The 115,343-nt window shown below is 34.8% G+C and carries 110 protein-coding genes, 3 pseudogenes and 5 riboswitches (1 of these 118 cut by a window edge); of the genes and pseudogenes, 43 read left to right on the top strand and 70 right to left on the bottom strand.

What is annotated here, in order from left to right:
* From HUW50_RS18230 to HUW50_RS18215, 4 genes are all read right to left on the bottom strand, one after another.
* Window positions 1-115, bottom strand: partial view of a spore germination protein gene (locus HUW50_RS18230; RefSeq protein ID WP_396652546.1) — the start only. It extends 1,370 nt beyond the left edge of the window; only the first 115 of its 1,485 coding nucleotides appear in the window; the start codon lies at window positions 113-115; its stop codon lies beyond the left edge, outside the window.
* 220 nt (window positions 116-335) lie between these two features.
* A complete protein-coding gene (locus HUW50_RS18225) occupies window positions 336-878 on the bottom strand; it encodes a cell wall hydrolase (RefSeq protein WP_232329023.1) in 543 nt (180 codons plus the stop codon).
* A 354-nt stretch (window positions 879-1,232) separates the two neighbouring features.
* Complete coding sequence (locus HUW50_RS18220; protein ID WP_066330973.1) at window positions 1,233-1,427, bottom strand: hypothetical protein; 195 nt, start codon at window positions 1,425-1,427, stop codon at window positions 1,233-1,235.
* A 133-nt stretch (window positions 1,428-1,560) separates the two neighbouring features.
* On the bottom strand, window positions 1,561-2,415 hold the full coding sequence (locus tag HUW50_RS18215; protein ID WP_066330975.1) for a patatin-like phospholipase family protein: 855 nt from the start codon (window positions 2,413-2,415) through the stop codon (window positions 1,561-1,563).
* Between the two features lie 306 nt (window positions 2,416-2,721).
* On the opposite strand from HUW50_RS18215, the gene HUW50_RS18210 reads away from it, so the two are divergent.
* On the top strand, window positions 2,722-2,910 hold the full coding sequence (locus HUW50_RS18210) for a YkvS family protein (RefSeq protein ID WP_066330978.1): 189 nt from the start codon (window positions 2,722-2,724) through the stop codon (window positions 2,908-2,910).
* 60 nt (window positions 2,911-2,970) lie between these two features.
* Here HUW50_RS18210 and queF read toward each other — a convergent pair whose 3' ends face one another.
* The 4 genes from queF to queC are packed head-to-tail and all read right to left on the bottom strand — an operon-like array spanning window position 2,971 to window position 5,322.
* Window positions 2,971-3,468, bottom strand: a complete 498-nt coding sequence (gene queF / locus HUW50_RS18205; RefSeq protein ID WP_066330982.1) for a preQ(1) synthase — start codon at window positions 3,466-3,468, stop codon at window positions 2,971-2,973.
* 26 nt (window positions 3,469-3,494) lie between these two features.
* Window positions 3,495-4,223, bottom strand: a complete 729-nt coding sequence (gene queE / locus HUW50_RS18200; RefSeq protein WP_260445539.1) for a 7-carboxy-7-deazaguanine synthase QueE — start codon at window positions 4,221-4,223, stop codon at window positions 3,495-3,497.
* A complete protein-coding gene (gene queD, locus HUW50_RS18195) occupies window positions 4,220-4,663 on the bottom strand; it encodes a 6-carboxytetrahydropterin synthase QueD (RefSeq protein ID WP_066330984.1) in 444 nt (147 codons plus the stop codon). Before queD ends, queE begins: the two co-directional genes overlap by 4 nt.
* Window positions 4,660-5,322, bottom strand: a complete 663-nt coding sequence (gene queC / locus HUW50_RS18190; protein ID WP_185654076.1) for a 7-cyano-7-deazaguanine synthase QueC — start codon at window positions 5,320-5,322, stop codon at window positions 4,660-4,662. Before queC ends, queD begins: the two co-directional genes overlap by 4 nt.
* Window positions 5,323-5,611: 289 nt before the next feature.
* On the opposite strand from queC, the gene HUW50_RS18185 reads away from it, so the two are divergent.
* Window positions 5,612-6,943 carry a DUF2254 domain-containing protein gene (locus tag HUW50_RS18185; protein ID WP_260445538.1) on the top strand — a complete coding sequence of 444 codons (1,332 nt, stop codon included), beginning with the start codon at window positions 5,612-5,614 and terminating at the stop codon, window positions 6,941-6,943.
* Between the two features lie 75 nt (window positions 6,944-7,018).
* Here the strand turns inward: HUW50_RS18185 and HUW50_RS26855 are convergent, their stop codons facing one another.
* The 6 genes from HUW50_RS26855 to HUW50_RS18165 form a co-directional block, all read right to left on the bottom strand.
* Entirely contained in the window at window positions 7,019-7,144 is a 126-nt protein-coding gene (locus HUW50_RS26855) for a DUF6254 family protein (protein ID WP_221629139.1), read from the bottom strand.
* 100 nt (window positions 7,145-7,244) lie between these two features.
* A complete protein-coding gene (locus HUW50_RS27600) occupies window positions 7,245-7,373 on the bottom strand; it encodes a hypothetical protein (RefSeq protein ID WP_396652647.1) in 129 nt (42 codons plus the stop codon).
* A gap of 342 nt (window positions 7,374-7,715) precedes the next feature.
* Window positions 7,716-9,062, bottom strand: a complete 1,347-nt coding sequence (locus HUW50_RS18180) for a hemolysin family protein (RefSeq protein ID WP_066330994.1) — start codon at window positions 9,060-9,062, stop codon at window positions 7,716-7,718.
* A 490-nt stretch (window positions 9,063-9,552) separates the two neighbouring features.
* Window positions 9,553-10,116 (bottom strand): HAD-IA family hydrolase, encoded by a 564-nt coding sequence (locus HUW50_RS18175; RefSeq protein WP_185654075.1) that lies wholly within the window; start codon window positions 10,114-10,116, stop codon window positions 9,553-9,555.
* A 27-nt stretch (window positions 10,117-10,143) separates the two neighbouring features.
* Window positions 10,144-10,881, bottom strand: a complete 738-nt coding sequence (locus tag HUW50_RS18170) for a metallophosphoesterase family protein (RefSeq protein ID WP_066331000.1) — start codon at window positions 10,879-10,881, stop codon at window positions 10,144-10,146.
* A gap of 59 nt (window positions 10,882-10,940) precedes the next feature.
* Entirely contained in the window at window positions 10,941-11,972 is a 1,032-nt protein-coding gene (locus tag HUW50_RS18165; RefSeq protein WP_066331003.1) for a YkvI family membrane protein, read from the bottom strand.
* Window positions 11,973-12,239: 267 nt separating this feature from the next.
* Here HUW50_RS18165 and HUW50_RS18160 point away from each other — a divergent pair, with 267 nt between their 5' ends.
* The 5 genes from HUW50_RS18160 (at window position 12,240) to motB (ending at window position 17,727) form a co-directional block, all read left to right on the top strand.
* On the top strand, window positions 12,240-14,363 hold the full coding sequence (locus tag HUW50_RS18160) for an ATP-dependent Clp protease ATP-binding subunit (RefSeq protein WP_066331012.1): 2,124 nt from the start codon (window positions 12,240-12,242) through the stop codon (window positions 14,361-14,363).
* A gap of 174 nt (window positions 14,364-14,537) precedes the next feature.
* Window positions 14,538-15,560, top strand: a complete 1,023-nt coding sequence (locus HUW50_RS18155; RefSeq protein WP_066331018.1) for a potassium channel family protein — start codon at window positions 14,538-14,540, stop codon at window positions 15,558-15,560.
* Between the two features lie 99 nt (window positions 15,561-15,659).
* Window positions 15,660-15,938, top strand: coding sequence for a hypothetical protein (locus HUW50_RS18150; RefSeq protein WP_066331021.1), 279 nt, complete (start codon window positions 15,660-15,662; stop codon window positions 15,936-15,938).
* A gap of 237 nt (window positions 15,939-16,175) precedes the next feature.
* Window positions 16,176-16,976 (top strand): flagellar motor stator protein MotA, encoded by an 801-nt coding sequence (gene motA / locus HUW50_RS18145; protein WP_185653093.1) that lies wholly within the window; start codon window positions 16,176-16,178, stop codon window positions 16,974-16,976.
* A complete protein-coding gene (gene motB, locus HUW50_RS18140) occupies window positions 16,969-17,727 on the top strand; it encodes a flagellar motor protein MotB (RefSeq protein ID WP_066331030.1) in 759 nt (252 codons plus the stop codon). Before motA ends, motB begins: the two co-directional genes overlap by 8 nt.
* Before the next feature lie 125 nt (window positions 17,728-17,852).
* On the opposite strand, the gene HUW50_RS18135 is transcribed toward motB, so the two are convergent.
* Together HUW50_RS18135 and HUW50_RS18130 are read right to left on the bottom strand one after the other, a co-directional pair.
* Window positions 17,853-18,308, bottom strand: coding sequence for a MarR family winged helix-turn-helix transcriptional regulator (locus tag HUW50_RS18135; protein WP_066331032.1), 456 nt, complete (start codon window positions 18,306-18,308; stop codon window positions 17,853-17,855).
* Window positions 18,309-18,407: 99 nt separating this feature from the next.
* A complete protein-coding gene (locus HUW50_RS18130) occupies window positions 18,408-19,973 on the bottom strand; it encodes a bifunctional metallophosphatase/5'-nucleotidase (protein ID WP_185653092.1) in 1,566 nt (521 codons plus the stop codon).
* A 337-nt stretch (window positions 19,974-20,310) separates the two neighbouring features.
* On the opposite strand from HUW50_RS18130, the gene HUW50_RS18125 reads away from it, so the two are divergent.
* Window positions 20,311-21,042 carry a ZIP family metal transporter gene (locus HUW50_RS18125; RefSeq protein WP_185653091.1) on the top strand — a complete coding sequence of 244 codons (732 nt, stop codon included), beginning with the start codon at window positions 20,311-20,313 and terminating at the stop codon, window positions 21,040-21,042.
* Window positions 21,043-21,211: 169 nt separating this feature from the next.
* On the opposite strand, the gene HUW50_RS18120 is transcribed toward HUW50_RS18125, so the two are convergent.
* A complete protein-coding gene (locus HUW50_RS18120) occupies window positions 21,212-21,475 on the bottom strand; it encodes an aspartyl-phosphate phosphatase Spo0E family protein (RefSeq protein WP_066331038.1) in 264 nt (87 codons plus the stop codon).
* Window positions 21,476-21,793: 318 nt separating this feature from the next.
* On the opposite strand from HUW50_RS18120, the gene HUW50_RS18115 reads away from it, so the two are divergent.
* Window positions 21,794-22,579 (top strand): divergent polysaccharide deacetylase family protein, encoded by a 786-nt coding sequence (locus HUW50_RS18115; protein ID WP_066331040.1) that lies wholly within the window; start codon window positions 21,794-21,796, stop codon window positions 22,577-22,579.
* A 33-nt stretch (window positions 22,580-22,612) separates the two neighbouring features.
* Here the strand turns inward: HUW50_RS18115 and cbpA are convergent, their stop codons facing one another.
* Window positions 22,613-23,251, bottom strand: a complete 639-nt coding sequence (gene cbpA / locus HUW50_RS18110) for a cyclic di-AMP binding protein CbpA (RefSeq protein ID WP_066331052.1) — start codon at window positions 23,249-23,251, stop codon at window positions 22,613-22,615.
* Window positions 23,252-23,686: 435 nt separating this feature from the next.
* Between cbpA and abc-f the strand changes: the two genes are divergently transcribed.
* Window positions 23,687-25,387: a ribosomal protection-like ABC-F family protein gene (gene abc-f, locus HUW50_RS18105; RefSeq protein ID WP_185653090.1), complete on the top strand. Its 1,701-nt coding sequence runs from the start codon at window positions 23,687-23,689 to the stop codon at window positions 25,385-25,387.
* 113 nt (window positions 25,388-25,500) lie between these two features.
* Here the strand turns inward: abc-f and HUW50_RS18100 are convergent, their stop codons facing one another.
* The 5 genes from HUW50_RS18100 to HUW50_RS18080 form a co-directional block, all read right to left on the bottom strand.
* Entirely contained in the window at window positions 25,501-26,043 is a 543-nt protein-coding gene (locus HUW50_RS18100) for a 1,2-dihydroxy-3-keto-5-methylthiopentene dioxygenase (RefSeq protein WP_066331060.1), read from the bottom strand.
* Window positions 26,044-26,091: 48 nt separating this feature from the next.
* Entirely contained in the window at window positions 26,092-26,715 is a 624-nt protein-coding gene (locus tag HUW50_RS18095) for a methylthioribulose 1-phosphate dehydratase (protein WP_185654074.1), read from the bottom strand.
* Between the two features lie 8 nt (window positions 26,716-26,723).
* Entirely contained in the window at window positions 26,724-27,377 is a 654-nt protein-coding gene (gene mtnX / locus HUW50_RS18090) for a 2-hydroxy-3-keto-5-methylthiopentenyl-1-phosphate phosphatase (protein ID WP_185653089.1), read from the bottom strand.
* Window positions 27,374-28,615, bottom strand: coding sequence for a 2,3-diketo-5-methylthiopentyl-1-phosphate enolase (mtnW, locus tag HUW50_RS18085; protein ID WP_185653088.1), 1,242 nt, complete (start codon window positions 28,613-28,615; stop codon window positions 27,374-27,376). The genes mtnX and mtnW overlap by 4 nt, the downstream gene beginning before the upstream one ends.
* Before the next feature lie 611 nt (window positions 28,616-29,226).
* Window positions 29,227-29,335, bottom strand: a riboswitch (SAM riboswitch).
* 72 nt (window positions 29,336-29,407) lie between these two features.
* A complete protein-coding gene (locus HUW50_RS18080) occupies window positions 29,408-30,583 on the bottom strand; it encodes a pyridoxal phosphate-dependent aminotransferase (protein ID WP_066331077.1) in 1,176 nt (391 codons plus the stop codon).
* A 102-nt stretch (window positions 30,584-30,685) separates the two neighbouring features.
* On the opposite strand from HUW50_RS18080, the gene HUW50_RS18075 reads away from it, so the two are divergent.
* The 3 genes from HUW50_RS18075 to mtnA all read left to right on the top strand — a co-directional run bounded on the left by HUW50_RS18075 (window position 30,686) and on the right by mtnA (window position 34,286).
* Window positions 30,686-31,474: a carbon-nitrogen family hydrolase gene (locus tag HUW50_RS18075; RefSeq protein ID WP_066331081.1), complete on the top strand. Its 789-nt coding sequence runs from the start codon at window positions 30,686-30,688 to the stop codon at window positions 31,472-31,474.
* Between the two features lie 139 nt (window positions 31,475-31,613).
* Window positions 31,614-31,770, top strand: a riboswitch (SAM riboswitch).
* 105 nt (window positions 31,771-31,875) lie between these two features.
* Entirely contained in the window at window positions 31,876-33,069 is a 1,194-nt protein-coding gene (gene mtnK, locus HUW50_RS18070; RefSeq protein ID WP_066331084.1) for an S-methyl-5-thioribose kinase, read from the top strand.
* Between the two features lie 164 nt (window positions 33,070-33,233).
* Window positions 33,234-34,286 carry an S-methyl-5-thioribose-1-phosphate isomerase gene (mtnA, locus tag HUW50_RS18065; RefSeq protein ID WP_066331087.1) on the top strand — a complete coding sequence of 351 codons (1,053 nt, stop codon included), beginning with the start codon at window positions 33,234-33,236 and terminating at the stop codon, window positions 34,284-34,286.
* A 56-nt stretch (window positions 34,287-34,342) separates the two neighbouring features.
* Here mtnA and HUW50_RS18060 read toward each other — a convergent pair whose 3' ends face one another.
* A complete protein-coding gene (locus HUW50_RS18060; RefSeq protein ID WP_157094369.1) occupies window positions 34,343-34,495 on the bottom strand; it encodes a hypothetical protein in 153 nt (50 codons plus the stop codon).
* A gap of 168 nt (window positions 34,496-34,663) precedes the next feature.
* Window positions 34,664-36,859 carry a PAS domain-containing sensor histidine kinase gene (locus tag HUW50_RS18055; protein WP_066331090.1) on the bottom strand — a complete coding sequence of 732 codons (2,196 nt, stop codon included), beginning with the start codon at window positions 36,857-36,859 and terminating at the stop codon, window positions 34,664-34,666.
* Between the two features lie 427 nt (window positions 36,860-37,286).
* On the opposite strand from HUW50_RS18055, the gene HUW50_RS18050 reads away from it, so the two are divergent.
* Both HUW50_RS18050 and HUW50_RS18045 read left to right on the top strand, forming a co-directional pair.
* Window positions 37,287-38,309 carry an acyltransferase family protein gene (locus HUW50_RS18050; RefSeq protein ID WP_066331091.1) on the top strand — a complete coding sequence of 341 codons (1,023 nt, stop codon included), beginning with the start codon at window positions 37,287-37,289 and terminating at the stop codon, window positions 38,307-38,309.
* 182 nt (window positions 38,310-38,491) lie between these two features.
* Window positions 38,492-40,258 (top strand): B12-binding domain-containing radical SAM protein, encoded by a 1,767-nt coding sequence (locus HUW50_RS18045; protein ID WP_066331092.1) that lies wholly within the window; start codon window positions 38,492-38,494, stop codon window positions 40,256-40,258.
* 31 nt (window positions 40,259-40,289) lie between these two features.
* Here the strand turns inward: HUW50_RS18045 and HUW50_RS18040 are convergent, their stop codons facing one another.
* The 3 genes from HUW50_RS18040 to HUW50_RS18030 form a co-directional block, all read right to left on the bottom strand.
* Window positions 40,290-40,472 carry a hypothetical protein gene (locus HUW50_RS18040; protein ID WP_066331095.1) on the bottom strand — a complete coding sequence of 61 codons (183 nt, stop codon included), beginning with the start codon at window positions 40,470-40,472 and terminating at the stop codon, window positions 40,290-40,292.
* Window positions 40,473-40,479: 7 nt separating this feature from the next.
* Window positions 40,480-40,632 (bottom strand): hypothetical protein, encoded by a 153-nt coding sequence (locus HUW50_RS18035; RefSeq protein WP_185653087.1) that lies wholly within the window; start codon window positions 40,630-40,632, stop codon window positions 40,480-40,482.
* A 90-nt stretch (window positions 40,633-40,722) separates the two neighbouring features.
* Window positions 40,723-40,860 (bottom strand): hypothetical protein, encoded by a 138-nt coding sequence (locus HUW50_RS18030; protein WP_185653086.1) that lies wholly within the window; start codon window positions 40,858-40,860, stop codon window positions 40,723-40,725.
* An 85-nt stretch (window positions 40,861-40,945) separates the two neighbouring features.
* Here HUW50_RS18030 and HUW50_RS18025 point away from each other — a divergent pair, with 85 nt between their 5' ends.
* On the top strand, window positions 40,946-41,287 hold the full coding sequence (locus HUW50_RS18025; protein WP_232329014.1) for a DUF3905 domain-containing protein: 342 nt from the start codon (window positions 40,946-40,948) through the stop codon (window positions 41,285-41,287).
* Between the two features lie 128 nt (window positions 41,288-41,415).
* Here HUW50_RS18025 and HUW50_RS18020 read toward each other — a convergent pair whose 3' ends face one another.
* The 3 genes from HUW50_RS18020 to htpX form a co-directional block, all read right to left on the bottom strand.
* A complete protein-coding gene (locus tag HUW50_RS18020; RefSeq protein WP_260445535.1) occupies window positions 41,416-43,437 on the bottom strand; it encodes a penicillin-binding transpeptidase domain-containing protein in 2,022 nt (673 codons plus the stop codon).
* A gap of 121 nt (window positions 43,438-43,558) precedes the next feature.
* Window positions 43,559-44,911 carry a TrkH family potassium uptake protein gene (locus HUW50_RS18015; protein WP_066331103.1) on the bottom strand — a complete coding sequence of 451 codons (1,353 nt, stop codon included), beginning with the start codon at window positions 44,909-44,911 and terminating at the stop codon, window positions 43,559-43,561.
* A 253-nt stretch (window positions 44,912-45,164) separates the two neighbouring features.
* Window positions 45,165-46,043, bottom strand: coding sequence for a protease HtpX (gene htpX, locus HUW50_RS18010; RefSeq protein WP_066331106.1), 879 nt, complete (start codon window positions 46,041-46,043; stop codon window positions 45,165-45,167).
* Window positions 46,044-46,240: 197 nt separating this feature from the next.
* On the opposite strand from htpX, the gene HUW50_RS18005 reads away from it, so the two are divergent.
* Together HUW50_RS18005 and HUW50_RS18000 are read left to right on the top strand one after the other, a co-directional pair.
* The gene (locus HUW50_RS18005) at window positions 46,241-46,936 is read left to right on the top strand and encodes a DUF1836 domain-containing protein (protein WP_066331111.1); all 696 of its coding nucleotides are present in this window, start codon (window positions 46,241-46,243) and stop codon (window positions 46,934-46,936) included.
* Between the two features lie 149 nt (window positions 46,937-47,085).
* Window positions 47,086-47,286 carry an alpha/beta-type small acid-soluble spore protein gene (locus HUW50_RS18000; protein ID WP_066331113.1) on the top strand — a complete coding sequence of 67 codons (201 nt, stop codon included), beginning with the start codon at window positions 47,086-47,088 and terminating at the stop codon, window positions 47,284-47,286.
* Between the two features lie 80 nt (window positions 47,287-47,366).
* Here the strand turns inward: HUW50_RS18000 and HUW50_RS17995 are convergent, their stop codons facing one another.
* The 5 genes and pseudogenes from HUW50_RS17995 to HUW50_RS17980 form a co-directional block, all read right to left on the bottom strand.
* Window positions 47,367-48,488, bottom strand: a complete 1,122-nt coding sequence (locus tag HUW50_RS17995; RefSeq protein ID WP_232329015.1) for an anti-sigma-I factor RsgI family protein — start codon at window positions 48,486-48,488, stop codon at window positions 47,367-47,369.
* Between the two features lie 18 nt (window positions 48,489-48,506).
* Window positions 48,507-48,575 (bottom strand): annotated as a pseudogene (locus tag HUW50_RS27695) (anti-sigma factor domain-containing protein); the annotation flags it as partial.
* Complete coding sequence (sigI, locus tag HUW50_RS17990) at window positions 48,572-49,318, bottom strand: RNA polymerase sigma factor SigI (RefSeq protein WP_185653085.1); 747 nt, start codon at window positions 49,316-49,318, stop codon at window positions 48,572-48,574. The gene sigI and the pseudogene HUW50_RS27695, both read right to left, overlap by 4 nt.
* Window positions 49,319-49,914: 596 nt before the next feature.
* Window positions 49,915-50,709 (bottom strand): TerC family protein, encoded by a 795-nt coding sequence (locus HUW50_RS17985; protein ID WP_066331120.1) that lies wholly within the window; start codon window positions 50,707-50,709, stop codon window positions 49,915-49,917.
* Between the two features lie 98 nt (window positions 50,710-50,807).
* A riboswitch (yybP-ykoY riboswitch) is annotated at window positions 50,808-50,919 on the bottom strand.
* Between the two features lie 137 nt (window positions 50,920-51,056).
* Entirely contained in the window at window positions 51,057-51,668 is a 612-nt protein-coding gene (locus HUW50_RS17980) for a DedA family protein (protein WP_066331123.1), read from the bottom strand.
* Between the two features lie 182 nt (window positions 51,669-51,850).
* Here HUW50_RS17980 and HUW50_RS17975 point away from each other — a divergent pair, with 182 nt between their 5' ends.
* Both HUW50_RS17975 and ku read left to right on the top strand, forming a co-directional pair.
* Window positions 51,851-52,630, top strand: coding sequence for an undecaprenyl-diphosphate phosphatase (locus HUW50_RS17975; protein ID WP_185653084.1), 780 nt, complete (start codon window positions 51,851-51,853; stop codon window positions 52,628-52,630).
* A gap of 352 nt (window positions 52,631-52,982) precedes the next feature.
* A complete protein-coding gene (gene ku / locus HUW50_RS17970; protein ID WP_066331129.1) occupies window positions 52,983-53,897 on the top strand; it encodes a non-homologous end joining protein Ku in 915 nt (304 codons plus the stop codon).
* A gap of 239 nt (window positions 53,898-54,136) precedes the next feature.
* On the opposite strand, the gene pulA is transcribed toward ku, so the two are convergent.
* Window positions 54,137-59,761, bottom strand: coding sequence for a type I pullulanase (gene pulA / locus HUW50_RS17965; protein ID WP_066331133.1), 5,625 nt, complete (start codon window positions 59,759-59,761; stop codon window positions 54,137-54,139).
* Window positions 59,762-59,951: 190 nt separating this feature from the next.
* Window positions 59,952-60,473 carry a D-glycero-alpha-D-manno-heptose-1,7-bisphosphate 7-phosphatase gene (locus HUW50_RS17960; protein WP_066331136.1) on the bottom strand — a complete coding sequence of 174 codons (522 nt, stop codon included), beginning with the start codon at window positions 60,471-60,473 and terminating at the stop codon, window positions 59,952-59,954.
* Window positions 60,474-60,560: 87 nt separating this feature from the next.
* Between HUW50_RS17960 and HUW50_RS17955 the strand changes: the two genes are divergently transcribed.
* The gene (locus HUW50_RS17955) at window positions 60,561-62,384 is read left to right on the top strand and encodes a DNA ligase D (RefSeq protein ID WP_232329024.1); all 1,824 of its coding nucleotides are present in this window, start codon (window positions 60,561-60,563) and stop codon (window positions 62,382-62,384) included.
* 25 nt (window positions 62,385-62,409) lie between these two features.
* Here HUW50_RS17955 and HUW50_RS17950 read toward each other — a convergent pair whose 3' ends face one another.
* From HUW50_RS17950 to HUW50_RS17920, 7 genes are all read right to left on the bottom strand, one after another.
* Window positions 62,410-64,047 carry a glycoside hydrolase family 13 protein gene (locus HUW50_RS17950; protein WP_066331652.1) on the bottom strand — a complete coding sequence of 546 codons (1,638 nt, stop codon included), beginning with the start codon at window positions 64,045-64,047 and terminating at the stop codon, window positions 62,410-62,412.
* A 76-nt stretch (window positions 64,048-64,123) separates the two neighbouring features.
* Window positions 64,124-65,806 (bottom strand): glycoside hydrolase family 13 protein, encoded by a 1,683-nt coding sequence (locus HUW50_RS17945; protein WP_185653083.1) that lies wholly within the window; start codon window positions 65,804-65,806, stop codon window positions 64,124-64,126.
* Between the two features lie 165 nt (window positions 65,807-65,971).
* On the bottom strand, window positions 65,972-66,790 hold the full coding sequence (locus HUW50_RS17940) for a carbohydrate ABC transporter permease (protein WP_066331654.1): 819 nt from the start codon (window positions 66,788-66,790) through the stop codon (window positions 65,972-65,974).
* Window positions 66,791-66,792: 2 nt separating this feature from the next.
* On the bottom strand, window positions 66,793-67,656 hold the full coding sequence (locus HUW50_RS17935) for a carbohydrate ABC transporter permease (RefSeq protein WP_066331148.1): 864 nt from the start codon (window positions 67,654-67,656) through the stop codon (window positions 66,793-66,795).
* Between the two features lie 214 nt (window positions 67,657-67,870).
* Window positions 67,871-69,112 (bottom strand): ABC transporter substrate-binding protein, encoded by a 1,242-nt coding sequence (locus HUW50_RS17930; protein WP_066331157.1) that lies wholly within the window; start codon window positions 69,110-69,112, stop codon window positions 67,871-67,873.
* Window positions 69,113-69,308: 196 nt separating this feature from the next.
* Window positions 69,309-70,319, bottom strand: coding sequence for a LacI family DNA-binding transcriptional regulator (locus tag HUW50_RS17925; protein ID WP_066331160.1), 1,011 nt, complete (start codon window positions 70,317-70,319; stop codon window positions 69,309-69,311).
* Window positions 70,320-70,515: 196 nt separating this feature from the next.
* A complete protein-coding gene (locus HUW50_RS17920; protein WP_066331163.1) occupies window positions 70,516-70,974 on the bottom strand; it encodes a MarR family winged helix-turn-helix transcriptional regulator in 459 nt (152 codons plus the stop codon).
* Between the two features lie 183 nt (window positions 70,975-71,157).
* Between HUW50_RS17920 and HUW50_RS17915 the strand changes: the two genes are divergently transcribed.
* Window positions 71,158-71,919 (top strand): nucleotidyltransferase domain-containing protein, encoded by a 762-nt coding sequence (locus HUW50_RS17915; RefSeq protein ID WP_066331166.1) that lies wholly within the window; start codon window positions 71,158-71,160, stop codon window positions 71,917-71,919.
* 72 nt (window positions 71,920-71,991) lie between these two features.
* Here the strand turns inward: HUW50_RS17915 and fbpA are convergent, their stop codons facing one another.
* On the bottom strand, window positions 71,992-72,171 hold the full coding sequence (gene fbpA / locus HUW50_RS17910; RefSeq protein ID WP_066331169.1) for a Fur-regulated basic protein FbpA: 180 nt from the start codon (window positions 72,169-72,171) through the stop codon (window positions 71,992-71,994).
* Window positions 72,172-72,342: 171 nt separating this feature from the next.
* Between fbpA and HUW50_RS17905 the strand changes: the two genes are divergently transcribed.
* The 5 genes from HUW50_RS17905 to thiC all read left to right on the top strand — a co-directional run bounded on the left by HUW50_RS17905 (window position 72,343) and on the right by thiC (window position 77,004).
* Window positions 72,343-72,600, top strand: a complete 258-nt coding sequence (locus tag HUW50_RS17905; RefSeq protein ID WP_066331170.1) for a hypothetical protein — start codon at window positions 72,343-72,345, stop codon at window positions 72,598-72,600.
* A gap of 253 nt (window positions 72,601-72,853) precedes the next feature.
* Window positions 72,854-73,192, top strand: coding sequence for a MerR family transcriptional regulator (locus tag HUW50_RS17900; protein ID WP_066331172.1), 339 nt, complete (start codon window positions 72,854-72,856; stop codon window positions 73,190-73,192).
* Between the two features lie 599 nt (window positions 73,193-73,791).
* Entirely contained in the window at window positions 73,792-73,983 is a 192-nt protein-coding gene (locus tag HUW50_RS17895; protein WP_066331175.1) for an aspartyl-phosphate phosphatase Spo0E family protein, read from the top strand.
* A gap of 69 nt (window positions 73,984-74,052) precedes the next feature.
* Window positions 74,053-74,700, top strand: coding sequence for an MOSC domain-containing protein (locus HUW50_RS17890; RefSeq protein WP_066331178.1), 648 nt, complete (start codon window positions 74,053-74,055; stop codon window positions 74,698-74,700).
* A gap of 294 nt (window positions 74,701-74,994) precedes the next feature.
* Window positions 74,995-75,110, top strand: a riboswitch (TPP riboswitch).
* Window positions 75,111-75,246: 136 nt separating this feature from the next.
* Window positions 75,247-77,004, top strand: coding sequence for a phosphomethylpyrimidine synthase ThiC (gene thiC / locus HUW50_RS17885; protein ID WP_066331181.1), 1,758 nt, complete (start codon window positions 75,247-75,249; stop codon window positions 77,002-77,004).
* A 136-nt stretch (window positions 77,005-77,140) separates the two neighbouring features.
* Here thiC and HUW50_RS17880 read toward each other — a convergent pair whose 3' ends face one another.
* Window positions 77,141-77,530 carry a YmaF family protein gene (locus HUW50_RS17880; RefSeq protein ID WP_232329016.1) on the bottom strand — a complete coding sequence of 130 codons (390 nt, stop codon included), beginning with the start codon at window positions 77,528-77,530 and terminating at the stop codon, window positions 77,141-77,143.
* Between the two features lie 352 nt (window positions 77,531-77,882).
* Here HUW50_RS17880 and HUW50_RS17875 point away from each other — a divergent pair, with 352 nt between their 5' ends.
* Window positions 77,883-78,839, top strand: coding sequence for a processed acidic surface protein (locus HUW50_RS17875; protein ID WP_066331189.1), 957 nt, complete (start codon window positions 77,883-77,885; stop codon window positions 78,837-78,839).
* Window positions 78,840-79,454: a class D sortase gene (locus HUW50_RS17870; RefSeq protein ID WP_083964589.1), complete on the top strand. Its 615-nt coding sequence runs from the start codon at window positions 78,840-78,842 to the stop codon at window positions 79,452-79,454.
* A 203-nt stretch (window positions 79,455-79,657) separates the two neighbouring features.
* Here HUW50_RS17870 and HUW50_RS17865 read toward each other — a convergent pair whose 3' ends face one another.
* From HUW50_RS17865 to HUW50_RS17845, 5 genes are all read right to left on the bottom strand, one after another.
* Complete coding sequence (locus HUW50_RS17865) at window positions 79,658-81,298, bottom strand: thiamine pyrophosphate-binding protein (RefSeq protein WP_066331192.1); 1,641 nt, start codon at window positions 81,296-81,298, stop codon at window positions 79,658-79,660.
* Window positions 81,299-81,354: 56 nt separating this feature from the next.
* Window positions 81,355-84,132 (bottom strand): bifunctional diguanylate cyclase/phosphodiesterase, encoded by a 2,778-nt coding sequence (locus tag HUW50_RS17860; RefSeq protein ID WP_066331195.1) that lies wholly within the window; start codon window positions 84,130-84,132, stop codon window positions 81,355-81,357.
* Window positions 84,133-84,443: 311 nt separating this feature from the next.
* Window positions 84,444-85,877 carry a phospholipase D family protein gene (locus HUW50_RS17855; RefSeq protein ID WP_066331199.1) on the bottom strand — a complete coding sequence of 478 codons (1,434 nt, stop codon included), beginning with the start codon at window positions 85,875-85,877 and terminating at the stop codon, window positions 84,444-84,446.
* Between the two features lie 83 nt (window positions 85,878-85,960).
* The gene (locus tag HUW50_RS17850) at window positions 85,961-86,290 is read right to left on the bottom strand and encodes a DUF3243 domain-containing protein (protein ID WP_066331201.1); all 330 of its coding nucleotides are present in this window, start codon (window positions 86,288-86,290) and stop codon (window positions 85,961-85,963) included.
* A gap of 47 nt (window positions 86,291-86,337) precedes the next feature.
* Window positions 86,338-86,781, bottom strand: coding sequence for a hypothetical protein (locus tag HUW50_RS17845; RefSeq protein WP_185653081.1), 444 nt, complete (start codon window positions 86,779-86,781; stop codon window positions 86,338-86,340).
* 257 nt (window positions 86,782-87,038) lie between these two features.
* Between HUW50_RS17845 and HUW50_RS17840 the strand changes: the two genes are divergently transcribed.
* The 4 genes from HUW50_RS17840 to HUW50_RS17825 all read left to right on the top strand — a co-directional run bounded on the left by HUW50_RS17840 (window position 87,039) and on the right by HUW50_RS17825 (window position 88,727).
* A complete protein-coding gene (locus HUW50_RS17840) occupies window positions 87,039-87,560 on the top strand; it encodes a GNAT family N-acetyltransferase (protein WP_066331209.1) in 522 nt (173 codons plus the stop codon).
* A gap of 202 nt (window positions 87,561-87,762) precedes the next feature.
* Window positions 87,763-88,203, top strand: a complete 441-nt coding sequence (locus tag HUW50_RS17835) for a hypothetical protein (protein ID WP_066331212.1) — start codon at window positions 87,763-87,765, stop codon at window positions 88,201-88,203.
* Window positions 88,191-88,481, top strand: a complete 291-nt coding sequence (locus tag HUW50_RS17830; RefSeq protein WP_066331214.1) for a YxcD family protein — start codon at window positions 88,191-88,193, stop codon at window positions 88,479-88,481. The genes HUW50_RS17835 and HUW50_RS17830 overlap by 13 nt, the downstream gene beginning before the upstream one ends.
* A 78-nt stretch (window positions 88,482-88,559) precedes the next feature.
* A complete protein-coding gene (locus HUW50_RS17825) occupies window positions 88,560-88,727 on the top strand; it encodes a hypothetical protein (protein ID WP_157094371.1) in 168 nt (55 codons plus the stop codon).
* A 44-nt stretch (window positions 88,728-88,771) separates the two neighbouring features.
* On the opposite strand, the gene HUW50_RS17820 is transcribed toward HUW50_RS17825, so the two are convergent.
* On the bottom strand, window positions 88,772-89,815 hold the full coding sequence (locus tag HUW50_RS17820) for a M42 family metallopeptidase (RefSeq protein ID WP_066331215.1): 1,044 nt from the start codon (window positions 89,813-89,815) through the stop codon (window positions 88,772-88,774).
* Between the two features lie 88 nt (window positions 89,816-89,903).
* Window positions 89,904-90,692, bottom strand: coding sequence for a tyrosine-protein phosphatase (locus HUW50_RS17815; RefSeq protein ID WP_066331217.1), 789 nt, complete (start codon window positions 90,690-90,692; stop codon window positions 89,904-89,906).
* A gap of 377 nt (window positions 90,693-91,069) precedes the next feature.
* Here HUW50_RS17815 and HUW50_RS17810 point away from each other — a divergent pair, with 377 nt between their 5' ends.
* Window positions 91,070-91,291, top strand: coding sequence for a hypothetical protein (locus tag HUW50_RS17810; protein WP_066331219.1), 222 nt, complete (start codon window positions 91,070-91,072; stop codon window positions 91,289-91,291).
* A gap of 213 nt (window positions 91,292-91,504) precedes the next feature.
* Here HUW50_RS17810 and HUW50_RS17805 read toward each other — a convergent pair whose 3' ends face one another.
* Window positions 91,505-91,711, bottom strand: a complete 207-nt coding sequence (locus HUW50_RS17805) for a zinc ribbon domain-containing protein (RefSeq protein WP_066331228.1) — start codon at window positions 91,709-91,711, stop codon at window positions 91,505-91,507.
* Between the two features lie 154 nt (window positions 91,712-91,865).
* On the opposite strand from HUW50_RS17805, the gene HUW50_RS17800 reads away from it, so the two are divergent.
* From HUW50_RS17800 to HUW50_RS17790, 3 genes are read left to right on the top strand one after another with little or no spacing between them, the layout of a single operon-like run.
* Complete coding sequence (locus HUW50_RS17800; protein ID WP_066331231.1) at window positions 91,866-92,234, top strand: GntR family transcriptional regulator; 369 nt, start codon at window positions 91,866-91,868, stop codon at window positions 92,232-92,234.
* The gene (locus HUW50_RS17795) at window positions 92,231-93,106 is read left to right on the top strand and encodes an ATP-binding cassette domain-containing protein (RefSeq protein ID WP_066331234.1); all 876 of its coding nucleotides are present in this window, start codon (window positions 92,231-92,233) and stop codon (window positions 93,104-93,106) included. Before HUW50_RS17800 ends, HUW50_RS17795 begins: the two co-directional genes overlap by 4 nt.
* Window positions 93,103-93,804, top strand: coding sequence for a hypothetical protein (locus HUW50_RS17790; protein ID WP_066331236.1), 702 nt, complete (start codon window positions 93,103-93,105; stop codon window positions 93,802-93,804). The genes HUW50_RS17795 and HUW50_RS17790 overlap by 4 nt, the downstream gene beginning before the upstream one ends.
* 47 nt (window positions 93,805-93,851) lie before the next feature.
* On the opposite strand, the pseudogene HUW50_RS27150 reads toward HUW50_RS17790, so the two are convergent.
* Both HUW50_RS27150 and HUW50_RS17780 read right to left on the bottom strand, forming a co-directional pair.
* Window positions 93,852-93,926: pseudogene (locus tag HUW50_RS27150) on the bottom strand (YjcZ family sporulation protein); the annotation flags it as partial.
* A 123-nt stretch (window positions 93,927-94,049) separates the two neighbouring features.
* The gene (locus HUW50_RS17780) at window positions 94,050-94,154 is read right to left on the bottom strand and encodes a YjcZ family sporulation protein (RefSeq protein ID WP_083964590.1); all 105 of its coding nucleotides are present in this window, start codon (window positions 94,152-94,154) and stop codon (window positions 94,050-94,052) included.
* A gap of 289 nt (window positions 94,155-94,443) precedes the next feature.
* Here HUW50_RS17780 and HUW50_RS17775 point away from each other — a divergent pair, with 289 nt between their 5' ends.
* Window positions 94,444-95,010, top strand: a complete 567-nt coding sequence (locus tag HUW50_RS17775) for a copper resistance CopC family protein (protein WP_066331247.1) — start codon at window positions 94,444-94,446, stop codon at window positions 95,008-95,010.
* A gap of 3 nt (window positions 95,011-95,013) precedes the next feature.
* Window positions 95,014-96,096, top strand: coding sequence for a copper resistance D family protein (locus HUW50_RS17770; RefSeq protein WP_066331251.1), 1,083 nt, complete (start codon window positions 95,014-95,016; stop codon window positions 96,094-96,096).
* Window positions 96,097-96,280: 184 nt separating this feature from the next.
* Here the strand turns inward: HUW50_RS17770 and HUW50_RS17765 are convergent, their stop codons facing one another.
* The 5 genes from HUW50_RS17765 to proC form a co-directional block, all read right to left on the bottom strand.
* On the bottom strand, window positions 96,281-97,600 hold the full coding sequence (locus HUW50_RS17765; RefSeq protein ID WP_066331254.1) for an ammonium transporter: 1,320 nt from the start codon (window positions 97,598-97,600) through the stop codon (window positions 96,281-96,283).
* Window position 97,601: 1 nt separating this feature from the next.
* On the bottom strand, window positions 97,602-97,964 hold the full coding sequence (locus tag HUW50_RS17760; RefSeq protein ID WP_066331257.1) for a P-II family nitrogen regulator: 363 nt from the start codon (window positions 97,962-97,964) through the stop codon (window positions 97,602-97,604).
* A 337-nt stretch (window positions 97,965-98,301) separates the two neighbouring features.
* Window positions 98,302-99,564, bottom strand: a complete 1,263-nt coding sequence (locus tag HUW50_RS17755) for a glutamate-5-semialdehyde dehydrogenase (protein ID WP_066331260.1) — start codon at window positions 99,562-99,564, stop codon at window positions 98,302-98,304.
* Window positions 99,565-99,577: 13 nt separating this feature from the next.
* Complete coding sequence (gene proB / locus HUW50_RS17750) at window positions 99,578-100,708, bottom strand: glutamate 5-kinase (protein ID WP_066331263.1); 1,131 nt, start codon at window positions 100,706-100,708, stop codon at window positions 99,578-99,580.
* Between the two features lie 210 nt (window positions 100,709-100,918).
* A complete protein-coding gene (proC, locus tag HUW50_RS17745) occupies window positions 100,919-101,770 on the bottom strand; it encodes a pyrroline-5-carboxylate reductase (protein ID WP_066331266.1) in 852 nt (283 codons plus the stop codon).
* A 488-nt stretch (window positions 101,771-102,258) separates the two neighbouring features.
* On the opposite strand from proC, the gene HUW50_RS17740 reads away from it, so the two are divergent.
* Both HUW50_RS17740 and HUW50_RS17735 read left to right on the top strand, forming a co-directional pair.
* Window positions 102,259-103,026 (top strand): SurA N-terminal domain-containing protein, encoded by a 768-nt coding sequence (locus HUW50_RS17740; protein WP_232329017.1) that lies wholly within the window; start codon window positions 102,259-102,261, stop codon window positions 103,024-103,026.
* 114 nt (window positions 103,027-103,140) lie between these two features.
* Window positions 103,141-104,305, top strand: a pseudogene (locus HUW50_RS17735) (IS3 family transposase).
* 148 nt (window positions 104,306-104,453) lie between these two features.
* On the opposite strand, the gene HUW50_RS17730 reads toward HUW50_RS17735, so the two are convergent.
* From HUW50_RS17730 to HUW50_RS17700, 7 genes are all read right to left on the bottom strand, one after another.
* Window positions 104,454-105,155 carry a class I SAM-dependent methyltransferase gene (locus HUW50_RS17730; RefSeq protein ID WP_066331272.1) on the bottom strand — a complete coding sequence of 234 codons (702 nt, stop codon included), beginning with the start codon at window positions 105,153-105,155 and terminating at the stop codon, window positions 104,454-104,456.
* Between the two features lie 190 nt (window positions 105,156-105,345).
* Window positions 105,346-106,368 (bottom strand): ABC transporter substrate-binding protein, encoded by a 1,023-nt coding sequence (locus tag HUW50_RS17725; RefSeq protein WP_066331274.1) that lies wholly within the window; start codon window positions 106,366-106,368, stop codon window positions 105,346-105,348.
* On the bottom strand, window positions 106,365-107,117 hold the full coding sequence (locus tag HUW50_RS17720; protein ID WP_185653080.1) for an ABC transporter permease: 753 nt from the start codon (window positions 107,115-107,117) through the stop codon (window positions 106,365-106,367). Before HUW50_RS17720 ends, HUW50_RS17725 begins: the two co-directional genes overlap by 4 nt.
* Window positions 107,114-107,878: an ABC transporter ATP-binding protein gene (locus tag HUW50_RS17715; RefSeq protein ID WP_185653079.1), complete on the bottom strand. Its 765-nt coding sequence runs from the start codon at window positions 107,876-107,878 to the stop codon at window positions 107,114-107,116. Before HUW50_RS17715 ends, HUW50_RS17720 begins: the two co-directional genes overlap by 4 nt.
* Window positions 107,871-108,545 (bottom strand): thiaminase II, encoded by a 675-nt coding sequence (gene tenA, locus HUW50_RS17710; RefSeq protein WP_066331284.1) that lies wholly within the window; start codon window positions 108,543-108,545, stop codon window positions 107,871-107,873. The genes HUW50_RS17715 and tenA overlap by 8 nt, the downstream gene beginning before the upstream one ends.
* Before the next feature lie 112 nt (window positions 108,546-108,657).
* A complete protein-coding gene (locus HUW50_RS17705) occupies window positions 108,658-109,935 on the bottom strand; it encodes an acetylornithine deacetylase (protein WP_066331286.1) in 1,278 nt (425 codons plus the stop codon).
* A 164-nt stretch (window positions 109,936-110,099) separates the two neighbouring features.
* Window positions 110,100-110,202: riboswitch (TPP riboswitch) on the bottom strand.
* A 121-nt stretch (window positions 110,203-110,323) separates the two neighbouring features.
* A complete protein-coding gene (locus HUW50_RS17700) occupies window positions 110,324-111,304 on the bottom strand; it encodes a bile acid:sodium symporter family protein (protein ID WP_185653078.1) in 981 nt (326 codons plus the stop codon).
* A gap of 279 nt (window positions 111,305-111,583) precedes the next feature.
* Here HUW50_RS17700 and HUW50_RS17695 point away from each other — a divergent pair, with 279 nt between their 5' ends.
* Both HUW50_RS17695 and HUW50_RS17690 read left to right on the top strand, forming a co-directional pair.
* Window positions 111,584-112,435 (top strand): hypothetical protein, encoded by an 852-nt coding sequence (locus HUW50_RS17695; RefSeq protein ID WP_066331290.1) that lies wholly within the window; start codon window positions 111,584-111,586, stop codon window positions 112,433-112,435.
* Between the two features lie 34 nt (window positions 112,436-112,469).
* Complete coding sequence (locus HUW50_RS17690; RefSeq protein WP_066331292.1) at window positions 112,470-113,387, top strand: VanW family protein; 918 nt, start codon at window positions 112,470-112,472, stop codon at window positions 113,385-113,387.
* A 267-nt stretch (window positions 113,388-113,654) separates the two neighbouring features.
* Here HUW50_RS17690 and xylB read toward each other — a convergent pair whose 3' ends face one another.
* Window positions 113,655-115,154, bottom strand: coding sequence for a xylulokinase (xylB, locus tag HUW50_RS17685; protein ID WP_066331295.1), 1,500 nt, complete (start codon window positions 115,152-115,154; stop codon window positions 113,655-113,657).
* Between the last annotated feature and the right edge of the window lie 189 nt (window positions 115,155-115,343).

Raw genomic sequence — 115,343 nt, 5'->3', positions numbered from 1 at the left:
TCACATGATTTGTACCATCTTGATATTGAAGAAAATCAGATGACATTCTAAATCGTGCAAATACTGTTGCTAATGAAGGCTTATCTTTGCCACTTTCATATTTCATTTTATCCATTTGTCACACCACACGCTTCTTTATTCTTAACAAATTGCCCGTTTATTCAACATGTACGACCGATTATCTTTATTCTTAATAGCATGCCAACTATGTATGGAATTATGCACCAATAATAGAAAGCCTTGCTTAGCGATCTAGCATTATCCTTATAATTACAACAAAAAGAGGATGACCTTATAAGATCATCCTCTTTAGTAATAAGCTTTATTTTCAAAAATTACTTCGCAAATACATGGTTACCAATTCTAACTGTTACTTCACGTGATGTAATCCACGTACTTTTTGCTGTTTTAGGGTTATAGAAGTACAATGAATGGTTACCCATGCCACGGAATGCTAGTGCTTCCTGAACAGCTTCCTTTGATTTAGCATCTGCTGGTTCATTAATCGCACCATCTTGTACCGGTGAAAATGCATAATAACCTTGATCTTTTTGATGAATAACACTCTTAATATCATTTGGGAATAATTCACTATCAACACGATTCAATACAACAGATGCAACAGCGACCTTACCTGCATATGATTCTCCTTTAGCTTCTGCATGTACAAGTCTTGCTAATAAATCTTTTTCTGCTGCTGTAATTGTTTGAGGTATAACTAATTTTTCTCCTACCAATAGTAATGGTGTTGATTTTTTATTTGTCGACATTAACGATTTGACAGACACTCCATGCTTCTTACCAATTAACCAGAACGTATCACCTGATTGAACTTGGTGTGTTGTTGCAGCACTAGCTTTTGATTGTGGAGCTGACATCGCAATGAGCGATAAAGCTAATGTTGAAACAGCAACAAGTTTTAAGATTGTCTTTTTCATATTTTCGTAACCTCCTAAGGTACAAGTTTCTAATTTTATTAAGCTATCGTTCTCTTGGCTACATGAACAAGACTAACAGGTTTATCCTTACAGGACATCCCTCAATTTATGGTAGGTATTCCAAAACTTTATGATTTTGTCACGGACATAAAACATTAATCCCTTGCCCCTTCTAAATTCAGTCAATATATATCTTTTTTCTCAAATGATTCAATTTAAACAATCTTCTTCCTTTTTAAATTTTAATACTTAAAAAGAATGCTTAATACGGCAAAGAGCCAAGAAGTTAATTCCTTAACTTCTTGGCTCTTTTAAATATCGATAGATGATACTCCCACCTTGTTGTGCGATTCCGCGAAAATGCTTAAAATCTGTTCGATTAATTAATATATTTCGAAAACTTAGAAACAGATCCTTCCCAACATGGTATTCATGTAATTCACCACTTTTAAGCTTATCTAATATCTCATGAATCGTTCGTTCATCCATAGCCATACCCTCCTATAATCAATCGAAATTATCTTATATTTTATTTTACCATTCCTCAAGTAAACACTTGTACAACAATTCAATTAGCTGACTTCGTCTTAAATTGTGCCATTCAATTGGTATCACCGTATTATCAGTCTTGTAACCAGCTTTTTAATCGAGCAAATTCTCTTCTTGCATCCTGCATGCCTAGTGAATATAAATGTTCAAGCTTTTTGGGATTCCGTTCGATTCTACCTACTTTAAGATTATTACTAGGTCTAATCACAAAAGCAGATCCATTCTTCTCCTGCTTTTCAATATAAGCAACTGTTTCATTATACATCTCATACCTCGTTAAAACCGCTTCAATGAGCTTTGGATACTTGCGATAGGAACGATTAAGAAGCCATCGAATATTTGACTTTTTCTTTATGTAAGATCCCTCTTTCGTTAAAATTACCACATTCTTTTTGTTTCCATCACTTTCTGCTTTCTTTATAGGAATAGAATCTACTATGCCACCATCTAATAACGCTTTACCATTGTATTCAACAATTGGTGCTATAAAGGGTAATGAACTAGATGCTCGAATAATGGTTAATAGATCCTTTCCATAGTCCGCTCTGTTAAAATAATGCGGTAACCCTGTATGACAATCTGTTGTAGCTACTACAAACTCCTCAGATCCACGATAAAACATATCAAAGTCAAATGGAACGATTCTTTTTGGCATTTCGTCAAAAAGAAAATCCATTCCAAATAGTTGACGGTGCTTTAAAAAATTTTGAAATGATAGATAGTTAGGATGTGTAATATAATCAATATTCACTTTACGATTTCTACCTTTTTGTCTTGAAAGATATGATGCTCCAAAGCAAGCACCTGCTGATACCCCAATAACATAAGGAAAATATAGCTCTTGTTCCATAAAATACTCTAAGACACCAGCAGTATAAATTCCTCTCATCCCTCCACCTTCTAATACTAAACCTGCCCCTGTCATAATAAACGCTCCCTTGAATCAATATTATTTAAATATATCATACATAATCATTTCCCTCTTATAAAACGTGTTGATTATTGTCATTAATTGTTGGTTAATGATGAATATCCATCATCTGTAAAGTTTTTTTCACTAAATAGAATGAAAGGCTTTACTTACTAGAAAAAATAGTGTTAAATAATGCTAATAAAGTGTTTTACAGTTTATAAATTAGTGCCTAAGGCTCAAGGCGCCAGCAAATACTTAGATTGATTAGAGTAAGACAAATAGAGATCCTGATCGTCGAAGAATATGTAAAGGAGCGAGGCAATGAAAATCGCTAAAGTTGGAAGTATCATTGAATTTAGAGAAGGATTAACAGGTGTTGTTGAAAAGGTTAATGAAAATTCTGTAATTGTTGACTTAACCTATATGGAAAACTTCAGAGATTTAGATCTTGATAGACGTACAGTTGTAAATCACAAAAACTATAAAATTGTTAAAGACTCATTCTCATAATATAAAGCAAAACGCGAAGAATATTTCATTCTTCGCGTTTTGCTTTTGTAAAAACATCATTTATCTATTATCAACCGTTTCAGGATACAAGTCATGATTCATTAAGCGATAGCTCGCCATTTCTTCATATTTTGTTCCTGGCTTCCCATAGTTTGTATAAGGATCAATTGAAATCCCACCTCTTGGCGTGAATTTCCCCCATACCTCAATATAACGAGGATCCATTAACTCAATAAGGTCATTCATGATGATATTCATGCAGTCTTCATGGAAATCCCCGTGGTTTCTAAAGCTAAATAAATATAATTTTAATGATTTACTTTCAACCATTTTTTGATCTGGGATATAGCTAATGTAAATTGTTGCAAAATCTGGTTGATTTGTTATTGGACATAAAGATGTAAATTCAGGACAATTGAATTTTACAAAATAATCTCGATTAGGATGTTTATTATCAAATGATTCTAAAATTTGTGGTGAATACTCAAATAAGTAATTTACACCTTGATTACCAAGGAGTGTAACATCTTTCAATTCTTCATTTTTTCTACCAGCCAATTTCCCATTCCTCTTTTCTATATTTATTAAACTCCGCGCTTATTTCCCCAGACTAATGTATGAAGTTGAGGTAATACACGGACATTATTAAGTTGTGAATCTTCAATTACTTGATCAATTAACCATTTATATTTTTCTAATAAAGTTTGAACAAGACGATCCGTTTCTGCTGTGTGAACATTTTCATTACCTACTTGAAGATAAAATGGAATCTCAGGATAACGGAGATGAACACATTTTGCAAAACTCAAGTCTTCTGTATGAAATACAACAACCTTTAGGCTTAACGAATTATGCTTATTTGAATTAGTTAGTGTATTGATTATTTCATCAAGCTTCGTAAAATCAGTTTTCATTCCAGAACTAGGTGGTTTTGGAGAAATTGTTAGATCATCGATACTTTTCAGCCATTCTTGATATTTACTGCCCTGTGTTTCAATCGCGATTTTTTTCCCTTTCTCCTTCAGCAGATGAACAAAATCATCCAAATTTGCTAATAGAGCAGGATTCCCACCAGAGATCGTCACATGTGAAAAACGATTACCACCTAATTCAGTCAGCTCTGACCAAATTTCTTCAGCTGTCATCTGTCTAATATCATTCTTTGCTGAGCCATCCCATGTAAAAGCAGAATCACACCAGCTGCATGAATAATCACATCCGGCAGTTCGAACAAACATTGTCTTTTGTCCAATCACCATCCCTTCACCTTGGATGGTCGGACCGAATATTTCTAATACAGGAATCTTCTTCACTGCTGTTCCTCCTTTTGTTTCGGACGGAACACGACATAGCTTGTTGGTGTTTCCCTTACAAATACTTGGACACATTTCGGTTTATTTACTTTTGTATCAAGCTCCCTTTGAATCACTTCCCAAACCGCTCGCGCCATCCCTTCAGTTGTTGGAAAAAAATTCGGGTCCTTATCAGAAAATAACTCTGTATGATCATTTAAAATAGTGTGGTCAAAACGATCATGAATTAGTTTTTTGATACCTGAGAAATTCACTAAAAAGCCAGAATCATCAAGGTCATCACCTGCAATGGTTACATTCACAAAATACGTATGACCATGAACTTTTTGGCATTTTCCAGCATCTTCATGTGGGATATAATGTGCTGCTGCAATATGCATATCCTTATTTAGCTCAAATTGATAATTGTGTTGTACTTGAGGGTATATTTGTTGAATCATTTTTCAACCACACCTTTTTTAAGTAAAAATTCATCAAGACCATTTTTTCTTAATCTACATGCAGGGCATTCTCCACAGCCTTCAGCAATAATGCCGTTATAGCAGGTTAATGTCTTCTTACGGATAAAGTCAAGTACACCAAGATCATCTGCATGCTTCCATGTTTCTGCTTTATTAATCCACATTAATGGTGTATGAATGACAAATGGTTTATCTAAAGCTAAATTCAGCGTTACATTACAGGATTTAACAAATGCATCTCGACAGTCAGGATATCCACTAAAGTCAGTTTCACACACACCAGTAACGATGTGTTTGGCTCCAATTTGATTAGCTAAAATGGTAGCAAATGATAAAAATAGTAGATTTCTACCTGGAACAAAAGTTGACGGCAGCTCGCCATCCTTATGTTCGATTTCAATGTCTTCTCTTGTTAAAGCATTTGGTGCGAGTTGATTTAACAAAGACATATCTAAAATATGATGCTTTATTCCAAGTTCTTCTGTTATTGATTTCGCCACATCGATTTCTAAGCTATGGCGTTGATTATAATTGAATGTTACCGCGACAACTTCTTTAAATTGCTTTAATGCCCAAAATAGACATGTTGTACTATCTTGACCACCACTGAATACAACAACTGCCTTTTCATTTTTCATCAAAAACCGTTCCCTTCTTTTGATGTATAATCAATCGTTCATTACACATACTGTAAGAACCTATTATTTTTTCACAATAAAAAAAACACCTTCGAAGAAGTTTCGAGGTGTCTAGCGCATTGTTCATTCTATAATAAAACTATATCAAAGATATGGTAGTTTTTTATAGAGGGTTGGGCTAGAACCTCTCCCGATCTCTAAGAATCGGATTTGTTCTTAAATTTTCAACTTAGAAAATATATCACGAATGAATTTTTTTTGCAATGATATTGTTAGTGGGGTGTATAAGATGTCAATTAGACAACTCATCATTCGTGTTAGGACTAGCTTTTGGTATTTGCCAACTGTTTATGGGGTCTTAGCATTTATTATTGCTATCATAAGCATGCTATTCGATCGTTTTTTAGCACGTCAATCATTTTATTCAAGTATTCCAAACGTATTCTTATCAGATATGGATCTTGCTCAAACGATCTTAAGTTCATTATCTACTTCATTACTAACAATGACAACGATCACCTTCTCATCAATTCTTGTTGTTTTAACAACGTATTTATCCCAATTTTCTCCGAGAGCTCTTCAGAACTTTATAACCGATCATCATACACAGCGAGTATTAGGGATTTTCATTGGCGGGTTTATTTATACGATTATTTTATTGTTACTAGTAAGAGAAAATGATACAAGTACATTATTCATCGTACCTACTTTTGCGATTTTTGTGTCCATTATTTGTTTAGGTATGTTTGTATTCTTTATTCATCATGTTACTACCTGGATTAAGGTAAGTAATTTAATCTTTCATATTACAATGAAAACGATGAACTCTATACATAATCATTATGTAGGCGAAAATGAATTTCAAGCTGAATCACCATGGAAGAATTGGGAATATGAAGAATTAACAACTGTTAAACCTTATTTACTAATTAGTAAAAAGTCTGGCTATATTGAATACATTGAAATAGAGAAAATAATTTCTCAAGCCACACAAGATAATTGTATTCTTAAAATCGAACAGGACTTAGGAAATTACGTTGATCAAACTACTCCGCTTTTTTCGATTTGGAACCTTGATGATCTTAGTAAAAGTCATCGATATTTATCACTTATTACCATTTCTAATGACCAAGAGCCTGTACAGGACATTAAATTCGGTCTACAAAAATTGGTTGAAATTGCCCTCAGAGCAGTTTCACCAGCGATTAATGATCCTTATACTGCAATCAATAGTATGAACCATTTAACTAAAATTTTGTCATTATTAGGACAGAAACATTTAGAAATACCTTTCCATTATGATCAACACCAACAGCTACGTGTTATTTTTGAAAAACCTTCGTTCTCTGATTATTTATATGAGTGCTTTTATCAAATTCGTCATTATGCAAAAGAGGATGTTTCAGTAATGGCTGCGCTATTAAAGGGATTATCCTTTATCGCTCAAGGGAACTCACCATTCATTAAAGGTGTGATATGGGAGTTTTCTCTTTATATCGTCGAAGGTTTAAGAGAAGTTAACTGGTTGTCAAAAGATAGGGAATTTTTAAATATCCAATTAAAAATCCTTGCTAATGTGTGTGATAAACAAAAACGTGAGAAGGAGTTGATGTTAAGGTAATTAGCAAATCAATCATTTTGAATTTACATACAAAAAACAGGTGAAAAAGCATCACCCGTTTTTGTATTAGCGTCACTATTTATTTTCCTTTTTTCCCGCTTCACCAGCAAGTTCGTCAAACGATTTTACTTTACCATGAGGATTTTGAGATTGTTTACGGACAGCCCATTGACGTTCCTGTTGAGATTTTGATTGTGTCATTGTCACCAAACTCCTTTATATCGATTTTTCGAATAAATTGGCAGGAAGGCCTCGTAAAAGAAGCTTCTTTTTATATTCTCCTGTAGCTGTATTTTCATTCTTATAGATCTTTTGAGGAATCATTGCTTTTAGCGAAGATAAGGAAAAGACCTACGATAATTAATAAAACTGGCCAAAATGATAAAACATTAAATGGAAGTAAATTTTGTAGAATAAACACAGTCCCCAAACAAGATAATATGAAAATCGGGATTAAAAGACCAAAATTACGACCGCCAAACAACGATAGCTAATCCTAATGATTGCAAAGAAAATAAAACACCTAAAGCTACTAAACAAAATCCATAAATACCCTTACCATTTTTCAATATATAATCCCCTTTTAAAAATGTAGTATTAGCACCATAACTATATGAAAGCATAAGAACATAGTAGAACAACCTTATGTCATATTCTTATTTTCCCATACACATTTGGTACAAATATTATTCCGTTAATTAAGACGTTTAATGGGATCAATAGGTTTCAAAACTTCAGTTAAAAGAAAAAAGAACTTACAAATGTAAGTTCCTTATGAAGTGGCTATTTTTTTTTCAAGTAAAGCTGGATTTGATAGTACTTCTTGTTGTTTTTTAGTGATTTCGAGATATCGGATATGATGGTTTTCCATTTCAGTTACCTTAAAGGTATGTGAGCCAAATTCCACAAATCCACCCGTTTTAATATCATATTGTTCTGTTAAAACCCAACCACCAATTGTATCAACGTCAGAGTCATCAATCTCTATACCAAATAAGTCGTTTATTTCGCTAACAAGTACTTTACCGTCAATAATATATTTCGAATCGTTGACCTTTTGGATAAGCGGTACCTCATCCGCATCAAATTCATCACGAATTTCACCAACGATTTCTTCTAAAATATCTTCTACGGTAACAAGACCAGCGGTACCACCATATTCGTCAATTAAAATTGACATATGAATTCTCTCTTTTTGCATTTTCAATAATAATTCCTGAATCGGAATTGACTCAGGCACTTGAATAATCGGGCGAATATACGTATCAATGGAAAAAGAATGCTGTTCTTTTAGATGAATAAGATCTGTAAAAATTTCTTTAATATTTACAATTCCAATAATATGGTCTTTGTCGCCATCTACAATAGGATAACGAGTATATTTTTCATCTTTAATTATCTCTAACTGTTCCTTGATTGGTGCATCGATTGATAAGGAAATAATTTCTGTACGAGGCACCATAATTTCTTTTGCAATTCGATTATCAAATTCAAAGATTTTATTTACATACTTAAATTCAGACTGATTAATTTCTCCGCTTTTATAGCTTTCAGATAAAATGATCCTAAGCTCTTCCTCACTATGAGCAAGTTCGTGTTCTGAAACAGGCTTAAAACCAAATATTCCTGTAACAAATCGGGCAGATCCGTTTAAAGCCCAAATAAACGGGTACATTATACGATAGAAGGCCATTAATGGTCGAGCGAACCATATGCTAATTGCTTCAGCCTTTTGAATAGCAACCGTTTTTGGTGCTAACTCACCAACTACAACATGTAAAAAGGTAATGGTAGAAAACGCGATGACAAATGATAAAACAGTAGCCACAGAATCTGGCAGCTCAAAACGTTCAAATAATGGTGTTAACAAATGTTCAATCGTCGGTTCTCCAAGCCACCCTAATCCTAATGCTGTAATGGTTATTCCTAACTGACAAGCTGACAAATATTCATCAAGATTATCAATGACTTGTCTTGCCGCACTTGCCTGTTTGTTTCCTTCTGCAATTAATTGGTCAATACGAGAGCTCCTAATTTTAATTATCGCAAATTCAGAAGCAACGAAAAAACCCGTAAGAGCGATCAAAATTGCAACAAGCAACAAATTTACTATGTCCAAATAAGCTTCCTTACTCCGTCCTAAGAACGGAAAAGGAGTCACCTCCTGAGAGTTAAATCTTAATATTTATTCAATTACTATGAATCTTTTATATAGCGTCCGCTTGGAGTACAATAAGGGATGCTATTAGTCTATTTAATTTTAACTCTGCCCCATATTATCACCCCACAGTTTTTATTAGAATAATCATAATACGAAATAAAGTAAACAGTCAAACATAACACTTAGTCGATTTCTTAAATAAATATGTGATAAACCGTTTAAAAATACCTTTTCCAATGAAAAATCACGTATTATGACCTTAAATGAGTGATACAGCTAAAATTGTTAAACTTTTACTCTTTTCCAGTGAAATATTGCTGACTTTCCACTGGTAAACCAATACTTAATTATGGGTTCCTAAGTAAAAACAAAAATAGAGTAACCAATCAATTATTGATCACTCTATTTGAACAGGTTGGGATCTCAGTTTTTTTAAAAATTTAAAGTATTAAATTTTTATTGTTATATAAAAATCTTCATATGTATCTAAATAGAAGTCAGCCCCTTCTGCTTCATTCTGAAACAAACATGTATGCAGGCCAATTTCTTTTGCTGGGACTATATCGAGGACACGATCTCCTACAGCTAAATCTAATTTATACTTATCATGTAAGTAACGATATGCAGTAGGATCAGGTTTTCTTGGAAACCCATCGTCTCCAGCTACAATTTCTTGAAAGTAATGATTCCAACCAAAATAATCAAGAATTGTTTGAACTTCTTCTCTCGGTTTATGTGTCATAATGACATTTAGATTTGATTGTTTTAAAACGTCTTCAACAAATGGAAATGGTCGTTTTTTTTCTGGCGATATTGCTCGTTCCTTCAGTTTAAATTCAGCTATTTGATCTTCTGATAGTTGAAAGAAAGCTGTTGCATGTGTAAAAGATTTCTTAAGTTCTAAAAAAATTTCATCAGGTGGAACACTCCCCTTTAATACTTCGTGCAAAACATTTGTAAATGCTTTGTAAGTATCAAATAATGTTCCATCGAAGTCCCATAAGATGTTCAACATTGTCTTCCTTTCATTGTAAAAAATCTATTTTTTAATTCCACGATAACGAGCAGTAGTTAGCTCAATAATATACGGCTCAAGATCTGGCATTTTTGCAAGCCTAGCTAATTGGATTGCAAATTCTATATCATATGGCACTCGTACAAATTGAATTGAGAAGCTAGAACTTTTCTCAGAAAAACCATATTGTCCCTCTAAAATAACATAAGAAGCTTGTGTTACATCAAGAGGATTACCCACACTACCAGTATTAAATAACGTTTTACCTTGAATATGCTGAATAAAGGCGTTGTGAACATCACCATAACCAACTATATCTGGCTGTTTATTTTTCACACCTGTATGAACTGAATTCTCAAACATACTTAACCTTTTTTCAACAGAGTCCCAAGGTTGAATACGTGTATATAAGCTAAATGGTGATGCATGGAATAATCGAATGGACCTACCACTCATATAAAAATCAAACGAAAATGGAAGAGTTTCTAAATAAATACATTGTTCATTTCTAAGTTTGTTTTGGTGCCATTTTAATGTTTCAAATTCTGTTTCCTTTGTAATAAAGTCGTCCCAATTTCCTTTAACAACAACCTCACAAACCTCTCGTATCCTATCAATAGCGGCGCTTGAATCGGGCCCTTTTCCTACTAAATCACCTAAACAAAAAATGCGTTGGATTTGCCTGGAATGAATATCCTTTAAAACTGCATCAAGAGCAGGGATGTTGCCATGTATATCAGATATTATCGCAATACGTTCCAAAATACCCCTCCAAATCAAATAATTAAACGATTCGACCTCTTAATATTATCATACAGTAACTACTTTCTTGGTGCTTTTTTTACAATTAATAAAGCTAGCGTTCCTAAACAAACATAGCCAAAAATTGGGTATAATGATGAAATCAATGAGCTGTACCCGATCTTACTAATAAATGCAGCGATACACAAAATTGCACATACGATTATCATGCGCGGAATTTTCAAATAGGTTGCCACTTGTTTTTCAAGTCCAAATAGATTGCCAATAACTGATGTGAAGACCTCACCATAAATGACAGCTATATATATGAAGTAAAATGCATAAAACGTTGTTTTCATTACTTCTGCCATCGGGATATCAAACTGCGTTAAACTTGGCAAAGTTGAAAGAGCAATATGACTACTAATTAATATAACTGTTAAAAAAAATCCACCTAGCATTCCACCTCTTTTTAAAACTTTCTCATCATTAATCTCACTAGCTAGCGGAACTAGTACTGCTGAAGCCATTGTCAAATTAAAGGCAGCATAAGAAAATGCAGATAAAATCCATTTGAATGAAGCGGATGTTTCAGAAGGTATTAAATATAATGGGTCAAGGGAAAAAGATTGAAATGCTAGCATCACACTAAATAGAATTAACATAGGAACCACAATGATGTTTACGCTGAATAATCCCTTAATACCAAAAGCCATCACAGCAATAGTTAGCAAAATCGTAATGATTACTCCTAACCTTATAGAAAGGTCAAGCTGTTCCTTAAAGATTGCACCTGCACCTGATAGCATAATAGATGTTAAGCCCAAGAGAACGATCAACATAAAAACATTCACAAAGCCGCCAATCTTAGCGCCAAATAAAAAAGTCATTAAATCTTGATAGGATGTTGCCTTTATTCTTTTTGATAAGATGAGCATTTTCGTTCCAATTGATATAAAAAGAAAACCGGCTAAAAGAATTCCTGCTAGTCCAAAAACACCGTACTTCGTGAAAAATTCAACGATTTCCCTACCTGTCGCAAACCCAGCACCAACTACAGTACCAACGTAAACAGCTGCAACCTGAAGGGAAGAAACCCAAGATCTTCGCATCTAACACACCTCACTCAAGTTAAACAAAGCTTGTATCATTATATGAAGAAAACCCTAGATGATTCTTCCCTCTTCAAAACTATGAATTTTGGTAATACTTACAAATGAATTTTTAGAGTCTAAATACTTGAAAGTCAAAAAAGGTCAAAGTATACTATGGTCAAGGAAGGTCAAATCAAAGATCTTGTTTTTTTCACTTATTAGTCAGATAAGATCAAAGTTTCTTATAAAACAATAAAATTCAAAATTGAAAAGGGGTTTTCATTTATGATGTGTGAAAATTGTCAAAAAAACCACGCTACTGTACATGTAAACTTTCAAATAAATAAACAACAAAAACAAATCACATTGTGTCAGGACTGCTTCTCCGCTTATAAACAAACGATTCCTACTGGTGGCATAAATGGATTTTCTTCATATCCATTTGATTTATTTTTAAAAGGATTTCATTCAAGTCAACAATCACAAGGGGCACAACCACAAACTCAGCCTCAACATGGTAGTGGAATCCTTGATCAACTTGGTCGAAATTTAACACATGCTGCCCGTGCCGGTCTAATTGATCCAGTGATTGGCCGTGATGAAGAAGTAGAGCGAGTAATCGAGATTTTAAATCGACGCAATAAAAACAATCCTGTATTAATCGGGGAACCTGGTGTTGGTAAAACAGCTGTTGTCGAGGGTCTTGCGCTACAAATTGCGAATGGGACTGTTCCATCTAAATTAAGAAACAAAGAAGTGTACCTTTTAGATGTTGCTTCACTTGTGGCAAGCACCGGGATTAGGGGTCAATTTGAAGAACGGATGAAAAAAATCATAGATGAACTACAAAACCGTAAAAATATTATTTTATTCATCGATGAAATTCATCAGCTTGTAGGAGCTGGTTCTGCAGAAGGTTCTATGGATGCTGGAAACATATTAAAACCAGCATTGGCCCGCGGAGAGCTTCAAGTTGTTGGTGCAACAACTCTAAAAGAATATCGTACTATTGAAAAAGACGCTGCCTTAGAACGACGCTTTCAGCCTATTATTGTACAAGAACCTTCAATCGATAAAGCAGTAAGCATTCTAAAGGGAATCCAAGCGAAATATGAAAACTTTCATCACGTCACATACACGGATGAAGCGATTAATGCCTGTGTAACATTATCACATCGTTACATTCAGGACAGATTCCTACCTGATAAAGCTATTGATCTTCTTGACGAAGCAGGATCTAAAAAAAACTTAGCGTTATCTAACGTAAATGATGAACAGGTTAAGGTTCGCTTAGTTCAATTATCTAAACAAAAACAAGACGCAACAGAAAACGAAAACTATGAATTAGCTGCTAAATTAAGAGATGAAGAGGTTCGTTTAGAAGCTCAATTAAACCAACAGGGGAATCCTGAAAAACTGCTCGTAGATGTAGATGATATTCAAGCGATCATCGAGAAGAAAACGGGTATCCCAGTTGGCAAGCTTCATGAAAACGAGCAATCAAAAATGAAACATCTAGAACAAAACCTTTTAGAAAAGGTGATTGGCCAAGCAGAAGCGGTTAAAAAGGTAACAAAGGCAATTAGAAGAAGCCGCGCAGGCTTAAAATCAAAAACAAGACCAATTGGTTCCTTCCTCTTTGTTGGACCTACTGGAGTTGGTAAAACTGAATTAACAAAAACATTGGCAGAAGAGTTATTTGGTTCAAAAGATGCGATGATCCGTCTAGACATGAGTGAATATATGGAAAAACATGCCATTTCAAAAATTATTGGCTCCCCTCCTGGCTATGTTGGTCATGATGAGGCAGGACAACTAACGGAAAAGGTTCGCCGAAACCCATACAGTATTATCTTATTAGATGAAATCGAAAAAGCTCATCCTGATGTTCAGCATATCTTCCTGCAAATCTTAGAAGACGGAAGACTTACAGATAGCCAAGGTCGTACGGTTAGCTTCAAAGACACTGTTATTATTATGACAAGTAATGCAGGCGTTGGAGAAAAGCGAATCAAAGTAGGCTTCGAAACACCAACAAACGAAGCAATGCAAGAAAGCCAGCTTTTACATTCATTAGGCTCTTTCTTTAAGCCGGAATTCTTAAATCGATTTGATAACATTATTGAATTTTCTTCTCTTGAAAAGGAGGATCTATTCAAAATTGTTACATTAATGCTAGATGAATTATCAAATACACTAGCTGAACAAGAGGTCTTCTTATCCGCTACAGATCAAGCAAAAGAAAAGCTTGCATTTTTAGGCTATCATCCCGCTTTTGGAGCTAGACCACTTCGTCGTGTGATTCAAGAACATGTAGAAGATAAGATAACAGATCTTCTTTTAGATGAAGGTCAAATAACAAGTGTAACTATTGATGTAAAAAATGATGAAATTGTAATATCACAATAAACATGAGGAGGAGGACTTTTAAGTCATCCTCCTCCTATTTGTTTTCACCTAGATACTCATTACAACCTAAAACAATTATGTTAAAATTTTCATATACTATTTAGAATACATATTGATATGAGTCTATTTTCAACAAGTTTTAAATTGAATAAGAGTTCAAAGAAAGGAGTACATATGATTTTTTTTAGACGATTTTTCCTAAAAGTTGTACAAATGAATAATTGGATTCTCGTATTTGCAACCCTAGCCTTGGTATTTTCCAGCAGTTACTTCATTTATTTTTTAGAACCAGATACGTTTGCAAGTCCCTTTGAAGGGCTTTGGTGGACGATGACAACCGTTGCGACAGTTGGATATGGAGATGTGTCACCTACAACTGTTAATGGGAAAATATTTGCGATGATTTTATATGTTGTCGGTATTGGACTCATGACAATTTTCATCGGGAAAGTGATTGATTTCTTTAGTATTCGTAAACGTTTGAAGGAGGAAGGGAAATTGAAGGTCACAACGGAGAATCACATTATATTAATTAACTGGACGAAAAAAGCTGAAATTACATTAGAGGAGCTATTAAAAACGTTCCAAAATATCCGTATCGTTATTATTGATGAAAGTTTACCTAAAACACCTATCCTTCATGAACAAGTCGAATTTGTTAATGGGAATCCAGCTAATAATAATGTTCTCAATCAGGCGAATCTGCTTAAATGCAAATCGGTCATGGTGTTTTCACCAGATGGTTTGATGACTGCATCCCAATCAGATGGTCATACTTTATTAATTGCCTCAATGATCGAAGGTATAGGTAAAGAGTATAACCGCAATATTTACACCATTTGCGAGGTATCAGATTCAAATCATATTAACGCATTTGTTCACGCGAATGTTGAAGAATTTATTACAGCAAATGACACTGCCGCAAATCTTGCAGCACGTTCCATTCTTTTTAATGGCTCAAGTGAAATTATTAGACAGCTAACAAGTCAACAAGGTTATGATCTTTATTCAATTCCTAAAGAAAAGGAATGGCAAACCTATGCAGATGCTAGTCAAGCCCTTTCTTCTAAAGGCGCACTTCTTATTGCAAATGGAAATGATTTATCTATTATTAATCACCTAGATCATTCTATTCCAGAAAATGCGCAACTCTTTATTATTTGCAATCATACAACCTACCAACAGATTGTTTCTTAATTTTTGCTATAGAGCATATTCTACAGACAGGACAAAAGATGAGCCTCTTTTATCATTGTTTTCCTTTTTGGCACATATACATGCTATGAGGTGTTGACAATGCTAAAATACTCAATCTTCTTCCTTTTCATATCCTTCATTTTTCTTGTATTTAATGGTTCTGCTCTAGGATTTATTTTCTATCAAGAACGTCTTGGTGATTTATTCGGAATCATTTTATTTTGTGGTACAAGTTTACTGGGAGCATTATGTGCATCCATTGCTCTTGAAAAGAAATCATCTTATTATTCTAATCTCTTCTTTTATGGTCATCTTGTTGTCACATTTTTCCCTATCTATTATTGGGGGATTTCGAGACTATTATTGACTATTCATTAATACGTCATAGCTAAAAAAGGGTCTGATAACCATAACGTAACTTGTATAGCAACTCTCATCGAGAGCCTATATATTGCGTTTTTGGGATCAGACCCATTGTTTTTTAATCAACCTCTTTTTGTCATAAAATGAAATTTTTATATTCCTCAAAAAGAACTTCTACTAGAACTCTTAAAGTTTTCAAAAATCCACCGATATAATAAATAAGAAAATAAATAGGAAATATGGTGATTTACGATGGATAAAACGTCAATAATTGGATTAATACTTGCAATCATTGCAGTTGGTGTCGGGATGTTTATGAAGGGTGTTAGTCCCTCTGTTTTACTTAACCCAGCAGCATTATTAATTATTATTTTAGGTACAATTGCAGCTGTTACAATTGCGTTCCCAACAAGTGAAATAAAAAAGGTTCCTAAGCTATTCGGAATCATTTTTAAAGAAGAAAAAATACCTACAATTCAAGAGTTGATTCCATTATTCTCTGATTGGGCTCAAGTTGCTCGTAAAGAGGGTTTACTAGCTCTTGAAGTAAAGCTATCTGAAATTGATGATCCCTTTTTGAAAAATGGCTTACTAATGGCTGTAGATGGCCAAAATGCAGAATTCATTCGAGATGTAATGAGTGAGGAAATTGCTGCAATGGAGGAGCGCCACCAAGCTTCTGCAACCATATTTACTCAAGCAGGAACTTATGCACCAACACTTGGAGTACTCGGTGCTGTTGTTGGGTTAATTGCAGCCCTTTCCCATATGGATAATACTGAAGAACTAGGAAAAGCAATTGGAGCAGCCTTTGTTGCAACAATGATGGGCATTTTCACTGGATATATACTTTGGCATCCCTTTGCAAATAAATTAAAACGTAAATCTAAGCAAGAAGTGAAAGTAAAGGAAGTAATGATCGAAGGTGTTCTTTCTGTTTTAGAAGGACAAGCACCTAAAGCAATTGAACAAAAACTTGCTACTTATTTACCTGTTAATGAACGAAATAATTTAAACGCTACGATCACTGAGGGAGAGAGCGTAAATGGCTAGAAAAAAGAAGCATAAACATGAAGATGAGCATATGGATGAATCTTGGCTTGTTCCTTACGCTGATTTACTAACACTTGTTCTAGCACTATTCATTGTTTTATTTGCAATGAGTTCAGTTGATGCTCAGAAATTTCAACAGGTGGCAAGAGCATTTAACTCTACATTTACAGGAGGAACAGGCGTACTCGAATATCCAAGCCCTACTCCTGATGGTGAGATGGAACAACTTGATGTACAAAAAGATCAAACACCCCAAGAGGATGCAAAAGAGGCTCAAAAACAAATAGAGCAACAAAAGCTTAAAGAAATACAAGATAAAATTAATACGTATATTAAAAATAATAAACTTGAAACAAAATTAAAAACAACACTAACAGATGAGGGTTTACTCATAACCATTTTAAATGATATCTTTTTTGATTCCGGTAAAGCAGACATTCGAAACAAAGATAAACAGCTAGCAATGGAAATCTCAGAGCTACTTGTCATGAACCCACCAAGGAATATCATTGTAAGTGGTCATACTGATAATATTCCGATTAACAACTCAGACTATGATTCAAACTGGCATCTAAGTGTTATGCGCGCTGTTAACTTCATGAAAATTTTAATCGATAACGAAAATTTAGATCCTAAGGTCTTTAGTGCAAAAGGTTTTGGAGAATATAATCCGGTTGCATCTAATGATACAAAAGAAGGTAGACAGAAGAACAGACGTGTTGAAGTGCTGATTTTACCGTACGAGCAATGAGAAAAAGCTCAGGGCGCCTTGATCAGACCCGACAGGCGCTGGATCTAGACACCAAAACTGAGTTATAAATTCTGATATAAAAATGAAAAATGAGGGTGACTTAGAGAGTCACCCTCATATTTTGATTATTCTTTATTTAAAAGGTCGTGCGCATGATAACCAACCTTTTTAAGAAGCTCAGTAACCATACTTTTTTCCTCATCTGTCAGAACACTTACAATTTCATTGATCCGTTCCTCATGTGGAGGGAATATTTCTTCAATTAATTTTTTGCCTTTATCTGTAATTTGAGCATGAGTTACTCTGCGATCCTTTGGACAAGCTCTTCTCGCAAGTAATCCCTTTTGCTCTAACTTATCTACTACGTACGTAATACTCCCACTTGCTAATAAAATTTTACCACCTATTTGCTGCAATGGTTGATCCCCTTTATGGTAAAGTAGCTCTAAAACAGCAAACTCGGTTGGGTTTAATTTAAATGTAGAAATATGCTTATTTACAACATCGTTAAATGCCCGATGCGCACGGGAAAGTACGATAAATAGCTTTAGTGATTCTTCAATTTGCTTTGTTTTTTCCATTCCACTCAATCCTTTAATAAATATCTTGAATTCAAAACAATTTTATTAAACCTATAATAGATCATGAAAATCGTTAAGTCAATATTTTTAGTTATAATTTCATGACCAAATGATGTTCCAATTATGATTGGCTTCCGCATGTATTATTTTTCGCTTCAATATATATTCAGCCATTAATTCTGACATATCAATGGGAATATCTTTAATAACAGGTTTCCCTTTAAACATTGGATAATTCCCTCCACCACCGGCTCGATAGTTGTTCATGACAACATCAAAGGTCTCATCCATCCGAATCGATTTACCGTCCTTTGCTAGCTTTACAACCCGAGTTTCAATTGGCTTTGTAAGGTCAAACGTATACTCGATCCCTTCCCACATATCGTAGTTATAGTGCTGAGGCTTTGGATGTGTAAACTCTGGATTGACATCTATTATCCCATCTTTTAGAAGAAAATAAGCAGCTGAGCGTTCTAAAGCATCCTTGATATCCTTTCCACTTACGCGAATAACCTTAAGTGTATTTGGATAAATATAATTTGCAACAATATCTCTCATTGTAATTTGATTCGGTATCCCTGGTGACTCATTATAAAATAAAGCTGTAGCTGATATTGATACACCAGCTGCATCCATTTGAACCTTGTTTATAAACTCTATGATTGGATGTTCTTTTAAACGCAAGCTGAACCCATCCTTAATCATCATGTCCCCGACTACTTTGCCTATAGTTTGATCAAGCCATTCCTGCGTTTTTTGTTCATTTTCCTTTACCAAAGCTAGCAGTTTTTCATCAGTGTTTGTGTTCTCAGCCTTGATCATGGTTACCGTCTTATCGACTATTTTTATCCCTTGGCTTTTATCAAATAAAAATTCAACCTTACCAATTGCTTGTCCGTTAAAACTTGGTTGAACAACAACTACATTATTAATTGTTTCTGTGATTGTTCTATGCTGATGTCCAGTTAACAGTACATCTATACCATTTATTTGCTGACACATTTGATATCCTTGATTTTCACCTGTGATTTCTTCCAATCTTTCACCTGTATAGATATCCCGTTCAAATCCACCGTGGTATGAAACAATCATAATATCTGGGTCTTCATTTTTTTTAATGAAATTAACCCATTTCTTTGCAGTCTCAAATGCATCTTCAAATGTCAGATCAGCTATATGACATGGATTTTCCCAATTTGGGATATAGTGTGTTGTCACTCCTAAAACAGAGATCTTTATTCCTTCTACGACCTTAATAATATAGGGTTTACCAAAAATCGGATCCATTGTATTTTTATGAAGAATATTTGCGGATAGCCAAGGAAAGGTTGATTGGGAAACTGCATGTTCCAATACAGACATTCCATAATTGAATTCATGGTTTCCAATAACTGCAGCATCGTATTTTAATTCATTTAACAGAGTAATCATTGGGTTATTTTTTAATTGATTCTTTTTTACATGATGAAATGTTAAAGGTGTACCTTGGATTAGATCACCATTGTCAATTAGCAGCAAATTTTTATTTTTCTTTCGCTCATTTTTGATAATTGTAGAAATTTTTCCCAACCCTAGGGATTTTTCTTTATTTGAGCTATAAACAAGTGGAAAAACATTTCCATGTATATCACTAGTTTGTAAAATCGTAATCTTTACTGTCCCCATACCTCACCGCCTCTTGTAGCTCCATTAAAATTATCTTACACAACTAATCATAAGGCTACAATAAAAACAAACATTTTTAAATCATAGATATGATTTAAAAGTATCCTTTTTGCCCATCCACCCATATACTAATGATGTATGAGACCGTTCACAGGTTTTTATAACCTTTTAAGTAATGAATTATTAAGGAAGCCCTTTTCATAAACAATCATTTTTAAAGAGATAATTGCATAGGTTTTTTATACATTCTTTCAATTTCGAATATTTCCGCTATAATATTCGTATATCAATGATTTTTTTTGCTAAGGGTTATAACCAATCAAAGGAGCAAACTCATATGTCAGGGGTTTTATTAGGTAGTATTTTATCAGCTTTATCAACAGGAGTAGGAGCTCTTCCTATTTTGTTCCTACAAGGATCTATCACTCATCGCTGGCGTGATATTTTATTAGCCTTCACAGCTGGGATTATGATGACTGCAGCGATGTTGGGGCTCATACCTGAATCATTAAAATATGGTGGAGTCATTGAAGTATCAATTGGGCTATTTCTCGGTGTTCTCATCTTAACAACTCTTGAAAAAGTCATTCCACATATTGATTTAGAGCATTCAAAAAGTGGAATTAAATTTGATGAAAAAGCAATGCTAATTATCGCTGCAATAACCTTGCATAACATCCCTGAAGGTTTATCAGTAGGGGTAAGCTATGCTTCAAATGTAAGTGATACTGGTAACTTAATTGCTTTTGCAATTGGCTTACAGAATGCACCTGAAGGTTTTTTAGTTGCACTATTTTTAATAAACCAGAGTATTAGTAAAGGGAAAGCATTTTTAATTTCTACTGCCACAGGAGCAGTAGAAATCGTTGCATCGTTACTTGGTTTTTATCTTACAAGTTTCATAGGATTTCTGGTGCCTTATGGACTATCCTTTGCTGCTGGTGCAATGCTATTTATTATATATAAAGAGCTAATACCAGAAAGTCATGGAGATGGTAATGAACGTAATGCAACATACTCCTTTATTATCGGAATTCTCTTTATGGTTATTTTAATTAATAGTTTTTAACCATTTGATTTCATTTATCTAAAAAAAGGCTGACTCACAAGGTACAAACCCTCTCCAACAATATATATAGCTTACTCATTTAGATCAATGAGACACTATATATAAGTTAATTTTGGATAGGTCAGTGCCTAATGAGTCAGCCTCTTCGTTCAGACGTTTAACCCAATAATTATTTTTCAACCAATTGTAATGAGTATCTGTCTGTTAGTGTCCACTTTTTCATAGTGTGAACAAATTCATGAAATGGCCCTGTTGTTCTTTCCTTTTCTTCTAGGACAATTTGTTGATATTTATTTAGAAGCATGTCCAATTCTTGACTACACTTTACTACATCATCACTTGTATAACCTTTTCTATTTGCAGTATCGATCATTTCATTTCTTTTATTATTAATTGTTTCAAGAAGCTTTGCTTTTAATCGATCACGATTCATCGAGAGCCCCTCCTAGTTTTTCTGTAACTTATACGGTAACTTATTCAAAGAAATAACTTACCTGTGAAGTATTACAGATTTTGCTATGTTTGTAAATACATTCGCAATTTTAGACAATCTTCTCAGTACTAAATATGACAATTTTTAAAATTTTCGATTAAGTGACTTGCTTTATACATTCCCAATAAATGATTTATATAAACTACCTCTTTAAAATTATCGTTTCTCCTTACCTAATGATGTTAACACATGATTTCTCCCTTTTTGGTTAGACTATACATCATTAAGTATGCTTCATATTAAAAGGAGAACATATTTATGAAAATGCTTTTATTACTTGGATTCCTATCAACAACACTGTTACCTTCAATAGCTCCTGAAACAAGTACACAACAAAGTAACGAACAAAAACATGTGGCGATTGTAATTGATGATTTTGGAAATGGGATGAAAGGAACAGAGGAAATCTTATCATTACCAATTCGACTTACTGTTGCTGTCATGCCATTCCTTTCAACAACAGAAAAAGACGCTAAGCTTGCTTATGAAAAAGGTCATGAAGTCATTGTTCACCTTCCTATGGAACCGTTACATGGTAAAAAAAGCTGGCTAGGACCAGGAGCCATCACGACAGATTTAACAGATGAAGAAGTGAGAAAGCGAGTTAATAAAGCAATAGATGCAATTCCACATGCTGTGGGAATGAACAATCATATGGGATCAAAAGTATCTGCCGATAAAAGAGTTATGAGAATCATTTTAGAAGTGTGCCAAGAGAGAGGATTATATTACTTAGACAGTAAAACGACTGGAAAAAGCGTTGTCGCCACTCTTGCTAAGGAATTAGGGGTACCATATTTAGAAAATGAGCTATTCTTTGACGAGCAATACACTACAAGTCACATTATAAAACAGGCAAATCTTCTAATGAATAAAATTGATGTAGACAATGAAATCATTGCTATTGGACATGTTGGAATAGCTGGTGAAAAAACCGCCTCAGTTTTAAAACAATATGTGCCACTAGTAGAGAAAAAAGCGGAAACTGTCACACTATCAGAATTATTTTTTGAACCAGAGGATGTTACTGATATACAACAATAGGAGTGCTGTCTTTTCGTGACAGCACTCCTGTTGTTAGTTCTTATTTTCTATTCGATCAACAGAGGCAACGCGGAAATCCTTATCCTCTAATTTTTCTATTATTTTTTTCAATTCCTTATCTGTTAGGTCACCAGATAAATTTAAGATAATTCTTCGAAGATACTTATCACCATTATCAAGGGTTAGTAATCCCTCAATATTTACATTTTTAACTATTGTTACAAGATCCTTAATTGCCCCCTTATGTTCCTTCGTTCCTACAGTTAAGAGATAACCTCCTGTTTGCATCCCAAAGGAATCCTCTAGTACATCCATAATGTTTGAATGGGTAATAATACCTGAAAATTCATTTTGTTCGTTTAAAACAGCTAGGAATGGCAATCTACGAATTGTTAAAAATGTTTTAAAGAAAGAATCCTCTTCAAATATGTACGCATCTTGATTTTTAAGTAGAGACTCAATAGGGTCATTATCTTTTCCCTCATGTTCAACATAATGTTCAAGTAGATGCACTTTATAAATAAAACCAACAAATGTTTTCCCATTGTTTTTCAAGACTGGAATCGAACGAAAACCTGTTGCTTTCAAAAAATCATATGCTTGTTTTACGGTTGAATTAAGATCGCAATACTTTACATCTTCTTTTGTTACATAATGGTAGCGAACCTTCATCTTTTGCCCCCCTAACTAATTTTGTTGTTAAAAAAGTCGACTTAGATATTAAAAATAGTATTATATAGTCTCCTTATCATATGAAAAAATAAACATATTCATGTAAGAAGTTCTAATCAATATTATACTACTACAATTTTTTATGTAATAGTTGCATTTCCAAATAAAACCTCATATACTTATTATTAATAAATGTGGAAAGGGTGAATGTTGAAGCAATGAAGTTCTAATCTGATTTTTTCAGGACATTATATTCAACCAAATTGAATCATAATCAAACCTAGAGAAATTGGATTAGTCTGCCTATTCTTCAACTTATACTTCCTTATAACAAATATCTGTGGATTCTTATTCTATTTGAGAACCTTTATTTGTTTTTACGATTATGTATAAAGTGGCAAGCGACACCTCTCTAGGTTATAGGGAGGTTTTTTTATGTTCATATTACAAGCACGGAATCTTAAGAAGCATTTTGGTGAGAAACCAGTTTTAGAGGATCTCTCATTTGATCTAAATAAAAATGACCGGATCGGCCTTGTCGGTGCAAACGGAGCTGGGAAAACAACATTAGCAAATTTGATTTATGGAGACATTGAACCTGATCAAGGTACAATTAATAGAAATCCACAAATGAGGATAGGCTATTTACTTCAATCAGTCGATTACACGGTGAATGATGATAACCAATTGTCTGCCGAATTTCTTGAACGCGCAAGTGAATTAGGGTTAAAAAAAGTTCATTCATGGCAGGAAGAACGTTTTTCCCATCTCAGTGGTGGTGAAAAGCTAAAAATTGCTTTAGCGCAAATATGGGCAACTAACCCAGATATTCTCATATTAGATGAACCGACAAACCATCTAGATTTTCAGGGTGTGAATTGGTTAATGAATCAATTACAAGAATTTAACGGGACAGTCATCTTGATCTCTCACGATCGTTATTTTCTAGACAAAACGATCACAAAGGTGTTTGAATTAGATCTTGGAAAACTAACGATTTACAATGGGAATTATTCAACTTACCGTATTGAAAAGCAAAAACGGTATGAGGATCAATTACATCAATATGACGTTCAACAAAAATATAAAGCCCGCGTAGAAGGACAAATGGCACAATTACAACAATGGGCTGGAAAAGCTCACCGAACGATGAGAGATCAGGAAGGCTTTAAAGAGTATCATGGAGTTAAGGCTAAAAAGCTTGATAACGCAATCAATTCTAAAATGAAGCGGTTGAATCAAGAGCTCGAAAAAAACAAAGTAGACAAACCAATTGAAGAGAAAAAGGTTCGCTTTCAATTTGAAGCTAGTAAAAAGCGCGGAAAAAGAATTGTTGAAGCGAAAAGTCTCTCAAAAACATTCTCAAACAGAATGCTTTTTAAAGAAAGTCATTTTTATGTCAATCATGGTGAAAGAATCGGAATCATCGGTCCAAATGGATCAGGTAAAACAACTCTATTAAATATGTTATTAGGGAATGAAACAATAACGTCTGGAGAATTGTCGATCAGTGCTTCCCTCAACATTGCCTATTTAAGCCAAGATGTAGCAGATATGCCAATTTCACAAACAGCAATTGAAGCTTTAAATCTTTCTGAAAAGGATAAACTTTTCCAAGCAAGAACTACACTTGCAAACATGGGCATGAAAGCCGATAAATTAACACAACCGATCGGAACATTAAGCTTAGGTGAACGCACTCGTATCAAATTGACTAATATGTTACTTTGTGAAAATGACTTATTAATCTTAGATGAACCCACTAATCATTTGGATTTAGCTAGTCGTGAGCAATTGGAAGAAACCATAAGCAAGTTTCCAGGAACAATTCTCATTGTTTCACATGATTATTATTTTATTAATAAACTATGTAATAAACTCCTCGTCATCGAGGACAGAAAAATAAAGCGTTTAGAGATGAATTTAGAGCAATACGAGTTGAAAAAGAAGCAACAAATTACTCCAGATAAACAACTATTAGAGGAAGAACTATTACGCGTAAATACAGAGATATCTGCCGTACTTGGGGAATTGAGCTTGCTATCACCAGAATCAGAAAAATATAAGGAATTAGATGCATCCTTTTTATCGTTGACAAAAAACAAACAAGACTTGATGAACAGACTTGGCAATTGATATGTGCTCGTACAGTACTATGCCTCCCGTTAGCAAAATGGGAAATTTGCAAATAGAAATATGAAAAGCGGATGACAAAAAGGATAAGTACACTTTTTGTCATCCGCTTTTTTTCACTTATTTACTTCTTCTTTTTCTTCGAAAGGATGTGCAACCCATCCCTCTGTTTCGATAAATAATCTAACTGCTACAACTTGACGATCTTCCATCAATGTAAAGAAATGTGGATTTCCTTCTGGTACAGAAATGACATCACCAGCTTCTAGCTCAACATCGAAATAGCCAGTTTGGTCATCGCCTTTGATGATAAAAATACCATGTCCAGCCGTAATCGCTCTAACCTCATCTTCTGTGTGAGTATGCACGTTTTCAAATTTCTTAAGTAAATCCTCTAAGTTTGGTGTTGCATCTGATAAAGCAACTATATCCCAGGTTTTGTAACCTCTTCTTTCTGCCAAATCTTCAATCTCTTCTTTGTATGTTGATAAAATCTCTTCTTTGTCTTGATCACTTAATACAAACTTTTCTTTCAAAGTTTCAGGAAGTTTACGCATTTCCCAATGTTCATAAAGAACTCCTTGTTTTTCCAAAAAGCTTGAAACATTTTCATGACCTTCAATTACTTCATTTGTATTTCTAATTTTAATAACTGCCATTTTGACAACTCCTCCATTTTCTAATTTATCGTTATTTTATCTAGGGTATTACACCATTACATGTTTGAAAGATAATAATTTCAAATGATAAGAAAAAAGAAATTCACTAGCTTCTAAATATTTTTTTGCTTCTAGGGCGTCTCTTCCCCAAGCCGTAATCCCATGGTTTCTTATTAAGATAGCACCAGCATCTTCTTTCACAAACTTAGCGAAATCAGCTGCTAATGTTGGGATATGTGCATGATTGTAGATAATCGGAATAGTAAACTCAGCATCTTCATCCCATAATCCATATGCTTTTATAATTTCTTGACCTTTAAATGTAATGCTTCCTTTATCACCATATAATTCAGAAATCACATTATTGTCAACTGTATGAACATGTAGACTGCAGCCAGCATTCGTCTTGTTGAAAATTTCAACATGGAGAAGTGTCTCTGCAGAAGGCTTTAAGTGAGTTTCTCCAACTGGCTGACCTTTACTGTCAACTAGTAAAAAGTCCTCGTTTGTTTCCTTTGTTTTATCTTTCCCACTTGCAGTAACGAGAAAACTAATAGGCTCGTCATCAATCTTTATCGCCAAGTTTCCACTCGTACCTGGAAACCAATCACGTCTTGCTAGTACTCTTTTAATATCAGCAAGCTCTTCCCATCTTTTAGCCATTAGACTCATCATTAGACTCATACTGACACCCCCTCAATTATCTCAATTACATCATAAAAGGTTGTAAATGGTTTATGTGGCAAATGTAATTCTTCACATTTTTCTAAGAGCAAATCTCTTGCGATCACAAAATCAGCCAGTTTTGCTGCTTGTAAATCTGTAATCGAGTCTCCAATAACTATTTTGTGTTGATCCTTGCTTGTTAAATTTTTAATTAGTGAAGGTTTACAGCAGCCACAATCATTATCACATGTATGGTCACAGCTATGAGGCCATTCAATAGTAATCATTTCATTCGAAAAATCAGCTTTATTGCAATAAATTTGTCCTTCATCAATCAAACCTTCAAGGATTGGATAAACGAAAAAATCAATGCCCCCACTAACAATATAAAGCGGAATATTTTTTTCTTTCGTATATTGGACAAATTCTTTAAAACCAGGGCGAATTTCAGCATGATCTAATATAAATTGAACAATGTCTTTTTTTATAAAAGAAGGTAGAAGTTGAAACATGTTTCCAACACCTTCTCGAACAGAAATTTCTTGAGATAGTACATCTTTTTTAAGGCCATCCCATTCAGGTGGTGCAAACTGCCTCATAATCGCAATGATGTTATCTGTCTCTGTGATCGTCCCATCAAAATCACAGATTATTGCTCTATTGTTCATTTGCACACCTCTTTTGCACCCCAAAGATCAATTGCAAGTTTTAGATCTTCATCAGAGGTCGATGCTTGCTTTAAAGTGATACCCTTAAGTGTTGCATCGATTGCAGCTCGAAATGCACGACCACCGCCAATGGCTCCATTTGGATGTCCGTGAACTCCTCCACCTGCATTAATCACAGAGTCATTACCAAAGTCTTGGATAAGCAATGGTACAAGACCAGGATGGATGCCAGCAGACGGTACTGGGAATGACTTTTTAAACACATCTTCCTTTAAGCAGTTTTCCGCAATACCAAGTGCCTCGTTGCGATCTAACGCAACACTACCATATGGTGATGGAAATAAAGAGAAATCCGCTCCAGAGATTCGTAAAAGCTTCCCTAGTAATAACGAGCTAGAAAACCCGTATAAGCTTGAAGCAGTTGACGCTCCGCTAACAGCCGGATGAGCCATGATTGGAACAGAAATCTCTGGATCTTCTGCTAAGCTTTGAAGAACATCAAGTCCATATGCAAACACATTGAAAAGTAATACATTTGCACCGAGCTCTGCAGCTCGCTTCGCTTTGTCCTTTAATTCAAACGTTTTTCCAGACAAATTAACAGCATAAAATGCTTTATGGCCAGTTTCTTCATAGACATTTTTTAAAACTTCTTTACCAGCTATAATCCGATCTTCAAATGGTGTTAATGGATTATCAAAAAGGATTTCGTCGTCTTTTACTAGGTCCACTCCACCTAAAACCTGCTGTCTTAATTGATCCTTAAGATATGTAAGGTCTCTTCCAATCACACCTTTAAAAATGCTCATTAATAAAGGTCGATTATAAATACCTAACGCTTCGCGAATTCCAGAAACACCAAATGCTGGTCCAGGGAATGAAGATTTCACATCCTCCGAAAGCTCTAAATCGACTAATTTCACTTCTCCATCAAGTGACAGCTTTCCAAATATAGTTGTTAGGATGGCAGGTAGATCATGACTATAATTTATGCTTGGATAAGCAATTTTTATTTTACCTTTTGTAACTTTCTTCCCTAAGTATTGATTCGTTTTTTCACTATTTTCTAGTTGACTGACTTCTAATACTCGCCCTTTATGTGCCTTTAATTGCTCTTGTTCAAGCAATGGGAGATCGGTCCAAGAACCAACTGTTAAACCTAAAGCAATTCCCTCAGCCTTTTTACTTAAATCTCCCTTAGCATCATGTACGAGATATGTAGCAATTACTTCACTCACTTTAAACCCTACTTTCTATTAAAGCGTATCTGATATTCTGAATCTTTTTATTTATCTTACTAATTTTATCATTTTTAATAAGGTAATACCTATTACATTTTCTTGAATTTTTTATTTCCTTTTTCAAAAAGGCTCTTTTCTAAAAGATTGTTGTTTTTGAACAAAACTGATTAGGGTGATTGGTGCGGAAGGTGCGAGACTCCTGTGGGAGTAGCGGGACAGATGAGACCCCGCAGGCGCTTCGCGCTGAGGAGGCTCATCGCCCGCCCCACGGAAAGCGAGCATCCTGGAGCGCCATTCAACCAATCCAATACTATTTTAAAAGCAACAAAGTTTGCGAAAACAGCCTTCAAAAAAGGCTTTGTTAAAGATCGCTGTTGATTTTAGCACCTTGTTGATTGGAACGGATATGTGAGACTCCTGCTTAGAGTGCGAGTCCAAGGGAGTCTAATGCAGATGCAAAGCACCGAGGAGGCTCCCGGACCGCCTACGTAAAGCAAACGCCAAAGCGTAAATCAACAACCAAGTTTAAGATTGCTCAAAAATAAAATAAGCCCCTTCGACACTAATAGATCGAAGGGGCTTTTATATGCATAAATAACAAGCATATCTCCTTATCTATCAGCGAATGCTGCAAGAATTAGCACCGTGCTCAAACACATGTTTAAGTCGGTTGCCGGGCTTCATAGGGCTAGTCCCTCCACCTGCTCTTGATAAGAACGAAACGTTCATAATGTTGATTAAATTAATATGGATTATGACAGATCATTTTTGAACTGTCAACTATGATTTTTAAAACAAATTCAATGCTTTTATTCGGTTAGCAGCTTCTACTAATCTTTCTTCTGAAGTGAGAAGACCTACCCTTACATACCCTTCACCGTATTCCCCGAAGCCAATTCCAGGTGCAACCACGACATGGGCATTTTCTAATAAGTAATCTGAAAAATCCTGAGATGATTCAAACTGATTAGGTACAGGCAACCAGGCAAAAAATGATCCAGATGGAGCTGTCACATCCCAGCCAATTTCACGAAAAGCTTGAATCAAAGTATTTCTACGAGATTCATAAAGTGCATTTAACTCTGCTACACATGTTTGTGGACTTAATAAGGCATGTGCTGCCGCTTCTTGAATTGCACTAAATACACTTACATACATATGATCTTGCAAAAGATTTAGGGCTTCAATCACAGATGGGTTACCAACGGCAAACCCAATTCGCCACCCAGCCATGTTATATGACTTTGAAAAAGTATAGATTTCAATCCCGACCTCTTTTGCCCCTTTAGTTTGTAAAAAGCTTATTGGACGTTTTCCATCAAAGCCAATAGCCCCATAAGCAAAATCATGCACTACACAAATGTCATTTCCTCTAGCAAATCCTACGGTTTCTTCGAAGAATTCCTCTGTTGCAGTTGCGCCTGTTGGATTATTTGGATAGTTTAAAATCATAAGTTTTGCTTTTTCTACCACTTCTTTAGTCAAACTATTATAGTCAGGTAAAAAATGTTTTTCTCTGATAAGTGGCATTACTTCCATTTTGGCACGTGCAAGCTCAACACCTGACCAATAATCCGGATAACCAGGGTCTGGAACAAGTACAACATCCCCTGGATTCAACAAGCATTGAGGAACCTCAACAAGTCCTGCCTTTCCACCGAATAGAATCGATACTTCAGTCGATGGATCAATTTCAACTCCATATTCCCTTTTATAAAAAGTTGCGATCGCTTCCTTCAAGAAAGTATGACCACGAAATGGAGAGTACTTATGGAATTGTGGTTTTTCCACTGCATTTTGCATGGCTTTAACAATATGATCAGGTGTAGGCTGATCTGGATTTCCTTGACCTAGATTAATAACATCATGACCCTGTGCAATAATTTTATTTACCTTTTCAACTAGACTTGCAAAGAATTGCTTCGGTAATGTTTCTAATAATTGTGATTGTTTAAAGGTTTTCATTTTTAACACCTTCTCAAAAAATTCTTGAAATTCTAGTCACAAATAATATATTGTTAGAATCAACTTGTAAAGTAAAATTTAAAAATGAAGGTGTGATTTTGATTGAAACCTGTCATTACTTGTATACAACTTGATATTAAATTCGGTGATCCCGCATTCAACTATCAGCAAGTAGAGGAAAAAGTAGCTGTTGCAGTAGAAAAGGATAATCCAGCGATCATCGTTTTACCTGAGCTTTGGACAACAGGCTATGACCTTACTCGCTTAGATGTGATAGCCGATGAAAAAGGGGAAAAAACGAAACAATTTCTTTCCCAACTCGCAAAAAAATACCATGTTAACATCATCGGTGGGTCTGTTGCTAAAAAGATGCAGGACAATGTCACCAACACGATGTACATCATGAACAACCAAGGTGAGTTTGTTCATGAATATAGTAAACTCCACTTATTCAAATTAATGGATGAACATCATTACTTAACTGCAGGAACTGCAAAAGGATTATTCGAAATCAATGGAATAAAAAGTGCTGGTGTAATTTGCTATGATATTCGTTTTCCGGAATGGATTCGTGCTCATACAACAAAAGGAGCAGAGATTCTATTTGTAGTAGCTGAATGGCCTTTACCTCGACTAAATCATTGGAGAACATTGCTTTTAAGTCGTGCAATCGAAAACCAATGTTATGTTGTAGCTTGTAATCGATCAGGCTCTGATCCTAATAACGAATTTGCTGGTCATTCCATGATAATCGATCCTTGGGGTACGATTATCGCAGAGGCTGACGAAAACACTGGTTTCATTTCAGCAGAAATCGATGTTGAAACAGTCAAACAAGTAAGAGGGCAAATTCCTGTATTTGAAGACCGACTTCCTGACTATTATAAGTGATTTTCATATTAACTGTTGACAAATCCAAATAATCATTGGTAACATGCTAATCAAGCATTACATTTTCTTAATAGCGAAAATGTTCTAAAAATAACGTAATTTAGTAAACATTAATTTTTTAATGTTTATCCATATTGATCTCTTATCAAGAGTTGGCAGAGGGACTTGGCCCTATGACGCCGCAGCAACCGACCATACTACCATTGCAAAATGGGGTGATTCTATTCACCTTGGAATATTCCAATAGGGCACGGTGCTAATTCCATCAGAAAGGCGATCTTTCTGACAGATGAGAGGTGCGAAGCGACGCCTTCAAGCCTCTTTCATACTGAAAGGGGCTTTTCTTATTTTCTAAAGAAAAGCCTCCATCAATCAAACTACTAATATTTGGAGGTATTATTATGTCTACTAAAAAGTCATCTGTATATGAACCATTAACTGAAAGTGGTGCAATCGCTCTAGCTAAACGATTACAACTATTCGAAGAAAATAGTAATCTACTTTGCAATGAAATTGGAGATGGAAACTTAAATCTCGTTTTCAAAGTTAAAGATAGTAAAACAGAAGAAAGTATCATCATTAAACAAGCACTTCCATATGCAAAGGTAGTAGGTGAAAGCTGGCCATTAACATTAGATCGTGCCCGTATCGAAACACATGCATTATTAAAACAAGCGGAATTTGTTCCTCAGTATGTACCAAAGGTTTTTTACTCCGATGAAAAGCTTGCCATTACGATAATGGAGGACTTATCACGCCTTCAAATATCTCGAGCTGCACTCATTGAAGGTAAAGATTTACTCCTGCTTTCAAAACATATCGGAGAATTTTTAGCTAAAACTTTATTTTACACATCCGACTATGCTGTTAATCAACATTATAAAAAATCATTAGTCAAACAGTTTATCAATCCTGATCTTTGCAAAATAACTGAAGATCTTGTTTTCACAGATCCATTCTTCGACCACGACACAAATGATTTTGAACCAGAGCTCGGGCAAGATGTTGAACAAATATGGCAAGATCAAGCTCTCAAGTTAGAAGTTGCTAAGCTTAAACAGAAATTTCTTACAAAAGCTGAAGCACTTGTCCATGGTGACTTACATACTGGAAGCATTTTTGCTGATGATAAGGAAACGAAAGTGATTGATCCTGAATTTGCTTACTTCGGACCGATCGGTTTTGATGTAGGCCAGGTATTCGGAAATTTCCTGTTAAATGCAATTTCACGAGATGTTGAAAACCAGGAAGTGCTTTTCACACATATCGAAACAACTTGGAATGTTTTTGTAGAAGAGTTTTCGAAAGCTTGGAAAAATGATGGTCTTGAGATCTTCACGAAAGTTGACGGATATTTAGAACATGTATTATCAGAAATTTTCGAAGAAGCAGTTGGTTTTGCTGGTTGTGAAATCATCCGCCGTACAATTGGTCTAGCACATGTAGCTGACCTTGATTCAATTCAGCCATATGAAAAAAGAATTTCAATAAAACAACTTGCTCTTACAATAGGTAGTGAACTTATAAAAAATCAAAAAACAATTAAAGATCCAACTCAATTTAAAGACTATGTGAAACAAACTGTAAATCAATAAGTCTATTTCTAAATAGTTTGTCCCTTTTGGATCCTTAAAGCAATTTAAAGAGTTTAAAACTAAGTAAATAAGCAAATTAGGCTTGATAGTATGAATTATCTAAAATTAACAATCATCGCAATTAGCTTTTAGAGAATTAGTAAAAAATAAAGGAGTTATTGAGCATGGCAACAACAAAATTTACGATTCCTCGTTCAGTTATTTGGAAGGATGAATCAATCTCCCTATTAAATCAGCAAAAAATTCCGCATGTAACAGAATATCTTGAATTAACAACGATAGAAGCTGTCTGGGAGGCAATTCAAACCTTAAAAGTAAGAGGTGCTCCTGCTATTGGGATTACTGCAGCATATGGCCTAGCATTATCAGCCTTACAAGATCAATCTAATTCACTTGAGGCTTTTCAGCTTAATCTTAAACAAAACCGAGATTATTTAGCTAGCTCAAGACCAACTGCTGTGAATTTAGTATGGGCTTTAGACAGATTGGTTACTAGTTTAGTTGAAACGAAATCCATCAATGAGGCTAAAACAAAGCTCGTACATGAAGCAATTCAAATTCAGGTAGAAGACGAAGAGGTTTGTCGATTAATTGGAGAACACGCACTCTCAGTTTTTAACGATGGTGATCGCATTATGACAATTTGTAATGCTGGGTCAATCGCAACGGCAAAATATGGAACAGCTTTAGCTCCATTTTATTTAGCAAAGGAAAAAAACAAAGCATTAAGTGTCTTTGCTTGTGAAACCCGTCCGGTTTTCCAAGGTGCACGATTAACAACATGGGAACTTATGCAGGCTGATGTTGATGTTACATTAATTACTGACAACATGGCGGCACATACAATTAAGTCAAAAAAAATCTCAGCTATTATTGTGGGTGCTGACCGTATTGCAGCTAATGGTGATACGGCAAACAAAATCGGTACATTCAATTTAGCACTATTGGCAAAATCTTTTAACATTCCATTTTATGTAGCAGCACCTCTATCTACATTTGATCCTTCTATTTCAGATGGTAATAAAATTCCAATTGAGGAGCGTAATCCGGAAGAAGTAACTGAGGTTAATGGTGTACGCATTGCTCCAGAGGGTGTAAAAGTATTTAACCCTGCATTTGACGTCACACCTTCCGAACTAATAACAGGAATCATTACAGAAAAAGGGATTCTTTCTGGTGATTATCAAGTATTAATTTCTGAATTATTTACTCTCTAAATTGACAAAGCAAAAACCTTAGTCCTCCATTTTTAACGGGCTAAGGTTTTTACTTTTTAGAATTTTTTTTGATACTTTGACTCATACTTGCTCCCTGATGCTTCCATTTTTTCTAACAACCCTTTTTTTTCAGCTTCTGAAATGATATGAAGCTTTGAAAATAACGATGCATAGAAATAAACCTTTTTTGGACGTTTATGAATCCACATCTTGCTTGCCCCTTTCTTTACCATACGCAACTTTTTTCCCTTACTCAAATAATATGTTACGTAGCTAAAATGGTGACAAGTTAGGGCTTGTGAATCTTGTCAAATCAATATTTTATTTCTATAGATATTCAACCTGTTTATAACACTTTTTTATTTCAATCTGGATGATTATTGATTTATTGGTAGAGTAATATGAAAGGTAGTTCCTTTCCCTTCTTCACTTTCGACATCCACGATCCCTCTATGCTCCTCAATAATTTTATAGCTCACCATTAAACCAAGACCTGTACCACGTTCTTTCGTTGTATAAAATGGTTGCCCAAGTCTTTTTATTTTATCTTCAGAAATACCTGTACCTCTATCTATAATTGATACTACTATATGCCTTTCATCTTTTCGTTTAATTTGGACATCTATCTGTCCACCCTTTGTCATAACCTCAATCGCATTTTTTAAAACATTAATAAAAACTTGCTTTAATTGATTAGGTTCACAATAAATTAAAGGCAGGTCTTTTTCTAATGAAAGCTTCATTTGCACATTTACAAGAATCGCTTGCGCGTTTAATAAATCAATTGTTTCCTTCATAATCTTGCCTATTTCTATCTTTAAATATTTAATTGCTTGAGGTCTTGCTAAAATTAAAAATTCGGTAATGATTGATTCTATTCTACTTAATTCTGATGTTATCACATTAAAATACATTGAAAAGTCATCCTTCACACTTCCTTCAAGTAGCTGAATGAAACCCTTTAATGCTGTCATAGGATTACGTATTTCATGAGCGATTCCCGCTGCTAATTCACCTACGACATTTAACGTATCAGATTTTCTCAACTGCTCCTCAAGCTCCCTTTTTTCCGTCACATCACGAAAAACTGCTAAATTCATATTTTCATTGATATTACTTTTTAAGGTGAATTCTAAGATTTTTTCTTCTCCATTTTCAAATTTATAGGTAATTTCTTGTAATGATTCTTCCCAATATGTTGAGGCGAACTCTGTATGAACGCGATCTTGTTTTAAATCAGAGAATAGTAATTCATATAGGTTAAAGGAGATAATATTCTCAGAAGAACCATTTAAAATACGCATTGCAGAAGGGTTTGCTTCAATGATTTCAAAGTCATTGTTAAATAAAACAATTCCATCCATCGCCCCATCAAATATTTTACGGAACTTTTGCTCACTTTCTTTAAGAATCTTTACCATCCGTTTCCTTTCACTTACATTGCGAAAAATCGTTAAGTGGTGTCCTTCAGCTATATCCATTTTTGACGTAAATTCGAGCTCCTTATTTTGCCCATTAGGCATATGAAAAAGGAGTTCCTCTCTAATTGCTCCCATTTGAAAGTATTCCTTTTTTACTTTTGCAAAAGCTAGTGTCGTTTGATCGATAAAATCAAGAATATTTCTAGTGACAAGCTCCTCTTCTGCCAATTCAAATGTCCGGCTTGCAGCTTGATTTACCCTTAAAATTTGACCATCTTTTCGCCAAATCATTATGGCATCAATCGCATTTTCAAAAATCTCTCTAAAGCGTTCCTCACTCTTATAAAGCTTCAATTCCATCGAGCGCTTTTCAGTAATATCTCTCATAATAGCCATATAAAAACCATTAATAATATTTGAGGTTGTAGTGAATTCAAAAATTTTCTTATCACCATTTTTCAGGACAACTGGTAGTTCGCCTTTAGCACTCCCGTTTTCCTTTAATACACCCCATAATTTATCCAGCTTATCATTATCTTGTTTATCGATAAAATCATTAAGTGCATATGAATTTAATTGAACTTTGTTTATTTCAAAACTTGTACAAAAAGAGCCATTTGCATCAATAAAAGAGCCGTGCTGATCAAAGATAACAATGCCATCTACAGCACGATGAAACAAATCTTTAAAAAGCTGCTCATTAATTGTTCTTTCACGTTCAAGCATTTTCTTAAACGATACGTCCTTAAGCATAGCAAGATCATATCCATTAAACGCCCGTCTGTGCAACGAAATCTCTAAAAACCTTACTTGTCCGTTTTCTAATTTTACAACTACCTCCTTCCCGAATGAGTCTTTCTTATATAGTTCATCAACTAGTTGCTTTATTTCATTCTTGGGAATAAGTGTAAGAAAATCATAAAGGTTTCGTTTACAAAGCTCTATCTTTGTTAACTGAAACATATGACATGCTGAAGAGTTTACATCAATAAATCTCATCTGTTCATCAAATATTGCAACAGCATCAAGTGCACCTTCTAATATATTTTCGTGCTGAAGAACCTTCGTTTTAAGCAATTCATTTTCAGCCTTTAATTCAGCTAATTGTTCTTTCATAGTAACGATTTCGTTTTCCTCCATCGTCTGCTTCAATCTTTTCACCCCTAATTACCACAATCTTCACTATCAAATATTCTACAAGGAGTGTCATTGTCCTTCACTTATCTACAAAAAGGTAAGAAAAACTTGACTCTTCGCCAAGCACTATGGTGAAAGTCATAGTTTTTATAGCACAATCTTATTTGAATATAATTGTAAGAAAAAATAGGTTTGCTTTTTTTTCGAAATTAATTATGATAGATGTTGGCATATTTGAGATTCAATTGATTTCATAACCATTCTTACATTAAGGTTACACTTTCGTTACATCCCCAATAAAATATATGTCATTTTACGAATAATAGTTTAGTAAGGCATTGAGCTAGGGAATAAAATGAAGGACATAGTATTTCTCTCGCATTAACTTGCAGCAAAAGTCCATTAAGTCTCATTTTATAACTTCAGAAGAAAAGGTGAAAACATGAAAAATCGAGATAGTTACTTCGATAATGCTAAATTCTTTTTAATACTTTTAGTTGTTTTTGGACATATCATTCGCTCATTTATTGATGACAGTCCAATGATTATGAATATATACAAGTTTGTTTATACCTTTCACATGCCAGCTTTTATCCTAATTTCTGGATATTTCGCGAAAGGGTTTAGAAAAAAAGGCTATGTGTCAAAAATAACGAAAAAACTCATACTTCCTTATCTTATTTTTCAAGGAATCTACTCAGTTTATTACTTTTTTATTGAGAAACAAGGTTCAATCGTTCTTGATCCATTAGATCCACATTGGTCGTTATGGTTCTTGATCAGTCTATTCTTTTGGAATGTACTTCTTTTTGTAGTTACAAAACTTCCAACTAAATGGGCATTGGTTTTAGCATTTTCAGCTGGGTTAGCAGTTGGTTATTTTGAGATCATAAGTAATTATTTAAGCTTATCGAGAACATTTGTCTTCTTCCCATTGTTTTTAGTCGGCTTTTACTTAAAACGCGAGCACTTTACGTTTATTACCAAAGTACCTGTAAGAGGGATATCCATCACTTTATTAACGATAACATTTATAATGTATTTTAATCTCAACTTTGATTATGAATGGCTTTTCGGATCAAAATCGTACTCACATTTTGGCGAGCCGTCTGTCTTGAGTGCTGTTATTCGCCTAGGATTTTATTGCTTAACACTTATTACATCGATTAGCTTTTTGGCGTTAATTCCGAAATCCCATGCCTTTTACACGGAATGGGGAACACGAACATTTTACGTCTATTTATTACACGGGTTTATTATTCAATATATGAGGAATAGTGAGTTGTTGGATTGGATGAAAGATTATCAAAGCCTTAGCTTTATTATTATTTTATCTATCCTTTTAACATCAACACTATCAACCAAAATCGTAAAAGCTCTCACCCAGCCTTTTATAGAATTACGTGCATCTACATTCAACTATTATTTAAAGAACTTTACAACATTAAATACAAAATCTGATTAAGAAGAGCATACCCTGCTCTTCTTTTTATATATGACTGATTAAACCCACTTATTTTCTTCCATACTATGGCTATAAAACCAGTAACACAAGTACGATTTTTTGAGCAATTATGATACAATAAGATTTTAATTCCGTGATAATAAAGATTGACAAAAATATAGGTAGAAGTGGTGTTACATTAAATGAAAACTGTTTTATCAACATTAAATGCAAAATACATTCATACAAGTCTTTCTATTCGTTACTTAAAAGCCTATGCAGCTCCTGAGTATAATATAGAACTAGCCGAGTATACAATTAAAGATCCTTCAATGAATATTGTCACAGATCTTCATTCAAGAAAACCCGAAATACTTGGTTTCAGTTGTTATATTTGGAACATAGAAGAAACAATTAAAGTTATTAAGATGCTGAAGAAAATTAATCCCTCGTTAATTATTGTCCTTGGCGGTCCTGAAGTAACCTATGATACAAGAGAATGGATGGAAACAATTCCAGAGGTTGATTTTATTATGATTGGTGAGGGCGAACAGTCGTTTAAACAGCTATTAGATGAATTACATGGAGAACAAAACTTTGCTAACGTAAGTGGCATTGCATACCGTGAAAAGGATTCTATTCAAATTAAGCCACAACGAAATAAAGTTGATTTAAAAGAGCTTCCATCTCCATATCGATTTGATGAAGATCTTCCACATCTTGCAAAACGTGTGACATATATTGAAACGAGTCGAGGTTGTCCATTTAGCTGTCAGTTTTGTTTATCTTCAATCGAGGTTGGTGTTAGATACTTTGACCGCGAGAAAGTAAAAGACGATATTCGCTTTTTAATGGAACATGGAGCAAAAACAATTAAATTCGTCGACCGAACCTTTAATATAAGCCGTAGCTATGCAATGGAAATGTTCCAATTTTTAATTGATGAACACAAGCCTGGAACCGTATTTCAATTTGAAATAACTGCTGACATTATGAGACCTGAAGTTATTCAATTTTTAAATGACAATGCTCCAAAAGGTTTATTCCGTTTTGAAATCGGTGTGCAATCAACAAACGATGAAACAAACGAGCTTGTAATGAGAAAACAAAATTTTAATAAACTAACAAGAACCGTAACAATGGTAAAAGAAGGCCAAAAAATCGATCAACATTTAGATTTAATTGCTGGATTACCTGAAGAGGATTACAATTCATTCAAAAAAACCTTTAATGATGTATTTGAGCTACGACCTGAAGAGCTTCAATTAGGCTTCTTAAAAATGTTAAGAGGTACCGGGCTCCGATTGCGAGCTGCTGACCATGGCTACGTATTTATGGACCATTCACCATATGAAATATTAAAGAATAATGTCCTCTCCTTTGAAGATATGATAAAAATCAAACAGGTCGAGGATGTATTAGAAAAGTATTGGAATGACCATCGTATGGATGAGACAATTGAATATTTAGTTTCAACTGTTTTTGCTTCTCCATTTGACTTCTTTCAAGGCTTCGGAACGTTCTGGGATGAAAAAGGCTGGACAAGAATTGGTCATCAGTTAGAAGACTTATATAAGCACCTTTTTGACTTCCTTGAGAATGCAAAAAAAGATGAGTTACACATTGTTAGTGGATTTATGAAATATGATTATTTGCGAAATCAAAAATATAAACCACGTAAGCCTTGGTGGAATGATGCGTTAGAAAAGCATGAGAGAAGTACAATCTATCATGCGATCTTAGATAATCCGCTTATTTTAGGTGAAGAATTTGCTAGTAAGCAACTATCTGAAAAAGATCTATTTAAACATACAGTACTTGAAACACTTCCATTTAATGTGAACCATTACTTAAAAACAGGAAAAATGATTGAGCAAGATTCATTAATTCTCGTTCATTATGACCCATTCCACTCTAAAACTGCTGTATATTCAACTGCATTAACTGAACTTGATTTAAAAGTTAGCTAAAAAGTGAGAGGTTTTATCCCTCTCACTTTCTCTATTTTTCTTTACGTTTTTTTCCTTCTTTTTTTCCCTTGTTTTTATTCCCTTCAATTACACCATATATTTGTGAAGCATTAATATCCCCAAGCTCATGTCCAAACTCTTCTTGTAGGAGATCCTTAGATGTTGGTTTTTTATGATTTTCCATATCTTTGCTTTTCATATGTTTTTTTGTCATAGTAATATTACTTCCCTTGCTTTCCTTTTTTTGAATTACGATTTGCACCCTTCATCGGGTCTTTATCATCATTAATTTCAGCAAATTCTGTATCAGGAAGGCTTTCAGTAGGTGTAAAATTATGTTTCGTTGCCTGGTTTCTAAAAGCTTTTCTTTTCATTAAAATCACCTCAAATTCATTTATTTAAGATGCTACATATATACTTTTACCTAAATTGCTTTTTTCTATCATAGGTAGTAAAAGGGAAATTCAATTTTCATTATGCTCATAAGCGATGAGTACAATATCTTCTCCTGTTTCTTCTCGTAGCTTAGATTCCATTTGAAGTATAGATTGAATTTGTGACTCCGTTAAATTCGCAACAGGAAACTCTCTCTGATTGTCCATTTTCTCACCTCACCTCTATCCTTATTTACTTTTTCAATTTCATATCTAAATTATGTACGGGAATAATAAGACAGAGGTGAGCTTAGTGTCTAAAGGTAAAAAAACAAAAATTTCAATCGAAGATACATTACCACATCAAATTAATTCGCCTTCCTGGAAGGAAACAGGGATTGAGATGAAAGAGCCTTTTGTTAATGAATATGGTGTAATGATTGGTGATAGCTTCTATGATTCTGAAGTATCTCCATTAAATCAATGGAGCGATGAGATTGATCCAGCCATTATGTCAGGGGAACAATGGATACATCCAACCAATGATATTGGGTGGAATACACCTGAAAATCGTGAATTAATTGAATCAAAGAGGAAACCACTTGGTGTTCCTTTTACACATCCTGATAAAGATGTAAGCTATAATAGTGATTAGAAAAGAATGAAAAAGTTGGTTGAAAGATCTGTTTCTTTTATTTCATCCTTCTTTTTTTGAGTTTATTATTTCATAAAATATAAGCGTCAAAAAAAGGCTGACAAAAATTTGTCCAGCCTTTTTGAACTTTAATTTGGGGCAAATGCCTTAAATACTTCCTTTACTTTCGGAACAACATAATGGCTACCACCTTTTGCTTTTACATCCTCAATCATCATCGTAATTAAAAGCTGTGGATTCTCAGAATTAACTGCAACAAACCAGCCATTCTCCTGACCATCTAGATCCTCTTTTGACTGTTTAAGCTCAGCTGTACCTGTTTTTCCAGCTAATTTCTGTCCTTCTATATGTGGTCTATAGCCCGTACCATTGGGGTTTTGTACCACTTGTTCTAAATCATTAAACAAAAGATCTGTATGTTCTGGGGTAACAATTTTCTCTTTCCACACTGTTGTTTTTGCATCAGATTGTTTTTCTAAGTATGGTTTAATCATGTTTCCATTATTTATAAATGTTGTATATGCTGTCGCAATATGAAACGGACTCATCTGAATTTGCCCTTGACCGTAACCTGAATCAGCTAAAAGCTGTTCATTTGTAAGCCCATCACTTGCAATCGTTGATTTACTAATTGGGAACGGAAAATCAATCTCTTCCTCAAAGCCGAATTTCTTTAATCCGGTTGATAGTCCCTCTGCACCAATATCTAATGCTAATTGGGCAAAGAAAATATTATCTGAATAAATCATAGCATTTTCTAAGTTAACGGTTTCTACTTTACTAGATACACGCGTCACATAATAGTTTCCCCAGCTACTATCTTTTCGCCAAGTTAGACCTTTAATCACCTTTGTACCTTCCGGTTGAAGTTTTCCAGATTCCAAGCCAATAGCTGCTGTTAGCGGTTTAATTGAAGATCCTGGAGAATAGGTCTTGTTAAATCGAGCCATTAATGGATTAAGTGGATTAGTTGATAGGGCGTCATATTCTTCATTTGACATGCCGTAAATAAACTCATTTGGGTTATATGATGGACTGCTAACCATTGCTAATGTCTCACCAGTAATTGGGTGAATGGCAACTGCTGTTCCTGGTTCACCATTTAATTGTGCATAAATTGCCTTTTGAAGATCATTATTAATCGTAAGCTTTATATCTTCCCCGTTCACTGGCGCTTTCTCAGCAATAACCTTATCTGTTCCATCAACATAGATTTTATAACCTGTTTCACCCTTGAGGCGATCCTCATATACTTGCTCCAGACCTGCTTTTCCGACACTAGCGGTACTGCTATAACCTTTACCTTTTAACTCTTCAAGCTGTTCAGCTGTAATGCTTCCAATGTATCCAGTTAAATGTGCAGCTGCTTCACCAAGTGGATAAACCCTTGAAGCGACATTTTTATTTTGCACTGATGGTAAAGCAATTAATTGGTTCAAAAGTATTTCATTAGTAGCGTCGATCTTTTTAATAGGAACAAATAATTCCGGCTTGACCCATGATTGATTTAATTTTTCTTCAATCTCTGATACATCTAATTCTAATAATTTAGCAATGTTTGCAAGGGCTTCAGCTTTGTTTTCAGGTAACTTTCCTGGAACAATGCCGATTTCATTTGCTACTCCGTTAACTGCAAGTCCTTTATCATTCTGATCGAAAATTTGCCCCCTTGCAGCTGGTGAACTCGAGACTCTTACTTCTTCTCCTTCTTCAAGTTGGGGGAAAATCATCGATGGTGACCAAGTAATAAACCAGTTTTCACCGTCTTCCACTTTTTCTTTCTTTAATTTAACATCTTGCTCAAAAGAAACTTCTCCTGCTAGTGTTTCCATCTGAAGAGAGAATGGATACTCAACCTCTTCAAGATCACCTTGTTTTTCTTCCTCTTTTGGCTGCTTAAAAGTTACTTTTAGATTAGATGCTGAAACACCATCATAAATATCTTTGTAGCGACTGGTGAATTCTTCCTTTGTTATCGTTCCCTTCGTGCTCGTTGTCAGCATGTCATACATCTCAGAAAACTTTTGATCATTCCATAGTTCTATGTATTTAGAAAAACGGTCACCTGCTGTCGGAGTTTCTGAACAAGCACTTAGTGCCATCATCGAAAATAATAAAAATAATAAACCAATCCAATGTTTTTTCATCATCCACCCTCCACTTTACATATTGTACCAAGAAAGTATATCATAGTGATTTTAAATTAACAGAGATTCTGCCTAATTGTCTTCATAAAAAAAGGATTGACGAGTACGTCAACCTTCATAAGTTTTATCCAATAATAACTCTTTCCTTTGGAAAATGGTAATTATCTTTTCTTTCTTTTGTGCCTAATAAATATAAAAATGATAAAATCCCAATTCTACCAATGAACATTAATATCATAATCACTACTTTTCCTACTGTACTTAAATCAGGTGTAATTCCCATAGAAAGTCCAGTTGTTCCAAACGCTGAACATACCTCAAATAAAATTTCAGTCAATGAAAATGGTTCTGTGATTGTTAATATGACAACAGCGAAAAAACATATTAACATCGCCATCATTGTCACCACAACTGACTTCATTAAATCTTCTTCGTGTAACTCACGTTTAAAGATCTTAATTGATTTATTTCCTCTTGCAAAATGAAAAAGAAATAAAAGGTTTAAAGCAAAAGTTGTTGTCCGTATCCCACCACCTACTGAGCTTGGCGAGGCTCCAATAAACATTAATGCACAAATCACGAGTAAAGTTGGTTCAGTATACATACTAACATCCATTGTAGCTAACCCAGCACTTCTAGTAGCTGTAGATTGAAACAACGAATAAAACAATGTTTCGTGCCATACCATCCCTTTATAAAAATAAGAATATTCTAAGCATGCAATAGCAATTGTTCCACCTATAACTAATGAGAAAAAAGTGATTGATGTAATCTTAGTGAATAAGGAAAATCGATATTTTTTATTTTTGTTAAATAAGAAGTCCTTTACCTCGATTAATACTGGAAACCCGATTGCTCCAAGTATAATCAAAATGATAACTATAAATTGGATAAAATAATCGTCTGCAAATGGGATCATAGATTGTCCGGTAATATCGAAACCACCGTTCGTCGTCGCACTAACCGATGTGAAAATCCCATGTAAAAAAGCTTCCTGCCATGTTTCAAAATAGTTCAGGAAATAGACTCCTAAGATGATCCCGCCTGTTAATTCAATTAATAGAATTAAGCCGATTATTTGTCTTATCAAATTTACAATGCCACTCAGATTGGTTTGGTTTTGATCTGTCATGATCAATTGTCGTTCTTTTAGGCCGATCTTCTTCCCCATGATTAGCCAGACAAATGTACCAAGAGACATAACACCTATGCCTCCAAATTGTAGAACAAAAATCAATATAAAAATTCCAGGTACACTGAATGTATCAGATGTTGAAATAGCAGTAAGACCTGTCACGCTTACAGCACTAACAGCCGTAAACAAGCCATCAATAAACGACCATTCCACACCAGGCTTATGCGCTACAGGCAAACTTAATAAAATAACAGAAACTGTAACAGCTATAAAATAATAAGATACGATTAATTGTACGGGTGTTAATGATTGCAAACGTAGCTTCCATTTGTTCATTTTCATTCATTCCTATCATAAAAACTGCTTTAACGTCATAACGACACTATAAAATATGTATGCCCTCTATCATAAAGAAAAAACGAACAAAATTAAAGTGCTTTTCAATAATACTTTAATTTTAGAAAATTGCATAGATTATGGAAAGTTCTTTTCACAAATTGGATTACTCGAGTCTATTACTTTATTTTATTTCCTATAAAAAAATAAAAAAAGATGACTTATAAGTAACTACCACTTATAAATCACCCCTAAACGATTATTTTGCTTCAAGTCGACTGATTCGATCATCCAAATCCGGATGTGTCGAAAATAATGACAGTCCCTTTTTGCTATTAATTTTCAATGTTGATAGTGAAGCTTGGTCATCTCTTACACGCCCAGTATAGTGTTTTAATGAACGAAGAGCATGAATCATTTTGTCCTTACCAGCTAAGTCTGCTCCACCTCTATCTGCATGAAATTCACGATATCTTGAAAAGGCAAAAACAACAAGGCTTCCTAACACTGAAAATACCAACTGAAATATAATTACTGCAATAAAATGAACAATTGGCGCAATATCTTCTCTTACAAAACGAGTGACTAGCCAAGCTGCAATCCGAGCAAAAAAGACAACAAATGTATTGACGATCCCTTGTAATAAAGTCATTGTCACCATATCTCCATTAGCGATATGTGCCACCTCATGAGCAATAACACCCTCAATTGCAGCATCATCCATCTCATGTAATAATCCAGTTGAAACAGCTACAAGTGAACGACGTTTAGAAGGACCTGTAGCAAATGCATTTACTTCTGGTGACTGATAAATACCTACTTGAGGCATTTTGGTTAACCCTGCTGCTCTAGACAAACGATGAACTCTATCTACTAAGTCACGCTCAATTGATGAAAGAGATGCTGAAGGATCTATAACTTGGACCCTCATCATCATTTTTGCCATCCATCGAGACATTGCTAATGACATAAACGAACCTGTAAATCCAATTACAGCACTAAAAATTAGTAAGTTAACTAGATCAAGATTACCGTTCAACGTTTGATAGGGTGATACGTTTAATAAGGATAAAACAATACCTATTGTCGTTAAAACAAGAATATTTGATAAAAGAAAGAGAAAGATTCGTCTAGCCATTTTAACCTCCAGGTTTCAAGTTCATTTGAACTTATATTATAATTAAATTATAGAAACATATTCGTAGAATTGCAAGATTGAATACTTCCTTTACAAAAACTTTATTATTTATTATTAACATCCATTTCTTGCTCATAATGGAAAAATCACTATAGTATGTTCTATAATTAGTATTTAAGATACAAGACTGAGGTGTCATGATGCCAATTCAATTAACTCGTAAACAAATGACAAATTTATTATATTCCTTAAAGGGAGAGTCAAACCAATCTCCTTCATTAATATTAGAACACGCAATAGGAGTTTCTCTTAGTAAAGAAATGCAAGTCCCAACCTTTCTGTTAAAAACGAATAAACGACGCAGTCACAATCAAGTATATGGCTTATCAACAAATGAAATTGTATCTCTTGCAAATTTATGTGAGCTTACATCTCTTAAGTCAACTTCAATTCAAAACTGGATTAAGCGTGATATCAAAGAATTGATCGGTACACCAGAGCTTGGTAAAAAATATTCAATTGAACAAGCCGCAATGCTATTAATTGTAAGAGATTTAAAAACAGTTTTTGATTTTGAAAAAATACGAAACCTTTTAACAATTGTATTTAATACCTTATCAGATCGAAGTGACGATTTAATTAGTCCAATCATCTTTTATGAAATTTATGCAACAGTTCTTGACTCTCTTGAAGCTTTACCCTCGTTATCACTAAATGATAAAACATTAGAGAAAAATATTGTTCATAAAATCAACACGATTCCTAAGAAGTTTTCAGAACTTCCAGCCCAACAATGGGAGGCAATTAGAAATGTTTTAGTTATTACTGTCTTGTCTGTTTTAGCATCCCATTTGCAAACGAGAGCACAAGTTTATTTAAATGAAAAATCTTAATTTCTCTTCAGGCTAAACATTACCAGTATAGAAAATGGCCTTTTATGAAAAATTATGAATAAGGCTGACCTAAGTTATCCTTAATATTAAGTATTTAGGATTTAATCTATGCCAGCTTTATTAAGATTATTAAAAGGGGGGTAAAGAGTATGTCTAGAAGTAGTAATAAGTTACTTGTCCCAGGCATTGAACAAGCTCTGGATCAAATTAAATATGAAATTGCTCAAGAATTTGGTGTTCATTTAGGATCAGATACAGTTTCTCGCTCAAACGGATCCGTTGGTGGAGAAATTACAAAACGTTTAGTTGCACAAGCTCAAGCACAATTAAACGGTCAAAAAACTGAATAATTAAATGGCAAAAAGGCTGACATTTTGATCAGCCTTTTTACTATTTTATTCATAATGACCTCTTACTATTGGTAAGAAAATCAATCATTGTCATCGTCATTTTTGTTTCTATTATCTTTATTCCATTTGTTTAGATTTTCTTTTTCTTTATCACTTTTTCCTCTATTTTCTTTAGAGTTTCGATTGTCTTTTTCATCCCAGTTGTCCCAATCATCTCTATCTTCATAATAATCCCAATTGTTTCGATCGTGTCTATTTTCTTTATTGTTCATCTTTTGGTTTTCACGTTTTTTTTCTGCATTTTTCAGTGCATCTTTTTCCTGCTTGTGTACATTTTTATTAATGTCACTTAGTTTTTTTTCATTTTTATCATTGCTGTTCCTAATACTTGAGTTTGAGTTCTCTTTTAACTTCTTTTTTGCATCTTCAAGCTTAACTTTTGTTTCTGATTCTAACTTTTCCTTTACCGCTTGGTTATTACCATTTGTATCTTCCGTTAAAGTTTCGTTGTCTGCTTTATTATTTAATGAGCTATTATCTGATTGTTCTTGTTTTTTTGCAGGCTCTTTTACCCTTTCTTTAGGGGCATTGGCTTTCTCTTTAAGCTCTATATACTTCCCAGTAGAAATCCCTTGATTCTGAGCCTTTTCTCTCGTTTCATTATCAGACTCAATCGTATTGACAACCATTTCCTCATCTTCATAAGAGGTACTAATATCATCAATCCCTGCTTCCAACTTGGTTTGAATAGCTTTATCTTCTTCATTAATTACTGTTGTTATCAAAATTTCCTTACCTGGATAAACGTAGCCCTCTACTTTAGATTCAGCTACAATAGCATCAACAATTTTATCAAAGGGTTTTTTTTCCCAATCAGGAAGCTTATCAATAAGCTTTTCTGCTTCTTCATTTAGAGGCACTAGGGAAATAACGTTTAATTGATTATCAATCCCAACTTCAAAGCTAGGATTAATATCAATCGACATATACGCATACACTTTATCATTATTAAAAGACGGTAAAAAACTTATCATAAAAATCATAATTGCTAACACAGATAAAGCGCCTACCCTAACTTTTCGAGAATTAAATAGGTCAATTAAACTTCTTTGTTTTATTTTAGAGGTTCTTGTAGCAGCCTCTTCACGTTCATCCATTAAAGGAAAAAAAGTAATTTCTTCCCCTATTTCATAGCTGCCCAATTTACTATTAGTTTTTAAGAATTGCCCATCTGGGGTGAGCAGTGTTACAAAGTCATCATTATACTCGACGACGACCCCTCTCTTCATGAATGTAGCACCCCTTTAATATAATCTTTTAAATAGAGGAAGTCCCCTGACAGAATGATGGCCATTGCAATAATATATTTTCTATTTCTTTCGATTGTCTTTCGACTTACTGCAACTTTTGCCTCAAGCTGTTTTACAGGAAGTTGTTTTTTTTGGAAAAGAAATTCCCTCAATTCGTCATCCTCTACTAATTTCGTTGCGACCACAATTGCATTTTGCCTTGCATCATAATGCTTTGGAGATTGTTCAACTATTTCAGCAAATGTTAATTTAAAATCTTTTAGGCAATGCTGAAAATAGGCAATTTCTTCCTTTCGGTGCTCTTGCTCAATCATTTTTGTATATTCATCAATTGATAAATCAGATTCAATTTTACTTTGAGAGAATTCTCCCTCTTCATGCTCATGAAGGTCTAGATTAATCGTATAAGGATTACGTACTTCCTTACGAATATAATCAATTACTTTACGTTTAATCACTAATTCAGCAAAAGCAAACAATGAACTTCCTTTATCTGTTGAATATTTTTCTATTGCATCATTAAATGCAATTAATCCTATACTAAATTCATCATCATTTTCGTTTATATATCGTTTACAAACAGAAGATACAGTTTTCGCAATAAATGGTTTATATTGTTCAATCAATTGGTTTTGTAAATCTCTGTCACCTTGTTGAATTAAAAGAACGGTATCTTCTAATGTACGTTTTTTCTTACTTAGTTTAAATAAAAGGCTAAGCATTGGAGGTTCACCTCTGTTTCCCCTATATTACTTTGTCTATAATAGCTAAATTACATAGGGATCGCAAAGGAAGAAATATGAAACTATCTTTCTTGTTTTCTACAAATTAAAGACAATTGTTACAAATAACAGTACTTTATACCCACGAAAAACATGAGGACGATTTTCACGTACACGACATAAATTGAAAATCAAATATAATGATTGACGAAAAAAATGATCAATATATGTTCATTATATTCGTTAACTTTTTCGACAAGAAAACCTTATTTTCTCCTTATTTAAGCCATTTGTAAACCTCTAACCCTCCTTTAATCTTGATGACTTAATTCTTCTTTCACTACATTATTTCGATACAACTTTCCGTATTAAGGGTGCACAAAAAAATATTTTCCGAAAAAAAATTAATATAAGTAATTAATCCTATGTTTTGTTACATATTTGACATAAAAAGTTGTCACTTTCAAGTATTTACTTATATTAAACCCCCATTTTTTATAATTTTTAGGTATGAATATTCCATAAAATCTAATTTTTAATACTTTCTTACAAAAAAAGACGTCTGATAATTTACTATCAAACGTCTTTAAATCACGTTATTGGTTTTCAACCCTTTTCATTAATTGTTGATCTGTCTCATCTTCAACGTTTACATCCTTCGATAAGAACCAACCGCCAATAGCAATTCCAGCAAGAACAATCCAGAAAATCAGTTTCCATGTTGCTGATTCAATAAAATGTTTAGACACTAGATCAATTTCTGGGTGTGCTAACGTATACAACGCTAGCTTAACTCCAACCCAACCTACAATGACAAAAGCTGCTGTTTCAAGATTTGGTTTTTTCTTTAGAAGTTTTACAAAGTACGTAGCAGCAAATCTCATAATGATAATTCCAATAATTCCTCCTGCTAGGATTATCAGGAATTGACCACCATCTAACCCACCAATGACAGGAAGATTAGTAGCTGGTAATGTTACAGCTAAAGCAACCGCCGCCAAAATAGAATCGACAGCAAATGCCAAATCAGCTAATTCTACTTTCAATACTGTTCCCCAGAAGCCAGACTCTTTTTTTACCTTTTTTTGATGCTCATGCTTTTTCAGTACAAATTTCTTTATTATATGATTGATCGAAATATAAAGTAGATAAACGGCACCAATTGCCTGAACCTGCCATACGTTTACTAAAAACGAAATTAAAAATAATGCACCAAATCGTAAAATAAACGCACCTGCAAGCCCATAAAACAATGCTTTTTTCCTTTTTTCATCTGGTAAATGCTTAACCATCACTGCCATAACAAGTGCATTATCAGCTGCTAATATGCCCTCAAGAGCGACAAGAACAAGTAATACCCAGCCATACTCAAACAATAATGTTACATCCATTTTTTCTCCTCCTATGCTTTAGGCTATTTTTCTTATACCCTGTGTTAGCAAAAGGACAACAAAAAAAGACCTTTGCCAACGTAGGCAAAGGTCTTGCTGAGCATGTATTACAAATCCGTTCATGCCAACAAAGCCGATGGAAGAAAATCCATGAAATGACGACTTTGTTTTCAGGTATTACCCTGAACGCTACTCCCCTTTGAAAGAAGAATATTAAGTTACTATTATCATATGTTGAAGTTGATACCTTTGTCAACAGATTTTTCTTTAGTTTATTTAAGGATGTTTTGATAAAAGCCTTACTTAGCCTAAGTTGAAGTGCACAAACCATTAGATAAGTGCCTTTATTAATTAGCAATGTTCTTGTTAATTAATTTTTTCCTTCTTATTGAAAGGAATTTATATAGTAGAAAAATGACTAAAACTCCAACTCCAATCGGTAGTATATAGGAATTAGCTAATTCTGCAACATCTTTCCATCTTTCTCCAAGCTTAAAACCTAAGTAAACATAAATAAATGTTATCGGAAACATCGCTAAAAAGGTATAGATTGAAAACACCCAAACATTCATTTTAGCCATACCACAAGGAATCGAAATTAATGTTCTTACACCTGGAAGAAATCTTGCGGTAAAAGCAACCATCGCTCCATTTCGTTCAAAAAATGTATCAGCCTTAGCTAGTTTTTCTTCATTAATGAAAACAAACTTACCAAATTTCAATAAAAATGGTCTTCCTCCAAATCTTCCAACTGCATATAGAGTTAATGGACCAAAAGTGCCCCCGATTGTTCCTGCTAAAACAGTCCCCCATAAGGTCATATCTCCTTCAAATACCCAAAACCCTGCAAGAGGTAAAACAAGCTCTGCTGGCACAAATTCAATCGTTAATGCAAGCATAATTCCTAAATATGATAACTCTTTAAAATTTTCTATGATTGATAAAATGAACTCTTCCATAAATAATCACCTATTTTCATTCAATAAGTTCTACCGTCCTATATAATACACATATTCATTTATACAGACAACCATTTTTATGAAGGAACGAGGTTAAAACTACACTAGGTCTGGCATTTTTAAAATTCCCTAGATGAGAACTTCTTTCATACTTCATATTCATTTTGTTAGGAGGAATTAATATGGATTGGCTCCAAGCAATTATTTTAGGAATCATTCAGGGATTAACGGAGTTTATACCAATTAGCAGTACAGGACACCTTTATATTGGACGAAAGCTTTTCGGTTTAGAGGAAGCAGGCATATACTTAGATACAATGCTTCACATTGGTACACTCATTGCCTTACTTGTTTTTTATAAGGACATTATAATTAAGCTGATTAAAAAACCATTTAGTCGAATAACAGCATTATTAGTAGTTGGTACAATTCCAGCTGTATTTGCTGGTGTATTGTTCAGTGACTTTTTTGATGAAATCTCAAAAACAGGTGTAACAATTGGTTGGGAATTTCTCGTAACTGGAATATTTTTATGGTTTGCTGACTCAATTAAAAATGGTGCAAAAAAGATAGACGACCTTTCTCTTTTTGACTCTTTTTTTATTGGGAGCTTTCAGGCATTTGCAATTTTCCCAGCTATATCCAGGTCTGGTATGACGATTGTTGGTGCGCTTATAAGAAAAATGGACAAAGAAGCTGCTGCTTATTTTTCCTTTTTACTTTCAATCCCCGCCATTTTTGGTGGAGTCATTTTTCAGCTGAAGGATGTAATGTCAGGGAACGTTCCACAAATTAGCCTGTTATCAATGCTTGTTGCAACCATTTCTTCTGCTTTTTTTGGATATATTGCAGTTAAATTTATGATTTCTTTTGTTAAGCGACAGTCCCTAAGAATTTTTGCGATTTATGTATGGGTACTTGGTGGATTCATTATTCTTTTGCAAAAAATAGCTATTTTTTAAGAGGCTGGGACAAAAGTATTTCAGCCAAAGAAAAACCCGAACTATCATGCGAAATTCTAATTTAGAGTTTCGTAATAGTTTGGGTTTTTTATTTATATCGCTTAATTAAATTAGAAATTATTCGGCTTTAAGAATGGTCAATTTAGTTATGTCCCAGCCTCTTTTTTATTGGTATGTATTACTAGACATGAAAAGGTAAAAAGTTACTTATGCTATTTACAAAATGGGTATGTCGTATTCAAGCCAAATCAATGAATTAACTACCATGTTAGCAAAGCATTCCTAATATTGTGGATTGAACAGTGCAAGCTAATCAGCATTTTAAAATATACGATGGAAAGCAGGGAATTTTATGCATACGATGTGGAAAGGATCAATCAGTTTCGGCCTGGTAAACATTCCAATAAAGCTTTATGCAGCAACTGAAGATAAAGATATCAAACTTAGAACCCTTCATAAAAAATGCCATACACCGATTCAGTATGAAAAAAAATGCCCTAACTGTGATGAAGAAATTTCGACTGAAGAAATTGTGAAGGGTTACGAATATGTAAAAGGGAAATATGTTGTTCTTTCGGATGAAGAACTTAAAGAACTAAAGGACGAGCATGAGGATAAGACTGTCGAAATCATTGATTTTGTAAAAATGGAAGAGATTGATCCCATCTACTTTAGTCGTTCTTATTTCATCGGACCAGGTGAAAACGGTGGAAAAGCATATGGATTATTACGTGAAGCATTAAATCAATCCGGTAAAATCGGTGTGGCACAAATAACAATCCGCTCCAAACAACAACTAGCAATGGTTCGTGTTTACGAGAATTGCATTGTTATGGAAACAGTCCATTATCCAGATGAAGTTAGAAATGTGAAAGAAGTTCCAAGTGTACCTGAGCAGGTCGAAGTTGGCAGTAAAGAGCTAGAAACCGCCATCATGTTAATTGATCAACTTACAACAACTTTTGACCCTGAAAAATATAAGGATGACTATCGACTTGCACTTCAAGAATTAATTGAAAGAAAAGTAAATCAGGATGAAGGCAAAACACCTACAGAAGCAGCACCAAGACAAAATGTAGTTGACTTGATGAGCGCACTACAGGCAAGTATTGAAAAAACAAAAAAACCACAAGGAAAAGCAAACCCTGCTAAACCAGCAAAGCCAAAGGCAACACAAGCTAAAGCTGCTGGTGATGAAGGTGGTCAGCCACTAGCACCAAGTCAAACAATTGCTAAGAAGACGAAAACAGTCCGTAAAAAGGCATAAGTTATCCACTTAAAACACGCTTAGAAAACAGCATTTCCTGTCTCTAAGCGTGTTTACTCTACAAATTATATTTCACTCGTATTAGCTATTTCCTCAAGCTACTAACTAATTTAAAACTAGTACCAGCGGGTTGAAGACCGAATTAATTTAGAACATTTATAACTAGTCCTGTTACTGGAAAAGTTCCCAGGTCGGTCTATTATAAATTCTAAATCCCATTCAATCTTAGCTCATCTTCGTCACTTCATTGTAGCAAGCACAACTGTACCACCATTATCATCAGCTGGTATATTAATTGTTACTTCCTTATTGCTGTTTACTACATATTCTTTTTCATTGTATAAATCTCTAAGCTTAGTATTAGCGGGGAAGTCTACTACAAATGTAGCTTGTTTTGCACTATCTGTTACATTTAATCCAACTAAAACCTGCTCTTCTTCATATTTTCTTTTAAATACTAAATAGTCTTCAGCATCTCCACCTGCTACTTTTTCACGAGTACCTTTTGAGAAAACTTTGGAATACTCAGCACGAATGTTTAGTAATGTTGAATAATGCTTGTGTAATGCCATTGCGTTTGGATCTTCAGTTTCAAGTAGCCCCCATGGCATATCATCACGATTTTGCCCAAATTGTAATACTGTTTCACCTTCTTTTTCCCAGTCTGATTTACCGGATCTACCTAATTCTTCTCCATAGTAAATAACTGGTTGACCCTTCGAGGTAATTTGTAATGCTGAAGCAACCTTTAATTTACCTACATCTCCATTCACGTATTCAGATAGAAAACCATTTTGGTCATGACTGCTTAAAAATTGACCTAATGTTGCTGTGTTATTAAGTTGGTTGTTGCGTTCTTGTAAATATGTTTCGACACTATCGATGCTTCCATCTACAAATGCTTTTGCTTTTTCTTTGAAATCAAAGTCAAGAAGAGAATCCATTTGACCAGTTCCTAAATATCCGCCATCATTAGCAACACTTGCCCCCCAATATTCTCCAATCATTTTGAAATCAGGATCGATGCCAGTTAAATCATTTTTCAATGCTTGCCAGGTTGCATCTTCAACATGCTTAACCGTGTCAATTCGGAAAAAATCAATTGTGTCGCCGCGATCTGTTCTTACTTTTTCAAGCCATGCTGTTTGCCAGTCGATTATTTTCGCACGGACCACAGTATCTTCCGTTTTAAAATCTGGAAGATGATCAAGTTCACCTCTGACTGTTGGATCTTCATCGACCGTTCTGAACATACCTTGCAATTTAGCGACTTCCTCATCAGTAGGGAGATTGTCTGCATCAGCTTTCCACGCTTCATTCATTTTTCCATTCACACCATAACCCGCATGATTTACAACCACATCTAACATAATTTTCATGCCGCGGTCATGAGCCTTTTCAATTAACTCTTGAAATGTTTCAATATCACCTAAGTGCTCATCTAATGCTGTAAAGTCCTTTGCCCAATAACCGTGATAGCCATATTGTTTTGCTTCTAGACCTTCTGCAGTTGTGAAATCGAGACCTTTGTTAAAGTCAATATTATCCACAATAGGTGTTATCCAAATTGTATTGATTCCTAGGTTATCGATATAGTCTAACTTGTCAATAATCCCTTGAAAATCACCACCATGATATGCTTCAGCATGGTTTCGATCATATTCGTTTGCGCCATTGTTAGAAGGATCTCCATCCTTAAAGCGGTCTGTTAGCATGAAATAAATTCGTGCTTCATCCCAATCAAAATCTAATTCATCACCAACAGTATTCTCTGGAATAATAGCTACCTTAATTGATTTTGTATGGTTGTTTCCATACTCATCAACTACTGTAACGTCGACTTCCTTCTCACCTGCTGATATTGTTTCGTTGACAGCAATTGATACAGCGCCTACTTCAGGGTCAATTTCAACCTTTTCCCGGCCACCTAATGGTTCTAGGTTTACAAACATTTCCTTAATGTTTACATTTTCATTTGATGAAGCTTTAACGGTAAGTACCGCATTTTCATCAGATGAAAATTCATTTGGCAAAACACTTGCTTCAACTGTTAGATCAGGGCGATTATACGTGATGGTTGACTTTTCATTTTTAGTGTTTTTCGGGTCGGTAACCTCAGTTGTTTTACCACCCTTTGTGACTAAGAAGCTATACTCATGTGTTCCTTCTGCTAAGTCTTCAAGCTTATAAGAGAAGTATTCATCCTGTTCACTGTATTGCATTGTGAACTCTTTACCATCGATTTTAATTTTAACTTGATCAATTGTATGCATGCTCTCCCCCTGGAAGAGCTCTTCATCTCTGTAGTAGAATGTGACATTACCACCCTCTAAAACTGGACCTGTAACAGTCGGTACCACTGTTTGACCTGTAACACCTGTTATAACAGTTACTTTTGTAATTATATCATCACGATTAATTTGCACATTATGATCATCACTGTCTGGTGATATCTTTGCTGTATTCCAATCCGTTCCTTTTCGTACTAAAAAACCTATTGATTCTGTCTCAGGAGCGATTTCCACATTTGCTATCGCTGTGTCACCTTTGATTGATTCAAAATCTATTTGATCATTCTTTACTCCTGTGTTCCAAACCCAGAGATTCCATGCCCCAAAATCACCAGTGAAATCTCCATTTGGCCTTATATATTTAATCCGTACATAACGTTTTACATTTTTTTTAATTGTCATCTCTAATGTAGCAATTGCATTTTCAGATTGTGCCGTTATTGTAACAATCCCTGGTTTTATCCCCGTGACTTTTCCTGTATTATCAACTGTTGCAATCGTCTTATCCGATGATGTCCATGTTACCTTTGTCCCTAGCATGTCTTGTTGATATTGGTCTTTTACTAATGCAGACAGTTGTGCAGAATAGGTTTCAAAAACGAAATTATTCCCTGAAATTGTTATATGTTCGGGTGCTAAATTATCAACTATTACTTCTATTTCTTCGATTATTTTACCTACTTTTGCAGTAATAGTCGATTTACCTTTTGTAATACCAGTTACTTTCCCATTTGTAACCGTCACAACTTTTTTATTTGAAGAAGACCATTTGATTTTTTCTCCTAGCATTACTCTCCCCCTCTGATCTTTGACATAAGCGGCCAAATACTTTGATTCATCTGGGTTTATTGCAAATGACTGAGGAGTGACTTCAATACTTGTTGCAACTGGCTTATATGCTGCTTCAGCTTGATCATATAGCACCATCATCGAAAGTCCTTCAATTGAAACTTTATTGCTATTTACTGTTCGAATCGTTTCAACTCCTGCTGCTGTATGATCTACAACGACATTCCATTCACGATTCGAAGGTAGTGACACTTCTTTCGCTGTTTTATTGGCATTGTAGATGACTACAATGTTCTTCCATGGATCATTGTTTGCATTATCCTTCAACTGATAGGCAACAATTTGTTCATTCTGTTTAAAAACTTCTAGATTTTTTTCAATCGCAGCTTTTGAATCTATTTTAAAAGCAGGGTGTGTTTTTCTTAACGTAATTAATCCTTGGTAATAATTAAAAACAGATTGATACTCATCTTTTAATGCCCAACGAATTTGATTAATTCGATCGGGGCTCTTATAGCTATTATGTTCACCGTACTTACTTCTGAGTATTTCCTCCCCTGCATGTAAAAAAGGAATCCCTTGTGACGTAAAGACAATACCATTTGCTAAAAGACTTCGCTTTACCCATTCATTTTTTAATGTATTTTCTTCTGTAATCACAGCATGTGGATCATAATTTTTATCATCATGATTTCCATCCATACCTGCGACCCGCATGAGCTTATCCCATAGGTTTAAGTTATCGTGTGCGGTAACATAATTAATGCTTTCAGAAGAACGATTTGTAAAGTCATAGATCGAGCCTTGAAGACCTTTAACTAGTTCAGCTTCTTTATTAGTTGCACCAGTGGCAAAACCAGTTCCATCCCCGTCGCTATCTCCTTTTATGGCCCCTCTAATGTGATCATTAAATACCGCGTAGCCTTGATCCTTTTGGGAGCCTTTCACGTTTTGTAATGATTGGGGCAAGCTTGAAGTACCGCCAGTCCAAGGCTCCCCATAAATTAAAAAGTTTGGATCAATTTGATTTTTTAGTTCTTTTGTAATTTCTTGCATCGTTTGCTTATCGATTAACCCCATCAAATCAAATCTGTATCCATCAATCCCATATTCAGTTGCCCAATAATGAACAGAATCCTTAATGTATTTACGAACCATTGGTCTCTCAGACGCAACTTCATTTCCTGTACCTGAACCATTCGTGATTTTCCCAGTCTCATCTGTACGATAATAGTAGCCAGGGACAATAGAATCAAATGGTGAACTACCTTTCAGCTGTGTCGATTCATTCATGTATGTATGGTTGTACACAACATCCATCACAACACGAATCCCTTGATCATGTAGAGATTGCACCATTTTCTTATACTCTTTAATTCTACTAGTTGGATCCTGTGGATCGGTTGAGTACGAGCCTTCTGGTACATTGAAGTGAACAGGGTCATACCCCCAATTAAATTTTGCATCTGGTGAGTTAGGGTTATTAACTGTTAATTCATTTACAGAGCCGAAGTCATAAGTTGGTAGTAAGTGAACATAATTTACTCCCAATTGTTTTAAGGAATCTACACCTGTTTTTACACCGTTAGGTCCAGTTGTTCTCTTTTCAGTAAAGGCCAAATACTTCCCTTTATTTTTCATTCCAGATTGTTCGTCAATTGAAAAATCTCTTACATGTAATTCATAAAGTATCGCATCATTTGGTGAAGTAACTGGTGGTTTTTCTAGTGGATCAAACCCTGCTGGATCTGTTTTGTCTAAATCAACGATCACTGCTCTTTGACCATTAGCAGAAGTCGCACGTGCATATGGATCAACTGCATAGTTTACTTTTCCATCTGCAAATTCTACTTTATACATATAATATTTGTTTTTAAGATTTCCCTTTACATGTAATGACCATACACCATTACTAGCTCTCGTCATATCTGTTTCTTTACCATCAGTATGATCGATTACAAATGCACCTTCATACTTTCCAGCATTTTCATAGATTGCTAGACTAACTTTTGTAGCTGTAGGTGCCCATAGCTTAAATGTCGTTTTTTTTGGCGAATATGAAAAACCCAAATCATCTCCTGCATAATAATAGCTTTCATCATTTAGAATCTCTCGCATTATGACTTTTGTTGGTTCTGAGTCTCCTATCTTTACTTCATAGATCTTCCTAACGTCTACTTTTTCCTCATCAGCTAAGGATAGTTTTACTTTTTTATCACTAATAGCCGTTGTTGTTGTTTTTACTATTTTATTAGTCTCTTTCTCAATTACTTTGAATGTTTTATCAGTTACTGCTTTATTTGTTGTCACTAAAATTTCAGTTAACGAATCCATTAATGCAGATTGAACTTTCACTGGTTCAGGAGATTCAATTGTAAAAACTGAGTTTCCATCTACTGTATTAGGATTTGCAGGATCTATAGTTGATTCATCCCAAGAAAGATTGTTTTGTACGAATTTATATTGGTATTCCCCAGCTTCTAAGTGAGGGACCGTTACAGAAAAAACGCCCTCCTTCTCTATCATTTCAATCGCTTTCGTAAGCTCCCAATCTACAAAATTACCAATGAGATATAATGCTTTTTCCCCATTACTTTCATAGTTAAATGTTACACTTCCATCTTCATTTATGACTGGGCTAGTGATTTTATGTGTATCATTCTCATTACTAACAGAATTCGAATCGATCGCTGTAGTGCTTGCAGAAAGAAAGCTCGAAAAAACCTGTAAAACCAATGTAATAATAACTAAATTAGATAACGCCTTCATTTTTAACTTTCTCAATCTACATAACCTCCCCATTGACTATAGTATTTTAGGAAATCGTTTGCACAATAAGTTAAATAAACAAGATTTCTGTATATAGAAATCTTATAAATTAATTTATGTAAGCGTTTCCATTGAATTCATTTTTAGAATATCACTTTCACAAATTTATCGCAATGGTACAATATACGGATTTTGACTATTAGCCCTACTTTTCATTCGTTAACCATTTTGCAGCCTCATACAATGATGGAAATTGAAAATCCGCTAATCCTTCATTATCTCCAATTAATATCGTTTTTGTTCCAGCCTGTCTTCCTGCTAATATGTCAACGTCACGATCACCAACCATGAAACTCTCCTTTAGAGAAACTTGATGCTTTTTTGCAAGTCTATGTAGCATTTCAGGTTCTGGTTTACGACAGGCACAACCAGCATGAGGTTTGTGTGGACAATAAATAATATCGTCAATTTTCCCTCCGTACTCTGCGATATCATTTTTCATTTTTTCATGTACTTTAACAAGCATCACTTCCTTCATAAACCCTAGACCAATACCACCTTGATTAGTCACTACAAACACTAAAAATCCAGCATCATTTAATAATTTAATCCCCTCTCCAACACCTTCAAGCAAAAACATTTGCTCTGGTTTATTAACAAATTTAACTCTTTTACTTAGCACTTCATTTATTACACCATCGCGATCAAGAAAAACAGCTCTATTCAAAATTCTAAACATCCTTTCATTATTCTTAATTAACTGCCCATATTATAAGTAAGACATTTGATGAAGGGAGATTTGATAGTGAAACCAATGCTACCAACTTTACATAGTGAAATCCCTAAAGGTGCTGATTGGGTATATGAGACAAAATACGATGGATTCCGTGCCATTCTTACCATCACTAATCAAACTTTTGACATAATAAGCAGGAACGAAAAGCCTTTAAATCATACATTTCCAGAAATCTTAGCAGAAATCCAACAACTTCATCAAAAGTTAGAACCTTTTTTACCACTTACGCTTGATGGTGAAATTGTTTATCTGACTTCAAAACATTTTTCTGATTTTGAACAATTGCAGATTAGAGGGAGGTTAAAAAACAAAGAGAAAATAAGTGAGGCTGCAACCCAATTTCCTTGTAGATATTTAGCTTTTGATCTACTTGAATTTAACGGTAAATCTATACAAAATGAACCGTTAGTAACAAGAAAGGAGCAGCTTCAAAAGCTTTTCAAGGCATTGAACCTCAAACCGATCGTGGATCCCTCACTCTCCAATCTTTTACAGTATGTTCCATATACACCGCAATATACTGATTTATGGAAAGAAATGAGGCTTGATGATGGTGAAGGAATAATTGCAAAACAGTTAAAAAGCAAGTGGGAAAGTGGTGTCCGCACAAAACAATGGCTAAAGGTAAAAAATTATAAACATGCCAGTCTTTTTATTTCTGGTTATGATAAGCAAAATGGGTATTTTCATGTGGCTGTTTTAAAAAGTGAAGAAATTATTCAGGTTGGAGTTTTTTCTCACGGAATCTCTAGCGAAGAACGTGAAGCATTAATTAAGATTGTGAAGGAAAACAAACGCTCTGAAACACCAAGCTTTGTAGAGATTGATCCGGCTATTGTTGTTGAATTACAATTTTTATCTCTTTATAAGGAACAGTTGCGTGAGCCATCATTTAGTTCATTTCGATTTGATAAACACCCAGGAGAGTGCACATGGGATCAGCTTCTATTATCAACTGCACCTATTCATGAGGAAGTTATATTTACACACCCTGATAAACCACTTTGGGAAACAATGGACATAAAAAAAGAACAATTTTTAAGTTATCTTTATCAAATATCACCGCTTATGCTTCCTTTTTTAAAAAACCGTCTGTTAACCGTTATCCGCTTTCCACACGGGATGTTTGGTGAAGCTTTTTATCAAAAAAATCGACCAGATTATACGCCAAGCTTTATCAAAACAAAAAAGCATGAGGATATTGAATATATTATTTGCAATGATTTATCTACATTACTGTGGTTAGGCAATCAATTGGCATTTGAATATCATATCCCCTTTCAAACAATTGACACAGAATATCCAACAGAAATTGTATTTGATCTAGACCCACCTTCAAAGGAGTATTTTTCGCTTGCCATTAAAGCAGCAACAGAAATGAAAAAGATATTTGATCAATTTGGTTTAAAAACATTTCCTAAGCTTTCAGGTAACAAAGGATTACAAATTCATATCCCGCTATCAAAAAATTCGCTAAGTTATGATGAAACGAGAGTCTTTACTGCCTTCATTGCCGAGTTTTTAGTGACAAGCTTTCCAGATGATTTTACAATTGAACGCATGAAAAAAAATCGAGGTAATCGATTGTATGTCGATTATATTCAACACGCAGAGGGGAAAACAATTATTGCACCCTATTCCCTACGTGGCAAAAAAGAAGGAGCCTACATTGCCGCTCCATTAGATTGGTCAGAAGTAAACGACAGCCTTTCTGTAGATCAATTTACGATCGAAAATGTACTAAAGCGAGCTAATTCAATTGGATGTCCATTTCATGAATACTTTTCTTCCCCTCAAGATGAAACATTGCAAACATTAATAAAGGGTCTAACTCCAACTTAATTAGTTGGTTTTAGACCCTTAGTATCTATCGCTTTATTTTATAAATACGTGCTTCATGAGGCTGCATAATGAATGAAGCACCTAACTCCAGTTCATCAATATCATAGTTAGCTATGATTAATTCTTTTGTTGTAGCTTGATGTTCTTTTTGTAAAAAGTACTCTCGTGGTTCATTTGAGTGGTTCAATACGATAAGCCAGGTCGTTTCATTTAAGGTCCGAGTATAAACATACAGGTGTTCATCTCCTGCTGTTAAATCTGTGAAATCTCCATAGACCATTACATCATGCTTCTTCCTTAAAGTAATAAGCTTTTGATAGTAATAGAAAACTGAGTTTGGATCCTTTAAAGCTTCTTCTACATTTATATCTATATAATTAGGGTTTACTTTAATCCATGGAGTTCCATTTGTAAAACCAGCCTGATTTTGATTACTCCACTGCATAGGTGTTCTTGAATTGTCACGGCTTAATAGGAGAAGACTATCAAACACCTCTTTAGGATCTCTCCCTTTCCCCACTTCTTCTTTGTATTTATTTTTCATTGCAATATCATTATAATCATCTATTGAGTCAAAGCGTACACCTGTCATCCCAATCTCCTCACCTTGGTAAATATACGGAGTTCCCGGAAGTGTATGAATCATTGTCGCTAATAGTTTTGCTGATTCAATTCGGTATGCTGAGTCATTTCCATATCGAGTCACTTGTCTCGTATGATCGTGGTTATTTAAAAACTGAGAGTTCCAACCTTTACCCTTTAAACCTTGATACCAAAGGTTTTGAATTTCTTTAAATCTGAGCATATCCCATGTTGTCATTTCATCGGCTACTTGGAAATGAAACAAAGTGTTAAGCTCATTTCGATCTTCGCCAACATATAAAAGGCCTTCCTCTGGCGTAACAAATGGAATTTCCCCAACTGTCATACCACCATAATGCTGTAAAACCTCTCTGTTCATATCTTGAAGATATTCATGAATACCAGGATTATTTGCAAGATAGCTAATATTAGCCGGGTCTTCTGCATCTGGGAAGGCCTGTTGCTTAGCTAACAAATTAATGACGTCCATTCGAAATCCGTCAATTCCCATATCTAGCCAAAAACGCATCATCGTATAGATTTCTTGACGAAGCTCAGGATTTTGCCAATTTAAATCAGGCTGCTCTACTGCAAAAGAATGAAAATAATATTGTTTAGTTTTTTCATCATATTCCCATGCTGATGGTGCGAAGTAAGAACGCCAATTATTTGGTTCTTTCCCGTTCCTTGGATCTTGCCAAATATACCAATTACGCTTCGGATTATCTTTCGAAGATTTAGATTCGATAAACCAAGGATGTTGATCAGAAGTATGGTTAACAACTAAATCCATTATTACCTTCATTCCACGACTATGGATCTCACTTACTAATTTTTTAAAAATCTCCATATCACCAGCTTTATCCATAATTTCATAATAATTTGAAATATCATAACCATTATCACGATCTGGAGATTCATAAAATGGATTTAACCAAATGACATCAATTCCAAGCTTCTTAATATAATCTAACTTTTCAAGAACCCCTTGTAAATCACCATACCCATCACCATCAGAATCATAAAAGCTACGCCAATATACTTGATAGACAACCGCTTCTTTCCACCATGTTTTTTTAATCATTTTTTAAACCATCCTTACTAAAATATTTGTTAATAATAATGCAGATCATAAGAATGATCTGCATTGATAAAAATTATTTGCTTTTATAAATCCTTGCTTCATACGGACGTAATTTAAATGAAAGGATGTCTTCATTTTGAGGTACATCATAATTGCTAATCAAAAGTTCTGGAGCAGAGATTGTCACATTACCAGGTAGGCTAAATGGAGTTGCATCACCGCTAAAGTTCGTAATCACCAACAACTTTTCATTTTCGTATGAACGTGTATAGGCAAAAATTGATTCATGTTCTGGTAAAATAAGCTCGTAATCACCATAAACGATAATTGGGTGATTTTTTCTTAGCTGAATGATGTTCTTGTAGTAGTTAAAGATAGAATTTTGATCCGCAACAGCCTGTTTTGCATTTATTTCTTTGTAATTTGGATTTACCTTAATCCAAGGCTCACCACTCGTAAATCCTGCATTTTCACTATCATCCCATTGGAATGGTGTTCTTGCATTATCTCGACCTTTTACATATATCGATTCCATTACTTTTGCCGGATCTTCTTTGCCTTCAATAACTTTTTCTTTATACATATTAATAATTTCAATATCTTTATAGTCATCAATCGAATCAAAGCGAACATTCGTCATTCCAATTTCTTCACCTTGGTACACATATGGAGTACCTTGTAGCATATGAAGGAACGTAACAAGCATTTTTGCTGATTCAACACGGTATTCTTTATCATCCCCAAAGCGTGAAACCATTCGCGGCTGATCATGATTATTTAAGTATAAGCTGTTCCAGCCCACTCCATTTAATCCGGTTTGCCATTTTGAGATATTTTCCTTTAGATCAAGTAAATTAAGTTTCTTTAAATCCCATTTTCCTTTCGGTCCTGAATCAAGGTCCATATGTTCAAAAGTGAATACCATGTTTAATTCTTCGCGTTCATGACCAGTATAAAGCTTTGCGTCTTCAACAGAGGCCCCTGGCATTTCACCAACTGTGATGATGTCATATTTTGAAAGAACTTCCTTATTCATTTCATGCAAGAATTCATGAATACGCGGTCCATTCATAAAGTATTCTCCACCTGATGCATATTTCTTCCCTTCTGGGTTAGGTGCATCGGGTAACCCTGGTACCTTTGAAATGAAGTTGATAACATCCATTCGGAAGCCATCAATTCCTTTATCTAGCCACCATGTCATCATTTTGTATACTTCATCGCGAAGCTTTGGGTTCTCCCAGTTTAGATCAGGTTGCTTTTTGCTAAAAATATGTAAAAAATACTCATCTGTTGCTTCATCATATTGCCATGTAGAACCACTAAATGCCGATTCCCAGTTATTTGGTTCACGACCGTCTATACCAGGGCGCCAAATATAGTAGTCACGGTATTGATTATCCTTAGATTTTCTTGATTCAACAAACCATGCATGCTCATCAGAAGAATGATTAACAACTAAATCCATAATAAGCTTCATTCCGCGGTTATGAACTTCCTGTAATAGTTCTTCCCAATCCTTCATTGTACCGAACTCATCCATAATATCCTGATAGTCACTGATATCATAGCCATTATCATCATTTGGGGATTGATAAACAGGAGAAAGCCAGATTACATTAATTCCAAGATCCTTTAAGTAATCAAGCTTTTCTGTAATCCCCTTTAAATCACCAATCCCATCACCATTACTATCATTAAAGCTTCTAGGATAAATTTGATAAATAACACTTTCTTTCCACCATGTTTTGTTCATAACTGTACACTCCTTTGGGGACAGTCCCTAATTTACACTTTAGTCATCTCACTTTGACTTAAGGTACCTTTTTGGGGACTGTCCCCATTTGATTTATTCTCTTAATTTAAAATGGATTAATATGCATTTCTCGTTAATTCTAAGACTTTTGGGGACTGTCCCCATTTATTTTATCGAGCCTTTCATAACACCACTAATAATCCATTTTTGTGCAAAGATGTATACGATAATCATTGGTGCTAAGGCCATTAAATATGAAGCAAAGGCTAGGTTATAGTCTGTACTAAATTGTGATTGGAAAATGTATTGAACTAATGGCAATGTGGCCATGTCTCGATCACTCAGCATGACGAGTGGAAGCATAAAGTCATTCCAAGCACCTAAACATGTAATAATTGCGACAGTTGCATTCATAGGTGCTAATAATGGGAAAATGACTCTCCAGAATACCCCCCATGTGCTTGCACCATCAATAACAGCTGCTTCTTCTAACTCTTTAGGAATAGAGCGAATATACCCTACATAAATAAATGTATTAAATGATAGATTGAACACTACATATAGAATAATTAGACCAACAAGATTATCCATTCCCCAAGCTGCCGTTTGTTTTACAATTGGTAACATGATGATTGGGAAAGGAATAAACATAGCACTTACAAAATAATAAAATAAGAATTTATATGCCTTTTTATGCATATTACGAGCAATTGCATATGCCACTAATGAATTTGTAAGTACTGTAAAAATGACAACAAAGACAGTAACAAATACTGTGTTTCCAAGAGCACTAAAGAAATTTGTCATTTCAATTGCTTGTGTAAAGTTATCAAATGACCATGATTTCGGAAGGGCTAGTAAATTCCCTGCCATCTCTTGTGGTGTTTTAAAAGCAATAGTAATCGTTAAATACAAAGGTATTAAAATTAGTAAAGTCCCGACAATTAAGAGAGTGGTAACAGGCCAGTTTGTTTTTTTGTTGATCATTAGTTTTCCACCTCTCGTTTTTCTAAGAATTTAAGTTGAATAATTGAAATGACAACAATCACGATGAAGTAAATAACTGCATTTGCAGACTGATAAGCAAATTCTCCACCTTCAAAACCGCCACGATAAATTAATAGTGAGATTGATTCTGTTGATTTACCAGGTCCTCCTCCAGTAAGAGCAACGATTTGGTCAAATACCATTAAAAAGCCTTTCATCGCTAATACCATGTTAATAGTGAAGAAAGGGGCAATTAGTGGGAACGTGATCTTCCAGAACTTTGTCCAAACTCCAGCCCCATCTATACTTGCAGCTTCATAAATGTCTTCAGAGATTGTGACAAGTCCTGCTAAATAGAGAATAGTATTAAAGGCTACCGATTGCCAAACTGCTACAAGGACGATACCAAGCCATGCAAGCTTTGGGTCTCCTAATATATTTTTTGATAGGAATTCTATTCCAAGACTCTCTCCAATTCCAGGAAGAAAATGAGTAAAAATAAAGTTGAAAATAAATCCGACGATTAAAATACTTAATATATATGGAAGAAAATAAATTGCACGAAGTGTCTTTTGAAATTTAATCTTTCCATTTAGACCCATAGCTACAAGTAGGCTGAAAATATTAACCAAAATTGTAGAAATAATTGCGAATTTAAAGGTAAATCCATATGCATCTAAAGCCCGCTCATCCTTAAAAACATTTAAATAATTTTTTATACCAACAAAACTCCAATCCCCATATCCTTTCCAATCTGTAAAACTGTAGAAAATCCCTTGGAGAGTGGGATACGTATGGAAGATGAAGAAAAGGATAAACGCAGGTATTGCTATAAGCATATATACGGAATTTTTCTTTTTCATTTTTTACCTCTCCTTTTGAGCATGTAAATCACATCTATTGCCCTTTTAATGCTCTGTTATGCATAAGACGCTTCTTAATAAAAGGTAATTCTTTTACCGTTTAAACCTTTAATTAAGGAGTGGCTTATACATCAAAGAACTAGGCTATATTGTGATTACTAAGACTTTAATTAGGAAGGGGCACCACAGTAGATGCCCTTTCCATCAACTATTTTTAACGATTTTGTACTTTTTCCCATTCACTATCAAGCTTTTTCAAGAATGGTTCTTTTTTCTTTTCAATTAAGAATTCTTGAACAAGATTTTCAGCACCCATACCTGCTGGATAGTAATGATCTGGGAAGCTTGTAATAGCTCCGGTTTCAAAGTTTGTTTTAATACCTTCAAATACAGGATCTTCTTGGAATACTTCTTCAATAGCTGAGAATGCTTTTTGTTCGTCAATATAACGTTTTGACGTGTCTTTATTCATCATAAATTCAATAAATTTCATTGCTTCCTCTTTATGATCTGTTTCTTCACTCATAGTTAGTAATACATCTACACCAGAAACAAGTTTATTTTGAGCAGGATCATTCGTTACAGGCATAGCGAAAGTTCCAAGTTCAATATCTGGACTAGCTTTAACAATTTCAGGAATTGCCCAGTTTCCTTGGATATACATAACACCCTTTCCACTAGCAAATGCATTATTACCATCCCCATATGCTACACCCATATTGTCTTTATGACCGTATTCTGTAAGGGTTAGCATTTTGTCTGCTACTTCGTCATAGCTTTTAACAAACGTTGTATCACCAGCAGTTTTCTTTTCAGCAAAATCTTCACCGGCAATATTTGCACCAAGTGAATTCCAAGAAATCATTCCAGTCCAAGCATCTTTTAAGGTAAAGTAAATTGGAATCTCTCCAGCTGCTTTAGCTTTGTCTAATATTGCAATAAACTCGTCCCAAGTCTTAGGAACCTCCAAACCTAATTCTTCAAACTTTTGCTTGTTGTAAATAACTGTATTGGCATTAGTTGCATATGGAAGTCCGAATACACCTTCTTCTTCAGTACCAACTAAGCGGCCAATCATATCAACATACGAAGGTTGAATTGATTTTAGTAATTCTGAGTCTGTGAAGTCATGCAATACTCCAGCACGACCTAATTCGCCATATGTGGCATTACCACCAATTGACATGATGTCTGGCAGGTCGTTTTTCGTTAAGCGAGTCTTCAATACTGTTTCTGCCTCTGGAGGTGCATCAAGTTTAATTTTAATATCAGGGTTTTGTTCCTCAAATTCTGCAATAATTCCCTTGTAGGTATCAATACTTTCGGCTTTGTTTGAGAAAAGTTCTAATGTTACTTTTCCATCTTCAGCACCGCCACCTTCATTACCACCACATCCGGCTAGAATGGTAGTTCCTAATGCAAGGCTAAGGATACTTGCTGTTACTTTTTTCAACATTGCGATTCCCCCTAAAATTGGTATTTAATTATTTGTTAGTTATGTTGCGTAAACATTTACGGTTTTAATCATTTTATAAATATTTTAAAGCATTAAGGTAAACGTTTACTCATTGTATTAAAAAAATTCTTACTTACATTCATTCTTAGTTTTTTATAATATATCAGTAAACGTTTACGTAATCGTTCAAAAAAAATTATACCTCCTTATCTCTTACACTTTTCCTCTCAACAATTTTATGTGGCATTATTCTACTTTCGATTAATTTATCAGAATTCAACATCTCAAATAGCATATTAGCAGCCATTTCTCCCATTTCTGTGAGTGGCTGTGCAACAGTTGTTAAAGGGGGTACTGACATTTCAGCAATACTTAAATTATCATAACCAATTATCGATAATTCGTCTGGTACCTTTATTCCTAGTTGATATGCTGAAGAAATTGCTCCAATTGCTAATTCATCACTTGCAGCAAAAACAGCCGTTAGATCAGGAGCCTGTTTCAATAAGGTCTTTAAACTATCCATTCCATCGTAAAAGCTAAATCCTCTATTATATATGATTTTCTTTTCATCTATTGGTAGGTTATGATCTTGAAGTGCACTTATATAACCATCTATCCTTGGTTTTCCTGAAATAATATCATCTTTATTCCCACTAATCATTCCTATTTTTTCGTGGCCTTTATTTATTAAAAATTGTGTAGCTGTATAGGCTGCATGTCTGTCATTAACCTTTACATACGGAACGGGATGCGCATAAGTTTCTGTCGATAATAGGACCATCGGGACATTCATTTTCTTAATATATTGATAATATTCTTCTAGTAATGGTGCACTAGTGAAAATAATGCCATCAATACGTTTTTCATTTAACAACTGGAGGTACTTCATTGTTTTCTCACCATTTGATTCTGTATGGCAAACAATGACACTTGACCCTGCATCATGTGTAGCTTTTTCTATTCCACTTAACAGGTCTGTTACTAACGTACTTGATAACTTTGGAAACAGCACCCCAATTGTATGTGTCCGTTTATTGATTAAGCCTCTTGCTACAGCATTTGGCTCATAGCCCAATTCCTCAATAGCTTCGAGGACTTTCTTTTTCGTTTTTTCTGAATAACCAGTTTGGTTATTAATAATTCTTGATACCGTTGCAATGGATACATTTGCTAGCTTTGCAACATCCTTAATAGTAAAAGTCATGAGTTACCTACTTTCTAACTTAGGAAAACGTTTACGTTGATATATTATCATTCAAAGAAAACCTTTTCAACACTTTTTTTTCATTTTGTGGACTATTTCTCAAACTTTCGTCCTACCCTTCACATTATTACAACGAAAAAAAGAGTGACCCAATATGAGTCACCTAATAAAAATTTTAATCTTTTCTAATGCTATTCTATCTAAATAGCAAATGCTGACTATGTACGCCTGCTTTTTTTAATAGCGCTTTCAATTCTTCCTGCTCTTCTGCAGAGAGACCAGAAAATGCACGGGCTATGCGAATAGCATGTATTGGATATATTTCATCCAAGTATTTCTGTCCTTTATCTGTTAATTTCGCATAAACAGAGCGTTTATCCTTAGGATCTTGCTCCCGGTAAATAAATTCATTCTTTTCAAGCTTATCAATGACATACGTTACATTTCCACTAACTAATAATAATCTCGACCCAATCTGCTGTAACTTTTGTGGTCCCCTTGTAAAAAGCAATTCCAATACAGCGAATTCCGTTGGGTTAAATCCGTGTTCCTTGCTATCACGAATTGAATGCTCTGAAACACTTTTGAAAGCCCTTGCAAAAATTCGAAACAAATCTAATGCACTCTGTAACTCTTCTTCCGTGTATGATCTCATCCCATCGCCCTCTTATATTCAAAATTAACCATAAATAAGCTTTTCCTTCATTAAAAACATAAAAATTATATAGTGGAATCTTAATTTTACTATGATTTTAATAATATTTGAAGGTTTTTACCAATAATAACTTGAAAATAAATAAATACTATAAAGTATTGTTCTAGTATTTGGAGGTTTTACATGGAGATTGCCATTAAGGAGTTGTTAAATACGCTTGAAAAGCAAGAAAATATTACGATTCTTTTTGCATGTGAATCAGGTAGTCGTGCTTGGGGCACCGATTCTGCTAGTAGTGATTATGATGTGCGTTTTATCTATATCCAAGAGGTAGATTGGTACTTACAACTATTTGAAGGTCGTGATGTAATCGAAATTTCACCAAATGATAAAGTAGAGATGGTTGGTTGGGATCTAAAAAAAGCACTAAAACTTTTGCAAAAGTCAAATCCAACATTACTTGAATGGATCCATTCACCAATTATCTATTTATGCGAATCAGCCTTCACAGCTAAACTTAAAACACTATCACAATTAGCTTTTTCGTCAATACCAACCATTCATCATTATTTAAATATGGCGAGGAAAAATTATCAATCTTTACCAAAGGAAAAGAGAACTACAACAAAAAGATATTTAAATATTTTAAGACCATTACTGTCATGTTTATGGATTTTAGACAATCAAGAAATGCCAAAAAATGATATTACTTTACTCTCTCACCAGTATATGAATGATCCAAAACTAGATCAACAAATTGACCTATTACTACAATCAAAACAAAATGGTCAAGAATATTTTGAGTCTATGCATCTAAATAAATATTTTGAAGAAACATTCTCGGTTATTGAAGAAAGGATTAAAAATGTCCAAAAAGTTAACCTGATGCCAATAAACACATTAAATGATTTTTTTTTAGAGATTGTAAAAAAAGGTAACTCTTAAATCAAATATTAAGAAGCACATGAATAAACACTGTAAGTGTTAACCTCTTCTTAATGTCACTTTCAACAATACTTAAATCGTCCGATTTCTTTTTACTTGTGGATCATTATGATAAAAATAATTGTACTCATTCTTTAATTCAGTAAGGGTCATCTTCCTCAGGACTTGTGTATTGTATACTCCAATGGCGAGTAATTTTTGAGAGTAATAATTTCTTTGTTCCTCAAGTGCATTTTGAAGCATTTTACTCATGACGCTCATCTCCATATAATAATTTTGCTACTTTTAACTTACCTTAAAATTGTTATAGGACGATTAACATAATGTTAAGATTTTCTTTAGAGTTATTAAATTTGTATAAATTTGTTTAAAGTGTAGAAATCATGTCGAGAATAGTTTCAACTTATGAAGGAGTTGAAACTATTGACTTTACGAGTAGTAGCCAAAGAGGATTACGAAAATAAAACGAAGGTTTTTTATTTAAATTCTGCGGAACCTAAGTCCCAACAGTTATACATGGCAATAATCAATGGGTCAGAAATTGTTACTTTAACAATTTACAACGTAAAATCAAACCAATTCGAAGAAGTTACTGCACTTTTCCAGCCTTCTTTTTTAAATAACCTTTCCCAGCAACTTTTAAACCAGCTTATATATTACAATCAAGCAAAAGCATTATAGTTCATTAACGCACAAACACATTTTTTCTCCTTTCTCCATCTTCCTTCTTACTAAAAACAAAACCTAAGCAAGGGATGATTACTTTTCTTTATTGAAATTTATCCCTTTATAAGTTAAATTCTCACTGTGACGAAACCTTACATGCTTTTTACACGATATATTTCTTTGTTAGATTTTCTAACAATATAAATGTCATATCTTACATCAAAGGTTATACTTGTAAAAAGAAGTATCTCTTACGAGGGGTGGAGGAATGAATCAGCAAGACCGCTCATACAAGGATAAGAAGGTAATCTCGATTGGGACAGTAAGTGAATTAACCGGATTAACCTTAAGACAAATTCGATATTACGAAGAAAGAAAATTAATTGCTCCATATCGGAATGATAGAGGCACAAGAAAATATTCATTCAATGATATTGAGACATTAATGGACATTGCAGATAAACGAGAGGACGGTGTTCAAACAACTGAGATATTAAAAGAAATGAGATTAAAAGAAAAACAACGTGAAAGTGAAGCTGAAGTTAAGAAAAAAATGCTTCAAGGTCAGTTAAATGCACAATTTAGATATGGTCGTGGTAGAAATTAAGCTCAATACGCACTGCAGCATCCCAAATATTTTGCTGCAGTGTTGACTTCTATCTCTTATTTTTCACTCCCTATTAATCTTCTATAAAGACAACCCTCTTTAATCTTATTTGTAGTACTAATTAACCTGGGAAAGTCACCTCAATATTTTTAATAGGCTCTTTTCTAAAAGATTGTTGTTTTTGAACAAAACTGATTAGGTTGATTGGTGCGGAAGGTGCGAGACTCCTGTGGGAGTAGCGGGACAGATGAGACCCCGCAGGCGCTTCGCGCTGAGGAGGCTCATCGCCCGCCCCACGGAAAGCGAGCATCCTGGAGCGCCAATCAACCAACCCAATACTATTTTAAAAAGCAACAAAGTTTGCGAAAACAACCTTTTAAAGAGAACACTCCCCTTCTATATTTTTTCATGTTCGGAAATCCTATTAACACTAAATATAAACGAATCTTTTACCACTATTCCAATTTATAGTATTTCTTTATTGATTTTTAAAAAAATCAGAAAAAATACACCCAAACACTTTACAATAGGATAAAATATCCGATAATAGAATTACTAGGACTTTTCCACCTAGTAAAGCTAAGTGCGAGGTGGTCATTATGATTTCGATTGATTCTGTAATCGAAGAATACCGAAAAAAAATGTTAATTACCGCAAAAGAAAATGGGATAGACTCGCATCTAACATTAATTGCAAGCCAAAACCTAGACCAACTATTAAATATAAAAATGAATAAAAAATCAGTAAAGCTTACAAAAAAAAGATTAAATAATTTTTTATTACATCAATAAGTAACTTATTGATGTATTTTTTTGTAAAATCAAATTAATAACACCACATTTATAAGGATGTGAACTAGTATGACATCACAAATTATTTGGCTAAGCAAAGGAACACCAAAAACTTTATCACATAAAGGCATCGAATTCCGTTCTGGAATTTCTAAAGATCCGGTTGAAAGTTTAGAGGTAACTTTTGAACGTATTACCGGTGATGATGTTGAAAACCATGAATTTCATGGTGGATCTGAAAGAGTCATATGTGTATATCCATATGAACACTACGCATTTTGGGAAAAAACATATGGTACAACATTACCAAAAGCAGCTTTTGGTGAAAATCTGACTTTAACAAATATGCAGGAAACCGAAGTTTGTATTGGTGATATTTTTCAGATTGGAGATGCTGTTTTACAGATCTCACAAGGTAGATTTCCATGCTCAACGATTAATAAACATACAAACATCAATACATTGTTAAATAAGATAGTTGAAAAAGGCTACACCGGATATTTCTTTCGTGTATTAAAAGAAGGAATCATAACATCTCATTCGGATATCAAAATTCTTGAAAAACATACTAAACAGATCTCCATTGCAACCATTCACAATACATATTTTCATAATAAAAAAGATCTTTCGCAAATCGAATACATACTTTCACTTGATGAACTATCTTCTGAATGGAAAAATCGGATGATAAAGCTTTATGATCAATTGAAAGCTTAATAAAGCGCAAGTCCCTTGATCAGCCTCGGGCCAATAAGACGCAATGAATAGAAGACGTTCTTTGACTTCAATTCATTTGTGGCTTATACCCAATAGGGTCTAGTCGCTAGAGCCAGACACCAAAACTAAGTACAAAATTTTATACTTTTCTTAGCTGGAATTAATTAAAAAGCTTCCTTCTTCATTTAGAAGAGTCTACTAGTCTAATAGGATCAATATCATCCTTTTTCAAAATATTACGTTGACTAGTCACTTATTTATGATATAGTTAAAAATGATTTTAATAGTATTACCATTTTCTACTAGGGGAGTCCATTAGCCTGGACTGAGAGAGGAACGCGATTGAAGTTCTTTGACCCTTCGAACCTGATCTGGATGATACCAGCGTAGGGAAGTAGTAAGAGTTGATAAGGGGCTACTAGCGTATCTTTCCCCTTACAATTATTACTTACACCGATCGGGTTCTGAATTTCAGAACCCGTTTTTTATTTGCCTTCTGCTGTTTCTGAAAGAATTCATGTTCATTCACTTTTAAGGAGGAGAATCATGAAAATTAATATCAAACAGCCATTTCCAGGAAGTAAAAAGGTTTTTGTACAAGGAAGTACACCAGACATTCAAGTACCAGTAAGAGAAATTTTTCAAGGAACAACACAAAATACATATGGTGAAGAAGCTAATCCACCTGTTCAAGTGTATGATACGAGTGGTCCTTATACAGATGCAACTGCTGAAATCGATATTCGAAAAGGTTTGCCACGGATTAAAGAGAAATGGATTCTGGATCGTAATGATGTTGAACGATATGAGGGACGCATGGTAACGCCTCAAGATAATGGCTATAAAACAGCTAGTAAGCAATCAAATTTAGAACTATTTCCATCACATAACATAATGCCGTTAGTAGCAAAAAAAGGAAAAAGCGTCACACAGCTACACTATGCTCGCAAAGGCATTATCACTCCTGAAATGGAGTTCATTGCAATAAGAGAGCAAATGGAACCTGAATTTGTTCGCCAAGAAGTAGCTGAAGGACGTGCAATTATTCCTTCTAATATCAATCATCCAGAAAGTGAGCCGATGATTATTGGCAAGAATTTTCACGTGAAGATCAACGCAAATATTGGAAATTCTGCTGTTTCTTCATCTATTGAAGAAGAAGTGGAAAAAATGACGTGGGCAACACGTTGGGGTGCTGATAATATTATGGACCTATCGACTGGTAAAGATATTCATACAACTAGAGAGTGGATTATCCGTAACTCCCCTGTTCCAGTGGGGACTGTCCCTATTTACCAAGCATTAGAGAAAGTAAACGGTATAGCTGAAGATTTAACGTGGGAAGTATATCGAGACACGCTCATTGAACAGGCTGAACAAGGTGTTGATTATTTTACAATTCATGCTGGTGTCCTCCTTAGATACATTCCCTTAACAGCAAAACGTACAACTGGAATTGTTTCAAGAGGTGGCTCTATTTTGGCCCAATGGTGTTTAGCCCATCACCAAGAAAATTTCCTATATACTCATTTTCATGAGATTTGCGAAATTTTAACAAAGTATGATATTTCAGTTTCACTTGGTGACGGCTTAAGACCTGGTTCAATTGCAGATGCAAACGATGAGGCACAATTTGCTGAGCTCGAAACATTAGGTGAATTAACTGAGATTGCATGGAAGTATGATGTCCAAGTTATGATTGAAGGACCTGGACACGTCCCAATGCATTTAATTAAAGAAAACGTAGAAAAACAGCAGGAAATCTGTAAAGAGGCTCCGTTTTATACATTAGGGCCATTAACAACTGATATTGCCCCAGGATATGACCATATTACATCAGCCATCGGTGCAGCGATGATCGGCTGGTTTGGAACAGCGATGCTTTGCTATGTAACTCCAAAAGAACATCTTGGCTTACCAAACAAAGAAGATGTTCGCGAAGGGGTCATCGCTTATAAAATTGCTGCACATGCTGCAGACTTGGCCAAAGGGCATCCTGGTGCACAAAATCGTGATGACGCCCTGTCAAAAGCACGCTTTGAATTCAGATGGCATGACCAATTTAATCTTTCATTAGATCCTGAAAGAGCACTGGAATATCATGATGAAACATTACCGGCTGAAGGAGCTAAAACAGCCCACTTCTGTTCAATGTGTGGACCTAAGTTCTGTTCAATGAGAATCTCACAAGATATTAGACAAATGGCAAATGGAGGCAAACTATCCGAACAAGAAATTCTCACTAAAGGAATGGATGAAAAATCCAAGGAATTTATCGAGGGTGGATCTGCTATTTATCGATAATCCAGAAATCTGAAAAGAGGGCTTACTACTGCCCTCTTTTCTAATAAATTTTCAAGCACATTTCTCTATCAATTACCACTGTAAAATTTCTGTGACCTGAGGCAAATAATATAGAAAATCATCTAACCTAATGAGGTTAAAAATAAGGATCTTCTCCGACAATATCCAGTGTTTTCCCTTTAAACCAATGATCGTGCTTAGGCCGATTCGGATCACCATATTTTACTCCGCCGAATTTTACCTCAAGTGGTTCATCGTAATTATAGTACGTTCTCATTTCAAATTCATGATAATGACTACCATCTGCTAAAGGGATCGCAGGACCTGTTTTCCCATAAAAACGATGATAATGCTTGTTTTCAAAGGAGGTAACCCCACGATACATATGAATATGTCGATCAAAGCTATTACCATTTACTGATCTTGTATAGCCTTCAATTGTATGATAATGGGCTTTGGTATCAGTTGTTTTTGCAAAAAAGCGATGGGCATGGTGAGGCTTTTTTGCGCCAATTATAAAACTCATAAACATCCCCCAAATAACCTTTTAAATCTTTTTATGTGAGATGAAAGTAATTGGAAAGTTGTCTTACATCCCTATCTTTCATGTCAATGACATAAGTATCTATGTCAAATACAATATAACTCTATTTTTCATCAAACTATTCTAACACTTTTCCTTATGTCTCAAAATAAAACCAAACATGTCTTTTTTCTTTTTTAGACTCATTAGTAACTTACTTATTTATTAATTATCTTCCGCTAAACTTACTTTCCTCCTCCTATTTCATACTATTATTTTCTATTACCAGTAGAATAATAAAAAAAAAATCACAAATAATACCAGCATAAACCAACAATTCGGAGGAACGTGAAGCATGAAAAAAGGATTAATCTTAAGCTTTTTATTCATATTTATTGTCCAACAAACAGCTTTTGCAGCACTGCCACAAGATCAAGTAGATCAAATACTATCAGAATTAGGATGGACTAATCATGATCTAACTGAATATCTTGATTATTACGAGCTATCTATTGATGACTTTGAAACAATTGAAGATCTAAAAAGCATGCTCGGAACACCTATAACTAATGAAAATTTAGCAGATTTATTAATTCAACATGAAATTACAAGGTCTGAGCTAGATATTTTATTAGCAGAGTTTGATGAATCCGTAGAAGATTATTTATTTATTGAAGACCTCGATATTGCTCTTATTTTTTATTTAGGCCATGACGAAGAGATGGCAGAACTAGAGGAATTCATGGCTTTAATTGGCTTAACAGATGCAGAAGTAGATTCCTTGTTTACTCACTTTATGGAACTTGACGAGACATTACTTGAACAACAAATGGAAGACATTATTACTAGATTAAATCCTTTTCTTATGCTCGAAAACACAACTGAGCTTACAGTAGTACAACAAGATGAACTGGTCGCTGTGTTAAAAGATATGATGAATATTTTACAGCTTGACCCTCGCTTTTTTTTAGTCGATAAAAATGGGGTAGAGACAGCTGCATCCTTTAAGGAATTAATGGGAATGGAAGAATTATATGGGAATGAGTTATTGATCCAGTTTTATAGCACAGATGGTGAATTACTATTAGATATGCAGCTATCAGAGGAAATGCTTAGTTCGGAATTCCTTATTCAATCTGGTATAGAATTTGCACAAGTTGGTGATTTAGCAGGCGAACTCACTTCTTTATTCCATAATCGTTTACCAGATACCGCCTCATCATTATGGGTAAATATGATAGTAGGTTTGGTAATAGTTGGATTTGGCTTAATTGGCTATCTTTATCCAAAGAGACTACAACAGGTAAACTAAATGATTAAGCGTACTTTACCTACCCTTTCCATTGTTCTAATTTTAATTGGTTTAAGTGTATTTAGTTATCATGCATACTGGACTTGGGTTGGCCTAGATACAGATGAAAACATAGATGAACAAATAGTCATTACAAAACAAAAAAATAGTGCACACTTGCTACCTGTCGTTACTTCTACACCTCAGAATGGTGAAAAACTAGGTTCTCTATCGATCCCTAAGCTGAAGCAAAGCTTTCCGATCTTTCATGGAGATAGTGAGACGATTTTAAAAAAGGGAATTGGTCACATTAGAGGTACGGCTTTACCTGGGGAAGCAAGCAACTCTGTTCTTGCAGGTCATCGAGATACCTTTTTTCGGCATCTCGAACAATTGGTAGTAGGTGATAAGCTTATTGTCGAGAGGTCTAATACATATTACATGTATAAGATTAAAAAAATTCGAATTGTTGAAAAGGATGATAGTACTGTCATTGTACCTAAACCAAGACACACATTAACTTTAATAACTTGCTATCCCTTTACCTTTATAGGTCCAGCACCACAGAGATATATCATTGAAGCTGAACTCCTTTTGAAACCAAAGATGGAATTAAGAAAAGCGCAAGCGCCTTGATCAGCCTCGGGCAATAAGACGCAAATGAATAGAAGACGTTCTTTGTCTTCAATTCATTTGTGACTTATGACCTCGAGGGGCTAGGCGCTGTAGCTAGACACCAAAAAATTTTATACTTTCTTAACTGTTGAAATAAAAAATGCTGACATGAGTGTGGTAAATCACATTCATGTCAGCATTTTCTATTAGGTAAGATTAATCAATTATTTCCCAAATGAAGAAAGAAATTTCACACGATCTCCCATCGGTGGAGTGTTGTGGTCAACTAATTCAACCTCTAAAACAACCGGTCCATTTTCTAATCGAAGAAAATCGATTAGTTCAAGAGTTATATCGTCTAATCGCTGAACACGAGCACTTCGAACCCCTAAGGAATCTGCCATTGCAGAGATACTAACAGGTTGCTGTTCAAATCGGGAATGTGAACGTTGATATTGTAGGTTATGACCATGGTAAACCATTCCTAAACGCGCATTGTTCATAACAACAAATACGATTGAAAGCTGGTATTCCTTTGCCGTCAAAATTTCCATTCCATGCATGAAAAAGCAGCCATCCCCTGTTATACAAACTACGTCTCTTTCTGGTTCAGCTAGCTTACTTCCTATTGCAGAACCAATGCCTGTACCCATGGCACCAAAGTGCACATTAATATCAAACGTGTGTGGAGCTTTAACATGCATATAATGGATCACATAAGACATAAACTCACCAATATCAATTGTATATCGTGTCGTGTCTGGTAACAACTTTTGCAAAGCGACTAATACATTCTGGCTATTGAACTCTTTAATATCTTGATTATCTTCAAATGGTTGTTCTCTATAAGAATAAATATGCTTATCTATTATTCTTTTTTTCACTTCAGTTATGAGCGCTTGTAGGCTCAGTCTTGTATCCCCAACTACAGGTAGATCAACATGGTACTTTCTATTAAACACTGACTCATCAATATCTACTTGAATAACATGACGATTTTTTGTTAAATTAGGATTCCAGTTATTAGTTGCTGTTTCCCCTAGACTTGATCCAATAACAAGAAGAGTATCTCCGCTTCCCTCATTCACTAAGATTGACGCTTCCTCATGACCTGCAAAGCCGAATACTCCTTTAAATAATGGATGATCATCCCTAATTAAACCCTTCGCTTGAGGAGTAGTTAGGATCGACATATTCAACAATTCGGCTAATTCAATGACTTGGTTTACTGCACCTCTCGCCCCTTGACCGACAAAAATAATTCCATCTTGATGCTCGGAAATTTTCTCTACTACTTTGTTAATAATTTCTAAATCAGGCTCTTGATTCTTCACATTTGGAAAAGCTGGAATATCAGGATCATCTATTAAGTCAAGCTGTACATCTATAGGAACTGCTACATGAACCGGACCAGGTATTCCTGTTAAAGCAATTTCAACTGCCTTTACAATCGTAGGCAAAAGCTCACTTGAATTCTTAACTGTTACACTATATTTTGTCACTGACTCATATATCGGCTGCGCATTTAATTCCTGTGATGCATTAAGTCCATTTGTATGAATTGGAACAGCACCTGTCAAAAATAATAAAGGTAAATGCTCCCGCATTGCATTTGCAGCACCTGTGACTAAGTTTGTACCTCCGGGGCCACTACAACCAATACAAACGCTTAAAGACTCAGAGTATTTTGCATAAGCTGCCGCCATATAAGAAGCCGCACCTTCATGCTTTGTAACAATCGGTGTCATTTCTGGGATGTCATATAGTTCATCAAAAAAGGCATTTACAGAGCCTGCAGGTATTCCAAAGACATATTTCACTCCACCATTACTTAAATAATTAAGAACTCCACGTATTGCTTTCACCTTTAACGCCTCCTGTTTGGTTGTAGAATGAAAGAACAAAATGATATATTATGTGATTAAAAATAGGTTTGAACCAAATCATAAGGCTTAATAGGACGGGAATAATAATAACCTTGTATACGATAACAATCATTTAAAGATAAGAATTCAATTTGTTCTAATGACTCTACCCCTTCAGCAATAACGTGTAGGTTTAAATTATGAGCTAATGTAATGATTGTATTGGTAATCGCAGCATTTTTAGGATCATGACAAACATCCTTGATAAAAGATCGGTCTATTTTCAAGGTATTGATCGGAAAATTCTTCAAATAACCTAAAGAAGAATAGCCTGTCCCAAAATCGTCAATTGATATCTTAATCCCTAGACCTTTTAATCTAGACATTTTATGTAAGGTTTCCTCTGTATTTTGAATAATTAGATTTTCTGTTAGCTCAAGTTCTAAAAAACGAGGTAATAACTGGGTTTCTTCGATGATTTCTTTTACCATGCTTACAAAATTCGGTTTATTAAACTGCTGGGCAGAAACATTCACAGATACAGTAATTTCGGGATACCCTTTCATTTGCCACTCTTTTAGTTGCTTACATGCATTTCTTAGTACCCATTCACCAATCGGAACAATCAAGCCAGTTTCCTCTGCAAGTGGAATAAATTCTCCAGGGGAAATCATTCCTTTTGTTCGGTGCTCCCAGCGAAGCAGTGCCTCAACACCGAAGATTTGCTTATTCTTATTATCATACTGTGGCTGATAGTATATCCTTAATTCATCGAATTCAAGTGCCTTGTATAATGAATTCTCTAACTTCACATTTTCGAGCGTATGATTATCCATTGCTGATGTATAAAATTGATATTCATTTCCAGCTAACTCTTTTGACTTATACATAGCAGTGTCAGCCTTTTTTATTAAATCTTCTGCATCTACACCATCTTGTGGATACAAGCTGATTCCAATGCTTGTTTTTACAAAGATCTCATTTCCTTTTAAATCAAAAGGTTCTTCAAATGCTGCTATTATGCTTTCTGAGAAGACTTTTACCTCTTTTTCACAGTGGACAATCGGTAAAATGATTGTAAATTCATCTCCACCTTGACGAGAAACAGTACACCCCCTATACGCACAATGACTTAAACGCTCAGCAACCTTTTGAAGTAATAAGTCTCCATAGCTATGACCTAATGTATCATTAATAGTTTTAAAGCGATCTAAATCTAGGAATAATACAGCAAGCTGTTCTTTATGGAGTTGAGCATAATTTAATCCTTGATTTAATCGATCCTGTAATAAAAGACGATTCGGTAAGTTAGTTAAGCTATCATAATAAGCATGATAATTTATTTTTTCTTCCATCTGTTTCCTAAGGGTTATATCTTTAAATGTGACAACATAGCCAATTACCATTTGCTCTTCTTTAATAGATGTGATGGCAAATTCAGCAGGAAATTTAGAACCGTCCTTCCGAATAAAGGTTTCATCGGTATAAATCGTTACTTTCTTGGAACATTTTAAATAAGAAGTATCTTTACTCGTCGATGCTTTTAAAAAGAATGACTCATACGATCTTCCGATTAATTCCTTTTCTATGTATCCTAAAATGGTTTCTGCTGCAGGATTGCAAAATGTAATATTCCCTTTGATATCTAGACCTACAATTCCATCACCAGCAGAATTAAGAATCAATTCCTTCTCTCGACTTAACCTTTGTAGCTCGCCAACTACATCCTCTAGCTCTTGGTTCTTTTCAATAAGCGCTATCGTTCGTTCCTTAATAATGAGTTCCTGTTTTTCCATATATATCAAATGTGAAAGGACTGATGCAGTCGCTTCAACGATCGATTGCGCAAGTTGAATATCTGCTTGTGGATATTGCCTATCCTTCCCTTCTAGATTCACAATTGCTAATAATCCAAGAATCTCCCCCATTGTTACAATAGGTAGCATTAGAACTCCTTTTATTCCAAACGTACGACAGGCTTTATGATTTGGCCTAGGATCCGAAAATACATCTGGAATGAATAAAGCTTTTTTTGTATGGATTACTTCTTGAAATAGACGATCAGTACTTTGATCAATTTTTATTATGCTATGGGTCTTCTTCCACGCCTCTTCTGTCCAGTCACTTTCCTTACTTAAACTTGCTGGTTTAAAGAGATTTCCGGCTATTGGATCTAACAAATGTGCTCCAATGTTTGTATTTTTTAATACTCTACCAACATAATAGAAGCATTTATCAAGAACCTCATTCATGGTTGAACATAGAGAAAGTTCTCTTGTAACATCTAATAGTAATTGTTTTTCCAAGATTAGATTTTCTTTCCTCGATAAATGATTCGCGTTTCGAATCGCAACCGCTGCCATATTAACATATGCTTCTACTGCCTGTATTTCAGCCTCTGTTAAATTCATATGTTCACCATGATTAAATAAAAAAACAAGGCCATATACCTCATCTTCATAATTAATTGGTAAAGATAATAAGGAATTCATTTTGAATGCCTTTATCGGTCCAGGATCTGGCCTAGAATCCTTAGAGGTGTCTGGTATGTAAATACTTTCTTTCTTTTCAAGTACCTCTTTAGCTAACAAATCGGTTTCAGGATTAATTACTAACATATCAAGGGTCATACTATTTAAAAATTCTGGTTTTCCTACATAACCTCTGTATGTCCCATCATTCTGTGGTAAATAAATCCCTACGGAATCACATCGAAATATTTCATCAGATATGGCAGTAACAACGTGCTCTAACACTTCACGTAACTCTAATTTCGTATTAATCAGCTTCGTAGTCTGTGCGAGACGTGAATACCTCGTGTGTTCTTCAATCATTCCGTACCCTCCAAATTAACGATCACTTTTAAGCAAAGATCACTTGTCCTATTTTCCTAAAAGACATCTAGTAAACAGCACCATAAAAATATGACTCAATTAAAACATTGCAAAAAGAACAATTAAAGTCAAGGAAAATCCATAATTTTCATAATACTGATTTAATATTTACACTAATGAAAAAAACGACAATATCATACAATTCTCATAAATAAAGCATATTATATTCAAAGACATAAAAAAAAGGTCCTAAGGACCAAAATCAAAAAACTACACAGGTATAAAGTTACTAGTAATAATAGTTTTTTTATTTAATAGGTTGTGAAATGAAAAAGCTTCTGAATCAGATATAGAATATATTTAACTACAGGCAATTGATCTTGATAATGCTTATAATCGACTGTATATTCTCCATTTTCATTTTTCCATAAACGATGAAAATAGGAATCTATTTCTTGAATAACTTCTTCTTGATCTGAGGCCGTTATCTTTACATCTGTCTCAAGATTATAGTTATTTAAATTTCTCTCAGTAAAATTTGCAGATCCACCAATAACTACTGCTTCCTTTTGTTTCTCTATATACAATAATTTAGTATGGAACTGTTCTTCCCCAGTATGATACCAACGAATTTCAATGTTTTTTTCAGCTAATTGGGTTAGCTCAGCAGCTACAGGTAAATTTGGTAAGCCCATTTTTTCAGATCCAAACGCATTTTGATTTGGATCAAGGATCATTTTGATTTTTACATCTCGTTTGGATGCAGCATTTTTTAATTCTTTTAAAACATCTGTGTCAGCTAAATAGAACATTGCTAGCCAAATTATATCACCCTTTTCTGTCGATTTGATCTCATCAATGATATTCTCTTCGATTTTCCCTTCTGTTACTAACTGAAGTCTAATTTTTCCTTTACGATGATCTTCTTTATTCCATTGAGGAAGTATGCCCCCACCCGAAAAATTTGCTACTGCTTGTTCTGTATTAAGCACATCACCAATTATATTGCCGTTTACCTTAAAAGCAATGTTAGAATGATAACCACTAGCATCATGAGCATTTGCAGACGAAATAATTGCTGCATCTTCAGTGGCAATGACCTTACGATGATTTGCCTTTATATTCAAAAGTTTCAAATATGATCTTAACGTAACTTCTGGGGCTGACTTTGCTATCGGATTAGGGAGCCAACCAGCTCCTTCTTGTCCAAACCATTTGAAAGCTACTCTCCAAAGACCTGAATATATTGGATTTGGATCTCTTAATTTATTTAAATCAGTAAATATTACCTGTACACCATGCTCTTTTAATGATTCAATATGCCCTGATTTATGTGAATTATAAGTTGTATTTATTTCGTCTGTAAGCAAATACACTTGTAAATTCGGATTCTTTTTTATTTGCTCGAGGATCTTAGTTGTTAATGTTTCACTAATAGCTGGATATTTTCGCTCTCCATCTGCATATCCGTTAAAAAGAAACATATCCAGTACGATAAATTCCTCTGCTACCTCAATCAATTGATAAAATTCCTGAAAAATTTCCTGTTCATAAATCGTATTATTTCGAGTATCCTTATAGCTTAAATCATATAAAAAATTCACATTATCGACCATATATGTTTGACTTTCGTATGAAATACCCTCTGGTAATGGTTTTTTGCTATGGTAGAGACTTACACTTGATAATAACATGACAAAAAAGAGAATTATCCAAGTACTCTTTCTTTTTAATATAGCTTTCATTTTTCCTCCGTCTCTATTGAAAAGAGGCTAACATCTAAAAGTCAGCCTCTGTTCTTATATCTTTTTTATATTTTTTTGAGTACTCAATATCTCACTAGTTTAATTAACATATGTGAAAGCATATGTCGTTCGTCATCAGAGCCTGCTCTCCAAAGCTCTTGAAGAAGCTTTTCCTCTCTGTTTCGTGGGTATTCGTGTTCAGCTAAGAAATTCGCTACTTTTTGTGTTGCTAGTGCCAACTGTTCTTCAGTTAATCCCATCTTTTTGCCCAGTGCTACCTTGTTACCTAGGAATTCTTTAAATGATTCAAAATTAGCTAGGATTACTTCCTTTTTTTCTTGACCTATACCATTCACCGCTCTTTCAACCTTATTAATGTGGGCTGAATGCTTTACTTCATTTTGAAGATCCATGCTTATTCCTCCTTTTTATGCTAATTAATAAGAATATAAGTTTGCATTTAGCTCAGCTTGTGACAGCGTTTTTTTTTTGTAGATTCTGTTAGTTTGGAGCTAGTATCCTTCACATTTGATTGGATGTCTAAGTATTCCTCTTTTGTATCCTCTGCGAAAGAAACTGCTTCATGTGAGATTTCCTTTGCTTCCTTTATAACATCACGATTGATTCGTTCAGCCAAATTCTTTGCTTCTTGAATTGTTTGTTTTAAAGTATCTGTTGCTTGATTTACCTGTTCTAGGAGTTGCTCCTTTACTTCACCAGGATTCTCTTTCACATGCATGATAACATTTTTGGAAGAATCCTTTATATCAACGGCCTTTGTCGCTACAGCACTTCTTGTATTTCGATCAAATAGAGTGAGAAAACCACCTATCACTCCACCAATGATCATACCTTTTATTAATTTATTATTCTGTTGTTTTTCCTTTACTATTGCTTGTCCCATGAATATTCCTCCTTTATTTATCACTTTGTTATCGTTTTATTTCCCGATTTTACAGATTGTAAACCATTGGGATAATGCAAGAAACCTCAAAGTGCACAATAGTTTATCAATTAATCTATTGAAAAACCCTCAGAAAACCTCTATAATATTAGACTGTTTGTAGTAAAAACATTTCTTTCATTTACGAATCTAGTGTAAGAATACAAGAATCTATAATTAATAGATGGATAAAAATTAGGAAAGGAGTAGGAGACAACATGTTTAGTAAATTGCTTGATGAAGACACTCGTACAAATGACCCTGAGGAATTAAAGGAAGAGTTAGAGGATTTAGAATTCCAGGTCTTTCGCATGCAGGATAATCTAAAGGAAATTGCTAAAAGAAGTAAGGTACTTGGTGTTGACCAAGCAAAAGAGGATAAACTCGTTATTGTTTACACACCAGAGGACAGTCAATCGTGTAAAATCATGTTATGTGATTGTGAAACCTCCTATAACGGAAAATGGGATTTCTCCATTCAGGCAACATATGCTAACGAACAAAACATCCATATAGGAGATATAAAGGGCCCAGCAAATAGAGGCTACGGCTCCATTTGTATGGATTATTTAAAAGATCTGGCAGTCGAACAAAACATCCCTGAAATAACCGGTGACATTGCTGAAAGAGATTGGGATCATGTTGATCGCCTCATTCATTTCTACGAAAAACATGATTTCCAGGTTGAAATTGATTATGAGGACAAATCTGGTGAAATAAAATGGGTATGTAACGAATAGCAAATAGATCATTTTGAATCAGTTCAAAACTTAAACTGATTCAAAACGATCTATTTTTTGTGTAATTTCCATTAATCAATTACAATTAAGAAAAGAAAATATTATGGAACTTTTTCTTTTCTAATACGTATTACTATCTGTCATGGATGGAGATAGATTCATACTCTATGCATGACATTAAACTGTAGGAGGAAATTACACAATGTTCAAAAAACTATTTTCTGCAATGCTTGTTCTAACAATTATTTTTACACCAATTGGTGGCTTTATGCTTGGCGATCAATTGACAACAGTTAGTGCGAAAGGTTATAAATCTGGTAAAAAGTCCTTTAACTCTAATACAAATAATAATAGCCCGTCTCTGTTTAAAAAAGAAGACACTCAGCAGAAGTCGTCTACAACGACAAAAAACAGCACTACAGCGAAACCAAAAATGGGCGGAATTATGAAGGGATTATTTTTAGGTGGACTAGCTGGTTTATTACTAGGAGGATTACTTAGTAATTTAGGCGTTTTAGGCTCAATCATTGGGTTATTTATCAATGTATTAGCTATCATTGCTGTTATCTTTATTATTCGCAAATTATTTACTTTATTCAAAAAGAAACGTAAATCTGAGGATGACACTGTATGGGGAAAATAAAGGTTTCTGAACAAGATATCGTTAATGCTTTATGTCTACACATTGCGCACAAAAGACAAATTACACCTCATGATGTAGATATCGAATTATTATATGATGATGATTATGGATTTTCAGCTGAAGCTTATGTAAATAACCGCAAACAAATATTAATTACAGCGAATATCATTGAGGCAATTCGCTTCTGGCTTGAAACCGAATTGAAAATAGATCCTTTTTCAGCTGCTCTTGAGCTTGTTCTTGATGAAGATGAAGGTGTAATCGCTTATGTAGAATGAAACGAGGGGCTTAACCCTCGTTTTTATTATTATTTAGCAAGTAAAAATAGTCATGATTATTTTAAAAAGGAGAACATTATGCGCTCACCTAAAGTACTTTTCATCGGATCAATTATTACAGATATAGCCCTTATCATCTATTTACTAACAATTGCTGATGATATAGGTCTTGGTTTTGTTTTACTACTATCCACTCTCCTTCTTGGAGGTACATTACTTACATATAAGCTAATTAACCGATCATAATTAGAGGCTGGCCAAAATTGAGCCAGCCTTTTTTCGTTATAACATTAAAATGTCATTTCCGACTGCACATAATAATACAGCAGGCTTGCAGTATTTTCTAATGAAGATAAATGTGTTCGCTCAAATGCGTGTGAGGCATCAATTCCAGGACCGATTAATCCGTGAACAATATCATGTCCTGCACGAATGGCTGCAGATGCATCTGAACCGTAGTATGGATAAATATCTACTTTATATTCGATGTTGTTTTGCTTTGCGATCTCTACTAATTTTTTTCTAAATCCATAATGATAAGGACCACTTGAATCCTTCGCACAAATTGAAACAGTATATTCATCTGTTGCTTGACCATCACCAATTGCACCCATATCAACAGCTAAATACTCAACTGTTTCAGCTGGAATATTTGAGTTCCCACCATATCCAATTTCTTCATTGTTTGAAATTAGAAAATGAGTTGTATATGGAAGGTTGATTTTTTCATCTGAAATTCGCTTTATAAGCTGGAGCAATAATGCCACACTTGCCTTATCATCTAAATGACGTGACTTAATAAAACCACTTTCTGTGATTTCAACTCTTGGATTGAACGATATGAAATCGCCAACCTCTATACCTAGTAGACGTGTATCCTCTGCATTATGTACTTTTTCATCAATTCTTACTTCAATATTTTTTTGATTCCGCTCTAATTTTCCTACTTCCTTATAAACATGTACTGAGGTTTGATGCATAAGGATTGTACCTGTATAAATTTTTCCACTTACTGTCTCTATTTGACAATATTCACCTTCAATAGAGTTGTAGTTAAAACCACCAATTAAATCAATCATTAAACGTCCGCTTGATTTTATTTCTTTGACTATTGCTCCTAATGTATCAACATGGGCAGTAAGCATTCGATGCTGCTCTTTATTGCTACCAGGAATCGTTACAACTAAGCCCCCCTTTTTATTCCACTTCATTTCAACATGAAAATCTTTCAAATAGTTCTCCACGAATGTAATAACTTGATTCGTATTACCTGATGGACTCGGTGTTTCCACGAGTTGTTTGATTAGCTGGATTGTCTCATTATTAGCTGTCATAGTTGTACTCCTTTCATAGTGAGTGATTCAATATTGACATTTTATCAAATAAAAACCGGCACTTCGAATGTAACAGCATTATTTACAATTATTCAATCATCATTTTTTTCAGATTAAGCAAGGAGCTTTCGTCAATTCCACAACCCTTGATTAAATAGGTCTCAACAGAATTGTATTGATTTAATATGCTTTTTACAGCATTATCTAAATAATCTATATTCACTATTAACAATGGTTTAATCCTATCAGAGGAGATTCGATACATACTCATAACTCGAATAAATCGCTCTACCTTTTTCATCCGTGGGCCAACTAATACATTGGATCGTAAATATTGATCAATGACCGTCTCATATGGTACCCCTAAATACATCTGGATAAGTGCAGAAAGAAACCCTGTCCTATCCTTACCACCTGTACAATGGATGAGTGCTGGAACATTCTCATTGTTTGCAATAGATGTGATCACTTCTTTTATCTCTGCCTTCCTTTCATTGACCATACACTGATAAAATTCGTGAATCATTTCTTCAAAATTTAATTCTTTTGATTTACCAATTAAAAGACGAAAAAACTCTCGATATGATAAATCCTGACTATCATGATAAATCGGAATATGCTTAAATCCCGTTCCCCAATTTTGGGGGATATGATACATTTTTGATTTCCTTTCATTCACAGTTCGAAGGTCGCAAATTAGCTTTAATCCTATTTCCTGAAGTAAGACTAAATCAGTTTTTGACAAACGAGAAATGTCATCTGAGCGATACAGTACTCCGGCTTTCATCCATCGCCCATCGTCTATTTGTACCCCCCCAATATCACGGAAATTATATAATTTTTCAAAAGTATAATCCTTCTTTGTTTCTATTTTCATGATTACTTATCCTTTCAAGCAACAGTTTGTTTGTTGATACTAAGTGGAGTTTTTCTCCATATTTACTTTTTTCATTTCCATCATTTTTTCCATGCTATCCCACCTTTCTTTAGATTTAGAAGTTGAATAAAATCGTCACACTTTTCTTATGTGAGACTATCTACATATTCTCTAAATGTTTTTATATTCCTTTTGACAAAAAAACAAAACGTATTGGAAGGGATTAGCACCGACCTTATTCCCTTCTTTAGCTTCTTTAGATGGGGTTATTTCCGCATGATAAGAATAGGAAAACAAACTCAATAATTAAATGGATAATTAATGAAATTCAGGGAAATTTAATGATAAATATTAATTTTTATTGGAGGTTTTTAAGTATGGATTTATACAACAATATGGAATTTGAACTGAAAGGTAGTTTTATTCCTAATATTAGCAACTCGAACAAATTAAAGATTTTAGAAGTTACAGAAGGTAGTGTAGTGATACAAATGAACAATTCTAAACGGAGAGGAATATTTCCTTTAGATAGCTTCCAATACTGGATTAAAAGAAATTCGTTAATCCATATTGGAGAGAATGAGAAAAAAACGTCTTAACCGTTTTGGGATATGTAATTAAATCTCAACAGTGTATTTTCCCCATTTTAGAAACTTGATCCTATTGGACAAATAAGATGCTCATGAATTAATGAGCATCTTAATCTTACTCAGTGAATTAACAATATAGAAGCAATCAGTTTCTTTTGTATCTACTTTTATATTTCAAAAAGAGGCCATTCAACACTCTGATGATAGTGATGCATTTCTCTATTATCCCCCGAAAAAGAAGTCAAAAACATTTGAAGCAGTTGAGGCTTTTTTATTGTAAAACTCAGAGTAACCACAATTGTTACAATATACAACAATAAATTGATTGTTTTGCACATCAAACATTTTAGACAATCCCGTTCCTGTCATCGCTACTTCTTTTTTCCCTGCATCTTGACTTCCGCATTTTATACAACCTTTACTACTCATGTATTCCATCTCCCTTTAATTCTTATATCTTACTTACGTTACAACATTCAAATTGGTTTCATTTTCCTTTCCCCGAAAAACTATTGCATTATTTTCCAATTGGTTATATAGTTAGTTACATGAGTAATTAACCAAATGAGTAAGGAGGTATTTCATGAATCGTTCTCTAAATCTAGAACGACCTATTTTTCAACAAATCGCAGAAAAAATTGAGGAAAGCATTTTGAATGGATCTTTAACAGAAGGAGACAAAGCACCATCAACAAATGAAATTGCCTCTTTTTATCAAATAAACCCAGCTACAGCAGCAAAAGGGATTAATCAATTAGTAGAACAAGAGATTCTATATAAAAAGCGAGGGATAGGTATGTTTGTATCAACGGGTGCACGAGATCTTTTAGTTAATAGAAGAAAACAAGAATTTTATGACAGCTTTATTATTCCATTGAAACAAGAAGCTCAAAACTTAAATATTACAAAGGATGAGCTAATTGAACTCATCGAAAAGGAGGCAAGATCATGAAAATAAAAATCGAGAACATCACAAAGACGTACGGTAAAAAAATAAGTTTGAACAATATCTCCTTTGAATTAGAGGAGAATAAAATTTACGGTTTATTAGGTCGAAATGGAGCTGGAAAAACAACCCTTATGCATTTGATTGCAGGCCATATTTCCCCTTCTGATGGTAGTGTAAAATTGAATGGACTAAATCCCTTTAACAACCGAAACGTATTGAAGAATATTTGCTTAATTAACGAAAGTGGTAATTTTAATCAATCACTTAAAATCAAGGATGTCTTAAAAATCTCTTCCCTTTTTTATCCAAATTGGAATAAAGAAATTGCAGAGAATCTACTAATTGAATTTAACTTAGACCGTAATCTTCGTATAAAGTCTTTATCCAAAGGGATGGAATCTGCTTTAGGTATCCTGATTGGTCTGGCATGTCGATCAGCTGTCACGATTTTTGATGAACCATATATCGGACTTGATGCAGCATTACGTGCCCGCTTTTATGAATTGCTCCTAGAAGAATATGAAAATGAACCAAGAACGTTTATTCTTTCTACACATTTAATTGATGAAGTTAGTAACCTATTTGAGGAAGTTATTATTTTACAAGAAGGAAAGCTAGTTCTCCAGGAGCAGGCTGAAGTGTTAATCGAAAAAAGCATTTCAGTAACAGGTAAAAAGGACATTGTTCAAGATTTTTGCAAAGGGAAAAATGTGTTGCATGTTAAAGAATTTGTTGGACAGCAAACAGCTGTGTTATATGGAGAATCCTTTCATCAATCTGATCTATATAATCAAGACTTAACCGTTGAATCTGTTCATATCCAAGATTTAATGGTTTATCTCACATCATCTTCTAAAGGAAGTGTTTCGATTTGAAGGAAGAGTTAAAAGCAATTTTATATTATATGTTCACTGAAATGAAATTCTCACTTATGATTTTCTGGTCAATTCTTCTCTCTTCCATAGTTGTTCTTTTCGTACTGGCAGATTTCGCTTTTCGAAATGTTGTTATTTCTACAAGTATAGCTACCTATGTATTTTGTGGGTTTGTTGGATTTTTAGTCACAAAAAAGAACTTACCATTTTGTATAAAGTTTGGTGCAACACGTAATTCTTTCCATCTTTCAGCAAGTATTTTTCTCTTACTATTGTCCATCGGATTAGCAATTGTAAATGAAATCGTTACATCTATCGTAAATTATGCTCAAGATCTTTTACTAGTTGATGGAATCTTGATTTTTGAACCTGCAAAACTACTTGTGAATACTCCAAGCTTTGGATTTTCAATCTTGTTTGACAGTTTTATCATTTTTGTTGTACTAACGATTGGATATTTATTAGGTTCGATTGTCTATCGATTTGGTCAAATTGGTGGATTCATCACATTAGCGTGTGTTCTACTTTTTAATTTCTTACCATTTGTACAGGACGCACTCAGCCATTTCTTTCAAGGGTTTTTGAATGGAGATATGAATATCAATTTTGTATTCTTAATCATTTTTAGCTTTATTCTATTGATCATTAATTGGTTTATCATTAAGAAATCATCTCCATTGCCAGCTTTATCAAGATAAGTAAAAGGGGTCTGACGAATTCGTCAGACCTCTTTTACTAGGTTTTATTAAAACCAAGCTGCACCAACAATAATTAAAAGAATGAACAATACAACAATTAGCGCGAAACCTCTACCATAGCCATATCCTCCACCGCCGTAACCATAACCGCCACCACAGCCGCCGCCGTAGCCACCGAATCCATAACCGTAACCCATTATAAATCCTCCTTCAAGTGATTCATCTAAAAGAAATTCTAATTCTTCTTAATAGCCAACGAAAGCCGAACCTACAATAATTAATAGGATGAACAAAACAACGATTAAAGCAAAGCCACTACCGTAACCACAACCTGGAGTTGCACCACTCATAAACAACACCTCCCTTTCGTTGTACTACTACAATATGAAAATAGGGACTTGTACGGTTGGGCATTCGCACAGTTTTCTAGGTATATTTCATTTTTTCTCTTATTTATCGTATAAATCCATCCAATAATTCAACTAAGCAGAAAAATGAAAATTCTAGGTATTTTAAATTAGACAGACCTTATCCTATAGGGCTTGTTTGCTAAATTGTAAGAAATGTATTAAAAATGAAGAAAGCAATTAATGTTAAAATGAAACTAGGTAAGGAAGATTAAAAAATAAGGGTGAGTTTATGAAGAAGTTTTTATTTATTATATGCTTGATTTTGGTATGTCCAATTTATGCCTCAGCACATACTACTGTGTCGTCCTCAAATCCAAATGAGGGAGAAACCATCACAGAGGAGATACGTGAACTTAAAGTTGAATTCGCTGGGGCTATTGAAAATCAAAGCACATTGACATTAGTTAAGGAACAAGAAGCAATAAAAATTGATTCCATATCAGTCATCGATCAACAAATTATCGGTTCATTAACAGCACCACTCGAAAATGGTAACTATCTATTAACTTGGAAAGTTGCTTCAACTGACGGGCATGTACTAACAGGGGATATTCCATTTACAGTGGACATTCCTGATGCAGAAATTGAAAAAGAAGTTCAAGAAGAAACTGAACAAGTAGACAAAACTAAAGAGAATATGGAAAAGAATGATGCAGTCGTAGAAGAAAAAGCTGAAATAGAAGCTGCACCCGAGACTGTTAAGGATAACAGTTCCCTGATTTCTACTATATCTGTTATCATATTAGTCATCCTTTTAGCGTTCGGTATTTGGATTCTTTTACGTAAAAAGAGGTAATTTATGAATCAACTTATCCCATTGACTGAATATGTCACGTACATGCTATTTTCTTATTTGGTTGGCTATGTTGTGCTTCAATTTGTACCTGCTTCAAAAAAGCCAATCATAATAGCTTCAAAACAAAGTTTATTATTATCTGTTTTAGGTATTATCATTTTAACGTTTCTTCCAGTCCTTCAGGTCATTTCATTTTTTGCAACTGAAGGACTATTAAGTTTTAGTGCATATGCCATTTTAACTGAGTTTCAAGTAGGAATTGCCTGGCTATATGGAAGTTTTTTCGCTGTGTTTTTATGGATGATTATTTATGTAGAAGGCTCCAAATACTTACAGGCACTTTTTTTACTATTGATGATTGTTTCTGTAGGCTATGCAAGCCATGCTTCAACACTTGATTTATTGCCAGGCCTTTTCTCGCATTCAATACATTTCTTAACCATTACCATTTGGGTTGGAGTTCTTATTCATGTAGGCTGGTTAGCTCACAGTATTGAAAATTGGCATTCCTTTTTACGTTGGTTTACACCACTCTCAATCGTTTTATTTTTTATTACAACAATTAGTGGGATTTCCCTTATGCTCTTTGTAATTGAACCGAGAGATTATGCGAATGCTTGGGTATTGCCGTATGGTCAAATGCTTTTAGTAAAGCATATTAGCATTATCCCTGTTTTAGCATTTGCATTTATAAATGGCTTCCTTTCAAGAAAAACAAAAAAAGATTCAGAATTTGATGCAAAAAAGTGGGTTCAAGCTGAGACTGTTATTCTGATGATTGTTTTTTTCATAACTGGTGTTTTAGGTACTTTACCACCTCCCCATCAAGTTAATGCCACTGTCATACAAGAAGGAGGCGCCGTCTGGGTAGAGTTATTGCTTGGGCATGAGGTTGTTGCTCCGTTTACAGTCCAATTCTCTCTAGGATTCCAAGCAATTCTCTTCCTTGTTATTGCTATCATGTTTTTATCCATGATCGTTATAAGCTTTTACAGAAGGGTATCACCTTGGCTTGCATTAGTGTTTGGCGTCATTTTTATGATCGCCACTTACCTTGGATTGATGATGTCGATAGTTGTAGGATAAAAAGGAAAGTACTTATGTATAAGGAGGCAGGCAAAGTAATGCCTCTTAATATTGAGTAATACCACGCCATAAAGACATAAAAGAAGCTAATCACCTTATTTTAGGAGATTAGCTTCTTTTTACTTAGTATTTATTAGCTTTTAAGATTAAATATGTTTCTCGAATCTAATTTTTCAATCCAAATCTAATCCGCAACGGCCTTTCCTACTACCTGTTTTTGTTCAGTCCTAGCAATAGTAATCCCAGTAGATTCTTCAAAATCATAAAGACTTGTAGGTAAGTCTGTAAAACGCTCAAGTTCATTGTATGCAGGAATACCGTGATAGGACATATCAAGCCCTTCTTCTTCCTCTTCTTCTGTAGCACGTAAGCCAACAGTTACCTCTGCTACTTTTGCTATAACAGCTCCACCAATTAACCCCCACACCGCTACGACAGCTGCACCTAGAAGCTGAACACCTAATAAGGAAACCTGACCTGTTGTAAATAATCCTGCTGATGTATCAAATAAACCAACAGCAATAGTTCCAAATACTCCATTAAAGCCGTGAACCGCTACCGCTCCAACAGGATCATCAATTTTTATGTTATCGATTAAAAGTGTTGCATAAATAACAATGATTCCACTAATTCCACCAATGATAATCGCACTCCACTGATCAACAAAAGCACAACCAGCTGTGATCGCAACTAAACCTGAAAGAACACCATTTATCGTCATACTTGGATCTGCTTTTCCGAACTTTTTCATTGTCAATAATAAAGTGACAGTTCCACCACTTGCCCCTGCAAGCATTGTATTAATTGCAATTGATGCTAAGGAAGTATTTGTGGCATCTAGTGTACTTCCACTATTAAATGCAAACCAACCAAACCATAAAATAAATGCACCACTTGATGCTAATGGTATATTACTAGGTGCAAAAACATTCACCGTACCATCTGAATTAAATCTCCCTTTTCTTGCACCTAATAGTTTAGCCATTGCCAATGCTGCAAAACCTCCAACTGCGTGTATGGCAGCTGAACCAGCAAAATCCTTCATACCAAGCTTTGCCAACCAACCTTCACTATTCCATATCCAATGACCTGATAATGGATAGATAATAAGTGTTATCAAAGCGGCCGTAATAATATACGCTTTAAAATTCATTCGCTCAGCAACTGCACCTGAAATAATCGAAACACAGGCAATTGCAAAACCCATTTGAAAAAGCACAAATGCTTCACTAGGCAGCTCAATACTAAGAGATATTTTTTCCGGACTTCCAAATAAACTTGTCCCGATAAAGCCAAAAGCATCTTGCCCATACATTATCCCAAAGCCAAAAAGCCAAAATGCTAAGGCACCTATGGTTAAGTCAACGAAAATTTTCATTGTAACGTTAACAGCATTCTTCGTGCGGACTAAACCCGCTTCTAATAAACTAAAGCCGCCTTCCATAAATAAAACCATCGCTGCTGCAATCACAATCCAAACTGTATTTAAATGAATTAGCTCCATATTACATCCCCTCCTTTACTGTAAGGTCATCGATCGTTTCATCAGATTCACCTGTACGAATGTTATAGGCTTCTATGATTGGATATACATAAATTTTCCCATCCCCATCTTCACCTGTTTGAGCATTAGCAATGATTGTTTTGATCGTTTGATCAACCATGTGATCGGATAGGACGATTTCAAGCTTAATCTTCGGATGTAATGTCACATTATAATTCTTTCCACGATATACACCCTGCGTATCCTTTTGCTTCCCTCTTCCTACCACTTGTGAAACTGTAAAACCTGTTATTCCTATATTTTTTAAACTTTTAATAGTCTCGGTAATCTTCTGAGGTCTGATGATTGCTTCAATCTTTTTCATGCTCCTCACCTTTTCATTGTTAGGTTTCCTAACATTATTATGTTAAAAATTATAACATTAATTGAATCAGAGTCAACAGTTTAAGATATTAAAATTTTTAGAAAACTATAAAGTAGAAAACTAGATTTTTTGCCAAATGTTTTAACGACAAAAAGAGGCTGGGACAAAAGTATTTCAGCCAAAGAAAAACCCGAACTATCATGCGAAATTCTAATTTAGAGTTTCGTAATAGTTTGGGTTTTTTATTTATATCGCTTAATTAAATTAAAAATTATTCGGCTTTAAGAATGGTCAATTTAGTTATGTCCCAGCCTCTTTTCGTTTAGCTATTATTAGCTTATCTTATCTGTCCATTACCAGACATTAAAAATTTAACAGTTGTTAATGCAGGTAATCCCATTGGTCCACGAGCATGAAGCTTTTGGGTTGAAATTCCAATTTCCGCACCAAAACCTAGTGCCCCACCGTCTGTAAAGCGAGTGGAAGCATTATGATAAAGCGCTGAAGCATCTACTAAACTCATAAACACCTTTGCTGTATCTTTGTTTTCGGTAATGATTGCTTCAGAGTGCTTCGTTCCATATGTTTCAATATGATCAATTGCTTCTTCAATATTGGCTACAGTTTTTACAGCAATGTCTAAAGATAAATATTCATTAGCCCAATCTTCTTCAGTTGCTAATACTGCATTAGGGAAATACCTAAGTGCCGTTTCATCTCCATGAACCGTAATATTATGTTTTTTGAAGGTAGCATTGAGTGCTACACTGTTTTTATCAAGCCATTCCTTGTGAATAATAGCTGTTTCTAGTGCATTACATACAGCTGGACGGTCTGTTTTTGCATTCACAAGAATGTTTAATGCTTTTTCAACATCTGCTTCAACATCAATATATAAATGGCAGTTACCGACACCTGTTTCAAGAACTGGAACTGTTGCGTTATTTACAACTGCATTTATTAATGAACCTCCACCCCTAGGTATTAACACATCAATGTGTTCCTTCATTGTAAAGAGCTGCTGTGTTGCCACACGATCTGTAGTTGCTATAAATTGAACAGCTTCCTGCGGGATTTTCGTTTCAATTAATGCCTCATGCATGACCTCCACGATGGCTTTGTTTGATGACAAAGCAGATGATCCGCCTTTTAGTATAATGGCATTTCCTGATTTAAGCGCAAGACCTGTTGCATCGACAGTTACATTAGGACGAGCTTCATAAATCATTCCGATGACACCTAAAGGAACGGATACTTTTTCTACTAGTAATCCATTATCCAGTGTCCAGTTCGAAAGTATTTTCCCTGTAGGATCTTCTAATTCTGCAACCTGGCGTAGACCTTCTGCAAAATCTGTGATGCGTTCCTTCGAAAGGGCGAGACGATCCAAATACGCCTCTTCATAGCCTTTTTCACGACCTGCTTGTAAGTCTTTTTCATTTGCATTTAAAATGACTTGAATATTTTTTTCCAATGTATCAGCTAAAATGTGTAATGCTTCGTTTTTTTCTTCATTTGATAATAAACTAACTTTTTTCGCTGCTTTCTTTGCTGCTATCGCTTGTGCTTCAACGTTTGTTTGTACTTTTGTTACATTCATGCAATTCCTCCTTTTAAACTCCAACAGGTAAGGACAATTCAAGCTCACATACTAGGTCATCAAAATGAACAACCTCGAGTTTTTCTACCTCTTCACCTGTTATTTCACTTAACTTTTCCAAATCTTCATTTGAGTAATTTACAACTCCTAAGCCGATCCTTTCACCTAGGTGATCAATAATTCGAATTACAGCACCCTTTTCGAATTGTCCTTTTACTTCCTCGATATCTGATGAATAAATACTATGTTTATGATCAGCAATTGACATTCTAATATTTTGATTAATAACAAGTTCACCCTCAGGACCAGAATGAAACGCAATCCATTGTTTTTTCTGATTTAAGTTTATTGTCTCATTTGTCACTTCAAAATACGTTCCTCGTGCCTCTCCATTTACTGCATCACCTAAAATATTCGGTATGCTTGCTTTACCTAGAAAAGTCGAAATTCCTGAAGCCATCGCAATTTTTACTGCATCGATTTTTGATTTCATTCCACCTGTGCCAACTTCACTTCCTGATTCACCGGCACCTTCTTCTATTTCAGGTGTAATTTCATATACTTTTTCAAGCAGTTTCGCTTCATCATTTTTGCGAGGGTCTGAATCATATAAACCATCTATATCAGAAAGGATAATCAATTGATCTGCTTCTATTAAACCTGCAACTTTAGCAGATAACGTATCATTATCACCAAATTTTAAGCGATCAACTGTAACCGTGTCATTTTCATTGACAATCGGAATAATCCCACGCTCTAATAGGACATTTAACGTGTTTCGAACATTGTTATAACGAGATTCATCAGAAAAATCGCTACGCGTGATTAATATCTGTGAAGCTACATAACCGTGTGATAAAAATATTTCTGAATAGGCTTCAATTAATAAGCCTTGGCCAATAGAAGCTGCGGCTTGTTTTTCTGGTAATGATGTTGGTCGATCAATACAGCCTAGCTTTCGATAGCCTGCAGCGACAGCTCCAGATGAAACAAATACAATTTCATGTCCCTCATCCTTAAGTAAAGCTATTTCATCTGCTAATTTTTCTAGTTTACGTCGACTAATTTCTCCATGTCGACTAGTTAAGGAACTGCTTCCTACTTTTATTACAACCCGTTTTTTCTCATTGTCTAGGGTCGCCATTCTATCACTCCTGAGTCAGTTTTTAGTCCGAAGCGCTAGCTCCTTGAATCATACGGACTATCCATCTTATATGACTTTTCATTGAATTCATTTATGGATGGCTTATGATCGAGTGCTAGGCACTTACGCAAGACAAAAAAATTTAGTACGATATTTTAGTCTAATGAACACTTCACCTTTTTAAGCAAGTGAGGTTACTATTTCGATTTATTATTTCAAAGAACCAACTAACAGACTTTCTTGTATCTGCTCGCTAATCTCTTTCGAGCGTTTCGCAGCATGTTCAACAGCCTTAGAAATTGCGATTCCTCCACCATTTTCATCAAGCGCATCAAGTCCAGCAGCTGTTGTACCATTTGGAGACGTAACATTTTCCCGTAAAACAGTTGGTGTTTTATCCTGCTTTTGAATCATCTTTGCAGCACCTACAATAGTTTGTGCAATAATTTGTCTTGTTGTTTCAATATTAAGTCCAGCTAGAACACCTTGTTGTTCCATATGTTCCATTAAATAATAGAAATAGGCTGGACCACTTCCTGCAAGTCCTGTAAAGATATCCATATCTTTTTCTTCAATCTTGTATACTTCACCAATACATTCAAGTAAGATTTTCGTTAATTTCACATTTTCATCGGCTGTTTCATGACCTGGGGAAATTGCAGTAGCTGATTCTCCGATTGTACTGGACGTATTCGGCATAACTCTAACTACTTGCTGGCCTTTATGGAGATTTTGTTCAAGGTATGATGTTGTAATTCCCGCTAAAACAGATAATATGAGCTGATTTGGCTTGATATGACTCTTTATGTCGTTCAATGCATTATCAACATCTTTAGGTTTCATAGCTAAGATAAAAATATCTATTTGATCAAACTGGAGATTTTCTCGTTTAACCCCTTTAATTCCATAATTGCTTTCTAAAGCAGTTAATCGTTCTTGATTGGAACGATTTGTCGCAATGATTTGTTCCGCTGGGATTTCCCCTGATTTTACTAAACCAGAGATCATTGCTTCCGCCATTGACCCCGCACCCAAAAATGCAATTGTTTTATTGTATAACATCTCATCTCTCCAATATCGTTCGTATTTTTGTTCGTATTTTTGCTAACGATTTAATACTAACACGCTGAATTTCATATTCAAGGTCTTAAGGATATGTTGTAAGCATTTCTTTCAATTAGTTAGTGTAAGCGTTACCATTAGGAGTTATATCTTCTTAAAAGCGTCTCAGGAAGCTTTATCGCTTCTCATCCCTTATTTTCAAGAATGATGATAATCAAAAATTCAAAATTTTTATGATATTCACCTAAGGAGTAAACAGTTGCAGTTATTCAAAACGTTAAGCTCTACTACTTTATTTAGCTTCCTTCTAACAAGTCTTAAAAGGAAAACGCTTAATAAATATCGAATGCTTTTTTTAGGAATATTGAATTATTTCTTACTTTCCTAGTAAAGAAGCTTTCATTTTCCTCCTAATTGTTATACAATTCCAATTATGTACGTCTAGTTAAGGAGATTTTCTTCCCTTAATAGCGAAAGGAGAACGACAGATGATGAAAAAATTACTACTTACATTATTAATGGGGCTATTAGCATTCTCACTTGCTGCATGTAATGATGATGAAGACAAAGAGAAGGAAACAGCAACATCTAAAGAATCAACAGAGGAAAAGGCTGACGAAGAACCAACTGCAGCTGATGCAAAAGAAATGCAAAAGAAACTTGATGCTCAAAAAGTTAAGGATGAAAGTGTAGTTGCTATTGTTAATAGTCAAGAGATTAAGGGTTCTGAATACAATGAAGCATTAAGTATTTCGCAAACTCAATTTCAACAAATGGGACAAGACCCAACGACAGATGAAACAGCAAAACAATTAAAAGACTATACACTTGAAAGCCTTGTAGGACAGACTTTGCTCATGCAAGAAATTGATAAAAAAGGATATAAAGCGACTGAAGAGGCTATTAATAAAGATTTAGATACGATCAAAGCTCAATATGAGAATGACGAAGCATTTGAAAAAGCTTTAAAAGATACTAACCTATCACTTGAAGAACTTAAAAGTCAAATTGCTGATAAAGTTCGATATAGCCAATATGTAGAAAAAGACTTAAAAGTTGAAGAGGTTAAAGAAGAAGAGTTGAAAGAGTATTATGACTCTATGGTTAGTTCAGTTGCAGAAGGTCAAGAAACACCGAAATACGAAGATGTTAAAGAAACGTTAAAAGTTCAGCTTGAGCAACAAAAAACGCAAGAAAAACTTGGTGCTAAAGTAGAAGAACTTCGAAAAGACGCTAAAATAGAGTTGAAAATATAATCCTAGAATAAAAAATGCTGTGTGAATGTAGAGTGACCCAGTAAAATGAGACAAGGAAAAAACACCCCTTGAGTCGTATTAGTTATCTAAACGATTTTGGAGGTGTTTTTCTTTATGGGCACAAGAGTTCACTACCCCGAGGAAGTAAAGTGGCAAGCTGTAGAATTAAAGTTACAAGGAATGAGTAATAAAGCGATAATGAAACAGTTAGGAATCAAAAATGTATCCCAGATTAAAGTATGGAAGAAATGGCATGATGAAGGGCAAACACATCGATTCTCTCAGCCTGTTGGAAAACAATATACGTATGGAAAAGGACCAGCTGGTTTAAGTGAAAAAGAAGCTTTAAAACAAGAGAATAAACAATTAAAAGCACAGTTGGAAATCTTAAAAAAGTACCAAGAGATCGAGAGGAGTTGGAGCCACAAATCGTTGTACAAGTAGTCAAGGAACTCTCTTCTATGTATAAAATCGTTGATATATTAACAGTATTAGAAGTGCCTAAGGCAACCTATTATAGGTGGAAGAAAAAGTATACAAGATCAGTTGTGAGCCCCCTTGAAGAAGTAGTCGTTCTCCTTTGCCAAGAGAGTCATTTTCATTATGGTCATAGGAAGATCAAGGCTCTTCTAAAAAGAAGACATGGAATAGAAGTCAATCGAAAAACAGTTCAAAAGATCATGCAGAAATATCAAGTGCAGTGTCAAATTAAAGTGAAACGACCAAAATATTTGAATGGTGAGAGTAACATTGTGGTAAAGAACATCCTAAATAGAGAATTCACAGCAACAAAGCCTAATCAAAAATGGGTAACAGACATCACTTATTTACCATATGGATCAAAAATGTTGTATTTATCAACGATCATTGACCTTTATAATAACGAGATTGTAACCTACAAAGTGAGTGAGAGTCAGGATGTAGATCTGGTTAAAGATACACTTAGTGAAGCTGTAGAGAAAAGAAAACCAAAAGAAGGGATACTGATTCATACTGATCAAGGTTCTGTTTATACATCTTATGCTTTTCAAAATTTAGCTAAAAAAAATGCATCATCACAAGCATGTCCCGAAAAGGAAACTGCCATGATAATGCCGTCATAGAATCCTTTCACTCCTCGCTAAAGTCGGAAGGATTCAACACTCAAAGAAGAGCATCTATATCTAATTCTAAAGTAGTGCAAATAGTAAATCAATACATGTATTATTATAACCAAATACGTATTCAAGCAAAATTAAACTACCTGTCTCCAATTGAGTTTGGAGAACAGGCAGCTTAAGTGTTTTTTCTAAGTCTCATTTAGATGGGTCAGTCCAAATGTCACACAGCATTTTTTATCTGAAATAATTATAAAATTCTTGTATTGTAAATCACACTTTGACTCCCAGTTCTAAAGTCAATAAGCGGTCTCCCTAAGCTTTTGTTCTTTATTTCTTATATATTTTTAACATAGTATGCGCATTTGCCTGAAATTCATATGAAACCCTTTCCTCTTCAAACCTAATTCCACTACCAAGTTCACTTAGCAATTCATCTAAACGTACATATCTTTTCCCCTCTAAATCGACCAACGGAAAAATACGGAGCTCTTCTTTTGTAACCCTTAACAGCTCTTTCAGTGTTTTTAGGTGGAAAGAATAATCTAGTCTATCTCCATACATAAATAGAAAATGTGCAGATAAAGTGAGATCAAATTCATTATTTTGAAAAGGCAAATGAGGTAATGTCGCTGTTACATATTGCCTAGGAAATTTCTTCATACTAGCTGTGCAATCTTTTAATGCTCTGATTCGTTGATATTTCAACTCTTCTATATTACTAAAAAAATCCCATTTATATCCATGTTTTATCTTTTCCATACTCTCCATGGCATGAGCAATATCATTTAAACCCTTTTTTAATAAGCTTTCTACTGGAACTGAGTATGCAATATCACAGGCTGTTACATCAAACCCTTTTTCCTTTACAACTGCAGTAAAGGAGCACGCTCCTGAAGGACAATCTAAAATCCTTTTTCCCTTAAGCTCATTTTCTTTTAATGAAAACATTTGAACATATTCTTCATACGTCCTACCAATAAACACAATTCGGTTTAAATCTAACTTATTACTCAGCTCAACTCTACTCATCTCGTCTCTTCTCTCCTCTAATTATGAAATTTCTCTAACATATATATAGTATTACAAAATTCTCTTGATGGACAAGCACTTTTTCAAAAGATTACCAACAGTTTATAATTACAAAGCAGAGATGGATAACTGTAAACTTATGCCCTTGTTTTAATTTCTATTTTTTTCTTCATTTGAAGCCTACGTTCAATCACTCAGAAATATTCACAAATATATCTTCCACAGCTGGGTCTTTTTCAATTAAGCCAGCCTCTTTCATCCAGTTAATTGTATCTTCCCATTGTTCCTTACTTTGGCTTCCAAAGCCTTCATCTGATTCCATAAGTGGTAATAGTATGTCTAAGCTTTGTACTTCCACCTCTTCGACTAGTGGAAAGTTGGCTTCATCCTGATTACTTAATAGTATGTTTAATGCTTCCTCAGGATTTTCGGCTGTAAATTCATAACCCTTTGTAGCAGCACGCCAAAATGCTTTAATGCTATCTTGTTCTTCTTCCCATGTTTTATCACTTGTTACTGCTATTAACTCATTGTAGCTTGGAATACTATATTCGGTAGGGTTAAGATTACGAGTTTCATAGCCTTCATGCTTCAATACAGGTACCTCATGATTGATATATGCTCCGATCACTGCATCGACTTTTTCACTAACAATGGATGACCCTAATTCAAAGCCAACATCAACCATTTCAACATTATCAGGATTCCCACCATCTGCTTTTACCATAGATTTAATAAGGGATTCATTTAGCGGTATCCCTGGATAACCAACAGTTTTTCCTTCTAAATCCTTTGGAGACTGAATCTCACTATCCTCAAGAAAAACTACTCGATTTAATGGTGAGCGTACAATTGCACCTACAGATTTAATCTTTACATCTTGATTAGCACGAGCAATAATCACATCAGGTTGATAAGAAATTCCTAGTGTAATTTGACCTGCAGCTGCTAAATTTATCGGATCAGTTGGATTTGCTGGGAATTGAATGTCTACATTTAGTCCTTCCTCTTTAAAATATCCTTTTTCTTGGGCAACATATAAATAGCTATGAACCGCATTTGGATACCAATCCAGCATAATACTAACATTCTTTAGTTCTTCTGTTTCTTCCTTTCCTTCTCCTGCCTGTTCTGTAGAAGTACTTTCACCACCTGAGCATGCTGTCAGTATTCCGAGCATAAAGCATAAAATTAGTAATAAAAACTTTTTCATTTTGTTTTCCTCCATTTTAATGTTCTTTTTTCTAAGTAAACAACGAAAATAAATAAGATAATTCCTACTGCAGATAGCAAGACAATCGGAGCAAAAACTCCTGCCCCATCGAACTGTGTCATCATTCGTCTACTAAAATAGCCTAAACCAGCTTGAGCGCCAATCCATTCACCAATCGCTGCGCCAATCACGCTAAGTGTAACTGCAACCTTCAAGCCAGAGAAGAAATGCGGGGCGCTTGCGGGTACTTGTAGTTTAAAGAAAAGATCCTTTTTACTTGCCCCCATTGTTAATAATAGATCCCTGTATTCCTTACTCGTTGAGCAAAGACCATCATATGTGTTTACTGTTATCGGAAAAAACGTAATAAGAACTGTCACGACAACCTTGCTCCAGATCGAGTAACCGAACCAAAGAACAAATATTGGTGCAAGAGCTATAATCGGTATCGTTTGAGACGCGATGATAATCGGATAAAACGTTCTTTCAACCATTTTACTTACACTCATCCACACCGCTAAGCCGACTCCAAAAACAATTGATAGGAATAAACCGATAAAGATAATTAACAATGTTGAAGGTAAATGATTAACAAACAATGGACCTTTTAATTCCCATAGTTTACGAACTATATCAGTTGGCGCTGGTAGAATAAACCCTAAATCTATCAGCCCTGCACCAACCTCCCAGATTAATAAAAAGCAACTAACAAGAAGGCTTGCTGCTGCATATTTTTTCAAAAAACTCATAGCTTCATCCTCTTTCGAAGCTGGTCAATCAAGTAATCCTTCATCTCCAGTAATGCAGGCTTATTCAAATCCTTTAAGTTTCGCGGACGTTCGAGAGGAACCTTAACTTCTTCTAGTTTACTAGATGGCGTTTCCGTAAAAACGAAGATTCTATCTGATAAAAACAGCGCCTCGTTTACGTCATGTGTAATAAAAAGAATTGTTTCCTTCCGCTTTTGCCATTGAGCTATTAACCATTCCTGCAAAGAAATTCGCGTGATCGCATCAAGGGCGCTAAAAGGCTCATCTAACAGTAAGACTTGAGAACCAGTTAAAATAGTACGTAAAAACGAAACTCTTTGCCTCATCCCTCCTGATAAATCACTCGGGTAACAGTCTTCAATACCCTTTAAGCCAAATGCCTCAAGTAATTCAAGAACCTGCTGATGTGCTTCACGCTTTTTAATTCCTTTTATTTCTAATGGAAGGGCAGCGTTTTCGATAATTGTCCGCCAAGGTAAAAGCAAATCTTGCTGTGGCATGTAGCCAACCTGCCCAAGACGATTAGTAGCCAATTGACCCCTTAGAAAAATCTCACCCTCTGTGGGTTGTTCTAACCCTGTGACTAACTTAAATAATGTACTTTTCCCAGAACCGCTTGGTCCAATTATACTCACGAACTCACCTTTGCTAATATGTATATCAAAGTCTTGGAGGATCGGGGTATTTCCTTCTTCATAGTGAAAGCTAACATTTTGAAACGTTAAGGCTGACTTATTCATCTGTCGGCCACATCGCTTCTTGGTAGGCCATATCCCAAAACATATATTCAAAACGAGTTGTATTAAGAAAAATGTCCTCCAGTTTCTCAAGCTCTGATTCTGGCTTTCCTTCAGCTAATTGATCAATTAAGTCAATACACCATGTAGCAAGCTGACCAAACTCATCTGAAGCATACATACTTATCCACTCACCATAAAACTCATTGTCACTTGCACCTTTTCGTTGATTTAACTCTTTACCAATCTCCCAATAACTCCACATGCATGGAAGTAGTGCGGAAACAAGCTCAGCAAGTGTTCCATTTTGACTAACATGGAGCATGTAATGTGTATAAGCCAATGTTGTTGGTGACGGTTTTGCTATTTCAAGCTCTTCAACAGAAATATCGAATCGTTTTGCATATTGACGATGAAGTTCCATTTCTTCATTCAGTGTAGAATGAAGTAATGCAGCAAATTTCCCCATTGTTTCAAGGTCTGTTGCCTTCACTGCGCCTAATGCAAAAACCTTTGCATATTCAATTAAATATATATAATCCTGAATCATGTAAAAGCGAAACTTTTCCTTTTCTAATGTTCCATCCCCCATTTGAAGGACAAATGGATGGGTATGATTCCGATTCCATATCGGTAGAACCTTTGCATAAAGTCTTTGACTGAACTTCATTAAATTACCTCCTATTAGATAAGCCTAAAACACCTTGATTTTGCCTAGGGTAGTCGTACATGGATAGAAGATACTTTTACACTTTTGGTAGTGTCACTTCATGCCCCTATTTTCAAGTGCGTTTCGTATGGCACCATTCATATATAAACGTTAAAATAACTTTCGTATATTCGATAAGCTGTTCAATTGAAACCTGCTCATTTACCGAATGTGCATTTTGTAAGTTTCCTGGTCCATAAATTGCTGTTGGAATTCCAGCAGCACCAAGCCAACCACCATCTGTTACTGTTGGAGAAACATCAACAACTGCCTTACTATTTATAATTCCTTGGTGAGCAGACGCTAGTTGTTTCACACCAGGGTGGGTAGGATCAACCTCTAATGAAGGGAAGATTTCACCACGATCAACGATCATTGACTTCCCACCCCATACAAATGTCGGCGGATTTTCCCGAAGCCATGGATCAGCTTTAGCTACATGAAGTAGATGCTCCTCAATTTCCTTTATGATTTGTTCATGAGATTCATTTGGATAATAATGTACAGTAATCCAAAGTCGACATTCATCTGCAATAAATGCAGCATGTCTACCACCTTCGATAACTGCCGGATTAATTGTATTTGTTCCCGGAATAAATCCTGGATAGCCTTTCATCACTGCCCAATGGCGTTCTAACTCCTGCAGTCCATGGATTATTTTCATCATCTTTTCTATAGCACTTGAGCCAAATAGCTTTCCACCAGCATGAAGCATTTGTCTTCTTGTTGCATCATGGAAGGTTTGTGAACTCTTAACCGTAATCCAGCCAGTAATCACACCACCTTGGCCTTGTATATGTAAATCACTTGTATCCACGACAACAGCGAAATCTGCCGTATACCCTCTCTTACAGCATTCAAGTGTTCCTGCTTCACCAACCTCTTCACCAATAACAGACTGAAAAGTTAAGCTACCTGGCAGATCAATTCCTGCTTCATGTAAAAGCTTAATAGCAAACAGAGCACCAGCTAAACCACCCTTCATATCTGATGCACCACGACCGATGATTGCGCCGTCTTTTACAATAGGAATAAACGGATTAGCTTCCCACTTCTCATCCTCATTAACCTCTGCAACATCAATATGTCCGTTAATGATCAAGCTATTAAAATTATCAGCTTGCTTACCTTCTAGAAAACCTACAACATTCGGATCATTTGGGTAAACATCCCACATATCGATGGAGAAGCCATTTTCTCTTAAAAAGTTAGCAACAAACTGCTGTGCTTCCATTGTGTTTCTTGCAGGGGGTGCAGGTGTTTTATATTCAATCAGCCTTTTAAGTAATTCAATAAGTTCATCTTTTTTTACATCAATTTGCTCTACAAGCAGATCAATTTCCTTTGTCATGTTATGCCTCCTTTTTAAGTAGTGCAAAATCAGGCATATTGCCTAATCATGTAGGTGAAACCATAATTTGAACATAAAAAAACCACTTCTCTTGGTAAGAAGTGGTTTGAATGAACAATATATGTACAAACGCTTGTAAAAAATAACTCTTTCATTTTCGCGCTTATTTTCAAACACCTCTTCCCTACGCTAGTATTATCTAGATCAGGTAATAAGGGTCAAGACATTGGTCTCTCTCAGCTTCATAAAGCCCCCCTAGTGGTGAATCTATTAAATTATCAAATAACGATTAGATTGATTACATTATTTTTAACACAATATGTTATATTTAGCAACAGAATTCATTTATCTGCTTGATTTTCATACATAACATGACCTTAAATCAATACTATGAAGCACTTACATTGTCAGCAAGCTGTTTTCTAGTATGAACTTGTCGATCTTCAATCTTCTTAAATAAAAAACCAAAAATAGAAGCTAAAATTTGTTGAAACAACATTCCAACTATAACAGGAACCGCAACTGCAGGTGGAAAATATTGAACTGCGATAACAGCACCGGCGCTAATATTGCGCATTCCACCAGTAAAGATCAATGCTACTTTCGTTTCTCGATCTCTGTTTAACCAATTCCCCACTAACCAAGCTAGAAGATACCCTATAAAAGCGAGAATAAAAACAGTTATCGCAATAACAACTAACTTACTTGTAATCACTTTTAAATAAGGGGCAACAACTGCACCATTAATCATGACTACAGAAGCTAGCCCTAATTTAGAAAACGGTGCTAATGTTTTGCCGACATTTACGCTTTTCCCTTTTGATAATTGGTTTATGAACATACCTATTATGGAAGGAAGAACCACCATATATATCAACCCGTTCATGATTGAAAAAGTATCGATCTCTACCTTCTGCCCAACAAGAAATGAAAGTGTATGTGGCACTAGGAATGGGGAAAGTATTGTATCAAATAAGATAATTGATAAGGCTAAGGCAATGTTCCCCTTATATATTGTGACCCAAATAAAACTAGTAATCCCAGTTGGAATTACAGAAGCTAACACCAATCCAGTAACAGTAAAGTGATCATTTGCAAAGAGAAAATGCCCTGCAAACCAAGCGATCACTGGCATCACGATGTGCAATAGTAATAGAATAATGAGTAATGGAAGTGGACTTTTAATGACTCCTTTTAGTGAAGCAAAATTAGAATTGAGACTTCCTGAAAACGTAATGAATGCAAAAATCCAGGGAATTAAAAATGAGAAAATTAGTAAATGATCGGCAAATAAAACACCGAGAATAACACTCACTGGCGTAATGAATGGCATAGACCTTTCAAGCTGCCGATTTACGGTTTGAAGCATGATGCATTCTCCTATTCTAATGATGAAACCTATGTATATGCAATTGTAACAAATTTTAGAAGGAACAAGTGATTAATTGTATTGAAAGATGCACATTCTTTAAAACTAATGAAAACTACAGGTAGACTTTCGTGATCCTCCATTAAGATACTTTGCTCCTATTCCTCTTCTATGGATCAGAAAAGTTGATACTAAATTTTCCATTTTTTTGAGGCTATTTTATTACAAAAAATACACAAAATAGATGTATCTACAAAATATTGGAGTTGACATCTAGCTGTGAAATATACTTTATTAACTTTCATTTTATACTTGCTACCTTTTTCACTTGATCATCAACATACATATGCATCAACAGTCGAATATCCTCCATCTCCAATAAGCTTTCAAATTGACATGCAAAATTGGGATTCTATAGACGAGTCACTTCCTAGAAAATCGACATTTACTGTGATCGATGTGGAAAGCGGTATGAGCTTTGATGTTCAAAGAAGAGCAGGAAGTGGTCATGCTGATGTTCAGCCTTTAACTAAAAAAGACACAAAGATAATGAAGGCTATTTATAATGGAACATGGAGTTGGCACCGTAGAGCCGTTTTAATTTTAGCACATGACAGCAGCTTAATTCCTGCTTCTATGCATGGAATGCCACATGGTGCAGGTGCTCTTCAGAACGGATTTCCTGGTCATTTTTGCATTCATTTTGCAGGAAGCACGACACATCGAACAGGTAAATCAGACATATCACATCATGTTATGATTCTAAAAGCTGCAGGAAGAATTGATGAATATATGAACAATCTTCCATCATCCCAACTGCTCAATGTTTTTCTAGTTACAATTAAAAATGGTGATCAAGGCTTAGCTGAAAAAATTTCTATAAGTAAACACAGGAATATAAAAAGGGAGCTAAATAAAATAGAGAAAATTGAAGCCATGCAATGGTCCATACTCCAAACAAAGGAAACAGATTCATCCTCATCATTAGTAAAAGAAATCCCTGTTGAGGTTAAATTGTTTATTAAGGATAGAGGACCTGTTAAAACCAACCTTACCTTTACGTTGGTGAGAGCATCTCCAATTTCCCCTTGGAAAGTAAATATTGATCCTTTCTTATCATCCGTTAAGTAAATTAAAATAGAGACTATCAAAGGTGGAGTTATCGATGAAAATAATGTTAATGTTACTTTTTCTAGCCATATATCCGAGCAATCAAACTGATGACATATCATTAACTTTTCAAGGTGAAAAAGTGAACGTCATAAATCGCTCAGAATATGCTCTACCTCCCTTTGATAAATCAATGATTAATCAGAAGAAATATAACCAGCTTATTGAATCACTTGAAACAGAAATTTATAAAGAACCCATTAATGCATCTTTTGACAAAAACGGATCCTTAATTAGTGAACAAATGGGACATGCGCTTAACCGAGAAAAATTTAGAGAAGTGTTTTATACAAAGTTTTATAAAAATGGTGCTACTTCAATGGAAATTCCAATCAAAACCCTTTATCCAAAGGTTGATAGTGAGTTGCTAGCAAGCATTAGTACGAAACGAATAAGCCTATATATTACCTATTTTAATAGTAGAAATAAAGAACGCACACATAATATTTTTTTAGCATCAGAAGCAATAAATAACTTTGTTGTTTTTCCAGGAGAAACATTTTCATTCAATAATGTTGTCGGTAAACGAACCATTGAGAAAGGATATTTATCTGCACCGATTATTGTAAAGGGCGAACTAGCTGAAGGAGTCGGAGGAGGTATTTGCCAAGTTTCCTCCACCCTTTTTAATGCAGTAGACAAAGCAGGAGTAAAAATCATTGAACGCTATTCCCATAGTAGGAGGGTTCCTTATGTTCCTCCAAATCGAGATGCAACAGTAAGCTGGTACGGACCGGATTTCACTTTTCAAAATCGCCACACCCAACCTCTTCTCATTCGTTCTAAAGTAGTTGGCGGCCAATTAATTATTGTGATTCTTTCCTCCGATACGTTTGAACATTATAAAAGAGAAGTTCCAAGTGCACCACATGAGTTACCAAAAGAGATACATACTAGTGGTGATAACTTCTAAGATAAGCGCAAGTGCCTTGATCAGACTAAGACAGGCATAAGACGCTCAGGAATAGAAGACGTTCTTTGTCTTCAATTCCTGAGTGGCTGTAGACCTAATTGGGTCTAGGCGCTGGAGCTAGACACCAAATCTAAGTAAGAAAAAATTATAAATTCTGATACTACAAAATAGCTCTGACAAAAATCGCCAGAGCTACCTTTTTATTTGGACAATCCTATTTCTCGACCTACTTCAATGACAAGCATATATGATTCAAATTTAAATTTATTATTTTCTAAACGCCGCTAATCCTTCATTTAATTCTTTCGTTTGTTGATAAACACCTTTATATAAAGTAAAAAGCTTTTGATATTTTTCAACATTTTCTGGAATTGGCTCATAGGTTGTAGCTGGTTGAATAAAGAGATCTGCAATTTCTTGAAGTGAGTTTGACCATCCAGCACCAAATGCTGCAAGAATAGCAGCACCTATACCAGGACCTTGTTCACTTTTTAATTTAATGATTTTTGCATCGAAAATATCTGCCTGAATTTGCAGCCATGTATCATTTTTAGCTCCGCCTCCAATTGAAGTAATCGTGTCAATTGTTTTTCCACTCGCACGGAAAATCTCAATTGATTCATGTAAAGAGAACGTAATTCCTTCTAACACTGCACGAACAAAATCCTTCTTTGTATGTGAGCCTTCCATACCTATGAAGCTCGCACGAATTTTTGGATCAGCATGTGGCGTTCTTTCACCAACTAAATATGGTGTGAATAATAACCCGTTTGCCCCAACTGGAATGTGTTCAATACCGTCTAATAATGCTTCGAAAGAGTCATTTTCAGCAAACACATCTTTAAACCAGCTTAAGCTGTATCCAGCTGCAAGCGTAACACCCATTGTGTAAAATGCATCTTGTTTACCGTGGTTAAAGTAATGAACCTTCCCCTCAAAATCACGATCATTTCTCTCTTCATACGATAGTACAACACCAGAAGTTCCAACACTGCAAAGCGTATTTCCTTCAGATAAAATTCCTGAACCGATTGCACCACACGCATTATCAGCTCCACCAGCAAAAACCTTGGTAGCTGGAGAAAGTCCTGTTAGACTAGCATATTCTTCTGTGATTGTCCCTACACATTCATGTGATTCAACAAGTGGTGGACAAAGCTCATGCTTAATATTGAATTGATCACATATTTCAGTGCTCCATTGCTTTTCCCCAACATTTAATAATAATGTTCCAGCTGCATCAGAGTATTCACTATGGATTTGTCCCGTCATCCTGAAGCGTAAGTAATCCTTTGGAAGCATGAACACAGTAGATTTTTCGAAGATTTCTGGTTCATGTTCTTTCACCCATAAAATCTTAGGAAGCGTAAATCCCTCTAATGCAGGATTTTTTGTAATAGCAAGTAAGCGTTCCTGACCAACAACATCATAAATTTGTTTACATTGTGGTGTTGTTCTTACATCATTCCAAAGAATTGCATTTCGTAATACATTATTTGATTCATCTAAAAGTACAAGTCCGTGCATTTGCCCTGAGAAGCTTATCCCTTCGATATCTTCCACATTACCTTTAAATTCAGTCACAAGCTCAGAAAGCCCTTCACGTGTCTTTTCAACCCATTGTTCTGGTTCTTGTTCACTATACCCAGACTTCTCATGGATCAATGGATAGGATTTTGAAACTTCCTGAGCAACATTTCCCTCTTGGTCCATTAATAAAATTTTAACAGCACTTGTGCCTAAATCAATCCCGATAACATACTTCATAGTAAAAACTCCTTATATTAAAATGATGGGTATGATATATATTAACACCCCTTAAGAAAACCCTTACAAAATGATAATCTAGCATTCTTTCTTTCATAAAGGGTGGTAAAAAAACTTATTTGTATAATTAAATTACATTATTTCACTATCAAAATTATAACACCTCGAAAAATGTTTGTCTATTGGATA

The organism is Metabacillus sp. KUDC1714 (assembly GCF_014217835.1).
Classification (GTDB): Bacteria; Bacillota; Bacilli; order Bacillales; family Bacillaceae; genus Metabacillus; species Metabacillus rhizosphaerae.
The sequence above is the reverse complement of the archived record's forward strand: the minus strand, read 5'-3'. Positions and strand labels throughout refer to the sequence as shown.

What these genes read in the sequence shown, in the direction of transcription:
- HUW50_RS17895 (WP_066331175.1), top strand. Translation starts at nt 73,792, where the DNA reads ATGATTTCGATTGATTCTGTAATCGAAGAATACCGAAAAAAAATGTTA.
- HUW50_RS17775 (WP_066331247.1), top strand. Translation starts at nt 94,444, where the DNA reads ATGAAGAAGTTTTTATTTATTATATGCTTGATTTTGGTATGTCCAATT.
- HUW50_RS17835 (WP_066331212.1), top strand. Translation starts at nt 87,763, where the DNA reads ATGTTCAAAAAACTATTTTCTGCAATGCTTGTTCTAACAATTATTTTT.
- cbpA (WP_066331052.1), bottom strand. Translation starts at nt 23,251, where the DNA reads ATGAAGGTTCGCTACCATTATGTAACAAAAGAAGATGTAAAGTATTGC.
- ku (WP_066331129.1), top strand. Translation starts at nt 52,983, where the DNA reads ATGCATACGATGTGGAAAGGATCAATCAGTTTCGGCCTGGTAAACATT.
- HUW50_RS17875 (WP_066331189.1), top strand. Translation starts at nt 77,883, where the DNA reads ATGAAAAAAGGATTAATCTTAAGCTTTTTATTCATATTTATTGTCCAA.
- HUW50_RS17715 (WP_185653079.1), bottom strand. Translation starts at nt 107,878, where the DNA reads ATGAATAAGTCAGCCTTAACGTTTCAAAATGTTAGCTTTCACTATGAA.
- HUW50_RS17855 (WP_066331199.1), bottom strand. Translation starts at nt 85,877, where the DNA reads ATGAAAGCTATATTAAAAAGAAAGAGTACTTGGATAATTCTCTTTTTT.
- HUW50_RS17975 (WP_185653084.1), top strand. Translation starts at nt 51,851, where the DNA reads ATGGATTGGCTCCAAGCAATTATTTTAGGAATCATTCAGGGATTAACG.
- tenA (WP_066331284.1), bottom strand. Translation starts at nt 108,545, where the DNA reads ATGAAGTTCAGTCAAAGACTTTATGCAAAGGTTCTACCGATATGGAAT.
- HUW50_RS17830 (WP_066331214.1), top strand. Translation starts at nt 88,191, where the DNA reads ATGGGGAAAATAAAGGTTTCTGAACAAGATATCGTTAATGCTTTATGT.
- HUW50_RS17900 (WP_066331172.1), top strand. Translation starts at nt 72,854, where the DNA reads ATGAATCAGCAAGACCGCTCATACAAGGATAAGAAGGTAATCTCGATT.
- motA (WP_185653093.1), top strand. Translation starts at nt 16,176, where the DNA reads ATGGATAAAACGTCAATAATTGGATTAATACTTGCAATCATTGCAGTT.
- HUW50_RS18015 (WP_066331103.1), bottom strand. Translation starts at nt 44,911, where the DNA reads ATGAAAATGAACAAATGGAAGCTACGTTTGCAATCATTAACACCCGTA.
- HUW50_RS17810 (WP_066331219.1), top strand. Translation starts at nt 91,070, where the DNA reads ATGGATTTATACAACAATATGGAATTTGAACTGAAAGGTAGTTTTATT.
- HUW50_RS18050 (WP_066331091.1), top strand. Translation starts at nt 37,287, where the DNA reads ATGAAAAATCGAGATAGTTACTTCGATAATGCTAAATTCTTTTTAATA.
- proC (WP_066331266.1), bottom strand. Translation starts at nt 101,770, where the DNA reads ATGTTATACAATAAAACAATTGCATTTTTGGGTGCGGGGTCAATGGCG.
- HUW50_RS17725 (WP_066331274.1), bottom strand. Translation starts at nt 106,368, where the DNA reads ATGAAAAAGTTTTTATTACTAATTTTATGCTTTATGCTCGGAATACTG.
- queD (WP_066330984.1), bottom strand. Translation starts at nt 4,663, where the DNA reads ATGATTCAACAAATATACCCTCAAGTACAACACAATTATCAATTTGAG.
- HUW50_RS17705 (WP_066331286.1), bottom strand. Translation starts at nt 109,935, where the DNA reads ATGACAAAGGAAATTGATCTGCTTGTAGAGCAAATTGATGTAAAAAAA.
- HUW50_RS17780 (WP_083964590.1), bottom strand. Translation starts at nt 94,154, where the DNA reads ATGAGTGGTGCAACTCCAGGTTGTGGTTACGGTAGTGGCTTTGCTTTA.
- HUW50_RS17815 (WP_066331217.1), bottom strand. Translation starts at nt 90,692, where the DNA reads ATGAAAATAGAAACAAAGAAGGATTATACTTTTGAAAAATTATATAAT.
- HUW50_RS18125 (WP_185653091.1), top strand. Translation starts at nt 20,311, where the DNA reads ATGTCAGGGGTTTTATTAGGTAGTATTTTATCAGCTTTATCAACAGGA.
- HUW50_RS17700 (WP_185653078.1), bottom strand. Translation starts at nt 111,304, where the DNA reads ATGCTTCAAACCGTAAATCGGCAGCTTGAAAGGTCTATGCCATTCATT.
- HUW50_RS17880 (WP_232329016.1), bottom strand. Translation starts at nt 77,530, where the DNA reads ATGAGTTTTATAATTGGCGCAAAAAAGCCTCACCATGCCCATCGCTTT.
- HUW50_RS26855 (WP_221629139.1), bottom strand. Translation starts at nt 7,144, where the DNA reads ATGACACAATCAAAATCTCAACAGGAACGTCAATGGGCTGTCCGTAAA.
- HUW50_RS18225 (WP_232329023.1), bottom strand. Translation starts at nt 878, where the DNA reads ATGTCAGCTCCACAATCAAAAGCTAGTGCTGCAACAACACACCAAGTT.
- HUW50_RS17840 (WP_066331209.1), top strand. Translation starts at nt 87,039, where the DNA reads ATGTTTAGTAAATTGCTTGATGAAGACACTCGTACAAATGACCCTGAG.
- HUW50_RS18030 (WP_185653086.1), bottom strand. Translation starts at nt 40,860, where the DNA reads ATGGACAATCAGAGAGAGTTTCCTGTTGCGAATTTAACGGAGTCACAA.
- HUW50_RS18060 (WP_157094369.1), bottom strand. Translation starts at nt 34,495, where the DNA reads ATGTGGATTCATAAACGTCCAAAAAAGGTTTATTTCTATGCATCGTTA.
- HUW50_RS18150 (WP_066331021.1), top strand. Translation starts at nt 15,660, where the DNA reads ATGCTAAAATACTCAATCTTCTTCCTTTTCATATCCTTCATTTTTCTT.
- HUW50_RS18000 (WP_066331113.1), top strand. Translation starts at nt 47,086, where the DNA reads ATGTCTAGAAGTAGTAATAAGTTACTTGTCCCAGGCATTGAACAAGCT.
- queC (WP_185654076.1), bottom strand. Translation starts at nt 5,322, where the DNA reads ATGAAAAATGAAAAGGCAGTTGTTGTATTCAGTGGTGGTCAAGATAGT.
- motB (WP_066331030.1), top strand. Translation starts at nt 16,969, where the DNA reads ATGGCTAGAAAAAAGAAGCATAAACATGAAGATGAGCATATGGATGAA.
- mtnX (WP_185653089.1), bottom strand. Translation starts at nt 27,377, where the DNA reads ATGAACAATAGAGCAATAATCTGTGATTTTGATGGGACGATCACAGAG.
- thiC (WP_066331181.1), top strand. Translation starts at nt 75,247, where the DNA reads ATGAAAATTAATATCAAACAGCCATTTCCAGGAAGTAAAAAGGTTTTT.
- HUW50_RS17720 (WP_185653080.1), bottom strand. Translation starts at nt 107,117, where the DNA reads ATGAGTTTTTTGAAAAAATATGCAGCAGCAAGCCTTCTTGTTAGTTGC.
- HUW50_RS18080 (WP_066331077.1), bottom strand. Translation starts at nt 30,583, where the DNA reads ATGAAAACCTTTAAACAATCACAATTATTAGAAACATTACCGAAGCAA.
- HUW50_RS18095 (WP_185654074.1), bottom strand. Translation starts at nt 26,715, where the DNA reads ATGAGTCTAATGGCTAAAAGATGGGAAGAGCTTGCTGATATTAAAAGA.
- HUW50_RS17980 (WP_066331123.1), bottom strand. Translation starts at nt 51,668, where the DNA reads ATGGAAGAGTTCATTTTATCAATCATAGAAAATTTTAAAGAGTTATCA.
- HUW50_RS18160 (WP_066331012.1), top strand. Translation starts at nt 12,240, where the DNA reads ATGATGTGTGAAAATTGTCAAAAAAACCACGCTACTGTACATGTAAAC.
- HUW50_RS17860 (WP_066331195.1), bottom strand. Translation starts at nt 84,132, where the DNA reads ATGATTGAAGAACACACGAGGTATTCACGTCTCGCACAGACTACGAAG.
- htpX (WP_066331106.1), bottom strand. Translation starts at nt 46,043, where the DNA reads ATGGCTAGACGAATCTTTCTCTTTCTTTTATCAAATATTCTTGTTTTA.
- HUW50_RS17740 (WP_232329017.1), top strand. Translation starts at nt 102,259, where the DNA reads ATGATGAAAAAATTACTACTTACATTATTAATGGGGCTATTAGCATTC.
- HUW50_RS17850 (WP_066331201.1), bottom strand. Translation starts at nt 86,290, where the DNA reads ATGGATCTTCAAAATGAAGTAAAGCATTCAGCCCACATTAATAAGGTT.
- HUW50_RS18155 (WP_066331018.1), top strand. Translation starts at nt 14,538, where the DNA reads ATGATTTTTTTTAGACGATTTTTCCTAAAAGTTGTACAAATGAATAAT.
- HUW50_RS17985 (WP_066331120.1), bottom strand. Translation starts at nt 50,709, where the DNA reads ATGGATGTAACATTATTGTTTGAGTATGGCTGGGTATTACTTGTTCTT.
- HUW50_RS17805 (WP_066331228.1), bottom strand. Translation starts at nt 91,711, where the DNA reads ATGAGTAGTAAAGGTTGTATAAAATGCGGAAGTCAAGATGCAGGGAAA.
- HUW50_RS17945 (WP_185653083.1), bottom strand. Translation starts at nt 65,806, where the DNA reads ATGAACAAAACATGGTGGAAAGAAAGTGTTATTTATCAAATTTATCCT.
- HUW50_RS17760 (WP_066331257.1), bottom strand. Translation starts at nt 97,964, where the DNA reads ATGAAAAAGATTGAAGCAATCATCAGACCTCAGAAGATTACCGAGACT.
- HUW50_RS17690 (WP_066331292.1), top strand. Translation starts at nt 112,470, where the DNA reads ATGAAAATAATGTTAATGTTACTTTTTCTAGCCATATATCCGAGCAAT.
- HUW50_RS17935 (WP_066331148.1), bottom strand. Translation starts at nt 67,656, where the DNA reads ATGAAAAAGAAAAATTCCGTATATATGCTTATAGCAATACCTGCGTTT.
- HUW50_RS18210 (WP_066330978.1), top strand. Translation starts at nt 2,722, where the DNA reads ATGAAAATCGCTAAAGTTGGAAGTATCATTGAATTTAGAGAAGGATTA.
- HUW50_RS17955 (WP_232329024.1), top strand. Translation starts at nt 60,561, where the DNA reads ATGCTACCAACTTTACATAGTGAAATCCCTAAAGGTGCTGATTGGGTA.
- HUW50_RS17795 (WP_066331234.1), top strand. Translation starts at nt 92,231, where the DNA reads ATGAAAATAAAAATCGAGAACATCACAAAGACGTACGGTAAAAAAATA.
- mtnK (WP_066331084.1), top strand. Translation starts at nt 31,876, where the DNA reads ATGTCTACTAAAAAGTCATCTGTATATGAACCATTAACTGAAAGTGGT.
- HUW50_RS17870 (WP_083964589.1), top strand. Translation starts at nt 78,840, where the DNA reads ATGATTAAGCGTACTTTACCTACCCTTTCCATTGTTCTAATTTTAATT.
- HUW50_RS17755 (WP_066331260.1), bottom strand. Translation starts at nt 99,564, where the DNA reads ATGAATGTAACAAAAGTACAAACAAACGTTGAAGCACAAGCGATAGCA.
- HUW50_RS18100 (WP_066331060.1), bottom strand. Translation starts at nt 26,043, where the DNA reads ATGGCAGTTATTAAAATTAGAAATACAAATGAAGTAATTGAAGGTCAT.
- HUW50_RS18115 (WP_066331040.1), top strand. Translation starts at nt 21,794, where the DNA reads ATGAAAATGCTTTTATTACTTGGATTCCTATCAACAACACTGTTACCT.
- HUW50_RS18185 (WP_260445538.1), top strand. Translation starts at nt 5,612, where the DNA reads ATGTCAATTAGACAACTCATCATTCGTGTTAGGACTAGCTTTTGGTAT.
- HUW50_RS17730 (WP_066331272.1), bottom strand. Translation starts at nt 105,155, where the DNA reads ATGAGTAGAGTTGAGCTGAGTAATAAGTTAGATTTAAACCGAATTGTG.
- abc-f (WP_185653090.1), top strand. Translation starts at nt 23,687, where the DNA reads ATGTTCATATTACAAGCACGGAATCTTAAGAAGCATTTTGGTGAGAAA.
- HUW50_RS17925 (WP_066331160.1), bottom strand. Translation starts at nt 70,319, where the DNA reads ATGACTTTTACTATTAAGGATGTTGCAAAGCTAGCAAATGTATCCATT.
- HUW50_RS18045 (WP_066331092.1), top strand. Translation starts at nt 38,492, where the DNA reads ATGAAAACTGTTTTATCAACATTAAATGCAAAATACATTCATACAAGT.
- proB (WP_066331263.1), bottom strand. Translation starts at nt 100,708, where the DNA reads ATGGCGACCCTAGACAATGAGAAAAAACGGGTTGTAATAAAAGTAGGA.
- HUW50_RS17770 (WP_066331251.1), top strand. Translation starts at nt 95,014, where the DNA reads ATGAATCAACTTATCCCATTGACTGAATATGTCACGTACATGCTATTT.
- HUW50_RS18040 (WP_066331095.1), bottom strand. Translation starts at nt 40,472, where the DNA reads ATGACAAAAAAACATATGAAAAGCAAAGATATGGAAAATCATAAAAAA.
- HUW50_RS18130 (WP_185653092.1), bottom strand. Translation starts at nt 19,973, where the DNA reads ATGGGGACAGTAAAGATTACGATTTTACAAACTAGTGATATACATGGA.
- HUW50_RS17890 (WP_066331178.1), top strand. Translation starts at nt 74,053, where the DNA reads ATGACATCACAAATTATTTGGCTAAGCAAAGGAACACCAAAAACTTTA.
- HUW50_RS17825 (WP_157094371.1), top strand. Translation starts at nt 88,560, where the DNA reads ATGCGCTCACCTAAAGTACTTTTCATCGGATCAATTATTACAGATATA.
- fbpA (WP_066331169.1), bottom strand. Translation starts at nt 72,171, where the DNA reads ATGAGTAAAATGCTTCAAAATGCACTTGAGGAACAAAGAAATTATTAC.
- HUW50_RS18165 (WP_066331003.1), bottom strand. Translation starts at nt 11,972, where the DNA reads ATGCGAAGATCTTGGGTTTCTTCCCTTCAGGTTGCAGCTGTTTACGTT.
- HUW50_RS18120 (WP_066331038.1), bottom strand. Translation starts at nt 21,475, where the DNA reads ATGAATCGTGATCGATTAAAAGCAAAGCTTCTTGAAACAATTAATAAT.
- HUW50_RS17920 (WP_066331163.1), bottom strand. Translation starts at nt 70,974, where the DNA reads ATGAGATCATACACGGAAGAAGAGTTACAGAGTGCATTAGATTTGTTT.
- HUW50_RS17820 (WP_066331215.1), bottom strand. Translation starts at nt 89,815, where the DNA reads ATGACAGCTAATAATGAGACAATCCAGCTAATCAAACAACTCGTGGAA.
- sigI (WP_185653085.1), bottom strand. Translation starts at nt 49,318, where the DNA reads ATGCTTAGCCTTTTATTTAAACTAAGTAAGAAAAAACGTACATTAGAA.
- HUW50_RS17800 (WP_066331231.1), top strand. Translation starts at nt 91,866, where the DNA reads ATGAATCGTTCTCTAAATCTAGAACGACCTATTTTTCAACAAATCGCA.
- HUW50_RS17930 (WP_066331157.1), bottom strand. Translation starts at nt 69,112, where the DNA reads ATGTTGAAAAAAGTAACAGCAAGTATCCTTAGCCTTGCATTAGGAACT.
- HUW50_RS17845 (WP_185653081.1), bottom strand. Translation starts at nt 86,781, where the DNA reads ATGGGACAAGCAATAGTAAAGGAAAAACAACAGAATAATAAATTAATA.
- HUW50_RS18005 (WP_066331111.1), top strand. Translation starts at nt 46,241, where the DNA reads ATGATGCCAATTCAATTAACTCGTAAACAAATGACAAATTTATTATAT.
- HUW50_RS18035 (WP_185653087.1), bottom strand. Translation starts at nt 40,632, where the DNA reads ATGAAAAGAAAAGCTTTTAGAAACCAGGCAACGAAACATAATTTTACA.
- HUW50_RS18220 (WP_066330973.1), bottom strand. Translation starts at nt 1,427, where the DNA reads ATGGATGAACGAACGATTCATGAGATATTAGATAAGCTTAAAAGTGGT.
- xylB (WP_066331295.1), bottom strand. Translation starts at nt 115,154, where the DNA reads ATGAAGTATGTTATCGGGATTGATTTAGGCACAAGTGCTGTTAAAATT.
- HUW50_RS18135 (WP_066331032.1), bottom strand. Translation starts at nt 18,308, where the DNA reads ATGGAAAAAACAAAGCAAATTGAAGAATCACTAAAGCTATTTATCGTA.
- HUW50_RS18020 (WP_260445535.1), bottom strand. Translation starts at nt 43,437, where the DNA reads ATGATGAAAAAACATTGGATTGGTTTATTATTTTTATTATTTTCGATG.
- HUW50_RS17765 (WP_066331254.1), bottom strand. Translation starts at nt 97,600, where the DNA reads ATGGAGCTAATTCATTTAAATACAGTTTGGATTGTGATTGCAGCAGCG.
- HUW50_RS17915 (WP_066331166.1), top strand. Translation starts at nt 71,158, where the DNA reads ATGGAGATTGCCATTAAGGAGTTGTTAAATACGCTTGAAAAGCAAGAA.
- mtnA (WP_066331087.1), top strand. Translation starts at nt 33,234, where the DNA reads ATGGCAACAACAAAATTTACGATTCCTCGTTCAGTTATTTGGAAGGAT.